Annotated in this window: 87 protein-coding genes and 1 other RNA gene; 42 read left to right on the top strand and 46 right to left on the bottom strand. The window is 33.7% G+C overall.

Annotated elements, in window-relative coordinates; all coding sequences use genetic code 11:
- Positions 1 to 76: 76 nt before the first annotated feature.
- The 15 genes from B6A10_RS10130 to B6A10_RS10060 all read right to left on the bottom strand — a co-directional run bounded on the left by B6A10_RS10130 (position 77) and on the right by B6A10_RS10060 (position 21,565).
- A complete protein-coding gene (locus B6A10_RS10130) occupies positions 77 to 1,648 on the bottom strand; it encodes a hypothetical protein (protein WP_188220799.1) in 1,572 nt (523 codons plus the stop codon).
- Positions 1,649 to 1,666: 18 nt separating this feature from the next.
- Positions 1,667 to 3,997 (bottom strand): nSTAND3 domain-containing NTPase, encoded by a 2,331-nt coding sequence (locus B6A10_RS10125; RefSeq protein WP_188220798.1) that lies wholly within the window; start codon positions 3,995 to 3,997, stop codon positions 1,667 to 1,669.
- A 76-nt stretch (positions 3,998 to 4,073) separates the two neighbouring features.
- Positions 4,074 to 6,416: an AAA family ATPase gene (locus tag B6A10_RS10120; protein ID WP_188220797.1), complete on the bottom strand. Its 2,343-nt coding sequence runs from the start codon at positions 6,414 to 6,416 to the stop codon at positions 4,074 to 4,076.
- A 41-nt stretch (positions 6,417 to 6,457) separates the two neighbouring features.
- Complete coding sequence (locus B6A10_RS10115) at positions 6,458 to 9,580, bottom strand: type I restriction endonuclease subunit R (RefSeq protein ID WP_188220796.1); 3,123 nt, start codon at positions 9,578 to 9,580, stop codon at positions 6,458 to 6,460.
- Between the two features lies 1 nt (position 9,581).
- Positions 9,582 to 11,369 (bottom strand): DUF262 domain-containing protein, encoded by a 1,788-nt coding sequence (locus tag B6A10_RS10110; protein WP_188220795.1) that lies wholly within the window; start codon positions 11,367 to 11,369, stop codon positions 9,582 to 9,584.
- Complete coding sequence (locus B6A10_RS10105; RefSeq protein ID WP_188220794.1) at positions 11,360 to 12,391, bottom strand: PIN domain-containing protein; 1,032 nt, start codon at positions 12,389 to 12,391, stop codon at positions 11,360 to 11,362. The genes B6A10_RS10110 and B6A10_RS10105 overlap by 10 nt, the downstream gene beginning before the upstream one ends.
- A 3-nt stretch (positions 12,392 to 12,394) precedes the next feature.
- Positions 12,395 to 13,360, bottom strand: a complete 966-nt coding sequence (kwaB, locus tag B6A10_RS10100) for an anti-phage protein KwaB (protein WP_188220793.1) — start codon at positions 13,358 to 13,360, stop codon at positions 12,395 to 12,397.
- A gap of 1 nt (position 13,361) precedes the next feature.
- A complete protein-coding gene (gene kwaA, locus B6A10_RS10095) occupies positions 13,362 to 13,931 on the bottom strand; it encodes an anti-phage protein KwaA (protein ID WP_188220792.1) in 570 nt (189 codons plus the stop codon).
- 4 nt (positions 13,932 to 13,935) lie between these two features.
- The gene (locus tag B6A10_RS10090; RefSeq protein ID WP_188220791.1) at positions 13,936 to 15,078 is read right to left on the bottom strand and encodes a restriction endonuclease subunit S; all 1,143 of its coding nucleotides are present in this window, start codon (positions 15,076 to 15,078) and stop codon (positions 13,936 to 13,938) included.
- Complete coding sequence (locus B6A10_RS10085) at positions 15,075 to 16,685, bottom strand: type I restriction-modification system subunit M (protein WP_188220790.1); 1,611 nt, start codon at positions 16,683 to 16,685, stop codon at positions 15,075 to 15,077. The genes B6A10_RS10090 and B6A10_RS10085 overlap by 4 nt, the downstream gene beginning before the upstream one ends.
- Before the next feature lie 405 nt (positions 16,686 to 17,090).
- Positions 17,091 to 18,125: a nucleotidyl transferase AbiEii/AbiGii toxin family protein gene (locus tag B6A10_RS10080; protein WP_188220789.1), complete on the bottom strand. Its 1,035-nt coding sequence runs from the start codon at positions 18,123 to 18,125 to the stop codon at positions 17,091 to 17,093.
- Positions 18,118 to 18,729 (bottom strand): DUF6088 family protein, encoded by a 612-nt coding sequence (locus tag B6A10_RS10075; protein ID WP_188220788.1) that lies wholly within the window; start codon positions 18,727 to 18,729, stop codon positions 18,118 to 18,120. Before B6A10_RS10075 ends, B6A10_RS10080 begins: the two co-directional genes overlap by 8 nt.
- Before the next feature lie 316 nt (positions 18,730 to 19,045).
- Positions 19,046 to 19,429 (bottom strand): P-loop NTPase family protein, encoded by a 384-nt coding sequence (locus tag B6A10_RS16350; RefSeq protein WP_238929391.1) that lies wholly within the window; start codon positions 19,427 to 19,429, stop codon positions 19,046 to 19,048.
- A 519-nt stretch (positions 19,430 to 19,948) separates the two neighbouring features.
- Positions 19,949 to 21,001, bottom strand: coding sequence for a transcriptional regulator (locus B6A10_RS10065; RefSeq protein ID WP_188220787.1), 1,053 nt, complete (start codon positions 20,999 to 21,001; stop codon positions 19,949 to 19,951).
- Positions 21,002 to 21,259: 258 nt separating this feature from the next.
- Entirely contained in the window at positions 21,260 to 21,565 is a 306-nt protein-coding gene (locus B6A10_RS10060) for a helix-turn-helix domain-containing protein (protein ID WP_188220786.1), read from the bottom strand.
- 418 nt (positions 21,566 to 21,983) lie between these two features.
- On the opposite strand from B6A10_RS10060, the gene B6A10_RS10055 reads away from it, so the two are divergent.
- Entirely contained in the window at positions 21,984 to 22,154 is a 171-nt protein-coding gene (locus B6A10_RS10055) for a hypothetical protein (RefSeq protein ID WP_188220785.1), read from the top strand.
- Here B6A10_RS10055 and B6A10_RS10050 read toward each other — a convergent pair.
- The 6 genes from B6A10_RS10050 to B6A10_RS10025 form a co-directional block, all read right to left on the bottom strand.
- Complete coding sequence (locus B6A10_RS10050) at positions 22,131 to 23,606, bottom strand: hypothetical protein (protein ID WP_188220784.1); 1,476 nt, start codon at positions 23,604 to 23,606, stop codon at positions 22,131 to 22,133. The genes B6A10_RS10055 and B6A10_RS10050 overlap by 24 nt on opposite strands.
- A gap of 420 nt (positions 23,607 to 24,026) precedes the next feature.
- Positions 24,027 to 24,431 (bottom strand): hypothetical protein, encoded by a 405-nt coding sequence (locus tag B6A10_RS10045; protein WP_188220783.1) that lies wholly within the window; start codon positions 24,429 to 24,431, stop codon positions 24,027 to 24,029.
- A gap of 41 nt (positions 24,432 to 24,472) precedes the next feature.
- Entirely contained in the window at positions 24,473 to 25,390 is a 918-nt protein-coding gene (locus B6A10_RS10040; RefSeq protein ID WP_188220782.1) for a hypothetical protein, read from the bottom strand.
- Positions 25,391 to 25,414: 24 nt separating this feature from the next.
- Complete coding sequence (locus B6A10_RS10035) at positions 25,415 to 27,004, bottom strand: MFS transporter (protein WP_188220781.1); 1,590 nt, start codon at positions 27,002 to 27,004, stop codon at positions 25,415 to 25,417.
- Positions 27,005 to 27,008: 4 nt separating this feature from the next.
- Complete coding sequence (locus tag B6A10_RS10030; protein ID WP_188220780.1) at positions 27,009 to 28,070, bottom strand: HlyD family secretion protein; 1,062 nt, start codon at positions 28,068 to 28,070, stop codon at positions 27,009 to 27,011.
- 3 nt (positions 28,071 to 28,073) lie between these two features.
- Positions 28,074 to 29,414, bottom strand: coding sequence for a TolC family protein (locus B6A10_RS10025; protein ID WP_188220779.1), 1,341 nt, complete (start codon positions 29,412 to 29,414; stop codon positions 28,074 to 28,076).
- Positions 29,415 to 29,636: 222 nt separating this feature from the next.
- Here B6A10_RS10025 and B6A10_RS10020 point away from each other — a divergent pair, with 222 nt between their 5' ends.
- The 5 genes from B6A10_RS10020 to hmpA all read left to right on the top strand — a co-directional run bounded on the left by B6A10_RS10020 (position 29,637) and on the right by hmpA (position 32,824).
- The gene (locus tag B6A10_RS10020) at positions 29,637 to 30,422 is read left to right on the top strand and encodes a helix-turn-helix domain-containing protein (RefSeq protein ID WP_188220778.1); all 786 of its coding nucleotides are present in this window, start codon (positions 29,637 to 29,639) and stop codon (positions 30,420 to 30,422) included.
- Positions 30,423 to 30,443: 21 nt separating this feature from the next.
- Positions 30,444 to 30,800, top strand: a complete 357-nt coding sequence (locus B6A10_RS10015) for a DUF488 domain-containing protein (protein ID WP_188220777.1) — start codon at positions 30,444 to 30,446, stop codon at positions 30,798 to 30,800.
- 41 nt (positions 30,801 to 30,841) lie between these two features.
- A complete protein-coding gene (locus B6A10_RS10010) occupies positions 30,842 to 31,174 on the top strand; it encodes a 2Fe-2S iron-sulfur cluster-binding protein (RefSeq protein WP_188220776.1) in 333 nt (110 codons plus the stop codon).
- A 5-nt stretch (positions 31,175 to 31,179) separates the two neighbouring features.
- The gene (locus B6A10_RS10005) at positions 31,180 to 31,527 is read left to right on the top strand and encodes a hypothetical protein (protein ID WP_188220775.1); all 348 of its coding nucleotides are present in this window, start codon (positions 31,180 to 31,182) and stop codon (positions 31,525 to 31,527) included.
- Between the two features lie 94 nt (positions 31,528 to 31,621).
- Entirely contained in the window at positions 31,622 to 32,824 is a 1,203-nt protein-coding gene (hmpA, locus tag B6A10_RS10000) for an NO-inducible flavohemoprotein (RefSeq protein WP_188220774.1), read from the top strand.
- Positions 32,825 to 32,865: 41 nt separating this feature from the next.
- Here the strand turns inward: hmpA and folE are convergent, their stop codons facing one another.
- The 7 genes from folE to B6A10_RS09965 all read right to left on the bottom strand — a co-directional run bounded on the left by folE (position 32,866) and on the right by B6A10_RS09965 (position 38,984).
- Entirely contained in the window at positions 32,866 to 33,522 is a 657-nt protein-coding gene (folE, locus tag B6A10_RS09995; RefSeq protein ID WP_188220773.1) for a GTP cyclohydrolase I FolE, read from the bottom strand.
- 1 nt (position 33,523) lies between these two features.
- A complete protein-coding gene (locus B6A10_RS09990; protein WP_188220772.1) occupies positions 33,524 to 34,168 on the bottom strand; it encodes a sigma-70 family RNA polymerase sigma factor in 645 nt (214 codons plus the stop codon).
- A 78-nt stretch (positions 34,169 to 34,246) separates the two neighbouring features.
- Complete coding sequence (locus tag B6A10_RS09985; protein ID WP_188220771.1) at positions 34,247 to 34,630, bottom strand: hypothetical protein; 384 nt, start codon at positions 34,628 to 34,630, stop codon at positions 34,247 to 34,249.
- A gap of 80 nt (positions 34,631 to 34,710) precedes the next feature.
- On the bottom strand, positions 34,711 to 35,730 hold the full coding sequence (yiaK, locus tag B6A10_RS09980; RefSeq protein WP_194431832.1) for a 3-dehydro-L-gulonate 2-dehydrogenase: 1,020 nt from the start codon (positions 35,728 to 35,730) through the stop codon (positions 34,711 to 34,713).
- A gap of 85 nt (positions 35,731 to 35,815) precedes the next feature.
- Positions 35,816 to 37,042, bottom strand: a complete 1,227-nt coding sequence (locus tag B6A10_RS09975) for a site-specific integrase (RefSeq protein ID WP_238929390.1) — start codon at positions 37,040 to 37,042, stop codon at positions 35,816 to 35,818.
- Positions 37,043 to 37,301: 259 nt separating this feature from the next.
- Positions 37,302 to 37,699: a transfer-messenger RNA gene (gene ssrA, locus B6A10_RS09970) on the bottom strand.
- A gap of 76 nt (positions 37,700 to 37,775) precedes the next feature.
- On the bottom strand, positions 37,776 to 38,984 hold the full coding sequence (locus tag B6A10_RS09965; RefSeq protein WP_188220769.1) for a serine hydrolase domain-containing protein: 1,209 nt from the start codon (positions 38,982 to 38,984) through the stop codon (positions 37,776 to 37,778).
- Between the two features lie 203 nt (positions 38,985 to 39,187).
- On the opposite strand from B6A10_RS09965, the gene B6A10_RS09960 reads away from it, so the two are divergent.
- Complete coding sequence (locus B6A10_RS09960) at positions 39,188 to 40,390, top strand: NAD(P)-dependent oxidoreductase (RefSeq protein ID WP_188220768.1); 1,203 nt, start codon at positions 39,188 to 39,190, stop codon at positions 40,388 to 40,390.
- A gap of 66 nt (positions 40,391 to 40,456) precedes the next feature.
- On the opposite strand, the gene fumC is transcribed toward B6A10_RS09960, so the two are convergent.
- On the bottom strand, positions 40,457 to 41,842 hold the full coding sequence (gene fumC, locus B6A10_RS09955; RefSeq protein ID WP_188220767.1) for a class II fumarate hydratase: 1,386 nt from the start codon (positions 41,840 to 41,842) through the stop codon (positions 40,457 to 40,459).
- Between the two features lie 152 nt (positions 41,843 to 41,994).
- Between fumC and B6A10_RS09950 the strand changes: the two genes are divergently transcribed.
- Complete coding sequence (locus B6A10_RS09950; protein ID WP_188220804.1) at positions 41,995 to 42,186, top strand: hypothetical protein; 192 nt, start codon at positions 41,995 to 41,997, stop codon at positions 42,184 to 42,186.
- Positions 42,187 to 42,318: 132 nt separating this feature from the next.
- On the opposite strand, the gene B6A10_RS09945 is transcribed toward B6A10_RS09950, so the two are convergent.
- Together B6A10_RS09945 and arsC are read right to left on the bottom strand one after the other, a co-directional pair.
- Positions 42,319 to 44,811 (bottom strand): outer membrane beta-barrel family protein, encoded by a 2,493-nt coding sequence (locus B6A10_RS09945; RefSeq protein WP_188220766.1) that lies wholly within the window; start codon positions 44,809 to 44,811, stop codon positions 42,319 to 42,321.
- A gap of 87 nt (positions 44,812 to 44,898) precedes the next feature.
- Entirely contained in the window at positions 44,899 to 45,249 is a 351-nt protein-coding gene (gene arsC / locus B6A10_RS09940) for an arsenate reductase (glutaredoxin) (RefSeq protein WP_188220765.1), read from the bottom strand.
- 95 nt (positions 45,250 to 45,344) lie between these two features.
- Between arsC and B6A10_RS09935 the strand changes: the two genes are divergently transcribed.
- Both B6A10_RS09935 and B6A10_RS09930 read left to right on the top strand, forming a co-directional pair.
- Positions 45,345 to 46,268 carry a CPBP family intramembrane glutamic endopeptidase gene (locus B6A10_RS09935; RefSeq protein WP_188220764.1) on the top strand — a complete coding sequence of 308 codons (924 nt, stop codon included), beginning with the start codon at positions 45,345 to 45,347 and terminating at the stop codon, positions 46,266 to 46,268.
- A gap of 3 nt (positions 46,269 to 46,271) precedes the next feature.
- A complete protein-coding gene (locus B6A10_RS09930) occupies positions 46,272 to 47,321 on the top strand; it encodes an AMP-binding protein (RefSeq protein ID WP_188220763.1) in 1,050 nt (349 codons plus the stop codon).
- Position 47,322: 1 nt separating this feature from the next.
- Here the strand turns inward: B6A10_RS09930 and B6A10_RS09925 are convergent, their stop codons facing one another.
- The 5 genes from B6A10_RS09925 to B6A10_RS09905 all read right to left on the bottom strand — a co-directional run bounded on the left by B6A10_RS09925 (position 47,323) and on the right by B6A10_RS09905 (position 51,206).
- Entirely contained in the window at positions 47,323 to 48,021 is a 699-nt protein-coding gene (locus B6A10_RS09925) for a Crp/Fnr family transcriptional regulator (protein ID WP_055092396.1), read from the bottom strand.
- Positions 48,022 to 48,221: 200 nt separating this feature from the next.
- The gene (locus tag B6A10_RS09920; RefSeq protein ID WP_055092394.1) at positions 48,222 to 48,770 is read right to left on the bottom strand and encodes a DUF1697 domain-containing protein; all 549 of its coding nucleotides are present in this window, start codon (positions 48,768 to 48,770) and stop codon (positions 48,222 to 48,224) included.
- 11 nt (positions 48,771 to 48,781) lie between these two features.
- Entirely contained in the window at positions 48,782 to 49,417 is a 636-nt protein-coding gene (locus B6A10_RS09915; protein ID WP_188220762.1) for an HAD family hydrolase, read from the bottom strand.
- A 16-nt stretch (positions 49,418 to 49,433) separates the two neighbouring features.
- Complete coding sequence (locus tag B6A10_RS09910) at positions 49,434 to 50,084, bottom strand: HAD family hydrolase (RefSeq protein WP_188220761.1); 651 nt, start codon at positions 50,082 to 50,084, stop codon at positions 49,434 to 49,436.
- Between the two features lie 105 nt (positions 50,085 to 50,189).
- Positions 50,190 to 51,206 carry a M28 family peptidase gene (locus B6A10_RS09905; protein ID WP_188220760.1) on the bottom strand — a complete coding sequence of 339 codons (1,017 nt, stop codon included), beginning with the start codon at positions 51,204 to 51,206 and terminating at the stop codon, positions 50,190 to 50,192.
- A gap of 216 nt (positions 51,207 to 51,422) precedes the next feature.
- Between B6A10_RS09905 and rocD the strand changes: the two genes are divergently transcribed.
- From rocD to moaA, 10 genes are all read left to right on the top strand, one after another.
- A complete protein-coding gene (gene rocD / locus B6A10_RS09900) occupies positions 51,423 to 52,673 on the top strand; it encodes an ornithine--oxo-acid transaminase (protein ID WP_317172026.1) in 1,251 nt (416 codons plus the stop codon).
- A 5-nt stretch (positions 52,674 to 52,678) separates the two neighbouring features.
- Positions 52,679 to 53,641: an arginase gene (locus B6A10_RS09895; RefSeq protein ID WP_188220759.1), complete on the top strand. Its 963-nt coding sequence runs from the start codon at positions 52,679 to 52,681 to the stop codon at positions 53,639 to 53,641.
- A gap of 218 nt (positions 53,642 to 53,859) precedes the next feature.
- The gene (locus B6A10_RS09890) at positions 53,860 to 55,032 is read left to right on the top strand and encodes a molybdopterin molybdotransferase MoeA (RefSeq protein WP_188220758.1); all 1,173 of its coding nucleotides are present in this window, start codon (positions 53,860 to 53,862) and stop codon (positions 55,030 to 55,032) included.
- Positions 55,033 to 55,037: 5 nt separating this feature from the next.
- On the top strand, positions 55,038 to 55,607 hold the full coding sequence (locus B6A10_RS09885) for a molybdenum cofactor guanylyltransferase (RefSeq protein ID WP_188220757.1): 570 nt from the start codon (positions 55,038 to 55,040) through the stop codon (positions 55,605 to 55,607).
- Between the two features lie 5 nt (positions 55,608 to 55,612).
- Positions 55,613 to 56,413 (top strand): uroporphyrinogen-III C-methyltransferase, encoded by an 801-nt coding sequence (cobA, locus tag B6A10_RS09880; protein ID WP_055092375.1) that lies wholly within the window; start codon positions 55,613 to 55,615, stop codon positions 56,411 to 56,413.
- Entirely contained in the window at positions 56,413 to 56,649 is a 237-nt protein-coding gene (locus tag B6A10_RS09875; RefSeq protein ID WP_055092373.1) for a MoaD/ThiS family protein, read from the top strand. The genes cobA and B6A10_RS09875 overlap by 1 nt, the downstream gene beginning before the upstream one ends.
- Positions 56,650 to 56,675: 26 nt before the next feature.
- Positions 56,676 to 57,743, top strand: a complete 1,068-nt coding sequence (locus B6A10_RS09870; protein WP_188220756.1) for a HesA/MoeB/ThiF family protein — start codon at positions 56,676 to 56,678, stop codon at positions 57,741 to 57,743.
- 55 nt (positions 57,744 to 57,798) lie between these two features.
- On the top strand, positions 57,799 to 58,230 hold the full coding sequence (locus tag B6A10_RS09865; RefSeq protein ID WP_055092369.1) for a molybdenum cofactor biosynthesis protein MoaE: 432 nt from the start codon (positions 57,799 to 57,801) through the stop codon (positions 58,228 to 58,230).
- Positions 58,231 to 58,233: 3 nt separating this feature from the next.
- Complete coding sequence (gene moaCB, locus B6A10_RS09860) at positions 58,234 to 59,148, top strand: bifunctional molybdenum cofactor biosynthesis protein MoaC/MoaB (protein ID WP_188220755.1); 915 nt, start codon at positions 58,234 to 58,236, stop codon at positions 59,146 to 59,148.
- Positions 59,135 to 60,142 (top strand): GTP 3',8-cyclase MoaA, encoded by a 1,008-nt coding sequence (gene moaA, locus B6A10_RS09855; protein ID WP_188220754.1) that lies wholly within the window; start codon positions 59,135 to 59,137, stop codon positions 60,140 to 60,142. Before moaCB ends, moaA begins: the two co-directional genes overlap by 14 nt.
- A gap of 135 nt (positions 60,143 to 60,277) precedes the next feature.
- Here moaA and B6A10_RS09850 read toward each other — a convergent pair whose 3' ends face one another.
- From B6A10_RS09850 to B6A10_RS09835, 4 genes are all read right to left on the bottom strand, one after another.
- Complete coding sequence (locus tag B6A10_RS09850) at positions 60,278 to 60,829, bottom strand: acyl-CoA thioesterase (RefSeq protein WP_055092363.1); 552 nt, start codon at positions 60,827 to 60,829, stop codon at positions 60,278 to 60,280.
- A 26-nt stretch (positions 60,830 to 60,855) separates the two neighbouring features.
- Complete coding sequence (locus tag B6A10_RS09845; protein ID WP_188220753.1) at positions 60,856 to 62,298, bottom strand: rubredoxin; 1,443 nt, start codon at positions 62,296 to 62,298, stop codon at positions 60,856 to 60,858.
- 85 nt (positions 62,299 to 62,383) lie between these two features.
- Positions 62,384 to 65,902 carry a nitrate reductase gene (locus B6A10_RS09840; RefSeq protein WP_188220752.1) on the bottom strand — a complete coding sequence of 1,173 codons (3,519 nt, stop codon included), beginning with the start codon at positions 65,900 to 65,902 and terminating at the stop codon, positions 62,384 to 62,386.
- A gap of 316 nt (positions 65,903 to 66,218) precedes the next feature.
- A complete protein-coding gene (locus B6A10_RS09835) occupies positions 66,219 to 67,145 on the bottom strand; it encodes a helix-turn-helix domain-containing protein (RefSeq protein WP_188220751.1) in 927 nt (308 codons plus the stop codon).
- A 530-nt stretch (positions 67,146 to 67,675) separates the two neighbouring features.
- Here B6A10_RS09835 and B6A10_RS09830 point away from each other — a divergent pair.
- The 4 genes from B6A10_RS09830 to B6A10_RS09815 are packed head-to-tail and all read left to right on the top strand — an operon-like array spanning position 67,676 to position 73,177.
- On the top strand, positions 67,676 to 68,146 hold the full coding sequence (locus B6A10_RS09830) for a T9SS type A sorting domain-containing protein (protein WP_188220750.1): 471 nt from the start codon (positions 67,676 to 67,678) through the stop codon (positions 68,144 to 68,146).
- Entirely contained in the window at positions 68,143 to 68,757 is a 615-nt protein-coding gene (locus B6A10_RS09825) for a hypothetical protein (protein WP_157502634.1), read from the top strand. Before B6A10_RS09830 ends, B6A10_RS09825 begins: the two co-directional genes overlap by 4 nt.
- A 7-nt stretch (positions 68,758 to 68,764) precedes the next feature.
- Entirely contained in the window at positions 68,765 to 70,696 is a 1,932-nt protein-coding gene (locus B6A10_RS09820; RefSeq protein WP_188220749.1) for a hypothetical protein, read from the top strand.
- A 33-nt stretch (positions 70,697 to 70,729) separates the two neighbouring features.
- Entirely contained in the window at positions 70,730 to 73,177 is a 2,448-nt protein-coding gene (locus tag B6A10_RS09815; RefSeq protein WP_188220748.1) for a fibronectin type III domain-containing protein, read from the top strand.
- Between the two features lie 10 nt (positions 73,178 to 73,187).
- On the opposite strand, the gene B6A10_RS09810 is transcribed toward B6A10_RS09815, so the two are convergent.
- The 3 genes from B6A10_RS09810 to B6A10_RS09800 all read right to left on the bottom strand — a co-directional run bounded on the left by B6A10_RS09810 (position 73,188) and on the right by B6A10_RS09800 (position 75,616).
- Positions 73,188 to 74,132 (bottom strand): tRNA dihydrouridine synthase, encoded by a 945-nt coding sequence (locus B6A10_RS09810; protein ID WP_188220747.1) that lies wholly within the window; start codon positions 74,130 to 74,132, stop codon positions 73,188 to 73,190.
- Between the two features lie 163 nt (positions 74,133 to 74,295).
- Positions 74,296 to 75,081, bottom strand: a complete 786-nt coding sequence (locus B6A10_RS09805) for an anti-sigma factor (protein WP_188220746.1) — start codon at positions 75,079 to 75,081, stop codon at positions 74,296 to 74,298.
- Positions 75,082 to 75,085: 4 nt separating this feature from the next.
- Complete coding sequence (locus B6A10_RS09800; RefSeq protein ID WP_055092344.1) at positions 75,086 to 75,616, bottom strand: RNA polymerase sigma factor; 531 nt, start codon at positions 75,614 to 75,616, stop codon at positions 75,086 to 75,088.
- Positions 75,617 to 75,834: 218 nt separating this feature from the next.
- Between B6A10_RS09800 and B6A10_RS09795 the strand changes: the two genes are divergently transcribed.
- The 12 genes from B6A10_RS09795 (at position 75,835) to B6A10_RS09740 (ending at position 92,198) form a co-directional block, all read left to right on the top strand.
- Positions 75,835 to 76,404 carry a glutathione peroxidase gene (locus B6A10_RS09795; protein ID WP_188220745.1) on the top strand — a complete coding sequence of 190 codons (570 nt, stop codon included), beginning with the start codon at positions 75,835 to 75,837 and terminating at the stop codon, positions 76,402 to 76,404.
- 144 nt (positions 76,405 to 76,548) lie between these two features.
- Entirely contained in the window at positions 76,549 to 78,210 is a 1,662-nt protein-coding gene (menD, locus tag B6A10_RS09790; protein WP_188220744.1) for a 2-succinyl-5-enolpyruvyl-6-hydroxy-3-cyclohexene-1-carboxylic-acid synthase, read from the top strand.
- A gap of 304 nt (positions 78,211 to 78,514) precedes the next feature.
- A complete protein-coding gene (locus B6A10_RS09785) occupies positions 78,515 to 80,356 on the top strand; it encodes a hypothetical protein (protein ID WP_188220743.1) in 1,842 nt (613 codons plus the stop codon).
- On the top strand, positions 80,290 to 80,697 hold the full coding sequence (locus tag B6A10_RS09780) for a hypothetical protein (RefSeq protein WP_188220742.1): 408 nt from the start codon (positions 80,290 to 80,292) through the stop codon (positions 80,695 to 80,697). The genes B6A10_RS09785 and B6A10_RS09780 overlap by 67 nt, the downstream gene beginning before the upstream one ends.
- Before the next feature lie 509 nt (positions 80,698 to 81,206).
- A complete protein-coding gene (locus tag B6A10_RS09775) occupies positions 81,207 to 83,660 on the top strand; it encodes a TonB-dependent receptor plug domain-containing protein (protein ID WP_188220741.1) in 2,454 nt (817 codons plus the stop codon).
- Positions 83,661 to 83,730: 70 nt separating this feature from the next.
- Positions 83,731 to 85,329 carry a family 43 glycosylhydrolase gene (locus B6A10_RS09770; protein ID WP_188220740.1) on the top strand — a complete coding sequence of 533 codons (1,599 nt, stop codon included), beginning with the start codon at positions 83,731 to 83,733 and terminating at the stop codon, positions 85,327 to 85,329.
- Positions 85,330 to 85,489: 160 nt separating this feature from the next.
- Complete coding sequence (locus B6A10_RS09765; RefSeq protein WP_026715292.1) at positions 85,490 to 86,344, top strand: CvfB family protein; 855 nt, start codon at positions 85,490 to 85,492, stop codon at positions 86,342 to 86,344.
- A 682-nt stretch (positions 86,345 to 87,026) separates the two neighbouring features.
- Entirely contained in the window at positions 87,027 to 87,857 is an 831-nt protein-coding gene (locus B6A10_RS09760) for a 1,4-dihydroxy-2-naphthoyl-CoA synthase (protein WP_188220739.1), read from the top strand.
- Positions 87,858 to 87,962: 105 nt separating this feature from the next.
- Positions 87,963 to 88,925, top strand: coding sequence for a 1,4-dihydroxy-2-naphthoate octaprenyltransferase (gene menA, locus B6A10_RS09755; protein ID WP_188220738.1), 963 nt, complete (start codon positions 87,963 to 87,965; stop codon positions 88,923 to 88,925).
- Between the two features lie 109 nt (positions 88,926 to 89,034).
- Positions 89,035 to 89,712 (top strand): metal-dependent hydrolase, encoded by a 678-nt coding sequence (locus tag B6A10_RS09750; protein ID WP_188220737.1) that lies wholly within the window; start codon positions 89,035 to 89,037, stop codon positions 89,710 to 89,712.
- 92 nt (positions 89,713 to 89,804) lie between these two features.
- Complete coding sequence (locus tag B6A10_RS09745; protein ID WP_188220736.1) at positions 89,805 to 91,004, top strand: tetratricopeptide repeat protein; 1,200 nt, start codon at positions 89,805 to 89,807, stop codon at positions 91,002 to 91,004.
- 150 nt (positions 91,005 to 91,154) lie between these two features.
- On the top strand, positions 91,155 to 92,198 hold the full coding sequence (locus B6A10_RS09740; RefSeq protein WP_188220735.1) for an o-succinylbenzoate synthase: 1,044 nt from the start codon (positions 91,155 to 91,157) through the stop codon (positions 92,196 to 92,198).
- 40 nt (positions 92,199 to 92,238) lie between these two features.
- On the opposite strand, the gene B6A10_RS16440 is transcribed toward B6A10_RS09740, so the two are convergent.
- On the bottom strand, positions 92,239 to 92,457 hold the full coding sequence (locus B6A10_RS16440; RefSeq protein WP_394354332.1) for an Lrp/AsnC family transcriptional regulator: 219 nt from the start codon (positions 92,455 to 92,457) through the stop codon (positions 92,239 to 92,241).
- 581 nt (positions 92,458 to 93,038) lie between these two features.
- Between B6A10_RS16440 and B6A10_RS09730 the strand changes: the two genes are divergently transcribed.
- From B6A10_RS09730 to B6A10_RS09710, 5 genes are read left to right on the top strand one after another with little or no spacing between them, the layout of a single operon-like run.
- Positions 93,039 to 94,196 (top strand): homogentisate 1,2-dioxygenase, encoded by a 1,158-nt coding sequence (locus B6A10_RS09730; RefSeq protein ID WP_188220733.1) that lies wholly within the window; start codon positions 93,039 to 93,041, stop codon positions 94,194 to 94,196.
- 16 nt (positions 94,197 to 94,212) lie between these two features.
- Entirely contained in the window at positions 94,213 to 95,331 is a 1,119-nt protein-coding gene (gene hppD, locus B6A10_RS09725) for a 4-hydroxyphenylpyruvate dioxygenase (protein WP_188220732.1), read from the top strand.
- A 9-nt stretch (positions 95,332 to 95,340) separates the two neighbouring features.
- Positions 95,341 to 96,606, top strand: coding sequence for a fumarylacetoacetase (gene fahA, locus B6A10_RS09720; protein ID WP_188220731.1), 1,266 nt, complete (start codon positions 95,341 to 95,343; stop codon positions 96,604 to 96,606).
- A complete protein-coding gene (locus B6A10_RS09715) occupies positions 96,603 to 97,511 on the top strand; it encodes a flavin reductase family protein (protein WP_188220730.1) in 909 nt (302 codons plus the stop codon). The genes fahA and B6A10_RS09715 overlap by 4 nt, the downstream gene beginning before the upstream one ends.
- Positions 97,508 to 98,215 (top strand): phenylalanine 4-monooxygenase, encoded by a 708-nt coding sequence (locus B6A10_RS09710; RefSeq protein ID WP_188220729.1) that lies wholly within the window; start codon positions 97,508 to 97,510, stop codon positions 98,213 to 98,215. Before B6A10_RS09715 ends, B6A10_RS09710 begins: the two co-directional genes overlap by 4 nt.
- Before the next feature lie 24 nt (positions 98,216 to 98,239).
- Here B6A10_RS09710 and B6A10_RS09705 read toward each other — a convergent pair whose 3' ends face one another.
- The gene (locus B6A10_RS09705; protein ID WP_188220728.1) at positions 98,240 to 99,982 is read right to left on the bottom strand and encodes an APC family permease; all 1,743 of its coding nucleotides are present in this window, start codon (positions 99,980 to 99,982) and stop codon (positions 98,240 to 98,242) included.
- A 222-nt stretch (positions 99,983 to 100,204) separates the two neighbouring features.
- Positions 100,205 to 101,125: a hypothetical protein gene (locus tag B6A10_RS09700; protein ID WP_188220727.1), complete on the bottom strand. Its 921-nt coding sequence runs from the start codon at positions 101,123 to 101,125 to the stop codon at positions 100,205 to 100,207.
- 71 nt (positions 101,126 to 101,196) lie between these two features.
- On the opposite strand from B6A10_RS09700, the gene B6A10_RS09695 reads away from it, so the two are divergent.
- Positions 101,197 to 101,355, top strand: coding sequence for a hypothetical protein (locus tag B6A10_RS09695; RefSeq protein ID WP_188220803.1), 159 nt, complete (start codon positions 101,197 to 101,199; stop codon positions 101,353 to 101,355).
- Positions 101,356 to 101,364: the final 9 nt, after the last annotated feature.

The following is a 101,364-nucleotide window of genomic DNA, read 5'->3' as shown; positions in this document are numbered from 1 at the left end:
TTATTTGAAAATTAGCACTTTAAATATACTAGCTTTTGCTTTTTTGTGCAAATATTTTTACGTATTTGTAGTAAAATTATATCGAACTCACGTTATTTAATATTTCTTTAAAAATTCCTTTTTCATTTAAATTTTCATAACCTAAATTACTTAGGATTTTTTTATAATCTGAATTTTTACGGTGGGCAGAGCCTGTAGATCTTAACTTTTGCAAAGTCTTATAAAACGAAATAATTTTTTCAAGATCTTTGAAGTGATTTATCTGAAAAAATATTTCAAGCTTTTCAATAGATCTTAGCTCTTTTTGTTCTGAGGTAAGATGTTTATTTATTGATTTAGTATTTAAATAATCAATTAAAACTTTACACAGATTCAAAATAAGAACATCTAATTCTCCTGCTTCATTTTTTAAAGGGAGCCTAATAGTTTTAAAACAATGAATATCATTTTCATCAAATTCAGAAAATAAATTAAAACCGAACTTTTGCAACCATAATTTATTTACTCGAATATATTCATTCTTGAATTTTAAATCTTCAATTTCTGGATTATAATAAGATGATAAAAAATCTATATTAAACCTACGTTTATTTACCTCTGATTGTGGTTCAATATTAAAACTTTTCCAATATAATTGATCTTGATTTGGTAGAATTCTCAAATCACCAAGGTAGACAACTATAAAATCATAATTATTATTATCTATATAAAGCCTCCAAGAACCTTTCATAATTAAAGAGCCATCTTCTATTGTATATAAGTTAGGATTATGGTAATATTTTTGTAAAACTTCTTTTTTAAAAAATACAGGCGTGTAAAAGCCATAGTTTGAATCTTCGAATTCACTCTTATTACAATTTTCATAAATAAATTCACCACTATCAGTACTTATATTTACTATAAAATCTTCACACTTTTGGGAATTTAGTCTGGCATAATCTGTTTGAATATTTTGACTTTCATAACCGAAAAGAATTACTTTTCCTAACAGTCTAGAATCTGATTTACACCTATCCCAAAAAGAATAATCTTTAAAAGAAATATTAAAATTGTAGAACTGTGTAAACTCATCAAATAATATGTTTTCATTAAGATTTTGTTCTTTTAAGGTTTTATCTGATTCTTTAAAATAGTCCATCTGAAAACCTAAAACCATTTTTTTAGTATAAAGGAATTGTCTTAAAAAATGTGTTCTTATTTTAAACTCAATATTATCTCCTTTTTTTATAATTTTAACTACTTCACTTTGTTCAGAAGCTATATCGATACTAACGTATGTATTAGTTTTACTATCAAAATATAGATTAAAAAATTGCTGAATTTCTTCAATCAATTCATATTTTGTTGGATATATATTATTATAGAATTGTTGATATACTAGAGGTTCATATTTTGATTCTATACCCCATCTATAGTATTTAGATGCTTTTTCTGAATAATGAACATAATAAGGTTTTAAATGAGTAATATTTAAACTCCAAGTGGGATGTTTTATAAATTGTTTGATTAATTTTTTAGGAAATAAAAGGCAAAATAAATACTCACGAGAATTGTTTTCTTCCCATTGTTTATATATAGTAGTCCAAGTAGATATCCTTTTATCTGACTTTATCCAATTTATAGTATCACTAAAATAAAAATCATTCATTTTTTTTAGATTGAAAGATTAAAAAGGGAGTATAAATAAATCTCCATCTTTACTATTTGAGTTAAATAATTTATTAATATCCAAAACTTCATTTCTAGCATTTTCTTGGTATCCTTGGATTTTTATATCATTCTCTTTACTTTTTTCTTTATTAAATTCAATTTGTGATGAAGTATCAAATTCATATTCAATAATGGCTTCAGAACCATCTAATCCAATATCTTTATTAATTTGAATAGCTTCTTCCTTTCTTTTATTTATTAAATCTTCTAATTCTTCTTTTTCTATAGTTTTATCTATTCCATAAGTATCTGTCATATAATCATTTGAAAATTTATCCCAAGAATCATTAATGTTTTTCTGAATTTCGTTGTAATAATCACAGTCATTTATTTTTGAATCATTGATAAAATCAGAATAACTAGAATTCTCTTTAATCAGACTTGCGAAGCTTTTTATTTGATAATGAGAAAGAGCATCTTTTGAAAGAATCTTTATTAAATCGGATAAATTATTTATATGATGGACTAAATTGTTTTGAGCTATATATTTTAATATTTCAGACAAGTTATCACGATCCTCCCAACTCAAATAACTTATATCTAGATCATTAATTCTTTCTAATAATTCTACTTTAATTTCATCTTTGTTAAATAAACGAATAAGGGTAGATATGATATTTATATTAGAATCACTATAGAAGCCCTTTAGAAGTTTTTTCCTTTCTTCAAAAATTTCATATAATTTTTTTTCGCTATTTTTATTAGAATAATCTATTCTTTTTTCTCCTTTAACCTTTGTAGTTGCTATCCTGTATTTGAATTGGTCAAAAAATACAGATGATTTAAGCAATTGTAAATATTCTTCATTAGAATTTTGAAAATATGAGAAAATAAAGTCCTCTATAGATGGATTAAAAAAGCTATATATTATGTTATTTTTATCAATAGTTCTAATTATAAAAGCACCTACTAATTCTTTTAAGGCAAAATTATATTCATTTCCTTCTCTCTGATAATTATTAGAAACAACTTCATGGTTTATTCTACTATTAAAAGCTTCTTTTAGTCTTTCATCTGTGACATAGTAAATTCCGCCACCCAATGAATACATGGTTAATAACAATAATCTAGAAATGTTAGAAATCTGAACATTAAAAGGTTTCTCCCATATTTTTTTTGGATCATTTAATATATCTAAAACAAATTTCTCTGAATAATCGGAATCAATAATATTACTCTTTTTTGTAATGTCTTGAATTACCCTAGGATTATAGTATCGATGCTTAATAACTTTCCAATGAAAATCATTTTGAAAGAAAATCAATTTTTGTTCATCCTGTAAATCTGAAAGGTATATGTGATTATATAGAATTCTTGCCTTATCCCAATCTGTATAGTTTTCAATTCTGACTTCATAATTTGAAATATCAATATTAGAATTTTGGATTTTATCAGAAATATTTTTTGCCTGATTTAAAATTGTTGTCCTACAAGTCAATATTAATCGTTTATGTTTATCATTCCTTATTCTTTCTATAAAATTTACAATAGCAGAGTCGGCATTTCTTGAACTATATAAATCCAAAGTAATTGCACCTAAAAAATCATCAAAATAGAATATTTGTTTTTTTTCAGGAGACAAAGCTTCTTCAGCTTCTGTTATTTCTCTGACGTATACTAATTCAAAATCTTCAGCTAAAAATTGATAAGTCAGCATATTGGCTAATGTTGATTTACCTATACCCGGAGCACCAGTTATTAATATAAAATGATTATTGTTTAGTGCTTTAACGGCTTCATTATGAGTTTTATTTGGGACATATAATGTAATTTCTTTTACTATTTTTTCTTTATAAAATTCTGATCTACCTTTAACACCATTTTTGACTATTTTCTTTATTATATCAATAGATGACAACCAAAGTTTAAAATGTCTCTCTTGAATCTCAGGATAGTCATCTAGCCATTTATTTAAATCTTCTTTGCCTATAATATCTGATGTTGATTGAATATATGGCAAGAAAGTATTTTTAATTTCTTCTTTGTCTTGTGGAGATAGTGGCAATGAAGTACAGAAAATATATCGTTTAGGTTTTAATGATGCCACTTTTTGAACTTCATTCTTCTTTAAATCTAGTTTTAATTTAGAAATACCAGAACCTAGATAGTGTTTAACTTGAACTACTATTTCGTTTTCATCATTTATTGTTGAAAATCGCAAATCAATACCTTTGTCAGGTCCTGGTTTGAAGGATTGAAAATTTACATTTAATTCTTTTGAAAGCAAATCTCTTGTTAATTCTTCTAAATCTCTATCGTTTAAAGTTGAAAAGTCGTAATTAGCCATTATGGTTTACTGAATATGATTTCAAATTATTTTTTTTGTGCACTAACTTATTTTCATCAAGTCTTCTTATGATGTTTTAATCATTTTCAATAACAAAAACAGTTTTGTTAATTGCGCTACATAAAGATTCATAATGTTTCATATCATTTTCCAACAATGTGAAAACATCAGCTATTACATCAGGTAATCTTAAAATCAATTCATCATGCCTAGTTGTTTTTTCAAAAGATGTAAAATGTGAAAAGTGATGTAAAATTTTTAGTTCATTCACATCACCAATAAGCTCACTGATTCTGCTATCAATTTCTCCTTTGTTACCAGGTAATTTTATCAAGGTATAGATCTCTAAAAATCTTCGGACTGCGTTTGGCATTAATATGAAATTTGGATTTTGTTCACTACAATTTGAAGCATAAAAATCATAAATAAGAGAGAATAAATAAATGTATTCGGACTTATAACTTGCTAAGGCAGAAGGCATATTTTCAATTATTGAAGAATCTACAGCCACTTTTTTAATAAAAAAAGAATTGCAAGATGGAACTTCATTTGCTCCTTGTGGTGTTACTATTTTTTTCTTTCGCTTAATGTTATTAGCGTCTCTTAAGAAAGAATAAAATTCAAAATTATGTGTTGAAACAAAAAGCTGTAAAAAGCAATCTATCACTTTAGATGGATTATCCGGATCAATTCCTTTTCTAAAGAAAAATGAATTGATTAATGACGTGATTTGAGCTATATGATTGGAATCTAAACTCGAAATCGGGTCATCAATAAAAACAATAGTTTCTAATAGTTTTCCTTCCTTCTGCAAACTATCTAACATTACCATGAAGTGAGAGAAGGCAATAGCTGTTTTTTCACCTTCACTTAAATTTTTAGCAATTACATTCCCTCTTTTTAAAATAAAATGATTATCGGGTGTAACTTCAATTTGTATATCTTCTCTTTTTAAAAATAATTTAATAAACCTGTTAAGTTCACCCTTACCGGCTGTAATACTTTGAAGCTGGTCAGAATAAACTCTGTTTTCTTCTTCTTTTGCATCAATTTGAGTATTAAATATTCGATGATATTTTTCTTCTATTTCCTTTTTTCTTTTAAACTCGAAGTAATTTTCATCTATCAAATATTTTGAAACTAAATGCTTTTTGTAGCTATCTCTGGCACTGTTTTGATTGGATTGAAAATTTTCGACTATTTGATTATGCTCTTCAAATACTGCTTTAACATCAGCAATCCATTTCAACAAAATGGTAACAGGCTCCATGTCTATTTCTGGTAAATTTTGGGAAATGAACAGTGAATTAGCAACTTTATTTTCAATGATTAATTTTAGTTGTTTGAGAATAAAAGAGTAGTTATCATAGACAGTATTGTATTCTTGTGTTAAATCTTGAAATTTAGATTGTAAACTTTCATTTAAATCATTTTTACTTTTGCTAAGAATTTCAATTTTTTCAAAATATTCTAATTCACCATTTATACTAGCTATTAAAACAACAGATTCGTCTTTTAGAATAGAAGCTTCATTAGAAAAATAAGCGTTTAAATTTACGACTCTTTCGGGTTTTAATTTTTCTTTGCAAAAAGCACAATTATCTAAAGCTTTTGATTCATGCAAGCTGACACCGGTTCTAACCCAATTATATAAATCTGAATCATTATCAAGATTTTCTTCCTGAACTGCTATTTTGGGCTCTTTGCCTATAAAAACAATGATTTTTTGAACCAAATTGTTCAGGTTAATTGGATATTCTTTTATGTCAATTTTGTCTTTGTCATTTTTTGAAATAGAATCTGCTTTGATTTTAGTTAATCTTTCTTCTTCTGAAATGATGTTATTAATTGCATCTTCTTTAGTACTTATTAATTTTTCTAAATGACCTTTGTTAAATTCAATTAAACTGTTGAAATGATCATTTTTTATTATTCTTGCCTGATTTGTGAATTTTGATGCTGAAAATTCATTGAATTGGCGGATTGAATCAGAGTTATTTGTGATTTTTAATTTTGCTTTACTGATGTAGGATCTGTTTGCTTCAATTAGTGGACGCAGGTGGGCATTTTCGCCAACATCAAAAGTTATCCCTTTCATTTTTTTGTCCTCAGAATCAAATCTTAAATTATCTCTAATGAAATCAGAGTTGAAAACTCTTATATTGAAAGGGAAAGAAGCAATATTGGTTTGAGTTATTTTGGTTCCATCATGTAAAACAATTTCAAATTCAAGGTTAGGAAATTCGACGAAGTTAGCTTCCTTTTTTTCACAATATGAAAAAAGTCTGGATAATGTGGTTTTTCCTGAATAATTCCAACCATAAATATTATTCTTATTATTGAAATCTCGCAAGGCTCCATCATGTCTATAATTTTTATAAACACCAAAGTTTTTTATAAATTGAATTCTTTTGATCATAATAATTTCTAATTAGTCAAATCAGTAACTATATATTCAGATTAATTGTCTCTAGAAAACACATCTGCCAATGACTCACTCTGAGCCAATACTCTATCTGCTTCCATTTTGGCAACATCCGGGGGATAACCATAACGCATTAATATCTTCTTAACGGTTAACCGGAGCTGTGCCCTTACATCGTCTCTTTTACTCCAATCTACTGTTGCATTTTTTCTAACTACATCAACAATTGTATGGATCAATTCTTTCATTTTGTCATCGTCTAAAAATGAAGTAGAATCATTTTCTTTTAATACGCTATAAAAAGCATACTCTTCGGGTGTTAATCCTAATTCGCCAGACTTTTTATCTTCTAAACGCATTTCTTTTGCGATATCAGAAAGTTCTTTGATTACCTGAGCAGAATCAATTTGGTTATTGTGATACCTTTTCACAACTGATTCTAACATTTCTGAGAACTTCTTACCCTGTGCAATGTTTTTGGTCTTACGAACCTTTACCTCATCACTCAATAATTTTTTAAGTAAAGCGAATGCGACATTTTTTTGCTGCATATTTTTTACTTCCAACAAAAATTCATCTGATAAGATCCCGACAGAAGGTGTTTTTATACCCGCCGCTTGAAAAATATCGATAACTCCATCACTGGAAAGTGCATCATCTACAATTTGCTTTATGGCGGTTTCGACCTCGAAATCTGATTTTACACCATTTGATGAAAATTTATTGATTCTAGATTTAACTGCTTGGTAAAATGCTACTTCATCTTTAATGCTGTCTGCTTCCTTACTAGGTATAGACATTGCAAACAATTTGGAAAGTATTGTTACCTCTTTTAAAAAGCGTTCTTTTAAAGCGGTGCTTGTTAAAATAAAGTTTTGCGCTCCTAGTAAAATTTGTAGTTTTTGATTTGTTTCGGCAGTAAAATACGCTTTGTAATCATAGCCGTTAAACATCTGATCAATAACCTCATTTTTTTCTTGCATTCCTGCAATGGCCTCTTTGATGTCGACGAATGTATTCCCTTCACCTCCACTTTCGATATAGGTTGCCATTGCATTTCGAAGGTCTTGACCTATACCGATGTAATCTACAATTAATCCTCCAGGTTTGTCTTTATACACACGGTTTACACGAGCAATGGCTTGCATTAAATTGGCGCCTTGCATTTTTTTATCAATATACATCGTATGCATACTTGGAGCATCAAAACCAGTTAACCACATATCTCTTACGATCACTAACTTTAGTTCATCGTTTGGGTCCTTCATTCTACTGGCTAAAGTCTTTCGTTGCTGTTTGGTGGTGTGATGCGGTTGCAATATTTCTGTATCATCTGAGGAACTTGTCATAATCACCTTTAGAATTCCTTTGTCTAAATCGGGATTATGCCATTCTGGTTTTAAAGCTATAATCTCATTATACAGCATAGCGCAAATCGTACGGGTCATCCCTACGATCATAGCTTTACCTTCAAAAACTTTTTGACGCGCTTCGAAGTGTGTGACGATATCTTTGGCGATGTCTTTAAGTCGGTCTGGGTGACCTACCACTGCATCGATAGTTGCCATTTTTTTCTTAGCCTTCTCTAATTGTTCTTCTGTAGCATCAGAGATCGCATTAATTTCTTCATCAATATCTGCAGCAGTAGTTTCGTCTAATTTGATTTTTATTAAACGAGATTCGTAGCTAATAGGAACTGTAGCTCCATCATCAACAGCCTGTTTGATATCATATACGTCTATATACTCTCCGAATACCGCAGGAGTAGATTTGTCAGCTTTTTCGATAGGTGTACCGGTAAAACCAACGTAAGAGGCATTAGGTAAGGCGTCACGTAAATATTTTGCATTTCCGTATCTGATTTCAGAACCTTCTTCGGTTTCTACTTCTCTACCTGAAAAGCCATATTGGCTGCGGTGTGCTTCGTCGGCGACAACTACTATATTGGTACGTTCGGAAAGTGTATCGTAGACATTCCCTGACTCTGGAGCGAATTTTTGAATTGTCGTAAAAATAACGCCACCACCAGAAACTTTTAATAGCTCTTTTATGTTTTCACGATTTTCGGCTTGTATGGGTTTTTGGCGTAATAAAGTAGTACAGTTACCAAAAGTTCCGAATAATTGATCATCCAAATCATTACGATCCGTCAGAATCACTATTGTTGGGTTTTCCATTTGTGGATGGGTAATGATTTGCCCGCTGTAAAAGACCATAGAAAGCGATTTACCACTTCCTTGTGTGTGCCAAACCACTCCAATTTTTCGGTCTCCATCCGTAGCGTGTGTTGCTCGGATCGTTTGCTGTACCGCTTTTTGTACCGCATAATACTGATGATAAGCTGCTACTTTTTTTATTTTTATTTGTGAAATTATACCGGTTTGCGGATTTTTAACTTCGTCTTGTTCAAATACCGTACAATAACGAATTAGGTTTACTAAAGTGTCTTTAGTAAGCATATATTGGGTAAGGATTTGAAGGTCTGTTTCCACAGTTTTTACGCTGTCTTTGGGCGACTTCCAAGCTAAATATCTTGAAAATGGAGCTGAAACACTTGATGCTTTTGCATCGATACCATCGGAAATGATACAAATGGCATTGTAAAAAAAGATAGATGGAACTGCTTTTTTATAATTCTGGATTTGCTGAAATGCTTTTTGGATCGTTGCATTTTCGTCGGTCGCATTTTTAAGCTCAATGAAAACTAGTGGTAAACCATTAACATAGATTACTACATCAAATCGTTTTTCATTGTTGTTTTCCTTTACCACTAATTGATTTATTACCCAAAAACTATTATTTTCCGGATTTTCAACATCCAGTAGGGCTACAGGTACACCAATTGTATTTCCGTCTTTTGTGTATTCTATTTCTACACCATAGGAAAGATAATTGTGGAAACGCTCGTTGTTTTCCATAATATCTTCGGTTCCTAAGTTGATTATTTTTTGGAACGCTTCTGCTCGTGCTGACTCTGGCAAAGTAGGATTTAGTTTTTTCAAACATTCTTTAAAATGTTGTTCTAAAACTACAGAGGCAAAATTTTCACGTTGTGCATTATCACTAAATGGCGCAATGTCTGGGCCATAATAATAGGTATAACCTTGACTGATTAACTGCTCGATAAGTGCTAGCTCTATGGTGTTTTCGGTAATCATACTAAATATTGTAATGGGATTTGATTTTGGCTATTAAATCATTATGATTCTTTTCCAATTCTTTAATTGTCCATTGCGGTTTTTGCATAATTCTAATTGAATTTGGAAAGGTTTCAATACTAGAAGTAAAGTACTTTTTCTTCTTATCTTCAAAATCTAAACGACCTTGTCCTGCATTTTTTCGACGACTAATTAATACTAGATTGCCTAATTTATGAGTCCATTCTTCACGTTCTGATTGTGTGAAATCTCTTGTCCATTGACTTCCCTCTTCAGGATTTTGTGGTAAAATGTGTTCTACTGTCATTTCATTGTAAGAACTACGTTTTTCTGAATACAAAGGAGCGTCTAATAAAAAGTCTACCTTTCTTAATTTGTATCTTGCAAATCTTCTACCATAGATTGAATTTTCATCTAGGTCTGATAGAAAGAAAGAAGTATTAAAGTTAAAAACATTGTCATTAAACAATACTTCTAATTTTTCTTCTTTGGACTTTTTATTATCATTGGCTAATTCTTCCACCTTTTTGATAATATTATTCATAGCTTCGATTCTTGTCGTTGGTGTTGCTCTACCTATCCAATCGCCAGAAAATTTATTATCTAATAATTTTAGGAATTCAAATATTTTTTCTTCACCAAAATTATGTCGGTAAACTAATAAAGGTGGTATCCATATATCGGACAAAGCTGTATCATTTAAAATGCTAATCAGATTATCAAATGCCCAGTTATTGTTTATATGATGGTTACTTCCACTAAAAACAGCATCATAATGGACCTTATAAGCTTTTATCAATTCGAAAGTTTCGTCACCTTTTTTCAAAAGAGGTTGCGATTTCTCGTATTTCTTAGTACTATGGTTGAATTTTTTTGGATGGTAAATATTGTCCTCAAACTCTTTTAATAAATTGTTACGAGCTTTTTCTTTGACTAAAATCGTACGGATATAAGACAGAAAAAGATCAAAATCTTCTCCTAATTCACCTTCAAGTTCTTCCCAGAACTTGGCATATTTGGTTTGCTTTTCTTGCGTACTTACTTCTTTTAGATTTTGAGCTTTAAGGATATCACTGTTTCTTAGTTTAATTCCTCTATCATTTAGTACTGTAAACAAGCGGAATGCATCTTCCAACTCGCTACTTGCAACATATACCAATATCACATATTGTCTTAAATAAGGAAAAAAAGTATCAATGTCTAAGTTATCCTCATCCGAAAACCATCTGTTGATTATTAAAATGGCGTTTGCCATATTTCTAATAGAAACCTCTTTAGACGTATTTGCAATGTGCTGCAATTCTTCTGTTTTTAGGGTGCCTCCTTTTTCTTTTACAAATTGGTTGATGAATTTTTCCACTTCTTCGCGAATGGCAAATTCAATTCGTAAACGTTCAGGAATTCCGTCATCGGGATTACCTTCTTGGAATATTGCTTTTGCACAAGTAGCTTTACGTGTTTCGGAAGTGGTAATGTCTCTTAATACTGCTTGTAAAATATAAAGTGTTGTTAATCGTTGTTGACCGTCTAAGACACTGTTTTCTGTATAGGAAGTGCCTTTTAGCGTTTTAGATTCACAATGTAAAACCAGTGAACCTAGGAAATATTGGCTATCAGGTGTGTTGACAGCTGCGTGCGACACATCATCAAGTAAAGTACTTATTTGGTCTTCTCCCCAAACGTAGGGTCTTTGATAATCTGGAATGGTAAACCACATATCTTCTCCGAAGACATCTTTAATGGTTATTTTATCACTTGCAATTTGTTTTCCGGTTACTTCTATTGCCATGAAATTTGTTCGTTTAAAATATTATTGTAATAGGTTAGTATTTCTGCATTCTGAATTTGTTCTTTTTTTGCTTCAAATAATTGTCCAAAAAATTCTTTAACATCAGAGTCTCCTAAAATCCACTTTATTTGGTCATTGTCTAGTGCTTTTTCTAAAAGATTAATTATATCATTGTCTGAGAAATAAATCATATAAGGGCTTAGATCTTCAATTACTGAATGGGTTGTTGCAAAATTTGGTGATTGGATTAATTTTTCAATATTAGGTTGATATTCTGAAACTTTACAATGTCTTATAATTTCTCCTGAGTCTGATTCAATTACAAATTGCTCACCATTTGATACCACTAAAACTATTTTATTGTCAAGAATACTGGTCCAATAATTTAAAATGTTATCTGAAGTAATATTTAATTCTAATTCTGTATTTACTTTTTCGATGAAATAATCTCCGATAAATTGGGTGACACTTTGTTTCTTGAATTCGTCGTAATCTTTAACCACAATAACATTTGGATTGTTTTTAAATGCCTCTTTTAAAAGATTATCCTTAGCACAAACAAAGACGTATTTATTTTCTATTTCTTGCAAATATTCTAAAACAGAAAAATAAATGAGTGCATCTTTAAAACCTTTATCCGTATCATCCTTTCCTTCAAAAGGTGGTTTTTTAAGTAATGCCAATTCTTTTATTTGCGGTAATACATCATTACTTTTTAAATCAATGATTTCAAAAACAATCGTTTCTGCTGATTGTAGATTTTCAATATATACCTCAATGTCGAAAGCTCTTATTTGAGCTTCGGTACCACCAATAAGTTTATGAAATGAATTAGCAATTAGTTTATCACGGTTACTTTTTAATGCAGCTCGCTTTTGACGTTTGATTTCTTCAATTACTACATGAGGTACTACAATATCTGCATCCTGAGCAAAACGCTCCAATTCTCTACGATTGCCCAGAAAAAAATTGATTTCGGTATTGCGTAATGTATTAGTATCAAATATTACTTTTTCTTTCATAAATCAAGCATTTACAACTTCTTCTACTTCTTCATCTTCGACAACATCCTTAGCAGTACTTTCATAATGTTGTGCTGTCAACTCAGATGTTAAATAAGCATCATCTAGCATTTTTATAAATAATTCCTTAGCTATTTTAGTATGTAAAATAATTTGTTCTCCATCGTCACTATATCTCATTTTATTTAATAAGGCAGGATGTGTTTTAGTAAAAGCAATGATTTGAGCATTAGGAATATTTCTAACTATTACTGGAGAATATCGTATTTTGACAACTTTACGCGCAAAACTTGTTTTGCCAAGTAAATCAATAATACCTTGTGTAGAATCCAAAATACCTAATGCTTCAACAAGTTGTAAGGAAGTAGTAGCCTCACGAACAATTACTTCATGAAAGCCATAACTCCTTTCTAATAATTTTAAATCTAAAAACACATAAGTGTTATCCACTAATACCGAATTAAAATTAGGAGTTAGACGTAATACTTTATCATTAAATCTCTCTAATCTATTATTTGAGGGCCAAAGTGAAAAACCACCACGACCAAAAACTTCAACCGATGATAATTTTTTAAATAATTTTATTTGATGTTCTTCTGTACCAATTTTTATTATTAACGAATCAATGTCACCTAAATCGTCATTTTGAAATGAAAAATTTTCAGTTTGGTCATTCAATGCTGATTCATAAAAATTTAGTCCCTCGGGTAAATCTAAATCATACTCAAAAACTGTATTCGCTCTATTATCAGCCTCTGAAACTTTTATAATAGTTTGTTCTTCTACATTAATAATTTTATCACTGATACTAGCAATAAACATATTTTGAATGTGGTTAATTTCATCATTATGAATATTAAGCTTTTTAACTATCAATGTTTCCTTCAAAACTGCAAAGATCACAGTAGAAAGTTGCTCTTGCTGATTCAAAACATTATTTAAACCTTCAATTAATTCATTTCTCGTCATTTTATTTTATTTTGGCGTAATATATTCTATCATCTAACTTTAAGTAATCGCACCTTTGATTTTTTACTAAATTATCCTTAGAAATAATGATTATTCCTTCTCTAATACCATCTTCAAAATTGCCCTCAATTTTATAGATTTTAAATCCAAGTAGAGCTAATGTTGGATTCGCATAAAAAAGATCCGTTTTAACATATATGGCACAGATAACAATTATTAATATCATTAATACAATTTGATATCGTATTTCTACAAAATTGAAACAGACTAAAGGCACAATATAGGTAGTAAGAAAGGTTAAATGCTCATAATTTATATTTTCAATTTTATTGATTCTGAAAGGCATATTTGTTGCATCTTTTAAAACATATTTAAAATCTAAAAAGGAAACAAAACCACCAATAATACCTAATAAACAAAGTATAGGAATTATGTTGGTTGATAAAAGTTTAGACCAACTAATAAAAACATAGTCTTTTTCGAAATAGACAGGAATCTGAATCGTTATAATTATTGTTAGAATAAAAAATAACCAAAGTGATAAGATAAATAAACCAATTTTTCGCATCATAATTTTACATTTTTACTCTTATTTCACCACTCATTAAATATGGTAATAAGGTATCACGGGTTTGAGTAAGGGTTTGGATTTGTATATTGTTAGATTCTAACTTTTGATAGAATGGTTTAACAATATCATCGAAATTCATAACTACCTCATCTATGGGAATAACTATTGGAATCTGGTTAAGCACTTGTGTCGTTAAACTTGGTACAGCAGAACCTACATTCATAGCTGATAAATCCAAAGATTTTAAAAATAAAAACGTGAATCTTCCAAAAAAAGATTTTAAAATCTCACTATAAAACATTGTATCTACTGACCAAAATGGCTCATTTAGATAAAACAAATTACTTAAGGTTCCTTTTCGGGGAATTAAAATAGATGGTTTTTGATATAATGGTTTTTCAACATATCTCATAATACCACCAGAACCATAAAGAGGGATATTGCCATCATCTAAGTGTTTATGATCTTTTCCATATTTAATATCTAAAATATCACCCAACTTTCCAACTCTCCATCTCTCCGGCAATTCATCACCAATTTGATATTTCCCAAACCATTCTTTAAAAATAGTTTGAGCGAGTTCTTCTAGGGTTTTGTTTTGGGCTTGTAAAAGTTCTATTTTATCATCGAAAGATGTTAGAATTGCTGCTATTGATTTTTGTTCATCGGTATCATTTGGTACTAAAAAAGAAAGAGATTCGAAATTTGATTTATTTAAAATTGGCATTGTAGAACCATTACCAATTGCATTTTTTCGTAATATTGGATAGGCGTTTTTTAGTAGATAATAAACAAAATCGAAATTTTCTTTTTCATTGATTTGAATTGCATTAATTTGTTGATTTGTTAATGCAATATTCTTATTTATTACAACCTTTCCCATATCACTACCAATACAAGTAACAATAACAGAATTGGCAGGTAAAAGCATTTTTTTAAATCTAATTTTACCTGAGCTAGATAATTTTCTAGGTGTATTTGAAATATATTTTAGATCATTAGTTATTTCAGAAGGTGTTATAAAGTTTATAAGATCACCCCAATCTTCTGGATTGTTTTTAGAAGGGGTTTTACCAGTAATTACTTTTCCATATTCATTCAAAGTAATTTTCCCCCATCCATCTAGAATATTTACTGCTTCACTCATAACGTAAACCCAATTTTAGCCAATTGCTTAGCGATTTCCTCATTCAATTCTACCTCTTTTTCCATTTGAGCTTTTAGCGTAGTAGTTAGGGTAGCCATTTTTTCTTCAAAAGGAATTCCATCATCTTCAACATCGGCAATACCTACATAGCGGCCAGGGGTCAATACAAAATCGTGTTTTTCTATTTCTGTAAGAGTGGCGCTTTTGCAGTAGCCTTTTACATCTCGATACGATTTGGTCGTTCCTCCCAAATCACTCGATGTGACGTGTGCTTGGTCCCTCGACTCCGCTCGGGATGACAAGCTCGAAGTGGCCACCCCTTCGACAAGCTCAGGGTGACCTTTACGCCAATTGTGGTAGGTGTCGGCAATAGTATTGACTTCTTCATCGGTCAAATCACGGTGTACACGGGTTTTCATGTAGCCCATTTCGGAAGCATCAATAAATAATACTTCTTTGTTATGGTGGTTTTTGTCACGGCGCATAATCCAGATACAAGCTGGAATACCCGTATTGTAAAATAACTGTTTTGGCAATGCTATAATACATTCTATTAAATCGGCCAAGACCATGTTTTTACGGATGTCGCCTTCGCCTGAGGTATTGGAACTTAACGAACCGTTACTTAACACCGTTGCCATCACTCCACGAGGCGATAGGTGGTATAACATGTGTTGCAGCCAGCCGTAATTGGCGTTTCCGTTGGGCGGAACTCCGTGTTTCCAACGGGCATCTTCCTGTAAAATATCAATTCCCCATTCGGATTGATTAAAAGGTGGGTTGGCCAGAATGAAGTCGGCTTTTAAATCGGGATGTGCGTCTTTTAGGAATGAACCTTCGCTGTTCCAGGCTACAAACTTGGAGTTGATGTTCCGGATAGCTAAGTTCATTTTTGAAAGCTTCCAAGTGGTTTGGTTACTTTCTTGTCCGTACACTGTAATGTCGTTAATGCGGCCTTGGTGGTCTTCGACGAACTTTTCACTCATTACAAACATTCCGCCCGAACCACAAGCAGGGTCATAAACACGCCCGCTATAGGGTTCTATCATTTCGACCATTAGTTTTACAATGGATTTTGGCGTGTAGAATTGGCCTCCCTTTTTTCCTTCGGCATTGGCAAACTCGCCTAGGAAGTATTCGTAAACTCTTCCGAATAAATCTTTGGAGTTTTCGTTTTCCGCTTGTAAGTCGGTATTGGAGATTAAGTCAATTAATTCCCCTAATGCGGTTTTGTCTAAATTAGCCTTTCCGTATACTTGTGGCAACACGTTTTTCAGTTCTTTATTTTCACGCTCGATAGCTACCATTGCCTCGTCTATCGTTTGACCAATAGTGGGAAGTTTCGCATTGGCGTGAATGTGGCTCCAACGGGCTTCTTTGGGTACAAAGAAAATGTTGGCCGCTAGGTATTCGTCACGGTCTTCGGGATCTGAATATTCGTCGTTTTGTAACTCAAGGTACTTTTCGGTAAAAGATTCAGAGATGTATTTTAGAAAGATAAGTCCTAACACTACGTGCTTGTATTCGGCTGCATCTATGTTTTTTCGGAGTTTATCGGCTGACTTAAAGAGTTTTTGCTCAAAAGTGGTATTATCAATTTTTGCCATTAACATTTTTTGTAAAATAATAAGTGTAAACATACAAAAAAGCTACTTAAGGAAAAATTGTAACTTAACTAAAATAATAGATTTCTTATTAACAATTTGTAAGAAATGAATTGAAAATTTATGAGTTTGAATTATTTTTTATCGTTTATCACTCGTTTCCCTATCAAAACCTATCAAATTAAACATTGCTCTCATGCGGGATCGGAGTGGGTTTCCGTAAGCCTTTTCAATTTCGAAAGCGGATAGGTTAGTGGTGATGTGGGTGATGGTTTTGGCTATGAAAATATCGTAGGAACATAAGAGGATATCGCCCATGACATTACATTGGTTACCATAGTGTTTGATGCCATTTTCAGTTCTTAGAATATCGAAGCGGTAATCGAATAAGTGATTTGTTGCAACATTTTATGGTGTATTAGGACTGGTAAATTTAGACTTCATTGTCCAGTTAACATCATTGATTTTTGTTTTCAAATTTGTTAATTGTTTTATTATTTGTTTGAAAGTTGGGGCATCGCCATAAATCATTTCAGTAAGCATCGTTTGGTAATCGGCTTCCCATGCTTTAATAATTTCATCCGGTGGAATAGGGTTAATGCTTTGTGGCTGGTGTAGGCTGTAATCTACCTGACTTACTCTCGTAAATTGATGTCTGTGGTTGACAATTGTTTCGTATAGTTGTGTATCGGTCAAAGCATTGTCTGCGATGCCAGTTTTTGATAATTGATATACATCGTACAAGTGACGGCTTAGTCTATCGACTCTGGTTAATTGATTGGGTTTACTGAACTCTTCATGCAACAGGAATATTTTTTCAAGGAATGTACGTTCGGGAACGACTGTTGGTACTTGAATAGCAGGCATTGCAAAATTTGTTTCGGGGTAATGTTCATCTAAGAGTGCACTAATAGGCTGTAACTTGAAAGGTTCTCTAAGTGAACGGCAACCAATTTCGATTTGCACTCTGGGTTGAAGATAACCCGGAGATTCAATAACATTTGGATAGTGCATCAGAATGATTTTAGGGTCTTGATCGGATTCGGTACTATTGAGGATTTCCCATTGAACATCATTAAAACCTTTATCAGACATTCGTTGTTTTAATTCCGGATAAAATGTATGAGTGATGTACTGATTGGCTTTTTTGCGTAAAGCAGTAATTTCCTTTTTCTTGAGTTCACCGTCAAAGCCTAAGAAGCTTCTGTCGATGGCTAAATCAACATCTTCCGAAAAGCGGTTAATCAATCCCCAAGCTTTGCTCAAAGAAGTACCGCCCTTAAAAACTAAATGCTGTCCTGACTGCATTTCGAAAATAGTTGTCAATACCTGAACTACCCACCAGTCTTTTTCGACTGCGTGAGCCGCCATTCCTGTATTTTCAGCAATTTGAGTGTAGGCAATAGTTTTGCGTTCATCCGGGAATGTCAACCATTTATTCATCGGTATCTTTTTTTAGTGCCTGGCGCATGATAATTCGAATCCATTCGGGAGCCAATTTGATGTCATGTTCTAATCGGTATGGATCTTCATTTTTCAGGCGGTCTATTATTATTTGTTTTTCGTTTTCGGAAATATGGTCTTTGCCAATTTCTCTGGCTGCCTGAATGACTAAGCTGCTTATTTGGCCAATGGCCGATAAATTTTTAGGACTCGTCTTTTTGAATATGATTTTTCGCTTGCCTAAATCAATTTTGCGCGCTGCTCCATCGGTAAGGTAAACGGCATTCATCGGAATTTGGGTAGAAAGTCCCAAAGCGTTTAGTGCCAAACTGCCTGTTGGGATTATCCTGGCTTTATCTCTTTTTGCGATTGCCTGTGCAATGGCCTCTGTGCTGGGTTTTAAAACTCCAAAAACCGGGTCTGTTTCCAAGCGGGCATAGATACCTCTTGCCACGCGGGAAATCATTTCTTTTATGACCAATCTCTCCAATGCTTTTGCGACGGCTTTAGCCGAACCAAAAGAAAGAAAATCTTCGGTAAAAAATAGCGAACCCCTCTTGGCTTTTTTAATTTTTAAAATTACTTTATCATCAATGCTTTGCATGGTTTTTATGTGAAGAATTTGTCGCAAAAATAGTAAATATTTGCGACAAAATAACATTGTTTAAGTTTTGGAAGTACAATAGTTTTATTGCGGAAAGTTAATTTGTTTTTTGTCCCAAATTTTGTCCCAAATTTTGTCAATAATTGGGACAACTATTGCATATTGCTATATGCAACTGATAAAAGGCTCGTTTTATAATACAGTTATTTACTTTGAAATATTTCATTTGCGGTTTACTACAGATTGTGTAGTGTTTTGCGAATGGAATATTTGTTAATTTTGGCAGTAAATTGAATTTATTGCCGAAAGTTAATTGCTATTTCCGTTTGTCTATTGCGCTTCTATCAAAAGCGATGAGGTTGCCTATTTCTCTTAATCTGCTTCTCACTCTGTTACCGTAATGGGTTTCAATTTCTGAAGCGGATAGATTGGTTGTGATGTGGGTTAGTAATTTTTTTGAAATGAAAAGATCGTATCTTGATAATAGAATTTCAGCCATTACATTGCATTCGTTACCGTAGTATTTTAGGTTGTTTTCTACTCCTAAATCATCGAAGCATATTGTTTTTGGTTGGGATTCGTATAATTTTCCGATGCTGTATTTGTGAATGATTTGATAGCCGTCCTGGATGAATTCAAAGCTGATGTCGCGGCATGGTTTTACTGAGAATTTGTGTTCGATAGGAGTGAGGTGTTTCATTAGGTTCATTAGTGATGTTTTGCCACAGCCGACTGGTCCAGAAAGAAGGATTCCTTTGTTGAGGTTGATTCCGTATTGATAGCATGTTGGTTCGTCTTTGAGGAAATAGGCTATGAGTTTGTAGATTACAGAGTAATCAGATTCATGGATTTTGAAGTGATTACCGTACAGTTCTAAGCCTTTTTTTTCAAGCCAAAGGATTATATCAGGATAGTTGTAGTGGGATTTTATTTCGTTCATAATGGAACAAATATTTTAGTTTTTAGATCTTTTCTTTTTTCCTTGATGAAAAAAGAAACAAAAAAATCAAGTCTTGGAACCCTCGTCGGTCAAATTATTTTTTGAATGCTAAAAGAAAAGAACTCGGCTAAAGCCTCAAACAGCTTTTCTTTTTACGCATTCTTCAAACATTTGACGCTCGACTGCGGATTCCTTGGACAATGAAAGCGGAAGTTTTATTTTCATTTTACGAATTCTGCGAATATTTGACACTCGCTTCCAAACTCTATGTCGCTAAAATCACAAAGGTTCTGCATAGTTTTTGTCGATTGTTGCGTTGAGATTTTGACGGTGATGTGCTGGTGTTGTATCGGTGTTGTGATTGAAATTAATACTGTTTAATATCCAATTTTGTGCTGATGCTTGCCAATCGACCATGGGTGTTTTTCCTCCAACTAACCAACCCACACTGGAGAAATAATTGAAGAACTTTTGTGCTTCGAGTTCCGGGAAGTTGTTTTCCTGGAAATAGGTTTTTATTTCATCGATAGTTGGATTGAGTTCCTTCGACTGCGCTCGGGATGACAAATTGGAATTTTCAATTTCATTCTTTTGCCGACTTTTTTCAGTTTGATTTTTATCGGAGTCGGCGAATGTTAAAAACATTTCTTTTTTCGCGGAACTTTTTTGCCGACTGGTTTCAGTTTGCTTCGCATTGTAGTCGGCGAATGCCGGATTAGGAAGATTGCTTTTAACTTCAAGTTTTTCATCCGGCATTTCTTTTTCTTCTTTTTTCGCGGAACTTTTTTCTTCTTTAATCATCTCGACTTCGCTCGATGTGACATTGTTGTAACTGTAATTTTTTGCTTGCTTGTTCAAGTTTGCAACGTTTTTTTTGTTTGAAATGTTTGTATTGTTTATATAGTTTATATAAGGTACTACTGCTTGTTCAGTACTTGTTTCATTACTTGTACAAGACTTGTTTAGAGCCTGTTCACTGACTTGTTTAAAAAGAAGTTCATTATTTGGTTTTCTCTCACTTTTAGGAACCGGTTTTAAATCGTCTGAAAAATTGAATAAATAAACGTGACTACCTTTGAATGGATTATAAGATGGTTCGTAATTGATGTAGCCCAAAGCGTGCAAGTTTTTCAGGCATTTGTGATAGGTGGCTTTGGAGCTGATTTTGCTAATGCGCATGACTTCGTCACGGGAAATGCTAATCGGGTTTTTGAAGCGATTGCAATTCCAGAATTGGAATAAAGCGATGTATAAGCTTATATGGGTTGGATTGAGTGTTTTGTCTATGGCTACTTTTTCGAAGAAACCAGTGAGGTGTTTGATGTAATTCATGTTTATGTGTTTGTTGTTTATTGTTTTTCTTTTGGCTTGACCCAAAAGAAACAAAAAGTCAAGGCTAGGAATCTTCAGCGGTCAATTTAAATTTCAAATCCTAAAAGAAAAGAACTCGCTGCGCTCAAACAGCTTTTCTTTTTACGGATTTTTCAATTAATTGACACTCGCTTGCAGATTCTAATGCCATTTTCGATTCGTGATGTCCGACAGCGGAAGCTAAGGACCTGTTTTTAAGAAAAAGTATCTCTATGTAGTTCATCGCACTAGCCATTTTGGATTGAACAAGGTGACTGTAGCATCGACTTTATTGGCTTCCAGTAGTTTATTTAAATCGGTACTGGAGTAGTATAAGATTCCTCCAATCTTAGTGTAGGTGATGGTTCCGTTGATGCGGAGGTTTTGGAGTGTGCCGGGGGAGATGTTTAGCAGTTTGCGGACTTCATTGGATTTGAGCCATTGTTTTGTTTGCTCTGGTTTGGATTGCAGGATTTCTTTAAGTTCAGATAGTAAAAGTGCTCTGAATTCGTTTAGGTCTTCTTTTGTGATAATTTCGATTGGCATACTGTTTTATTTTAAATTGACTACAAATAGAATATACTTTTCTTTACTGCGCCAGTTGTGGGGGTTGTACAACCCCTGTCAAATAGTAGCAAAACAAGCTATTTGAATGAAAAAAGTTTTTAATACTAGTCTTAGAAATTGTATTTAAATTGATTTATGATTAGATTTGCTTTGTAAATAAATACAGAGGATTTATCTTCTTACGACATATTAGCGAAAGTTATTTCGAGCATCAGAAAACCGCCAAAAATTCTAAACAAGCTCTACAAATAAACTGTCGCCTACGCAATGCGTGGGCTCGGTTTATCGGAGCTGTGGGTGCTTGGCGGTACCTCTGATGCTGGTGATCGATGTCCCACGCAGTTTGTTTATAGCAACTCCAACCGGGACGTGATTTTAAATTTTATCTTTTAAAATTATGAATACAAAGCAGGAGGTTATATCGCCGGAACTACAGGAATTTATGGATACACAAAAAATCCCAAGCCTAGCCGCTTTATTAGTTATTGATGATGAGCGCTTACTTGGGATGGAAGGTTTTGGATGGCGATTACTAAAAGAGGTACTACAACTTCGAAAGATTCAATAATTCGATTATTTTTTCTCTTACTGCATTCCTTGTAGTTGTTTCTACATTGTAGTACTTTGAATTCAGACTATCTGTCGAAATTGAATTGGTCATTTTGGTTTTAAAATTATCTGCAATGAATTTGAAGATAGCTCTTTGTGTAGGTGGCTGGATGATTCCTGATTGAATTAATAATCCAAAGAAATAACTCAGTTGCGGCACCGATAGGTCAGTATGGAATTTGGTTTTTGTTTCTACATTTTTTGGATTCGTTGTAGCATAAGATTCTAACATTCTTTTTTGATTTAGGTATTGGATTTCTTCCTCTAACCAACCCGAGATTTGTTTTTTAGCAGATGGTAATTTTGTATTCCATTTGTTATTTGCATATAATTGTCTCTGATTGGTGTTCTTAAGGTATTTGTATAAAATTTTGAATTTTTCAACATCATTGTCTTCTCTTTCTAATTCTTTATTTATTTCATCGGTATAGTAATAAAAAAAGTCTAAAGAATTAAAATTAAATTCCAACATAATTTCTTTTAGACACTTTTTTGTTTTCTGTTTGTATTTAACTTGGTTGTACAGAGTAGGGATTAATTCAGAAGCATATAACAGTTCACTATAAGTAATTTTTTGTTGAAGATCCAGCTCCATAATTTTTGAAAAGCTTTGCAAAATGATTTCTATTACTTCTTGTATTGAACAGTTACCAGAATCTAGTTTTAGTTCTTTGTATTTTAATTCTATCTCTATTTTTGTATTTATGATTGTTTTAATTGGAGCTTGACTATTTTTATCTAAGTATTTGAAATATTCTTTCTCTAAAAAGCGTATTGCTTTTTCGACAGCGTTATAGATGATTTTGAGGCAATCTTTATCCGAATAAGTTGTAGAGTATTGGTAAAGTTCAATAGCGTTTTTGGGATTTATTTTTTTAACTAATTTAGCTGCCAAGCTTTCTAATGCGAATTGTTTTTTATGAATGTAGGTTTCTATTTGTTCAATGGAATATAATTCTGAAATGGTTTCTTTTATTCTTTTTTGTATTGTTTCTGTTTCCCGTTTTAGAATCAGACTACAATATAAAAAATAGAGTTGTTCTTTTTCAACTTCTTCTATTTTGATATTGGTTAGAATATATAACTGAGTTGTTTTGTTTTCATTATCCCAATAGTATTTTTTTTCCAGCTCTTGAATATTAAGTTCTTGCTCGATTTGAGGTAATAAGAATTTGAATTCCTCTAATAAATTGCATTTTAAGTCTTTAATGACAGTGGCATATGGATGAAAGCTATGTAGTTTACTTTCGATTTTATATGTTGTTTTTTTTAAGGAAATAGTATGAATGCAAAAGCTTTCCAGCATTAAACTATTAATGTAATCAATGATTTCAGTTGTTGGTTTTTTTCTTGAACTTAGAATTTCACTAATTAGTGTGTCATAAATTTCCAGTGGGTAATTAAACTTCATAAACGTAATAAACTATATTCTATTGGTATCGATATTTTTATAAAGCGGGCTTTAAAAAGATACAATTGAAATTAGTCCTACTATGGGATTTGGTTCAGTTATGAAGTTGAAAACAGCTTTCAGTAATCTGAATATTTGAAGTCCTAAAATAGTTAATCAATTGTATTAAAAGCGATTGATTTTGTATTCATTTTGGACAACTGTAATTTAATTTTGGAAAAAAAATAGCTTAGGTTTATTTACTACGTTTTTCCATGAAATAAATCCGTGGTATTAAGTTGGATGTGTTTATTTTTAAGGGATATTTAGCCAGCCCTTATTTTTTCTATACTATTATGATGTGTGATGCTAGTATGATTTTCCATGGCAATGAAAATGTCTTAAAAATTATAATTCTTCTATTGTTTTTTATATAAGAAGTTATTCCCAAGTTCCTTGAATGGCAATATTCAAACTATCGTTTTCTACTTCCATATCAATAGGGAATATAATTTTATATTTATCCATGTCGATATCGCAACGTCCCAAATAACCATCGGTTTCACTCCATAACTGTACATTGTAAGCTTTGCCATATAGCTGCATTCCTATAGATGGGAACACCTTAAAAGTGGCAGGCATAGTATAATCGCTTGGATAAAATCCAGTTTCTGTTAAAGGGATTTCGGAATCGTTTCTAAATACTTTAAAGTAAAGTTTTTGAGCCGGAAGGGTAGTCCTCCTTTCAAAATTATTGAGTTTGATTGTTTTTAGCGTAAATGTATTATTGTCATTGGTACAACTCATCATAAAAAGAATGAGTAGTGAAAAGATTATTTTTTTCATTGTAATTTATATTAAAATATTAACTATTCCGGATAAGCTGTTTAACGTTGTGAGGAAAGTAATTCGAGTTCTATTGTTTTGTTTTCTATTTCTTTGATTAAGATCTGTAGTGTTTTTATAAAATCGGTCTTGTTCCAGTCTCTATGTTTTATTTTAATTTTTGTACTCAATGGTTTTTCGAAAAAATAATAATAAAGTGAATCATAGTCAGGATTAGCATTGTTTTTTATTAATTCGATTTGTTTTGAATAGAATGTAATCCTGTAGTCAAAATAATCGTTTAAATTTTCTATTTGCTTTGACAGACTTTGGTTGTCTAAGTATTGTGTTAACAGAGCAATATAATTTTGCCATTGTAAATTGTATTTTGTTTTATTTATTTTTTGATAGCATACAGCACAGTTGAAGAAAAGGATTTCAAAGTTACTTTGACTGTTTGTATTTTTATAAGGGATTAGTATTTTGGTATTATTAAAAGCCAGACAAAAAGAAGATTGTGAAATATTTTTTTTAGAAAAAACAGGTTCAATATTTATGTTTTTTGTTTTTTCGGCAGTTAAGTGAATACTTTGCTTTATTTTTTTAGGACTAAAAACATAAGATTTGTATTCTTTGAAAAAGCTTGTAACAATTTCATCAAAAATTAAATACTGGTTCATTTTGTCAATAAAAAACCATTCCTTTTTTTCAATATAATTATCAGTGTTTACAGATTCTATTGTTACATATAGTAATTCATAGTTTTCAAATAAAAAAATAGTAATGCTTCCCCGATTATTTGAAGAAAACAAAATGATGGACTCATTGGATTCGTATTCCACTTTAAGGCTCTTATCGAGTTCCAGTAAACAAGAAATCAAAGTTTTGAATTTTAATCCTATTTGCTGTTTTACTATTTTGGAACTATATAAGACAAACCAAAGTATAGCCAGAAGCGCTATTGTATAAATTAGCCACATATTAAGTTTTAATTTTATAAATGATTAGAAAGGAGAAGGTTGTTTTTTTGTAATTGTGACAATAGTTCTATTGATGTATGGAAATAATGCCACCATGATAATTGTTACTATTATAAGTGCACTGATTGCTTCATAATAATCTATTGCGTATCGAATATGATCTTGTGCATTTATAGTATTCACCAGCATTTTATTAGCTGCTTTTTTTGCATAGGTTGCGGTTGCACCATGCTGTGTTAAAAGGTTTTTATAATGCTCTATTTTTTGAAAACTAGTTGTATTGTCAAAAGAGATATTGTTTTGAAAAGTATTAAAATGTTTGCTTTTTGAATACAATTCAAAATAATTCATCAGACCAATACTAAAATAAAACCCCAAACATCGCATTAATAAGCAGATACCTGCAGATGTAGCACTTAGCCTTTCAGGAACCGATGCTACCATAAAGATAATAGATGGGGTCATGAGCATACCCACACCTAATCCCTGAATGAGCAAAGGAAGATAGAAATAGTTTTCATTAGCTTCTATAGTGAAGATAACAATCATTCCTGCATAATAGATAAACAGAAGCATGAAACCATATATCCAAAGTAGGCGTATAGGACGATTTTGTAAAACAAATACTCCTGAAATTATTACACCTATAATTATTCCTAAGATATTAAATAGTGTAATGTAGCCAATATGAATGGGGTCTAGTTTTAAAACATTTTGAAAATATGTGGTGGTAATTGATAATGCGAAGCGACAGATATAAAAGATAATAATAATTAAAGCTCCTAGTTTAAAATTACGGTATTTAAATACTTCTAAGTTAAAATAAGGTCGTTTTAAAGAGGTTTGTCTGATGAAAAAAAGTGCGCCACAGGTTAGAATTGCCAACGTACTCCAACAAATACGGGGATCTTCTAACCAGTAATACTCTTGTCCATATACCATGATGTATCCTGTCAAGGTAAGTGAAATAGCGTACAATAAAAAGCTTGGCCAGTCCAATTGGTATAAAGGAAACTTAACATCTAATCTAACATTATTCATGAACAACAATAAAAAAAGAAGACTAGGCAAGTAAGAGAACATGGCGCACTTATAAAGAAAATTGAAATTAAACGAATCGATTATTTCTGCTGTAATAAAATTATTAAATGGGATCATAGAGACTAACATTCCAAAGAAAATGGAATAACCAATTACTCTGGCTCTTTGTGTTCTTAATCTGGAATAAATCATTGATAAAGATAAATTTACTGTCATGGTAAAAGCCATACCCTGAATGAATCTAAAAGGGAAAAGTATGCTGTTTTCCTGTGTAGCATAACACACATAAGAACTCAGAATTTGTATGATGGTAATAATGATAAAATATTCTTTAGCTGCTAAGAATCTAAAAAATCTTCTTTCTAATGAAAAGAAAGAAACATAACCGGCATAGAATAATGCTACTGAAAAATAGACATCATAAGTTTCAATTCCTGTGTTTCCAGCTGCTGCATTGACATTGGCCATAGGTAAAAAGAATAATACTAAACTAGGTAGTAGTACTATAAACAAGGTTATTTTTACCAGCCATTCAGGAACCCAGGATTTGAATAAGAAACTTTTTGGAAGCATTTTATTATTGGTTTTTAGCTATGGTAACATTAACATTCATTCCTGCCTTAAGTAAATCAGATTCATTTTTAGGATTTGTTACTCTTATTCTAACAGGGATACGTTGTACAATTTTGACATAATTTCCTGTTGAGTTATCAGGCGGAAGTAATGAAAAACTAGATCCGGTAGCGGGAGAAAATGATATTATTACTCCTTTGAAAATTTTATTAGGATAGGAATCAGCAGTGAAAGTTGCAGTATCTCCTAACTTCATCGTTTCGATTTGAGTTTCCTTATAATTTGCAACAATCCATTTGTCTGTTTCAGCATTTACAATATAAGCGAGAACCTGTCCGGGATCAATCATTTGCCCCACTTCAATAGTTCTTCGTCCCATATAACCGTCATAAGAAGCAACTACAGCTGTGTATGTTACATCTAGTTTATGGCGGTCTAACAAGGATTCTAATCTTTTGATTTCGGCTTCGACCACTGCTTCCTGGGCTTTTGCATCATTTACTTCAGATAATGAAGCCTGGTATTTTTCAGTTGAAGATGTAAGTTCTGCTTTAGCAATGTCATAATTGGCTTGTACAGCTTCTAATTTTTGTTGGGTTGCTGATTCTGTTTCCACTAATTTTTTATAACGATTCAGTTCCAGTTTTTGTTTCACAAGTTCGGCTTTATTGACTTCAATTTTTGAGCTATATACCTGAGTCGTTTTAGTTAAGGTTTGTACCTTACTTTTCCAAACTAAGAGTTGCGCTTTTGCATTTATCAAAGCTGCTTCTGTTTGACTTTGTTGTATGGTGTATTCTCTTTGGTCAATTAAAATAAGAGTATCTCCTTTTTTGACTGCTTGATTTTCTTCAAATTTAACTGCGGTTATAAATCCTCCGGCTCTTGCTATCACCGGATTGATGTATTCCTGCACCTGTGCGTCATTAGTATATTCATTATGGTAGATATCCCATAAAGTGATGATTCCCCATATGATTAAAACAACAGCAATAATTCCTGCAATCCAAGCCGTAATTTTGGTAATTAATTTATCGGTAACTGTGTATTGATTTCTAGTTCTCATTTTTTAAAGTGTTCCTAAGACATTTTGAAGTTGATAGTATTGAATTTGTGCTTCGATTTTAGAGGAAGCATATTTGAATTGACTTTCTAATAATTGAATATCGGCATCTAATAAATCAGTAATAAGTGCTGATTGATTGAAATAGTTTTGTTTTACAATCCGAGCGTTTTCTGCTGATTGATCAATGTCTTTTTTATTTACATCAATCCGAATTAAAGCTTCTTTGAATCGTTGGTAATTTTGAAAAACCTGTTCTCTCATTTTATCATCGGTATGATGATGTTCTACTTCTTCTTTTTCGAGATTTATTTTAGCAATTCGCTCTTTGGGTTTATTGATATAAAGCTCAGAAAGTGGAATGGAGGCTCTTACTCCGAAAATTCCCAATGTATAATTGCTTGGTGAATAAGGGAATAAAAATATCTGAGGATTAGCAATAAAAAATTCACCATATAAGCCTACTTTGGGTTTTACATTGGCTTTAATGCTCTTAAGATCTAATTTTTTTATTTCTACATTTTTTTCAGAAATATGGTATTCATAAGCATTAGTTTTGGCTATTTCTAAATACTCTTCATAAGATTTTAGATTAATGAGTTCAGGATTGATTTCATTCAAGGGATTGATCAATTGTTCATCTGGTAAGCCAATAATAATATTGAGTTTTTGATTGGCAATAATAATATCATTTTCAATCTTGACCAGCATCATCTTTTGATTGGATAATTTTAGTTCCACTCTTAAAAGATCGCTTTTTAAAACTGTACCGTGTTTATAGAGTTCTTTTATTTCGTTTAACTGCTTTTCCTGATTAGCAATATCTTTAATCATTAAATCCTTAAAAATAATGCTACGTTGTAAGTCTAAATAATAAGCCGCTGTTTGCAATTTAATTTCTGAAACAGTTAAGTTTTTTTGTATTTGAGCCATTTCATAGGCGACTTTCTTTTTATCAATTTTTAAATTTAATTTGTTTCCATTATAGATATTAAAGTAATAATCAGTGCCTAATTTGTATAATAAATGGATCACTTCATGCTGAGTAGGTTTGTTAAAAAGACCTTTTTCGTATACCGGAATATTAGTAGCGTATTCATAATTTCCTTTTAATACTATTTCCGGAAATCGTTCGTGTTTACTTTCGGCTATTTCTTCTTTGCTAACTTCTACTTCAAGATTATTGATGTTAATTTCTTTGCTGTATTCTAAAGCTTTATTCCAGGTTTGATTTAATGTAAGTGTTGGCTTTTTTTGAATTGTATTTGTTGGATTTTGTGCCAATAAAAAAGATGAATTTTGCACTAATAGATACAATAAAAAGTACTTTTTGACGTGATTAAACATTTGTATTTAGATTTTGATGATGCAAATATAAATTCGATAAGAGGTCAACTATTTGCTTAAAACAGACTATTGTTTTATGATTTCAGCCAATAGCTAGAATTGGTTAGTTTTAGATACAAAGTTGTTTTAGTTTTGCTTAAAAATAGAGTCAAAATATATTATTTGATAACAAAAAATATGTTTTGTATCTTTATGTAATATCCTTTATTATAACTATTTATCATGAGTTTGATAGCCTCTTTACCCGAAATTGACACCTTATCTTCTTCTGTTTTTGTAAAGCATGAAAGGTTTGAGAAATTCATTCCGTATCATAGTCATACTAAAGGTCAACTATCGTATGTTGAAGGAGGTTTAGCTTATCTACAAGTAAATGATAAAAAATATGTTATTCCTGCAAAACATTATTTTTGGGTTCCACAGGGAGTAACACATGTTCTTAAAATTGGGCATTCCGGGACTGTTTTACGCTCGCTATTTTTTTACACACATGATGATGATAGTCATCCCTTTTATTCAGAAGTAGGGATTTATCCCATTAACGATTTACTGCTGGAAATGATTAAATATTCAGAAAGTTGGTATGGGCATATTAATCCGGGAGAAGATCAGTTTTTGTTTTTATCAGTAATTAAAAATATTTTACCAGAAATTAGTAACAAGCGATTGCCAATTGCCTTGCCTTTTTCTGAAAATGAAAGAATAAAACCCATATTAGATTATTTATTACTCCATATATCGGATAGTCACTCCTTACAAAGTATAGGATATGAATTTGGTATTAGCGAAAGAAGTTTATCGCGTTTGTTTCAACAAACATTAGCGACTTCTTTTTTACAATATTTAAAATTGTTACGAATTACAAGATCTATTGAATTGATGCTACAAACGGATTTATCAATGAATGAGATAGCTTACGAAGTTGGTTATGGAAGTTTATCTGCTTTTAGTGAAGTGTTTATGCAGCTTACCAATTCCAGACCGTCTGATTTTAAAAAACATTTTTAGTACGATTTCAATCCGAAAAATATGGAAGCGATAGTTATAAAGAGAGTTTATGATTGTAAGCATCATGATGGAACTTATCGGATTTTGATTGATCGATTATGGCCTCGTGGAATAAAGAAAATAGATTTACAAATTGACGAATGGAATAAAGCAATAGCTCCTTCAGCTGAACTAAGAAAATGGTTTGCTCATAAAGAAGCGTATTTTGAAGAATTTACTCAGCGATATATTCAGGAATTAAATATTAAAAAAGAAGAAGTACAGCGATTAAGAAGTATAGCGCAAAAAACACCTTTGACTTTGTTATACGGAGCAAAGCATCCTAAAATTAATCATGCCATAATTTTGAAGAATTATTTATTAAAAATATATGGCTAAAAAAGATTGATAAATCTCTGCCTTTAGAAATCCCACTCATTTTGAAAACAAATAAAAATAAAATATGTCTGTCAGTTGTAGAAAACAACATCAATCATTCTATTGAAACTTATGTGCATGAATATCCTAATTTGATGTTTTTGTTAAGAGATAAACTTCTTTTGGATGATTTTGGTGAATGTGGTGGAGTAGGGAGATGTGCTACCTGTATTATTGAAATAAAGGGAGTTAAAGGAGATTCTATTATAAAAGAAAGAAATGAACATACTACATTATCTAAGATGGGGTATATAGATACTACTATTCGTCTTTCTTGTCAATTGTATCTTAACAATGACATAGATGGATCTCAGATTGAAATTTTAGATTTATAAATACAATGAATAGCGTTTTTAGTACAATTGAGAGGATAATTGAAACACCTTATTTGGAAGATTCATTTGAAATAGGTTCTGTTTGTTTTGAAAGAGATGATGAATTAAGAGCTGAGTTTCTACTACAGTTTACTGCTTATGATGTAGTAAATTATGTTTATGGTGTGATATATCAATTGTACTGGAAAGAAATTACTAAAATAGAATCTATTTCTATTTTGAAAATTCCATACCCTGTAGATGCTACTTTTTTCTGGCAATACAGTACAATTGGAAAAAAAATACGTAGTGAGCATCCTATCCAAGAAATGGAGTTTATTTCGTTACATGAATTAAATTGGGAAAGTATCTAAAAATAAAAGTTATCGCTTTTATGAATTTCTCTTTTACGTCATGAAAGTAAATTATACCTCAAAATTAGTTTAGTTAAAATTTAAATATAATATTATGAATACAAATCAAAAGGCTTTAATTAAAGCTACCATTCCTATTTTACAATCATCAGGTGAAGTCTTAACGGATTATTTCTATAAAAGAATGTTTGAACATAATCCAGAGTTAAAGTCTGTTTTTAACATGGGAAATCAATCCAATGGAAAACAAAAGCAAGCATTAGCCGGAGCAGTTTTGGCTTATGCAGAGCATATTGATAATCCATCCGTGTTGATTGATATTTTAAAAGGGATAGGTAATAAACACGTTAGTTTGAATATTCAAGCTAAAGATTATACTATTGTAGGAACACATCTTATTGCTTCTATAAAAGAAGTTTTGGGAGAAGAAATTGCTACCCCAGAATTGCTTGACGCATGGACACTAGCTTATAATGAACTGGCAGAAATAATGATTGGTATCGAGGCTGATTTTTATCTTAACAATGAAAATAAAACTGGTGGATGGAAAGGCTGGCGAAATTTTACCATTAAAGCGATTGTAGTGGAATCTAAAGAAATTAAATCATTTTATTTATTTCCTACTGATGGTAAAGAAATTGCAACATACACAGCCGGTCAATATTTAAGTGTACAAGTATTTGTAGAACAATTGGGATTATTACAGCCAAGACATTACAGTCTTTCCAGTGCTTATAATTCCAGATATTATAGAATTTCGGTTAAAAAAGAAACTGCTTTGGAAGTACATCCTGAAGGAATGGTTTCGAATACCTTACATAAGATGAAAGTAGGGAATACCGTGAATGTTTCAGCACCTGCAGGTAATTTTTCTTTGCAAACTGTTGACGCGCCAATTATTTTAATAAGTGGGGGAGTAGGAGCTACTCCTTTATTGAGTATGTTAGAGACTAATCAAAAAACAAATAAAAATAAAACGGTTTGGATTCACGGTTGTCGGAATGCTTCAGTTCATGCTTTTAAAGAAGTAATTGATAGTATGGAGCAAGAATCAGATTGGTTAGAAACTTTTTTGTTTAATGAAGATATTGAACAAAACGTAGAGGAAGGCATTATCCAGGGGAGAGTTGATTTAGAAAAATGTAAAGAAGCTATTTTGCTTAAAAATGCACACTATTATTTGTGTGGTCCAGCTCCATTTATCAAGGCTCATTATGAATCATTAGTTGGTTTTAATATTGATAAATCCAATATTTTTTATGAAGAATTTGGGCCACAATCGGTTCATTTGAATTAAAAAAATTAAACCCTGCCTAGCGCAGGGTTTTCTTATTCTGATTATTTGGTTAATGCTATAAATTGGTTTTTTACTATCTCATTTTCAAATTTTCCGGAAAAGTGTGTTGTGATAGTTGTTGTGTTGGTGTCTTTAATTCCTCTTGATGATACGCATAAATGGGCTGCATCAATCATTACTGCTATATCTTTTGAGTTTAAAGCTTCTTTTAACCCATCAGCAATTTGGTTTGTAAGTCTTTCTTGAATCTGTGGTCTTTTGGCGTAAAACTGTACCAATCTGTTTATTTTGGATAGTCCAATTACGGCTCCATTAGAAATATAGGCAATATGGACTTTTCCAATAATTGGAACAAAATGGTGTTCACAATAAGAGTAAAGAGTGATGTCTTTTTCGATTAGCATTTCTTCATATTGATACTTGTTTTCAAAAAGGGTAATTATTGGTTTGTTTTTAGGATTAATACCACTAAAAATTTCTTCAACATACATTTTAGCAACTCTCCTGGGCGTATTTTGTATGCTGTCATCAGTTAGGTCGAGTCCAAGGATGTGCATGATTTCTTTGAAATGATTTTGGATCAAATCTATTTTTTGATTGTCATTAAGTTCAAAAGCATCTTTACGAATTGGATTATGTAAATGATTTTTAATTAAAGGTTTTTTATCGATTTTATTTAAAGTTTTTTCTATTGACATTCTATAGTTTTTTTATTTTATTCATAACATTAAGAACCATTGTATCGCAGTAAATTAAATTGAATTCATATAAATCGGTTGTAGTATATGATTTTTCAATTTGTTTTCTGAGCATTGCTTTGGCACGATTCAGACGCACTTTGACATTAGATTCACTGATGTTTAGGGATTGAGCAGTTTCTTCAACATTTAATCCTGTAATTTCCCTCAAAGAAAAAACTATTCTATAGTCTAAAGGAATTTGAATTAAAGCATTCTCAATTACAAAATTCAGCTCTTTAGCCATTATCACTTTATTGGTATCTGTATGTGAATTATCAGAAAACATAGGGATTGCTTTTTCATTAATTTCAGTTATAATTTCATTTTTGTAGCCTAACTTGTGTAGCTTTTTATAACAATTATTAATCATGATTTTAATAATCCAAGTTTTGAAAGAAGAGCGATTTTCAAATTTGGATAAATTAAGATAAGAATCAATAAATGTATCCTGCATCAAATCCTGGGTATCTTCGTGATTATAGTTATAACTTCTTCCTATTTTATATAAAAAAGGATTGTTCCGCCTGATAAGGATTTCGTATAAAGCTAATTCTCCTTCCAGAATTTTATTTATTAATTCGGTATCGGTATATTGATTCATCATTATTGTTTTTGAACCTATTGGAATTAATTCAGATTATGCAAAAAATGGTTTCTATTTTATTTATAGAAACCATTTTTATTATTCTATAATTTTGGCAATTTTAGCAGTTGAAAATGCAGCAATCGCCATAACTAAATCACGTACAGCTACATCTAAATAATTACCACTGGCAATTAAAGTTAGTGCTATTAGGGTAAGCCAAGCTGCAACGATATAAGATCCTATCTCTGTTTTTTTCAAAACAATAATACCTGCAATGATTTCAATCAAACCGACAATCATCATAAAAGTACCACTATCAAAAGGAATTATAGCTGTTAAGGAAGGATTAATGTAATTTTCCCAATTAGTCAAAATATTGGTAAACTTATCTAATCCGGCAACAATGGGTACAATTCCAAAAGTGAATTTTAATAAATGATACATTGGTTTAATAATTTGAATTTTGTTAGTGCTTTCCATTTTTCTTTCTTTTTAAAGTTTATAATACAAATCTGTTTATATTACTTTAGAGTTTATGAAAGGTAAAAAGGTTACAAAATTTATGCTGATAATTCTATTATTTTTTTCCAAATACTTTTGTCAACTGGAATCCCGTCTTTTATATTTTTATTTCTAGTTGCTGCACTTCTTTCTCCTGGATAATAAATTTTGTCTCCCGGATTCATGGGGTCTACATCATGTGTATAATCGATAATTTCGTTAATAAGTCGTTCTTGTAGATTTTTATCATTAAAAACATCTGGGTAAATACATAAATATATTTGAGAAATTCCCGTTTCAAATTCATTTAAACCAATTTTATAAGTTGAATCACCTGCTGATAATAAAGTAGCCAACATATCTAAAATTATTGATAGTGCAGATCCTTTCCAATAGCCAATGGGTAATCCACGTTCATTAGCCAAAATTTTTTCTGGATCATCAGAAAGTATGTCATTCTCATCCCAGCCTCCCGGAAAAGGCAGTTTTTCACCTCGAAGTTTATAGTCGTTTATTTTTCCGAATGCAAATTGTGAAATGGACATGTCTAATATAATATGTCCTTCTTTTCGGGGTATTGATACAATAAGCGGATTATTACCAATACGGCTATCTTTTCCTCCCCAAGGCGGCATATTTGGTTGGGTATTTGTAAAAAAGATAGCAATACAATCTGAATCGGCTGCTTGTTTTCCGTAGGTTCCTCCTCTCATCCAATGATTGGTATTACGTAATGCCACCATTCCTATTCCATGTTTTTTTGCTAATTCAACAGCCCTATTAGTGCATTTTGTCGCATTGATAATTCCTGGTCCTGAATTACCATCCCATCTTTCAATACTACCGAAACTTTCTTTTTTTTCTGCCTCAGCATCAACTTTAACGATCCCTTTTTCGATATATTCAATAAAAAGTGGCACTCTGTTGATTCCATGAGAATTAACTCCTACTAATGTACTTTCCGTATATTCATTAGCCATTAATAGGGCTTTTTTTTCGGTAAACTTATATTTTAAAAATAGTTTATACAGTATATCGCGCATTTCGTGGTATTCTATTCTGATGGTATTCGCATTCATTTTTATAATGTTTTATTATTATCGTTTATTCATATTATTGTTTATTGCTAATATAGTTAATACTAAAGAGTTAAATTTTATGATTTCAGCCTGATTTCATACTTTGACTAGTTAAAATCATTTTTGTTTTTAAAATTTTCATATCCTCACTCACTTTTCTGTCCAAAACTTTAGCGTAGTGCTGAGTTGTTCTCAAATTTTTATGACCTAGCATTTTACTTACGCTTTCAATTGGAACACCATTGGTAAGTGTTACAGTGGTTGCAAAAGTATGTCGGGCAATGTGGAAGGTTAGTTCTTTGTCTATTTCACAAATATCAGCTAACTCTTTTAAATAAGCATTCATTTTTTGATTGGATAGAATAGGGAGTAACTTGTTTTCATTATTGCATTGCGGATGATTTTCGTATTTGTCAATAATCATTTGTGTTACCGGAAGGATTGGGATTTTAGAAGCACTTTCCGTTTTCTGTCTGTGGGTTGAAATCCATTTTTCACCATCAATACCAAGCACAATATTGGATTTTGTTAAATTGAAAACATCAATATAAGCAAGACCTGTAAAACAGGAAAAAATAAACATATCTCGAACTAATTCTAAGCGTTTTATTTTAAAGTTTTTATTCAGTAACGAATCAATTTCATTTTCAGTGAGATAGGTTCTTTCATTTTCTTTTACTTTTCCTTTGTAATTAAGAAATGGATCTTTTTCAATCCATCCATTAATATAGCACTGCTTTACTATTTTGCCAAAATTTCGAACATACTTTATTGTTGAGTTGTTATTGCAATTTTTGATGTTTCTGAGGTAAAAATCAAAATCATTTATGAAGGCTATATCAATTTGTTTTATTGAAATGTCATTTATAGAATGTTGATATTTTAGAAATTCTCTTGTGTGGCTTAATGCAGTTTCATATTTCTTATAGGTGTTAATTGAGAATTCTTTTCCAATTAAGTCTTTCACTCGTTTGTTATGGTCTTCAAAAATAACAATCAATTTACGTTGCTTTTCTTCCACTCCTAAAAGTTTATTCTTGAAAGTTTGGGCATTAATTTCCTGGTTGTTATTTACCATCCATTTTTCGATTTCATAGGCTTTGTTTTTAAGAATATCAAGGTAACTATTTAATAACCTAGCTTCTTCTGAATTTCCTTTGATTTTGCCTGCCGCTGTATTCCATTTTGATTTTTCTACAAATTTAGAGGTGCTTAATTCAATACGAGTGCCGTTAATTGTTATTCTTTGATAAATGGGAAGTAAACCGTTTTTTGATACTTTAGAACTTTTCACGTAGAAAAGTATTGACATTTTGTGTTTCATTTTGTGGTGACTTAAATGTTATTTAAATTAATTATTTAATACTCATTTGTCAAGATGTTCATCTTTTGAACTGCTTGCTATCACTGGCTTTGCGAGAAATTCGGTTACCCTGTTTTTACGTTTTTTTAGGGTAACCGATTTTAACACCAATGGTTTGAGATTTAATAGATAATTTGAATAGCATCAAAAACAAAAAAGCCTGTAAATCATACGATTTACAGGCTTTTGAACCAATTTGAATTTGTTTTTGTGGAGTCGCCGGGAATCGAACCCGGGTCCAAACAAGCAACTAAAGAGCTTTCTACACGCTTATTTCCTGATTGAATTTTCGATAGGATGCCAGGCCAGAAACAACCACATACTACTTAGCTTCTTAATTTTCGATAACCACCCAAAGCTTATGGAAATCTAGGTCTATTTTTACGGTTCCCCTGTACTGACCGCCATAAACCAAGGCTTTCAAGGAGAATCCAGCTTCCCTACCTTGTAGGGACGTGGCGTAATCGTACTATAATTCAGATTATGCAGCTAAAGCGTAAGTATTTTCGCCGTTTAAAAGTTCGAGATCTTATATTTACGAGCAAGGTCTCAATGCTCGACGTGCTTACTGTTCAATTCGACTTGCTGTCAAAACCAGTCGACCCCAGTTTATTTTCTCAAAATATTTTGAGTGTGCGAATATACAATTTAATATGACTATCAAATAGTCTCAGTGCAAAAATTATTCCTCTTTTTCTTCCTTACTTAATTTGAAAGGATAATCACCAAACAAAGGCGCTAATTTTTTCACCTGATAAGTTCTGGTAGTAAACTTATTTGATAAAGCAATAATGGTAACATGTTCTTTCAATAAAGTAATATAAGCCGAAGTGTTTCCGTGCCACCAACCGTTGTGGAAGTAGAAATTTTGTCCGGTTTCCCAGTTAATCATTCTAATTCCTAAACCGTAATTTTTTTCTCCTTTACGTTCCTGACTAAAAGGGGTGTAAACCAATTTTAATAATTTGGGGCTTAAAAAATTAGGATTATTTCGTGCCAAATCAAATTTTAATAAATCTCTGGGAGTGGAATAAATATTTTTGTCTCCGTAAATTTTATCAAGATAGTCTTTTCCTATTTCCTCTTTGTTTCCTTTATAAGAAGGAACAATGCTGTCTTTGTCCTGATCATAATCAAAAACAAAGGTGTGATTCATTCCCAAAGGTTTGAAAATCATGCGCTCCATCGCTTTTTTATAGCTTAATCCGGTTGCTTTTTCGATAATAAGTGCCAAAATGGCATAATTAGTATTGCAATAGGCAAATCGGGTGTTGGTTCTGGATTCTAAACCAATGTTTTTAGTTGCCATTAATTCTACGATATCGTTGTTGGTAAGGATATTGTGTCTATCCCAAACTCCGTCTTTTTTATCGGTAAAATAGGCGTAATTACGCATACCGCTTCGGTGATTTAACAGCATTTTTACGGTAACTTCCGGAAAAGGAAATCGGGGTAAGATGGTATTTACTTTTTGGTCTAGACCAATTTTTTTAGCGTCAATCAATTTTAAAATTGCCGATGCGGTCAATACTTTACTCACTGATGCCAAATGGAGTGGAGTAGTAGCAGTGATAGGTCTTTCATCTCTGAAATTAGCCATTCCTTCGTATTTTTCGAAGATAATCTGACCATTTTGAGCGACTAAAAAACTTCCGTTCATGCTGTTGTGAGACCAGTTTTTATTGTAAAAATGTTCAATAGCATTTCTTTTACTTTTAATATACTGAGCCGATAATTTAGGTAATTTTTGAGTAGGAGGTTCCATGTGCGGCATGGTATCCTTGGGTATGTTGGATTCTAAATCGTTAGTTTTTTTCTTTTGATTACAAGAACTCAAAAGCAGAGTAAGCATGAGTAATTGTAGTATATTTGTCTTTTTTATGAAAATCATTTTTGTGAGGGCTATAAGGGCAAATATATAGAATCGAACGCGTTTTATAGTTGTTTTTTTTAACGTTAACAGAATTTTTTGAAAGTTTTTTTAAGGCATTTTTTCTATGTTTTTGGCTTTCAGCTTTTAATGTTTTTGAATCTTTTATTTTAGTACAAAAGTGGTTTTTTAATAAGTAAATTGAAAATAAAGAATTAATAGATATGAAATTTGGAATTATAAAAGAGAGAAAAAAACCGACCGACCGAAGAGTTATTTTTTCTCCTGAACAATTGGTAAAAATCCAGGCGCTTTATCCGGAATTAGAATTTGCTGTGGAAAGTTCGGATGTCAGAGTTTTTAGAGATGCTGACTATGAAAATGCAGGGATAAAAGTGGTAAATGATCTTAGTGATTGTGATGTTTTGTTTGGTGTAAAAGAAGTTCCGGTTGAAAATTTAATTCCTGATAAAACCTATTTCTTTTTTTCACATACGATTAAAAAACAGGTTTATAACAGAACTTTATTGCAGCATTTATTAGCAAAAAATATAACGTTTTATGACCACGAAACGCTGGTTGATACTCAAAATAATCGTTTGATAGGTTTTGGACGATATGCCGGAATGGTAGGCGTTTACAATAGTATTCGGGCTTTTGGAATTAAATTTGAATTGTTCAAATTACCCAAAGCCGAGATGCTTTCCGGAAAAGAAGATTTGATTCGTTCTTTGAAGAGAAATATGCTGCCACCATTAAAATTTGTTGTAACCGGAACCGGAAAAGTAGGAAGTGGGGTTAAGGAAATTCTGGATGCTATCAAGGTTAAATCCGTTACGGTAGATAATTTTTTGACAAAAAATTATGCACAGTCCGTTTATACGCAAATTGATGTTTTGGACTATAATAAAAGAAAAGACGGTGCCGTTTTAGATTCAGTCGATTTTTTCCAAAATCCACAGGAATATGAGAGTAACTTTGAGCGTTTTACTAAGGTTTCCGATATTGTGATTACCGCGCATTTTCATGCTAATGAAGCACCTCCAATTTTAACTCAGGAAATGTTAAAGGCTAAAGATTGTAAAGTAAAAATTGTAGGCGATATTTCCTGTGATATTAACGGATCGATTGCTTCTACCTTGCGTTCCAGTACCATTGAAGAACCTTTTTATGGTTATTTACCTTTTGAAAATAAGGAAGTCGATTTGTTTCATCCGGCAGCGATTGTGGTAATGGCAGTGGATAATTTGCCTTGCGAATTACCCAAAGATGCCAGCGAAGGTTTTGGCGAAATGTTTATAGAAAAAGTAATGCCAGCTTTTTTTGACGGTGACAAAGACGGTATTTTAGCTCGTGCAAAAATTACCGAAAACGGAAAGTTAACGGCAAGATTTTCTTATTTACAGGATTATGTTGATGGTGAGTAGTTGTGGGCTGTGAGTTAATTACCAGATGTAAACAGATAACTCACAACTCATAACTCATAACTTTTTCTATACCATATCTTCCGGTTTCACCCAGTCATCAAATTCCTCCGGAGTTACATAACCCAAACGAACGGCTTCTTCTTTAAGAGTCGTTCCGTTTTTGTGTGCGGTTTGTGCTATTTCGGCGGCTTTATAGTAGCCTATTTTAGTATTCAAAGCCGTAACTAACATTAACGAATTATCGACTAATTCTTTGATGCGTTTGTAATTCGGTTCAATTCCCTGAGCACAATGCTTGTCAAATGAAGTACAGGCGTCTCCTAATAATTCTGCCGATTGCAGGAAGTTGGCCGCCATCATGGGTTTGAAAACATTTAGTTCATAATGTCCCTGCATGCCTCCTACGGAAATAGCAACATCATTTCCCATTACCTGAGCGCAAACCATTGTTAAGGCTTCGCATTGGGTTGGGTTTACTTTTCCGGGCATAATGGAAGAACCAGGTTCGTTTTCCGGAATGAGAATTTCCCCAATTCCCGAGCGTGGTCCCGAAGCCAGCATTCGGATATCATTGGCAATTTTGTTCAAAGAAATCGCTAATTGTTTCAGTGCGCCATGCGATTCCACAATGGCATCGTGCGACGCTAAGGCTTCAAATTTATTTTTGGCGGTAACAAAAGGTAGTTTCGTAAACTGTGCAATATATTCAGCTACTTTTACATCATAACCTTTCGGAGTGTTTAGTCCGGTTCCTACGGCTGTACCGCCTAAGGCCAATTCGGATAAATGGGACAAAGTATTTTTTAAGGCTTTTAAGCCGTGGTTGAGTTGGGCAACATAGCCGGAAAGTTCCTGTCCGAGCGTTAGTGGAGTGGCATCCATTAAATGAGTTCGGCCTATTTTTACGACTTTTTGAAAGGCATTAGATTTGTTATTTAAGGTGTCTCTCAGTTTTTCAATATTTGGAATTGTATTTTCAGATAGTACTTTATAAGCAGCAATATGCATAGCCGTTGGAAAAGTATCATTGGAAGACTGCGATTTGTTGACATCGTCATTGGCTTTCAGAAAAGATTCGCCTGTGCCAATTTCTAATCCTTTTAAAAGCTGAGCTCTGTTGGCAATCACTTCATTGACATTCATATTGCTTTGGGTTCCGGAACCGGTTTGCCAAATCACCAAAGGAAACTGATCATCTAGTTTTCTTTCTAAAATTTCGTCACAAACAGCGGCAATGGCATCGCATTTTTCAGAAGATAAAACGCCTAAATCACAATTGGTAAAGGCAGCGGATTTTTTTAAATAAGCAAAACCCATAATAATTTCCATAGGCATTGAAGCCGATGGTCCAATTTTGAAATTGTTTCGGGAACGTTCGGTTTGTGCACCCCAATATTTATCGGCAGGAACCTGAACTTCGCCCAGGGTGTCTTTTTCGATTCGGTATTTCATGATTTTTGAATAAAAGTTGGCTGTTTTTAACGCAAAGACGAATTGAAATCTTTTTTAATTAACAAAATGCTGTTTAAATGTACGCATAAATGTATTTTTATGAAAATTGACAGTCGTTTTTATTGCTAAGAAAAAAATTAACTGTTACATTTGTGGCTACATTCAAAATTCCGGAAAACATGTTTGAATTTTCACAGTATTTAGGCTTTTTACTTTTCTTAACCATCCTTACAATGGGATTTTGGTTAATGTTCTTCTTAGTGAGCTTCCTATCTTATTGGGTAGGTGGTGCTACTTGGGAAAGAATAAAAGAAAAGAGAGCAAAAAAACAGGAATCTCTATAACGGAGGTTTAATAAAAAAGGATTCGCTAAAACGAATCCTTTTTTTATTCTTAAAAAGTTAATTTACAAAAAAATCCAAACTCCAACTTTTACAATTGGAATTTGGATTTTTTAATTTTTCGATTTTTATAAATTATCCTGGGAATTCACCTCCACCGTTGTCATCACCACCGTTGTTTCGAGGCATGTTTTTGTCTTTGTCTGTTTTCTTCATGTTCAGACGGTAAGTGAAGGAAAGATTAATTTGTCGTTTTCTCCATTGAAATTCACTGTAAGACATTACGCTGGTTAAGTTTGTTTCCGATTTCATTCTTCTGGAATTAAACAAGTCGCTTACGTTTAGTGCAAGAGTGGCTTTGTCTTTTAAGATATCTTTACTGAAAGCCATATTCACTACATAATTACCTAAGTTTTTTCCCTGAGCAGTTGTTCTGGGACTAAAATACATTCCGGTTAACTGCCAGTCAATTTTAGCCGGAAGTGTCAAACGGGAGTTGATTCGTGAAAACCAGGCGAAAGTTTCGTTGTTTAAGTCTTGCGTGATTTCATCATCATTTACATTTGTATAAGTATAACTTCCTGTAGTTTTAGAATTGGATAAGTTAAAACTACTGTTGATTTTCCATATTTTAAACGGATTGTAGTTTAAGGTAAATTCAAAACCAAATTGTTGCTCTTTGGCTAAGTTAATCGGACTGCTTAAAACAACAGGGTTGTTACCCACAAAATCACCAGTTTCAGTTCTGACAAAAGAGAATACATTTTTAGTATTTTCAAAATACATCGAAGTACTGAAAGTAACCTTATTCCATTTTTTTAAATAGCCAATATCAAATTTATCGGTAAAAGAAGGATTCAAATCCGGATTCCCTCTGAACAAATTGATGTTGCTGGAATAATTAGTTGCCGGGTTTAAAAAACGTCCTCTTGGTCTGGACAAACGTTTGCTGTAGCTTAATGAAATACTACTTTCATCTGAGATCTCATAGTTTATAAAGGCACTCGGGAAAAAGTTGTTGTATTTTTTGGTGTTGAAATCCTGAGTATCTAATAAGTTTACGTTGATTTTAGTGTCTTCCCAACGTAAACCAAATAAATAGGAAAATTTATTTAATTTAAAACCATATTGCGCATACAAAGCATTAATTCGCTCTTTATATTCTAAAGTATTTGAAAGATATCCCTCGATAGGATTTCCGGAATCATCAGTGGTTACACTGTAAACATTGTCCAGATCATTAAAGTTTCCTTTATATCCTGCTTCAAACTGACTGCCATTTTCAAAGGGTAAAACATAATCTGTTTGCACTTGAAATTGGTCTTGAGTTTTGTTATTTAGAGTTTGATCTATTGAAGCCGGATTTCCACTGTTGAGTGTTTCATCAGTAATAGCAGAATTTTCATTGTCTTTGTTATTTGAATATGAGAAATCAACGGTTAATTTATGTCCTTTATCATTGAAGTTTTTAAGAAAATTGGAGGCCAATTCGATATCTTTTGAATTGTCATCTCCATTGCTTAAACGGTAGCGTTTAGAAATAAAATTTTTATCAACATCAAATGAATTGTAATATACTAAATCGTTATTTGTACCGCGGTTGTCACGGTAACTGATAGAGTTAGTCCAGTAAGTATTTGGAGCAATAGTCCATTCCATACCGGTTTTAGATGAAATTCCTTTTCTAAGACGATCAGTGTCTTTGTCCTCATTGGTATACCCAATAATATTTTTATTATCGTCAAACAAAGTAGAATGCGTTAAACCTCTTCCTTCACTGGTTCTGTAATCGTATCCGGTTGAAGTAAAAAAGTTTAATTTTTCGGTTTTGTAATTCAAATTGGCACTCAAACCGTAAGTTTCAGGAATACCGGTAGAAGCAATGAAGCTTCCGTTGAAACCTAAATTTTTTCCTTTTTTCAAAATAATATTCAGGATTCCGGCACCACCTTCAGCATCATAGCGGGCAGAAGGGTTGGTAATTACTTCCACTTTATCGATAGCATCGGCAGGAATTTGTTTTAAAGCTTCAGCCATATTTAAAGAGTTTGAAGGACGTCCGTCAATAAAAATACGCACGTTTTCGTTGCCACGTAAGCTTACATTTCCTTCTACGTCAACTGTTACCGAAGGAACGTTTTCTAAAACATCACTTACCGTTCCACCTTTTACAATCATGTCCTGACCCACGTTGTATACTTTTTTGTCCAGCTTGATTTCAACCGTTGATTTTTCGGCACGAACCACAACTTCGTTCAATTGCGCAGCATCTTCAATCAACGAAATTGTTCCTAAATCAAGATTTTTTTGCAGATTGCGTTGGTTGAATTCTACTGCTTTAAAAGAGATAAATTCAATTTTAATATTGTAAATTCCAGGAGCGACTTCAATGGCAAAATTTCCTTTCGCATTGGTAATTCCGCCGGTTATAGCTTTCGGATTTTTCGTATCTGTAATAGTTACTGTGGCATATTCAAGCGGTTGTTTAGTCGTTTTTTCGATAACAGTCCCCGAGATTTTCACTTTTTCTTTTACAGGATCAGCGATAGGTTTTTCTATTTTAGCATAAGTTGTCCAAAAAGAAAAAAAGAAGCTGAGCCCTAAAATTAATTTTAAGGTTTGTCGCATTTTTTAAATTTTTATTATTGTTTTGTATTTGGAGTCTAAAAAAGCAATTTGGTTTAAACCAGTTTTATTAAAAAACTGTTAAAAATTTTAGCTCTCTTTAAAGAAAGTTTCGATTTTGTCCATTTCACGGGCTATAATTGCTTTGTTCCCTTTGATTATAATAGGTCTTTCGATTAAAATAGGGTGTAAAACCATCGCCTGAATAACCGCTTCATCGGTCATTTCCTGATTTTTATAATTTTCAATCCAAATTTTCTCTTTTTGGCGTACCAAATCAATTGCTTTGATTTGTAATTTTTCTAATAAAGCCTTCAGTGTTTCAGTGCTGGGAGCTTCTTCTAAATATTTAGTGATGTTGTATTCCTGATTTTGATTGTCTAAAAAAGCCAGACAGTTTCTTGATTTTCCACATCTTGGATTGTGATATACTTCTATCATGAATTCTATTTTTAAATTTTGGATAAAAAAGTTATTTTCGAAGAAGCAAAAATAGCTTTTGAAAGTGAATTAGTACTATTTTAAATCATAAATAAATGTTTATAGAGCAAGGCATTCGTTCGGAGAATAAATTTTGGAAATATTTACTGGGTTCAGGATTAATTATTTTAATGTCGTTTATCGGGCAACTCCCTTTGTTAGTTGCGGTTATTTGGAAAACATTTGCAACAGGAGAAGCTTATCCGACAACAAATGACGGAATGATGCATTTTTTAGAAGCTAATCTGACCTTATTTTTATTATTGATTTCTTTTGTTTTTGCTTTTGCAGGAATTTATTTTGTGGTGAAGTATTTGCATAATCAAACATTGCTTTCGGTGACTACTTCCAGAGAAAAAGTCGATTGGAGCCGAATTTGGTTTTCTTTCGGACTTTGGGCTGTTTTTACCATTGGCTCAACTTTGGTGTATCATTTTCTAAATCCCGAATTGTATGTTTTGGATTTTAAACCCGTTCCTTTTGCTATTTTATTTATTATTGCTGTGTTTTTGGTTCCCGTGCAAACCAGTACCGAAGAATATGTTTTCAGGGGTTATTTGATGCAGGGTTTTGGAAATTTGGCAAAAAATAAATGGTTTCCGTTATTGATGACTTCGTTGATTTTTGGCGGGATGCATTTTTTTAATCCGGAAGTTTCAAAAATAGGGAATATCATTTTTGTGTATTATATAGGGACGGGATTGTTTTTGGGAATTGTTACGCTGATGGATGAAGGAATGGAACTGGCGTTGGGTTTTCATGCTGCGAATAATCTTATTGGAGCTTTGTTGCTAACATCGGATTGGTCGGCTTTTCAAACACATTCTGTTTTTAAAGATGTGTCCGAACCACAGGCGGGATATGATATTATTATGCCGGTAGTATTGGTTTACCCTTTGCTTTTATTTATCTTTAGTAGAAAATACAACTGGAGTAATTGGAAAGAAAAATTAACAGGAACAATCCATTTTAATAATTAACTCATGAGAAAAGTGACTTATAAAAACATTCACAATTTTTTTAAATTAAATGGTACTCATTTTGACAGTATTGGCTTGCGGGTAGCGGCTTATTATTTGATAAAAGAAGGAGATGCGCACGAAAAAGCCATGGGTGAATTTTTATTGGATTGGTTTGATGACAGATCTTTTATTGATTTACAAACTTCAGGAACGACGGGGACTCCTAAAATCATAAGGAAAAACAAACAGGCATTGGTGAATTCGGCTTTGGCAACAGGCGATTTTTTTGAATTAAAACCAGGAGATACCGCTTTGTGTTGTTTGCCAATTCAGTTTATTGCCGGAAAAATGATGTTGGTTAGAAGTTTTATTCTGGGCTTAGCCATTGATGTTGTCGCACCTAATTCGAATCCATTGGCTCAGCTGAACAAAGAATATGATTTTGTAGCGATGGTGCCTTTACAGGTTCAAAATTCCTTAAAAGAATTCTATAAAGTAAAAAAACTAATCATAGGCGGTGCTAAAACGGATAGTACCTTAGAGCAAAAACTTCAGGGAATTAAAACCAAAGTTTATGAAACTTACGGCATGACCGAAACTATCACGCATATTGCCGCCAGAAAAATTGGAGTGGAAGCTTTTTCGGTTTTGCCACATGTGAATATTTCGCAGGATGAGAGAGAATGTTTGGTTATTGATGCTCCTTTGGTTAGTGACGAACGTTTGTTTACTAACGATTTGGTCAAAATTATCAATGAAGATCAGTTTGTGCTTTTGGGACGCATTGACAATGTGGTAAACAGTGGCGGAGTCAAATTAATTCCTGAAAAAATTGAAGAAAAATTAAGTCCGTTCATTAACGAACGTTTTTTTGTCGGCGGAATTCCGGATGCGGTTTTAGGAGAAAAGTTAGTTTTAGTTATCGAAGGCGAAAAAAAGGAATTAGCCGAAACTATTTTTGAAACATTAGATAAATACGAAAAACCCAAAGCGGTCTTTTTTGTGCCTAATTTTGAAGTTACCGAAAGCGGAAAAATAAAACGAAAAGCAATTTTAAAAAGCTTGTCCTGATTTATTTGTGCTCAATAATTTCAGCATTTAATTTATCAACTTGTATTAAACCAATTTTTTTATTGACAATTTTGATAATGCCTTCTTTTTTAAGGCTCGAAAGAATTCGGGTAACCTGTTCGTCAGTCGTTCCGGCAAAATCGGCGATTTCTTTTCGGGAAAGATTGATGTTGAGTAAACTATTAGTGTGGCCGAATTTTTTAAGTAAATAAAGCAAAATATCAATGACTCTTTCGCGAACATTCATTTGAGCAATTTTTTTCACTCTGTTTTCGCTTTTGTTCAATTCTTCTGCATAAAAAAGCATCATGTCATAGGTGAATTCAGGAATTGATTTTAGAATAGAATACATGACATCGTTACTGAAATTACACAAAACAGTATCTTCAATTGCTGAAGCGGCAATCAGGTAGCGATTACTGGTTCCAAATCCTCTAAAACCAATGGTATCTCCATCACTACAAAGACGAACAATTTGTTCTTTGCCGTAAATTCCTGTTTTAAGTACTTTAGCTTTACCTTTTTGAATAAAATATAAACCTTGAATAGGCGCTCCTTCAATCATGAATTGTTGCCCCTTTTTGCAGGTATAGTTGGTTTTTTCCAGTACAAAATCCTGCATTTTTTCCAGATGCAGATGCTTTTTGATAAAGCAATTGGTGTTGATGCAGTTCGTACATTCTGTGGTAATTCCTCTCATTTGTTCTTGGTATTGATGAGTTGAACTCGGTTTTAATTAGAACAAATGTAATTAAAAATAAGTATTAATACGTATTTTTAAAAGATTGAATTACTTAGTTTGAGTCACTTTTATGGATTTAGAAATTGCAGCACTGCTTTTTGAAAGATTCTTATTTTTAAGAATAAAATTATACTAAATTCGTAGTCAAAAATATTTTTTCATTCGGTTTCTTCATACATTTTTAGTAAATGGGTTACCGTATTCCAGTTTCGTATTGTAGCAGTAAGATTGAGTTTTTTCTCAATGTATTTTTGGTCTAATCTTGTTTTTCCAGCCGAAACAGCATATTTAATAAAAATCCGGTTTTGGTCAATATGTACTTCATCCGGTTTTACAGCGCTCATTTTAAGGTCGTGAATGCGGTCTTTGTGTAATTCCATCGAAACGAAGGCAACATATAGTTTTTTGGTATCCACATTTTTTTCTTTCAAAAAAGGATTGTTTTGCTGGCAGGCTGTTAAATCATCTTTATTAATTACCACAATAGGCACATCATGACCAAAAGTTTTGAAAATTTCCTGCTTGATTTTGAAACCCACAGCAGCCGGATTTTCTTCTTCGGTGGTAACAAAAACATTTCCGGTTTGGATGTAGGTTTTCACATTAATAAACCCCATGTTTTCGAGCATTTTTTGCAAGGCATCCATTTTCATCATGTTGTGTCCGGAAACGTTGATACCGCGAAGAAGAGCCAAATGTGTTGTCATTTTTAGGTGTTTTATTTTAAAAGTAATTCTAAGTTTTTCATATCGTCAAAAAGCGGAATATTCATTTGCTGTAAGGCATCTAAATTCGCATGATTCGTAAAACCAAAAACATCAAAACCACCCCTTAGAGCCGCCTGAACTCCGGCAGGACTGTCTTCGATAATTACACAGTCTTTTACTTCAAATCCCATGGTTTTAGCAGCATGAAGATACAATTCGGGATTGGGTTTCCAGCTGTTAATATCGTAAGCACTAAAGATATTTCCGTTAAATTTATCAATCAATTTTGTGGTGGTTAGATTGAGTTTTATTTTATCGGCAGGACCATTGGAAGCTACGCCAATTGGAACTTTTATTTTAGCCAGTAATTCGTGAATTCCTTTTATGGGTTGCAGTTCGTTTTTAAAAGCTTCAAAAGTGCGTTCTCTGAACTCTTCTTCAAAAGTTTCCGGTAATTTTTTATTAGCAGTTTCGGCAATATAATCAAAACAAAATTCGAGTGATTTTCCTAAAAACAACTGATGGGCATAATTGAGGTCAATTTTGGCACCATGCGCTTCCGCCATAGTAACCAAAGTACCAATAGAAATCGCTTCGCTATCGACCAAAACGCCATCGCAGTCAAAAATGATGCATTTGTATTTCATAATTTTAGTCTGAATCTTAGTTTAAAAGTGCCATTAGTTCCGAAGGATGACTGATGATAGATTGTGCACCTTCGGCAAGCAATTCTTCTTTTGGACGATAGCCCCAAAGTACGCCTACAGCATGCATTTTGGCATTTTGGGCGGTTTGCATATCAATTCCGGAATCGCCAACATACAGGAATTCTTCAGGAGAAAAACCCAAGTCCTGACTGATTTCTATCGCTGCAATTGGATTTGGTTTTTTGGTCAATTCACTTTTCAAACCCATCACAATTTCGAAATAATTAGGAAACAAAGTTTCTCCAATTTTTTTGGTCAATTCATCTGCTTTATTGGATAAAATAGCCAGTTTTATATTTTTGGATTTTAATTCCTTTAAAAGTTCCGGAATTCCTTCGTAAGCATAAGTTTTGTTGGTGCAGTTTTCGCGGTAGTTGCTCATCATCGCCTGAAAATAGTTTTCAATATTTTCTTCATTTCGATAGCTTTCCGGAAGTGCTTTGGTTACCAAAACCCGAAGTCCGCTGCCAATAAAATTATTGACTACTTCGTAACTGTGCGTAGGTAAGTTGTTTTCTTGTAATACTTTATTAATAGAATCGGCGATGTCTTTTAAGGAATTGACTAAGGTTCCGTCTAAGTCAAATAGTACGGCTTTAAATTTCATTTTTGATTTTTAAATAAGAAGTTTGGAACAAAGATAAAAAATGAAAAATGGATAAAAGCAGATAATGCATTTTATCCATTTTTATTATTTATAAAAATAAGTTGTTTACTTTTTATCCGCTACAATTCGGTTTTCTCGGTTGGCTAATTCCCAGGCAATTGCAAAAGCCAGTTGAGTTCTTTTGGCTAAAGCATTATATTCAATTTTATCCGGAGTGTCGGTTTTTCGGTGGTAATCAGCGTGAGTTCCGTTAAAAATAAAAACCGAAGGAATGCCTAAAGCCGCAAAATTATAATGATCGGAACGACGATAAAAATTATTAGGATCGTTCAATGCATTGTATTTGTAATCTAAATCTAAATGGACATATTTGTCATTAACTGTTTTACAAATTTCATCCAATTCGCTCGAAAGGCGGTCGGCACCAATTAAATACACATAATTGCTGGAATTAGTATGGAAATCATCGCGGCGTCCTATCATGTCAATATTAATATCGGCAACGGTATTTTTTATGGGAAACAAAGGATTTTCGGTATAATAGCGAGAGCCGTGTAAACCGTGTTCTTCTCCGGTAACATGAAGAATTAAAACCGAACGCTTGGGACCATGACCTTCTTTTTTAGCAATTTTGAATGCCTGAGCAATTTCGAGCAGGGCTACAGTTCCGGAGCCATCGTCATCGGCGCCATAAAAAACTGCATTGTTTTTAGTTCCCACATGATCGTAATGTGCCGAAATAACAATGATTTCCTCCGGTTTTTCCGAACCTTCAATAAATGCCCAAATGTTTTCCGAATCCGGTAGATTTTCATTTTTACGACTATTTAAAAAAGCCGAAGGAATGTGCTGGTAATAGTTTTGCGCGCCTTTTGGAAAAGGAATTTTATCTTTTTGATATTGACTAATAAGATATTTTCCGGCTCTTTTTTGTCCCACCGAACCAGTTTCTCTTCCTTCCATAGAATCACTTGCTACGATATACAAATGTGTTTTGAGTTCGTCGGCAGTGATGGAATTAATATATTTTGTGGGATTTAATGTGTTTTTTGCTGCAACATCTTTAGTTCCCTGACAGGATGCAATACCGCTGAAAACAAGGAGTAAAATTATTTTTTTCATTCTGTAAATACTAGAAGTTAGATAAGGCATAAATACAAATATCTGAAAATTAATCTAATAAAAAATTGATTTTTTGAAGCCGAAAAAAACTTTGCTCGGAATTATACAAAAACTTTGAAAAACGGCGGGTTTGTTTACTTTTTGAGTAACTTATTAAGGTTTTGAAAGGCAATAAAATATACGTAATTTTGTAATATTAGAATTAATATAAATATCATGGAACAAATACAACAAATGCTATCGTCAAAGTCAGAAGCTTTAATCAATAAAGAAAATAATTATGGTGCTCACAATTATCATCCGTTGCCGGTAGTTCTTGAAAAAGGAGAAGGAGTATTTGTTTGGGATGTGGACGGAAAAAAATATTATGATTTTTTATCGGCATATTCGGCTGTGAATCAAGGACATTGTCATCCTGAAATTGTGGGGGCAATGGTGCAACAGGCTCAAAAGTTGACTTTGACTTCCCGTGCTTTTTATAACGACCAATTGGGCGTTTATGAAGAATATGTGACGAATTATTTTGGTTTTGATAAGGTTTTGCCAATGAATACTGGTGCGGAAGCCGTTGAAACCGCCTTGAAATTATGCCGAAAATGGGCGTATGAAGTAAAAGGAATTGCCGAAAATCAGGCGCAGATTATTGTTTGTGAAAATAATTTTCACGGAAGAACGACTACGATTATTTCGTTTTCAAATGATGAAACGGCGCGAAAAAGTTTTGGCCCGTTCACTGATGGATTTATTAAAATTGAATATGACAATATCGAAGCTTTGGAAAAAGCATTGGAATCGTCTAAAAATATCGCCGGATTTTTAGTAGAACCTATTCAGGGAGAAGCCGGAGTTTATGTGCCGAGCGAAGGTTATTTGGCGAAAGCCAAAGCTTTATGTGAAAAACATAATGTTTTATTTATTGCTGATGAGGTACAAACGGGAATTGCCCGTACCGGAAAATTATTGGCGGTGCATCATGAAAATGTACAGCCGGATATATTAATTTTAGGGAAAGCACTTTCAGGCGGAGTATATCCGGTTTCGGCGGTTTTAGCTAATAATTCTATTATGGATGTTATTAAACCGGGACAACACGGTTCTACTTTTGGGGGAAATCCGGTAGCAGCAGCTGTTGCTGTGGCGGCCTTAGAAGTGATAAAAAATGAAAAATTAGCCGAAAACGCGGAACGTTTAGGAGTGCTTTTACGAAAAGGACTAAGTGATATTGCAGCCAAAAATCCTTTGGTAACTATTGTGAGAGGAAAAGGATTATTGAATGCTATCGTGATTGATTGTGATGAAGAATCGGAATTAGCATGGGAAATTTGTCTGAAATTCAGGGATTACGGTTTATTGGCTAAGCCTACTCATGGAAACAAAATCCGTTTAGCGCCGCCATTAGTAATCACCGAAGAGCAAATTCAGGATTGTCTTTCTATTATTGAAAAAGCACTAAACGATTTTAAATAATTTTTATGGAACGGCTTATTAAATTGATAAAAAACCGCTCTGATATAGGAGGTCGCGCACGTGGTTCTGATTTAGGCATTGATGCCTTGGAGATTGCTGCGATTAATGGAGGAAGCGATTATTTTAATCAATATACTTTTGAAGATGTCAAAACTCATAATGAGACCATTTATGATAAGACTCAAAATACATTTGCCAAAAGAATTGAATTTGTTTTAGAGCAATGTACACGGGTTTCTTATGCCGTAAAACGCAATTTGGAAGCTCATTTTTTTCCAATTGTTCTGTCAGGTGATCATTCATCAGCATTAGGAACTATAAGCGGAATCAAAGCAGAGTATCCGGATAAAACTTTAGGAGTAATTTGGATTGATGCCCATGCCGATTTGCATTCTCCTTATACATCTCCTTCCGGAAATATCCACGGAATGCCATTGGCGGCGGCTTTGGGATTTGATAATCGCAAATGTAAGATAAATGAGGTTATTCAGGAAACGCAGCAACATTGGGAAGAACTTAAAAATATCGGGATTGAAGGCGCTAAATTAGATCCGGAACATTTGATTTATTTTGGAGTTCGCGATACTGAGGAAGCCGAAGATATTCAAATAGCCGAATTAGGTATTAAGAATTTCAAAGTGGAGGAAGTGCGTTACAAAGGTTTGGAGAATTGTGTAGAAAGAGCCCTGGCACAGTTAATTCATTGTGATATGATTTATGTGTCTTTTGATGTGGATTCTATGGATTGTGATTTGATTTCTAACGGTACCGGAACGCCGGTTTCCAAAGGTTTTGATCAATATGAAATTATAGCCATTATTAATCAGATTATTGCTTCGCGAAAAGTAGTTTGTGTCGAAGTTTGCGAAATCAATCCGCTTTTAGATACCAAAGGAAATAAAATGGCTGAGGCTGCTTTTGAGGTTTTGGAACAAATTACCTCTTCATTAATTCTGCCTTTCGAATGATTTTTTGCCTCAATTGTTAGAATTTTATAACAATTCTGCTAAGTTTGGATTGTAGATTTAACATTAAAACGAATTAAAGATTATTTTTTTCGCAATTTATGGCTAATTAATTTCCAATGCTGTATTTCGCCGCTTTAGAAACTCTTTTTTTAGTGGCACTAAATAAAATTACGTATATTTGCTAAGTATTAATACTTAGTTTTTAAAATTTAAGTTTTATGATTCAGGTAGCCGATGCTTTAAAGATAATAGCTGAGAATAGTTGCAAAATGCCAATCTCAAAAATCAAAGTGAGTAAATCACTGGGATTTGTTTTGGCAGAAGCTGTTTATTCTCCTATAAATATGCCTCCTTTCCGCCAGTCGGCGATGGATGGATATGCTTTTACGCATAGTGGTTTGAATCAGTTTGAAGTGGTAAAAACGGCTCAGGCGGGAGATTTTTTAGATGAAAAAATTGAAGAAAATCAAGCGGTTCGCATTTTTACCGGTGCTTTTGTTCCTGATGATGTAGATACGGTGGTGATGCAGGAGTATACAAGAATTACCGATAATTTGTTGCAAATAGACAAAATGCCGGTCGCTTACGCAAATGTGAGAGCGAAGGGAGAGCAAATTAAAAAAGGCGAATTGGTTTTGGATGCCAATATTGTAATTACAGCTGCGGCTATTGGTTATTTGAGTAGTTTGGGAATAACCAAAATTAAGGTTTACGAAAAACCAAAAGTAGCTATTTTGGTTACCGGAAACGAATTGGTTTCAGCTGGAAAAAAATTACCAAAAGGAAAAATTTACGAAAGTAACTCAGTGATGCTGGAAGCTGCTTTGAAAACTATCGGCATTAAGAAAACAGCGGTATTTAAAGTAAAAGACAGTTTGAAAAAGACTAAAATAGTTATCGAGAGCTGTTTGGAAAATTATGATGTATTGTTGGTTTCCGGCGGAATTTCGGTAGGAGATTATGATTATGTGAGAGAGGCTTTGTTGAAAAACAGCGTAACGGAGTTGTTTTATAAAATCAATCAAAAACCCGGAAAGCCTTTGTTCTTTGGTCGAAAAGAAAACAAAATCGTTTTTGCTTTACCGGGAAATCCGGCTTCGTCGTTGACATGTTTTTATGTGTATGCTTTGCCTGCATTGAAAAAAATGATGGGATTTGAAGCGATACATTTGCAGGAAATTAAACGAAAAATTAATACCGATTTTAGTAATACATCCGGGAAAACCTTATTTTTAAAAGCCTTGTATGATGAGGAAAAAGTAACGGTTTTAGAGAGTCAGAGTTCGGCGATGCTGAATACTTTTTCGATTGCAAATGGTTTAATTGTCATACCACATGATATTGCTCATGTTAAGGCGAATGAGAAAGTGGTAGTTTTGCCTTTTAATTAAAAAAAATGAAAAAAGTAACCATCTCAATTTTATGCGGAGGCAAAAGCAGCCGAATGCAGTCGGAAAAAGGATTGGTGCTTTTTCAGGGAAAGCCATTTATAGAGCATATTATTGCAGCGGTTTTGCCTATTAGTGAGGATATACAATTAGTGACAAATACTTCTGATTATGATTATTTGTCGTATAAAAAAATAAAAGATATTGAATTAGATAAAGGACCTGTTGGCGGAATTTATTCAGCTTTGGTTCATTCGGAATCTGAAATGAATTTGATATTAAGTTGTGATATTCCGCTGATTTCAACGGAAATTTTACAGGAATTGATAGCAAAACATCAGGTAGAATTTGAAGTTTCTGTTTTTTCAGATACCAATAAAATTCACCCTTTGATTGGAATTTATTCGAAAAGAATAGTTCCGGTTTTGCAAAAGTCTATTGAAGATAATGATTTAAAAATGATGCGTTTGCTGGAAAAAGTAAAACATCAGCTAATAGAAGTGGCAGATGAGAGAAGCGGGCAATTTAGAAATGTAAATTCTCCTGCCGAATTAAAGGAATTGAACACCCAAAATTGAAGATTATGAAAAAGGCAAACACAGCAAGATTGACAATAGTAGGAGCGGGGCCTGGTGATGCAGAGCTAATTACCATTAAAGCCATTAAAGCGCTGGGCGATGCAGATGTAGTGCTTTATGATGCACTGGTGAATGAGGATTTATTGCAATATGCGGCTGCAGGAGCAGAAATTGTTTTTGTAGGGAAACGTTTTGGTTGTCATGCTTATACTCAGGATCAAATTAATGAGTTAATTGTAGTAATGGCTCAAAAATACGGTCATGTAGTGAGATTAAAAGGAGGAGATCCCTTTGTTTTTGGCAGAGGAAGTGAAGAAATTGAATTTGCTCAAAAACACGGTTTGTTAACTGCAATTGTACCGGGAATATCTTCTTCGTTAGGAGTTCCGGCTTCTAATGGAATTAGTTTAACGCAAAGAGGAATTTCAGAAAGTTTTTGGGTTATTACCGGAACCACTTCGGCTCATAAATTATCGACAGATGTGAGTTTGGCGGCGCAATCTTCGGCTACGGTTGTGATTTTAATGGGAATGCATAAACTGGATGAAATTGTAGCCATTTATCAAAATAACCGAACTGATGATTTGCCGGTTGCTATTATTCAAAACGGAACTAAAGACACTCAGAAAAAAGTGATTGGTAAAGTTAGCAGTATTAGTAAACTGGTTGCCGAGCATCAATTGTCTTCTCCGGCAATTATCGTGATAGGTGAGGTAGTGAATCACACTTCTGAATTATCCGTTTTTACCAAAGCGGCTTATAGTGATGACGAGTTTATTTTTCAAAATCTAAATGTTACAGAATAATGTTAAGTGTAAAATATTTTGGTGCAGTAGCCGAGAAGACAAATATTCAGGGAGAAAATATTCCTTTTGCTAATTTATCGTTGCAGGAATTGGTAGATGAATTAGAACAAAAATACGATTTGGCTTCGCTTTCTTATAGCATCGCAGTCAATCAAAAAATGGTGCAGGACAAAAACAGTTATATGTTGATGACTAATGATGTTGTGGCACTTTTGCCTCCGTTTGCCGGAGGTTGAATACAAATTTCTAATTAGTAGCAATAATGCGATACAATCGACAAATTATACTTTCTGAAGTTGGCGAAAAAGGTCAGGAAAAATTAACTCAGGCTAAAGTTTTAATCATTGGTGCTGGTGGTTTGGGTGCGGCTATTTTACCGTATCTGGCAGCGGCCGGAATTGGTGAAATAGGTATTATTGACAATGATGCTATCGAAATTACCAATTTGCAACGTCAGGTCATTTATAAAAGTGAAGCGATAGGAAAATCCAAAGCTTTAGAAGCTAAAGCAATGGCGGAATCTTTGAATCCAACTATTCAAATTAATGCGATAGCGGATACTTTAAATGCTAAAAATGCCATTGAATTATTCGAATATTATGACATTATGGTCGATGCTACCGACAATTTGCCTACCAAATATTTGATTAATGATGCCTGTCAGTTAACCAATAAACCTTTTGTTTATGGTTCTATTTATAAATTCCAGGGGCAGGTTTCAGTATTTAATTATCAAAATGGCCCAACGTATCGTTGTCTTTTTCCGGATGAAAGTTCCAACAGTAAAAATTGTGTAGATGCCGGAGTAATGGGGATTTCGGTGGGAATCATAGGGATGTTTCAGGCCAATGAAGTATTGAAAATGATTCTTGGAATTGGAAATGTACTTTCTGGCGAATTGTTGATTTATAATATGCTGACGAATGACCAACAAAAATTTGAGTTGGTTAAAAGCAATACTACTCCATTTAGCCGATTGGATTTCGAAAAAAAATACGATGTTGCTGAAAATACAACTTTAGAAATAACAGCTAGTGAAGCTTTGGAACAAATAGAAAATAAAGAAGTTACTTTTCTGGATGTACGCAATGCGACCGAACTTCCTAAAATTAGTTTACCAAATCAACTCCAAATTCCACTTGCTGATTTGGAAATGAATTTAGAAAAATTAGATTCAAATAAAACGATATTAATTTATTGCCAATCAGGAATTCGAAGTAAAGCAGCGGTTGAGCTACTTAAAAAATATGCTTTCCAAAAAGTACAAAGCATTGCAGGTGGTGCTTTAAAATTAGAAGAAGCTATAGCCAATAATGCTATTTCAATTTAAAATTTACCAATAATATTGTTTAAAAATCTGCGAATCTGCGGTTAAATATAAAAAAATGAGTAAAAAAGTTTTCATAGAAGGAGCAATTTCTCCTGAATTCATAGCCGATTCGATTGCGAAACATCAGGGGAAACATACCATTGGTGCGCATAATATTTTTCTGGGACAGGTTCGCGCCGATGTTCATGAGGAAAATGTGGTAAAAGCCATTGAATATACTGCTTATGAAGAAATGGCTAATGAAGCTTTAAGTGTCATCAGAGAAAGAGCTTTTGCCCAATTTGATTTGGTTTGTATGCATATTTATCACAGTTTGGGTGTTGTAAAAGCTGGCGAAATCTGTTTGTTTGTTTTTGTTTCTGCCGGACATCGTACACAAGTTTATGAAGCGACCGAAACAATTGTGAACTGGATTAAAACCGAAGTGCCTATCTTTGGTAAAGAAATTTTTGAAAACGAAGACTTCATTTGGAAGCAAAATAAATAAGACATGGTTGATATCACCCATAAAATAAATACCTTACGTTCGGCAACTGCGATGGCAACAGTAAAAGTAAGTTTGCCGGAAACCATTGAAGCTATTGAGAAAAATTTAGTTCCCAAAGGGAATGTCCTCGAAATGGCAAAAACAGCGGGTTTGTTTGCTGTAAAAAATACGCATTTATCTATTCCGGATTGTCATCCACTGCCAATAGAATATACGGCGGTGGCTTATGAAATCAAGGATTTAACGATTGATATTTTGTTTACGGTGAAAACCGTTTACAAAACAGGAGTAGAGGTAGAGGCCATGCACGGAGCCTCAATTGTGGCGTTGACGATGTATGATATGCTGAAACCGATTGATAAAAACATCGAAATAGCAACTATTAAATTAGTAGAGAAAAAAGGTGGAAAATCGTCTTATAAAAACCGATTCCGTGATGTTTTAAAAGCAGCTGTTTTTGTTTGTTCCGATTCTATTTTTGCAGGAGAAAAAGAAGATCGTTCGGGGAAAATTATTGTAGAAAAACTAGAATCTTACGGAGTAGAAACTTCGCATTACGAAATCATTCCTGATGAAGTTGATTTTATCCAGGACAGAACTAAAAAATATTCTCAGGATAATCAATTGGTGATTTTTACCGGAGGAACCGGGCTTTCACCAAGAGATGTAACACCGGAAGCTTTGGAACCTTTGTTAGAAAATAGAATCCCGGGTATTGAAGAAGCGATTCGTAATTATGGGCAGGACAGAATGCCGTATGCAATGCTTTCGCGTTCGGTGGTGGGAACAATCGGAGACAGTTTGGTGATGGCTTTGCCGGGTTCGGCTAATGGCGCGAAGGAATCTATGGATGCTGTTTTTCCACATGTTTTACATGTTTTTCACATCCTAAAAGGAAAAAATCATGACACAAAATAACCCCATATTGACAGATGATTTTGGTCGAAAACACAATTATTTGCGTATTTCCTTGATTGAAAAATGCAATTTGCGTTGTACTTATTGCATGCCTGCTGAAGGAATTGCATTATCTCCTAAAAAGGATTTAATGACTGCCGATGAGGTTTTTGCTATCGCCCAAACATTTGTGCAACATGGTGTTAACAAAATAAGACTGACTGGTGGCGAACCGTTGCTACGTAAAGATTTCCCGGAAATTATAGAAAAATTAGCGCAATTGGAAACAGAGATTTCCATAACCACAAACGGAATTTTGATCGACAGACATCTTGATGTTTTAAAACAATTTAACGTCAAAAAAATCAATTTGAGTCTGGATACTTTAGTTCCTTCTAAATTCAACACAATTACGCTTCGCAATCAGTTTGAAAAAGTAATCGATAATTTGCATTTACTGCTAAATAATGATTTTAAGGTCAAAGTAAATGTGGTTTTGATTAAAGGATTTAACGATAATGAAATTATTGATTTTATCAAATTAACTGAATATTTGCCGGTTTCGATTCGTTTTATCGAATTTATGCCTTTTGCCGGAAACCAATGGGACAGAAGCAAAATGGTTTCTCAGACGGAAATTTTAAATCAGGTTTCTGTTCATTTTTCAGAATCTAATTTGGAGAAATTGCAGGACGAAAAAAACTTCACCGCCAGAGAATTTAAGATAAAAAATTATTTAGGCAGTTTCGGAATTATTAGTTCCATTACCAATCCGTTTTGTGATGGCTGCAATAGAATTCGACTTACGGCAAACGGGAAAATTAAAAATTGCCTGTTTTCCAATTCAGAAACCGACTTACTCACTCCTTATCGAAATGGTGAAAAGTTGGAAAATATTATAGCGGCAGCTATTAGAAACAAGAAAAAAGTCAGAGCCGGAATGACTACTCCGGAAGCGGTAGATAACCCACTTTTAAACCAGGATAATCGTTCTATGATTGCGATTGGGGGGTAGTTTTTATATAATTCTTTTAGAGATTTGTCATTTTTCTAAATACAAAAAGCACAGCGTTACACTGTGCTTTTCACGTTTTTAGATGTTGTTTATAGATTCGGCCGATTTAAAAAATCGGTCGGGTCTATCCAACTCCTATTTTTCAAAATCGACTTTTACTTTGTATTCTTTTGATTTCAAAATGTTTTCAATAGAACCAAAGGTTGCGACGGTTTTTTGGTATTCTTTTTCTTTTTTCAAAGCAATTTGACGCAAAGCATTTTGAAAACGGCTTACTTCTTTCAGCGTGGTTAAAATCAATCCCGGAACGGCTACATTTTTTCCCTGTTTGTCTTTGGCAACCATTGTAAAATAAGACGAATTGCAATGTTTAATCACTCCGGTTTGAATGTTTTCGGCTTCTACCCGAATTCCGATAATCATCGAGCTGTTTCCTACATAATTTACGCTGGCTTTCATGGTGACCAATTCGCCCACTTCAACAGGCATTAGGAAGTTTACCGTGTCCACCGAAGCTGTTACACAATAATTTCCGGAAAATTTAGAACCACAGGCAAAAGCAATCTGATCCATTAAGGATAAAATATAACCTCCGTGAATTTTTCCACTGAAATTCGTATGCGATGGAAGCATTAATTCGGTTATGGTTATTTTAGAAGAATCAACAGTTTTGTATTCGATACTCATAAATTGTATTTTGGATAGTTTTGGTTTTAAATATCTTGTTTTTCGGATGTTAAAAGTACAAAATTAGATTTTGGAGCTTCGCACAAAGAACAGCAATAATCATCAGGTAAATCTTCAAACAGAACACCTTTGGCGATATTTTGTACCGCATCACCAAATTCCGGATTGTAAACCGTCAAACATTCGGAACATTGATAAACATCATATTCCGGATTTTCTTTTTTAACAGTTGCAGCCGTATTATTGTCAGTTGTTGTGTTGCTTCCTAATTCGTTAAAGTATTTTTTACTCAATTCGATAAGAATACTTGGCAATTCAAGTTTGTCAATATCCTGAGTGTGAACAATATATTCCCGGGTATTTGGGTCGAAATGTTTGGCATACAAAACATTATAGGTGTCTCTGATTTTGATGGATTCCAAATCTTTAGGCAACTTGTTTTTTTCAATGACAATAGAAGTAAAATAATGCCCTTCACGATTGTATTCGGAAATACCGAAAGTTAATCCGTAGGTACTAATATCAAATTGATCCAGAGTTCTCACCAAAAAAGTTTTCAGGTTCAAAGACCAATCGGTTGCGACAGGAAGGTGCCAGTTTAATTCTAAAAGCGAATGACGCACATTGATTCCTTTTTTTCCAAGGAATTTCTCCCAGTCTAATTTTCGGTCTTTTGGAATTCCTTTTACAATAAAGGATTTCCATGGAGTGATACATATTTTTCCTATTTTGCAGTCAAAACACAAATCGCACATTTCTTTTAGAAATTCTAAATCGTAGAGGTTATTTCTCCAGTATAAGCCTAACCAATATTGGTCAATTCCCAAACGATTCATTCCTTCGTAATACGGAAATGGATAAAAAGGAACATTTAACGATTTGTCAATGGTTCGGTTATTAGAATCAATATTTTCACTAACCAAATTGAAAATCATATCAATTCCCATCGATTCTTCGCTCACCAGACGCTCAATTTCGTAGTAAATTTTGGCAATATCCCAGCTGTAAATCAACACCGGATAAACTTCCATACGTTGCCAGTTAGGCAATCGAATGTACAAATACCAATAATCTTCGTGTTCCGAAGCGATAAAATTGATATGACCTGTAAATAGCGGAACCAATTGTTGTTTAGGATCGGTAATATTTACTTTTAGAACAGGCTGCTCTTTAAATTGTTCCAATACATACAAAAATTTATTGCCCGTAAGCCAGGGTGTGTTTCTGAAAATATCGGTCGAAACATAAGAAGAAACAATATTGTTTCCGCTTTGTTCATTGGGATACACAATGTGCAGTTTGCCGTTATTTTCGGTTTCAGAATATTCAAAACCATTTGGAAAAATGATATCCTGTCTGGAACCAAAAGAAATATTTTTCAACCCCTGTTCTAAACTCAGGTTGACAATGTTTCTTAACTCTCCCGGCGAAATAACGCCACCTTTTACTATCAATCGTGTTAATTCCATTTCTTTATTTTTTTAGTCCTTAGTCCACAGTTTTTAGTCCTTAGTCTTTAGAAATGCTAAGGACTAACCACTAAGTACTGAGTACTCACTTACATTTAGCTAAAATCTCTTTTACTTCGGTTTTACAACTTCCGCAACCCAGTCCGGCACCGGTTGACTTACATAGTTCGGTAAAATTGGTAGTTCCGGATTTGATGGCTTCTTCTATGTTTCCGCTTCCAACCTGACTGCAGGAGCAAACCAGTTTTCCTATTACAGGTTTGGCAGCAGCAGCACTTCCTCTCAGGAGTTGGTTTCGTTTGTCAGACAATTCGATTTTGCTTTCAATCATGGTTTTGAATTCGGCAAATTCGTTTTTATCTCCCATTAAAATAGCACCAACGAGTAAGTCGTCTTTAACAATACATTTTTTGTAATAGCGTTTTTTCATATCCGAAAAAATGATTTCTTCATAGCTGTCATCATTTTCAGGAATGCTCAAATCACCAATGCTGCAAAGATTTATATCTTCCAGTTTTAGAATATTCATCAAAATGGAGCCTTTATAAAAACTACTGATATCGCCGGCAAAATAGTTGGCTAAAATATCAGCCTGTTCTTCGGCAGCCGATGTAATTCCGAATAATTTGCCTTCAAATTCAGCAATTTCGCCAATAGCAAAAATATCAGGATTAGAGGATTGTAAATATTGGTTGACTTTCACTCCGCGTCCACAAACAATTCCGGCTTCTTTGGCAATTTCGATATTTGGAACGGTTCCAATGGCGTAAACAATGGCATTGGCAGTTAAAATTCGACCACTTTTCAGTGCAATTTCCAATTCATTTGGATGATCGGATTCGAAAACGGTGCTTACTTCATTATCAAAATAGATTTGAATGTCACGAAGTTGCACTTCTTCGGCTAATAATTTACAGGAAATACGATCCAGTTGGCGTTCCATTAATCGGGAGGCTCTTTGGATTATGGTGATTTTTACTTTTTTATGTTTTAAGGCTGCTGCCAATTCGAGTCCTAATAAACCACCACCGACTATTACTACGTGTTGGTTTTCAGGATCCAATTTAGTTTGATCCAAATAATTTTTCAATCGGTCAGCGTCTTCTTTTCTACGCATGGTAAAACGTCCCGGAAGGTGTAACTGAGCATTTTCCGGAATAAAAGGACGACTTCCGGTAGCTAAAATCAGGCGGTCAAAGGTGTGGATTTCGCCACGACTGTCTTTGATGGTTTTATAGGTAGTATCAATATTTTCAATACCTACACCAGATTTCAAAGTAATATTCAGTTTGCTTAAACCGTCATCATTCCTGATTTTTAATAAATTTTCCCAGGACAATTCGTTGGTTACATATTCCGGCAACAATACACGGTTGTAAAAAGGATTGACCTCATTAGAGAAAACTACAATTTCATCGGTAGTATTTAATTCCCGGTAATTTTGTATAAATCGGAATGAAGCGGCACCGGCACCCACAATGGCAATTTTCTGAAATGGTTTTTCGTATTTTTTTACTGCTACCGCCGTATATTTAAAATCAGGTTCTTTAGAAACCGGATCAACTAAAGTATTCGTTAGATTATTGGCTCTGTTTAAATCATTTTCTAATTGTTTTCCCCAATGCATTGGCAAAAAGACAACACCTTCTTTAATAGTATCGGTAACCGTTGCTTTGACACGAACATCTCCATTTCGGCTGCTTGCCACCACGATATCTCCGTTTTCGATTCCGTTTTTGAAAGCATCAATAGGATTGATTTCCAAATACGGATTAGGAATATGCGACAACAATCGGGATACTTTTCCGGTTTTAGTCATCGTATGCCATTGGTCGCGAATACGTCCTGTAGTCAGAATCAGTGGAAATTTATCATCTGGTTTTACCGAAGTATTTTCAATAGTTGTTGGCAAATTGAAAATGGCTTTTTGCGAAGGCGTATAGAATTTTTTATCGGTAAAAAGACGAGGTGTACCCGGATGTCCGTAATCGGGAACCGGCCATTGGAAAGTACCTTCGTGTTTTAAACGGTTGTAATTCAGGTAAGAAATATCAATATTGGTGTTTTTTGTCATTTGACAATATTCCTTATAGACTTCTTCCGGTGTATTGAAATTAAATCCTTTGAATCCCATTTTTTTAGCAAAACGGGTCAGAATTTCAAAATCAGGCAGCGCTTCTCCCGGAGCATTAATTCCTTTTGGCAAATAAGAAATTCGCCTTTCTGAATTGGTCATCGTTCCTTCTTTTTCTAACCATCCCGCAGCCGGAAGCAATAAATCGGCGTATTTAGCCGTGTCAGCCTTATGTGAGATTTCCTGAACGACTACGAATTTGGCGTTTTTCAAAGCTTTTTCGACCTGTCTGGAATTTGGCAAACTTACCATTGGATTGGTACAAATAATCCAAACTGCTTTCATTTTTCCGGATTCTAAGGCTTCAAACATTTCGGTGGCGGTGAGTCCCGGTTTTTCAGAAATGCTGTCCACTCCCCAAAAATCGGCCACTTCCTGACGGTGTTCCGGATTAGCCAATTCTCTGTGAACCGCTAATAAATTTGCCATTCCGCCCACTTCTCGTCCGCCCATAGCATTAGGCTGTCCTGTCAGTGAAAATGGTCCGGAACCCGGTTTTCCAACATGTCCCGTTAAAAGTGAAATATTAAGTAAGGCGGTGTTTTTATCAACTCCCACAGCACTTTGGTTCAGTCCCATAGCCCAAAGCGAAAGGAATCCTTCGGCTTTTCCAATTAAATCTACAGCCTGATCGATTTCTTTGATAGAGATACCACACAGCTGAGAAGCTTTTTCTAAAGAAGTAGCTAAGACTAATTCTTTATAAGCTTCAAAATTTTCAGTGTGTTTTTTGATAAAGTCATTATCGGTATAGCCTTTTTCAATAATTCTTTTGGCTAGGGCGTGGTATAAAATAATATCGCTTCCCGGTAGAATTTGTAAATGTAAATCGGCAGAAAGTGCAGTATCGGTTTTTCTAGGATCGATTACAATAACTTTTACTTTTGGATTTTTCTCCCGATGTTGTTCCAAACGTCTGAACAAAATAGGGTGGCACCAGGCCGGATTAGCTCCGGTAATCAGGAAAGTATCGGCCAATTCAATATCCTCATAAGCAATTGGAACCGAATCTTCTCCGAACGTTTTTTTGTAACCAGCAACTGCCGAACTCATACAAAGACGTGAATTGGTATCGATATTATTCGTTTTTAAAAAACCTTTAACCAATTTGTTTACCAAATAGTATTCTTCAGTCAAACATTGCCCTGAAATATAAAAACCAACACTGTCTGGTCCGTATTTTTTTATGATAGAAGAAAAAACTGCCGCTGCACGATCCAAACCTTCATCCCAGCTCACGCGCTCCATAGGATGGGATTTACTCCAGCGCATTTCGGGAAAAAGAATTCTGTCAGAGGTATCGTTGGCTACATAATGCAGATTCATTCCTTTAGAACAAAGCATTCCTCGGTTTACCGGATGATCTATATCTCCTTTAACAGTAACCCCGTTACCGGAATCTTTGCTGACAATGATTCCGCATCCTACACCACAATACGAACAGGTAGTTTTGATTTCTGAATTTTGCATTATCATTTGTGTTTTTTAATGGCGTACTTCTTTTTTCAAACTTAATGTTAAATTTGATAGTGTAAAAATACGTATTAATTACGTATAAATACTTATTTTTTTAAAATATTTTGTAAGTTTGATAAAAAGATAATAGAAGTCTAAAATAATGCTTATAATCTTTTTTTTAGCTCAAAAAATAAGTATTAATTAAAAAACAACAAGAGAGTAGTTTGTCTTTCTGAGGAAATTTAGAAGAAAAAAGGGTATAAAGGATATTTATTAAAGTTTGCCCTCAACTATATAAGACTCTATCAATGGTATTTTGATCAGGGTTTTATGCTACATTTTTAATATTGTTGATGTATTCAACAGGAGCTAATCCCGTTATTTCTTTGAAACTGGTAAAAAAAGGATTGTAAGATGTAAAACCAATTTTTTTAGAAAGTGAATCCAGCGTGTTGTTTTTGAGATAACCGCTGTCTATTAATTTAATTGCATCCTGAATGCGAATCATTTTTTTATATTCAGAAAAGGATATTGTAGAATGGTATTTAAATATATAAGATAAATGACTTTTTGGGATATTTAATTTAGTAGCCAAATCATTCAGAGTTAGTTTTGAGTCTCTGAAAAAATCACTGTTGATTGATTTTTTTTCAATCTCTTCAAAATAGTTTTGGAGATTTTGATTTACTTTTTCTTTTAAAATAAGATGTTGTTCATTTTTTATTTCCTCCACGGGATATAATTGCCAAATGCTGCTAAAAGTTAAATTTGAATTTCGTTCTTCCAGTACTTTTTCATTTAAAATTTTATACCCATAAAGAATTTCAGGGGTAACTAATATTTTAATTAAAATTATAGTCCAAATTACAGCAGTTATCCATTGATATGAAAAGCCTTTTGACTGAATGTTTTGCGAGACTTCTAAGAACAAAGAAACGGAGAGCCTTAAAGAAGCTAATAAGAGAGCGATAAACAAAAATATTGTCCAATTATGGATTTTTTTATGTTGATTTTGAGCCAGTTTATTGTCTTCTTTTTTATTCCAAATAGTCTTTTTTAAAACTCGGTAACTTAAATAGCCATAGGTAAAAAGAAACAGTAAAAAGATACCATACATTAAAATTTTTATTGTCTGACTTGGTTTTAAAAAATTATAAATTTCAAATGTTAACAGAAAATAAAAGATTGGGAAAATGAAATGCAGTAAATCATTTTTTGCAAAAGATTTTTTATGGCCTAATTTTTCAAAATACAAATAAACTAAAGGAATTACAATTGAAGTTAGGTTGGCAAATTTGGTATACAGTACTAAAACTTCATGATCTGGAAAAAGATTGATTGTTCCAAAAGTAAAAAAACGTAAAGAGTTTAAAAGTACTAATAAAATCATGTAAATATTCATTACGTGATTTGATTTTCTATTGATAAATAAGATTGCACTAATAATAAATCCAATAATACCGGAGATAATAAATATAGTGTTTAAGATCATTTTGAAATACTTAATTGATTGAGGTTAAAAACAGTTTTTGAAAAAATATTTCATAGGTAACTAAGTAAAAAATTTACTCAAAAGTAAATTAAAAAGTTCGACGAAATGCATTAGTAGTAAAAATTCTTAATTTTTTATCGTAAGTTATATCTTGTTTTTTAAGTGTTTTCACCAGGATAGAGTTACTAAAAACCGAAAAGTTATTACTATTTTTTCAAAAAAATCGATTAAATACAAAAAACATCGATAAAGTGCAGTTTTTGTTTTTTAATATTGTGTTAAAATTAATTTTTATGAAGTATTTGCTTTTACTTTTTTCGGTCTCTTTTTATGGTCAGGTTTTACACCATCAAATGTTATCTTCTCAGGGTACAACAACAGAAATAGCAAATAAAGTTATAGTAAGTCAAACTATCGGTCAACAAAGTATTGTGGGGAATTCCACAAAAGGAGCTGTGGTCATGCAAGGTTTCCAGCAAAGTTTATGGAACAGTTATATAACGCAAAATGACAAAACAGCTATAACAGCTCAAACGTATCCAAATCCATTTAGCGATATTGTTAATTTTCAGTTTTCAGAAGCATTAAGCGGAGAATTATCGATTTATGTTTTTGATGTTAGTGGTCGATTAGTTTTTAAAAACTCACAAAATATTGAAGCTTCAGTTTTTAGCATTGATCTTTCTAAGTTAACTCGATCCGAATATTTGGTACAATTAAAAAACAAGCGTATAACCTATTACACTAAAATTATTAAACTATGATAAAAAACTACTTTCTATTTCTTTGTTTCTTGATGACCTCATCTGTTTTTTCTCAGGAAATTTATTTTAACACTGGTAAAAATTATACAAAGTTTATTTATAAAGACGCCAATTTTCAGACCAATCCAAATCTTCAGAGCGGAAGTGGTAATTTTTATGAAATAGGTTTTACAGATCTTTTAGCGACTAAAAAAATATTTTATTCAGTGGGACTTTCTTTAAATGATTATAATGCATTAGGAGGGAATTCGGCTAATTCCTATCGATGGGATACACAGTATTTAGGTTTAGAAACGGGAATATTGTATCAATTCTTTTCTTATAAAAATGTTGATTTTTTGGTTAAAGCCGGAATAAATGTTTCATCCATGATATATGGTAAGCAGGAAGTAAATGGGATTTATTATGATTTAAAGCACCAAAAGGAATTTTCAGGAATTCTTCTGGGGTCTTCGTTAGGTGCGAAAATCAAATATTGTATTCCATCATTTGGTGCTTTAAGTTTAGGATATAATTTTGGGCAAACCATTAATTTGACTAATTCATCAAAAGAAAAACTCTCATTTAATACAAATCAACTTGAATTAGGAATTCATTTCAACATCAATTAAAAAGGATATGAGAAAAATATTTTTATTATTTATATTTTTTGTTGCAGCAAACACTTTTGCACAAACAAACGGGATTAACTATCAAGCTATAATCTTAAATCCTAAAGGGGAGCAATTACCGGGAGTAAATAATTCCAGTAGTCCTTTGGTAAATAAGAATATCTGTATGGTGTTTAAATTTATTGATGAGTTTTCCAATGTAGAGTATCAGGAAACGGTACAAACCAAAACAGATGCATTTGGAATGGTGAACCTTGTAATAGGTTCAGGTAATCAAACAGCAGGATATGCTTCTTCTTTTAAAGATATTGTATGGGGTACTTCTAAAAAAAGTTTGATTGTGGGAATTAATACTGAAGGAAGTTGTTCTAACTATGTTGAAATCAGCAATCAGGATTTTAATTATGTTCCTTTAGCTTTTTCGGCTATAAATGCTGAAAATGTAACTGGTGTTGTAGGGATAGAAAACGGAGGTACTAATGCAACTACACTCTTAGGAGCCCGAACTAATCTGGGAATAGAAAATGTTGATAATACAAGTGATTTAAACAAACCAATTAGTGCAGTAACACAAATAGCTTTAAATTTAAAAGAAGATGTAGCAAACAAAAGTACAAATGTTACCACTGACGGAACTTCGGATACTAAATATCCAAGTGTGAAATCGGTAAAAACTTATGTTGATGCTACTGCAGCAAATGTTTCTGCGGCTTTAGCAACTGAAGTTACACGTGCTACAGCAGCCGAAAATACCATTGCAGCTAATTTGGTTACAGAAACAAATAATCGTTCGGCTTCCGATAATACATTAACAACAAACTTAACAGCAGAAACTGTAGCCAGAACTGCAGCTGATGTTACTTTGACGACTGATTTAGCAACAGAAGTAGCAAACAGAATCACTGCTGATTCATTAAAAGAAGATGTAGCAAACAAAAGTACAAATGTTACCACTGACGGAACTTCGGATACGAAATACCCAAGTGTTAAATCAGTTAAGACTTATGTTGATACAGCTACTGCATCGTCTACAACGTCTTTGACAAATGAAATAAATCGTGCTACCGCAGCAGAAAATATTATTGCTGCTAATTTGGTTACAGAAACAAACAATCGTTCAGCTTCCGATAATACATTAACAACAAACTTAACAGCAGAAACTGCAGCCAGAACTGCAGCTGATGGTATCTTGACGACTGATTTAGCAACAGAAGTAGCAAACAGAATCACTGCTGATTTATTAAAAGAAGATGTAGCAAACAAAAGTACAAATGTTATTACTGACGGAACTTCGGATACTAAATATCCAAGTGTGAAATCGGTAAAAACTTATGTTGATGCTACTGCAGCAAATGTTTCTACGGCTTTAGCAACTGAAGTTACACGTGCTACAGCAGCCGAAAATACCATTGCAGCTAATTTGGTTACAGAAACAAATAATCGTTCAGCTTCCGATAATACATTAACAACAAACTTAACAGCAGAAACTGCAGCCAGGACTGCAGCTGATGTTACTTTACAAACAAATATTGCTGCTGTTCAGGCTGATGTGGATGCGAATGAAGCTGCTGTTACTAATGCGTTAAATTTTAAAGCACCATTGGCATCACCAGCTTTAACCGGAACACCTACTGCACCTACAGCAACGGTAGGAACTAATTCGACTCAAATTGCTACTACAGCATTTGTAACTAATGCCATTTCAAGTGTTGTTATAGAAGTAACTGATGAAATTATAGCAACAGCTGCTCAGACTAGTTTTATTTTATCACAAATACCTTCATCAAAAACTATGGTAAAGATGTTTGTGAACGGAATTAGAATAAGTAACTCTGCTTATAGTTGGAGTGGGACTACTTTGACTTATAATCCACTAAATAATGGAGGATATGTTTTATCTGTAGATGATAGAATTCAGTTTGATTATTTTTTTAATTGAAGAAATCTTTTTAAGCATTCAAAATAATTTAAAATGAAAAATATCTATTTATTAATAAGTTTGTTTTTCACATTAATCTGTGTTGCACAGGGTAACTACACTGTCACGAGTTTAAGTGACGATGGTAGTTTAGGAACGTTAAGATATGGAATTCAAAATACTACGGCCAGTACAATTGATTTTGATTCTGGTTTGACAGGAACAGTAACACTTACATCTAATTTACCTGGTATTACCCGAAATATAAGTATTATAGGAAATGGTGTGAATAACTTGACTATGTCGGGTGCTAATTCATATAATATGTTTCAAGTTTCTGGTGGAGCTGTGCTGACAATATCCGGAATTACTTTTACAAATAACGCATCTTCTAATGGTTCTATTTTTAGAGCAGACAATAGTAATTCTTCGGTAATTGCGACTTCAATTAACGTGACAGGTAATAGTAGAAGCTATGCGTTTTATACCAATAATTCTTCAATAATAACCATTTCTAATTCGACTTTTACAAGCAATAGTGGTACATTATTTGGCAGTGATTATGGCTCTACACCTAGTAATACTTCAGATACCGAAACTGATTATTCAAATAGAATAACAGTTACAGGTTCAACTTTTTCTTCTAATACAGGTACTATATTTAGTACTGAAAGGTATGTCAAGATAGATAATTGTATTTTCAGTAATAATACAAGTCAGATAGGTAGTTTTAGAGGAGTGAATCGATATCAGGTATTAAATTCTACTTTTACAAATAATACAGGATGGACTTTATTTTCCTTTTCAAGTTGGATAGGTCAAAATCCTTCTTGGGGTGAAAGCACTTTAGGGACCAATAATACTCTTTTCGAAGGAAATACATTTACAGGAAATACAGGAACGATTATAAATCCGGGGGGGAGTTACAAATATGATAATAAAACAACAATTAAAAATAATGTTTTTACTAATAATGGTACAAATTGGACAGGAAACCCGGCTGTAGTTTCAGGCAATACTTTAGATAACTTTATAACATCGGTTTCACATTCATCAGCAAACAGTACAATAACTGTTGTAATGAATCGCCCTGTTTTTAATACTAATTCCGGAAGCGGCGCATTGGAGGTTAATGATTTCCAATTTTCTTTAAGTGGTGGTAATGCAACTCTAGGTTCTTCAACACCTACAAGTATTTCGGCTAGTGCTAATACTTATATTTTAGGTATAAATACTATAGGAACAATTTATGGAACAGAGACTATTACGGTTAATCCAGCTTTAAATTCTATTTATGATGCTTCTTCAAATATTGCAGGAAGTACACAAAAAAATAATACAGCCAGTTTGAAATTTTTAGATGACGATTTAGATGGGGTGGCTAATTATCAGGATCTGTGCCCAAATACTCAATCTGGTGTGGTTGTAGAACCTGCTAATGGTTGTGATGATGTAACAGCTCCAAGTATCCCTACGGGTTTTAATGTGACTATTGGAACATATAAATTGACATTGAATTGGAATCAAAATACCGATGATACAACAGGATATCTTATATATGGTGGAACAGATCAAAATGCATTAAGCTTAATAACAACAATATCTTCAAAGACTACAACAAGCTATTCTCATAACAACTTAGTAGCTAACACAACCTATTATTACAAAATAATTGCTAAAGATTTAGCAGGAAATCAAAGTCTTTCAAGTGCAATTGTTTCGGGTTCACCCCAAACTCCATTGATTTGGGATGGTCCAAAAATTACTTTTGAGAAAACTAGTGGATCTGATTGGACATTGGAAGCCAACCAAGATTTTCTGACTGAAAGTGTTATTTTAACCAGAAAGAATACTCAGGGATTATTTAACATAGCAAAAGAGAGTGGTTATAATTATTTATCTCCTTCAGATACCGAATGGGCAATGGGAACTACTGCTGATTTTAGTAATTTATATTTTTCTAATTGGCGTGAAGCAATGCAATGGTGCCCTCCATGTCAAGTAAATCAGGATTTTGTGATTCATCTTATAACGGATGATATTTATATTGATGTGAAAATTTTATCTTGGGTAGATAGCAGCGGTGGTGGATTTAGTTATGAAAGAAGCTCGCCAAATCCTTATTCACCAGCTATTTTAGGAGATTTTAATGCACTTTCAAAAACTTTATATGACGGTTCGTTTACTATAACTCCTCCAAGTTCAGACAGTACTGGTGCTTTTACTTATATAAGTAGTGATACAAATGTTGCTACAATAAGTGGTTCGACAGTTACAATAGTAGGACCAGGAGTAACAACGATAACGGCTACCCAAGTAGCGGATGCTACTCATTTAACCAATAGTATAAGTGCTGATTTAACTGTAAATACTGTTGCGGTAGTTACCAAAAATGGTGAAAAAACAAATTCAAATTCAAGTTATGTTAATAAAAATGGAGCTTTAGGAACTGTTAGTGGAGTAAATGCAAATGGAGAATCAAAAGTTACGAAATCTAATTAGGATTTGTTTATTATCCCTCCTTAATAATCTCTCTCACCGCCTGCTCATAATTCCGGATACTTTTAGCCTTTTTTATCTTTTTATGCACTTTGTGCGGATTTGAAAAGATAACCGAAAAGTATTCCCATAAATGGTGCATTTTCAATAAAATGTGTGTGGCTCCTGATAAAGATTCGCTGTAGCCGGCGTATAAGGTGTCGTGAAAATCGCTGAATAATTCCATTTTGTTGGATGGATATTCTGAGCTGTTATTTTTAATCATGCCTGGCAAAAACGGATTGGCAATTAAACCACGACCAATCATCCAATGGTCTATGGTTGGAAAGCGTTCTTGCATTTTATGGAACTGAGCTACTGAAGTTATATCACCATTGTAATACAGCTTTAATTTAGTGTTATCGACACATTGTTGGAAGCCGTCTAAGTTCACGCCTCCATTATACAATTGTTTTCCAATGCGGGCATGAATTGCTACATTTTTGATAGGATATTGTTCTAAAAGTGGTAAAACATTCAGGATTTCGTTGGCATTATCATAGCCTAGACGCATTTTCATTGATACAATAATATCCGACTCGGCATGTACTTTTTCTAAAATACTATTGATTTTTTGGGTTTGGCAAATCAGTCCAGAACCCATTCCTGATTTTGTTACCATCGGATAAGGGCAACCTAAATTCCAATTCAATTCTTTGTATCCTAATTCCTGAACATATTTGGAAACAAATAAAAATTCATCGGCATCATTAGTAATTACCTGTGGAATGACTTCCAGTCCTGTATTATTTTCAGGAAGTAAATCACGTTGATAAGATGATTTAATAATTAATTTTCCGTTCAAACGAATGTAAGGCGAATAAAAAGTGTCGATTCCTCCAAAATATTTATTTTGTGCATTTCTAAAACGAAAATCAGTAAATCCTTGAAGAGGAGAGGAAAGAAGGGTATAGCTCATGAAAATTATAATTGTGCAAATATACTCAATGCAATTAGAACTTTATAAAACAAAAAAAGACTTTCGAATGGAAAGCCTTTTTGATTTTTTTTGAAACATATAAGTCATATAAGTTTTTAATTATTGTTCGAATTTAAGAGCATATAAGAAATGTTTAGAATTATTACACTTTCCCTAAAGCATATAATTGTTCTAATGTTGGCGTGATACTTCCTCCGGCAGGTTCTAAAGTAATTCCAAAAGCTTCGGCTTCAGCCGTGTTGTTGACAGCAAAAAAGCGTTGGTTATTTTCTTTGAATTTATCTAATAATCCGATGCTGGCTGGAGTTAATGGATTCAATTTTAAAGCCCAAACCTGATATACCATTCCTTTTGGTGGTTCCGGTAAGCCGGAAGCATCAACATAAACTGTTTGTGTTTCTTTGTTCCAATAAATTTTTGCCGAAGATTCCGGAGAAACAGTTTGACCACTAAGTGCAATTACCGTATTGTTACTGTCTTTTATTATAGCCAGATTGGTTTCAAGCGCTTTCTTCTCCAATTCAATTTGTTTAAGGTTTGTATCGGTTTTTGTTTTTTCAATAGTGCTGTTTACCAATTGTTGATTGCTTTGTTGCAATTCATTATAGAGAAAACCAATTCCTCCCAGTAAAAGTACCGCCGCAGCCCAACCAATATATTGAGACCAATTTCGCTTCGGAGTAAAGGGGATTACTTCAGGTTGGTTTAAAGCTAATTTTTCTTTAATCTTAGCATAATTTTCAACTGATTGTGAAGGAGAAAAGCTCGAAGAAAGTGCCAGTATTGCCTTTTCGATAGCTATAATTTCAGCTTGAATTTCCGGATGTTTTTTGGCCATATCTGCAACGGCTTCACTTTCAGATTCGGAAAGCGAGCCGTAAACATAAAGTTCTAATATCCCTGATGCTATATATTCTTTCAATTCCATGGTACTATACTTTCAAATAGTTTCTTAAATCATTAATACAGTTTCTGTTGTGCGTTTTCACTGTTCCCAAAGGAATTTCCAGTTCGTCCGCAGCTTCTTGTTGGGTATAGCCTTTAAAAAACAACAAATCAATGATTTGAATACATTTAGGTTTTAATCGTTTGATGAATTCCTGCAAACCAATTCCGTCCACTTTATTCGTCAACTTGTTATTGTCTTCTAATAGATTTACGAAATTTTCAGCCGATAAGTTTTTTTGACTGTTGTTAAAATTTTTAGAACGCAGTCGGTCTATTGCGGTATTTCGGGCAATATTGATGATCCAGGTGTAAAAACGCCCTTTGTTTTCGTTATAACTGTCTAAGTTTTTCCAGATCTTTACAAATACTTCCTGAAGAATATCTTCGGCTTCTTCGGTATTTTTTACTAAAACACTAATTACCGAAAAAAGACTTTTGGCATACATATCATAAAGAACGGTAAACGCTTTTTCGTCTTTTTGATGGATTAAAACTAATAATTCGTCTTGAGTCATTGTTTTGATTTTTGTTTTACAAACATAGATAAACTTATTCAGAATAGTATCGTATTTGTAGAATTTAAGGAAAAAAGTACAAATAATTTGTGTAGAGATTATTATTTGATTTGTGTTAAAATTGTTTTTACAGATTTAACGTTTGTTCAACGGAAATTAGTAAACTGAAAATATGGTAATGAGCCGAATTTGACTACTTTTATAAAAAAATAAATTTTATGAAAAAGCTATTTCTGGCAGTTTGTGGTGTGGCACTTTTTTTAAGTGTAAATGCTCAGGCTCAAAATAAAAAATCAAAAAATGTGGATACGCAAAGTATTTATCAGTTTAAAGTAGAAGATTTATCAGGAGAAACATTTGATTTCTCTAAATTAAAGGGCAAAAAACTTCTGATTGTCAATACGGCTTCTAAATGTGGTTATACGCCACAATACGAACAATTAGAAGCGATTTATAAAGAATACAAAGACAAAGGCTTTACTATTGTTGGTTTCCCTGCGAATAATTTTAACGAACAGGAGCCGGGAACTAATGCCGAAATTGCCAGTTTTTGCAAATTAAATTACGGGGTTACTTTTCCGATGATGGCAAAAATTTCAGTAAAAGGAGATGATATGAGTCCGATATATCAGTTTTTAACACAAAAAGAAAAAAACGGAGTGAAAGATTCGGAAGTAAAATGGAATTTTCAAAAATACCTGATTGACGAAAAAGGTCATTTGGTGGAAGTATATTATTCTAAAACAAAACCGGATGCGCCGGAAATTGTAAACTGGATTAAACAATAATTGATTTTAAATTATATCTAAAAAAGCGATTTTTAACTTAGTTTAGAAATCGCTTTTTTTGTTGAAACCAATAAATCTCATGTAAATAATTTACACTAAAAATATCAGAACTTTGTATCTTTGTTTTCTTTTGAAATAAAAACAATGATTTACCCCAAAAAACCTTTAGCGCAAAGCATTATTCAGATATGTTTAGCCAAAGGAATTACCGATATTGTCATTTCTCCCGGATCCAGAAATGCGCCTTTAACCATAGGTTTTGCCTCCAATCCTGATTTTAATTGTTATAGTATTGCCGACGAACGTTGTGCGGCTTTTTTTGCTTTGGGAATAGCCCAGCAAATTAAGCGTCCGGTGGCGGTAGTATGTACTTCCGGTTCGGCTTTGCTGAATTATTATCCGGCGGTTGCCGAAGCTTTTTACAGTCAGATTCCTTTAATTGTTATTTCGGCTGACAGACCGCAAAGTAAGATTGATATTGGCGACGGCCAAACCATTCGTCAGCAAAATGTTTTTGAAAATCATTCGCTGTATAATGCCAATTTAACCGAAGAAGCTTCTAAGGAAAATGACCATAAAATCAACGATGCAATTGATGCTGCTTTTTACCAAAAAGGGCCGGTACATATCAACGCACCTTTTGAAGAACCTTTGTACGAAACGGTTTCGGAGCTTACTGTTGATGTGATGGTCAATCATTTTGCCAGTTTGAATTCGATGAAAACATTGGAGGATTTAGCACCTTTTGCCAAAATTTGGAATCAATCCGCTAAGAAATTAATCTTAGTAGGTGCCAATGATCCCGATTTAATTTCGAATGAAATAATTCAAACTTTAGCCAAAGACGAATCGGTGGTGGTGATGACCGAAACGACTTCTAATTTGCATTATCCTGATTTTATTTCGAATATTGATACGATTATTACACCGTTTACTGAAAGTGATTTTGAGGATTTTTGTCCGGAAATTTTAATCACTTTTGGAGGAATGATTGTATCGAAACGCATTAAAGCTTTTTTACGCAAATATCAACCTAAAGAGCATTGGCACGTCGATTCTTTACGAGCCTATGATACTTTTGGCGTTTTGACTAAGCATTTTGAGGTGAATCCGAATACTTTTTTTGGAAAATTTTTGCCTTTAACGAAGGAAGTAAAAAGCGATTATTTTGCGAAAGCAGCACAGTTAAAAGCGTTTAGAAAAGAAAAACAACAGCGCTATTTAAGCAAAATTCCATTCTCGGATTTTCTGGTTTTTGATTCGGTTATTAAAAGTTTGCCGAAAGATTCGCAGTTGCAAATTAGTAACAGTTCGGCGATTCGTTATGCGCAATTAATAAAAACAAACCCTTCGATTGAGGTATTTTGTAACCGTGGTACCAGTGGAATTGACGGCAGTACATCAACAGCCATTGGGGCGGCGGTTGCAAGTAAAAAGCCAACGGTATTTATTACCGGCGATGTGAGTTTTTTATACGACAGCAATGCGTTGTGGAATGCTTATATTCCTGAAAATTTTAAAATTATTTTGATAAACAATGGTGGCGGAGGAATTTTCCGGATTTTACCGGGGCATGAAGAAAATATTGTTTTTAATACTTTTTTCGAAACTTCACACCAATTGACAGCGGAACATTTAGCTAAAATGTACGGGCTGAATTACTTTACAGCAACTGATGAAAAAAGTTTAGAAAGTGGTTTGAAACAGTTGTATGCCGAAAATAATAAGGCGGGGATTTTAGAGATTTTTACTCCAACCACCGAAAATGATACTATTTTAAAACAGTTTTTTAAAGAGTTGGTTTAAAAATTGAAATCGCTGACTGATTTTTAACAGTTAGCTGATAGTTTATAGCAATATCGGGAATCTTAAGAATGTTAATTTCTATAGATTTTCGATATTTTTTTGTTTACTTTTTAAAGTACCAGATTGTTTTGTAGTATGAGTTTAAAGTTTTTCTTAAAAAATTAAAGTTAATTTTGTAGTATTTGGCTTGATAATTGTGAGTGTTTTTGTAATTTTTAAGAATATACGTTTTTGGATTAAATGCTGTATTGGGTAATTGGTAGTTATTCTTATTCTTTTTTAGTTCATCATTAAATTAACGTATATGATTAAAGAAGCTATTAGGTACCAAAAACAAGCTTTGTTTTGTTTTCTCTATTTGTTTTTATTCCCGATTTTCATTCAGGCACAGGATTCCAAATCTATTCCGGATATCGAAAAAATCTACATACATACGGACAGAACGACCTATTTTATGGGTGAGGATTTATGGTATAAGGCTTACGTAGTCAGGGCTTCTAATAATTTGCTATTTGATCTAAGCGGGATTTTGTATGTCGAATTGATTTCGCCGGAAGCCAAAATTATTGCCCGCAACAAAACCAAATTAACAATTGGCTTAGGAAATGGTGACTTTCACTTGGCTGATTCTGTTGGAGTGAAACCCGGAAAATACCAATTAAGAGCTTATACGAATTGGAATCGGAATTTTGGAACCGATTTTGTGTTTACCAAAGATATTGAAATCATCGATGTTTTTGAAGCGAAAGAAACGGCCGAAACTTCTGAAAAGGCAATTTTGGAAACTAAAAAAACGAGTAATAAAGTTGACAAACAAAATCCTTATATCGTAACTTTTTTCGCCGAAGGTGGTTCGTTACTGGAAAATGTAGCTAGCGTAGTTGGTTTCAAAGCCGTTGATTTAAACGGAAAACCAATAAAGGTTAAAGGCGAAATTTACGATTCGGATAATGAGTTAGTCAGCACTTTTGAAAGTGTGCACGATGGCATGGGAAAAGCGCAATTGTTACCCATTGAAGGCAAAAACTATTATGTAAAAATAAAAACTGAGAGCGGTTTTGAGTTTATGCAGGATTTGCCAAAACCTTTAAAAAATGGTTACGTTTTAAGTTATCGCAATTTTAAAGGGAGAAACATTTTAACGATTAGTACCAATCCTGAAACTTTAGCCCAAAATCCAAATGCAACATTTAAAATTGTTTGCAAATCCAGAGGTATTTCCTATTTGGAAACTACACAAACATTAACAGAAACAACTTTGTCATTTGAATTACCAAAAGACAAAATTCCGGATGGTATCAGCCAAATTACTTTGTTTGACGCAACTAACAAACCCCAAAGTGAACGCTTGGTTTATTTTGAAAAAGAACATGATTTGGATGTTCAACTTACAACAGATAAAAGTACCTATCAACCTGAAGAAAAAACATTGATTTCAGTTACTTCTAAATCCAAATCAGGAGAAGGAAAATCTGCCAGTTTTTCTTTGAGTGTTACCGATACGAATGGAGTAGAAGAAGATAATTTTAATTCCAATATCTGTTCTTATTTTCTAATGGAATCGGATATAAGAGGAAAAGTACATCATCCGGCTTATTATTTTGATTCCAAAAATCCCAAACGATTGGAATATTTGAATAATTTATTGTTAACCCAAGGCTGGCGGGATTTTGTTTGGAAAACTTTGCCTCAAGTTGATGAAAAGAATTTGTACAAAGCAGAAAAAGGAATCACGATTTCAGGGAGGGTTAAACAAGTTTTTGCTGATAAGCCCTTAGTCAATAACAATTTGACTTTGGCTTTAATGAGTGAAAAAAATAACGGGATTTTCACTACTACTACTACTACTACTACTACTACTACTACTACTACTACTACTACTACTACTACTACTACTACTACTACTACTACTACTACAGATTCTATAGGCCGATTTCAGTTTAAAGATTTGGTGTTTGCTGATGAAGTAAATATGTCTTTGAATAATGTAAATGAAAAAGGAAAATTCAGGGGCAAATTGTTTTGGATTCAATTGAATTGTCTCCAATTTCTGTTAGATTACAAAAAGAGTTATTTCTTTTGCCTGAAGCAAAAAAATCAACTGTTGTTGAGAATGTGTCTAAAAAATATATTGCTTTCGGTGTAAAACCAGAAAATATGCTGAAAGAAGTAGCAGTTAAAGCAAAGAAAAACAAAATTAATCCATTGTATGGAGTACCTGATTATAGTTATGAAGTGGATAAAAAAGAAGCCAATAAATTTTACAATTTTGTTGATTATTTGGAACAAAAATTAAGAGGAGTTTATAATATAAATTATGATAGTATAATAGCAACTGATGCATCAAAGTTATCATTTGTATTATTTATAGACGGTTTTCAAGCTGTCGATGGGAATCAATTACTAGCAGTTTCACCTGATGAAGCTCTTAGAATAGAAGTTGTAAGTGGGGAACATATAAAACAATTATATGGAAATTTACTCTAATTTCTATTTTTACAAGTGCAAAAGATGGGCAACGTAAAAAAATAGTTCCTGTTTATGCAATTAGACAAAAGATAGAAGGTTACTACGCCGCCCGTACTTTTTACTTACCCAATCCCGAAAACCCGAATGCTGATTTAGATAAAAACTCGGCTTTTAGAAACACTATTTACTGGAATCCTTATGTACATCCGGATAAAACAGGAAGTACAAGTGTAGAATTTTATAATTCGAAAGTAGAAACCAAGGTAAAAGTCGCTTTGGAAGGAATAACCAGTAATGGAATTCCTGTGGTGAAACGGCTTTTTTACAGCATTAAAGAATAACTTTTCCTTTTGTGTTAAAAAACAGGATAGTGCAGGTTAGTTAATTGTTCGGAAGTATTTATTTTAGTAAAATTTTCTTACTTGTTTTTTTGTTTTTGAAATAGTTGTTGTTAAAAAGTCAAAAAAACGAGGAAAATAGAGTAGTGTATAAGTTAAAAAGGGTTTAACTAAATTATCTGATTTTTTATGATAAAAACGGTTTTGAGCAATAAAAATTGCTGTTTTCTTTGTTTTTTTTGGTTGGTAGTATCTGTAGGTTTTGCACAGGGACAAGAAGCCAAAAAGCCGCCTACTATTGAAAAGATTTATCTTCACACAGATAGATCAAAGTATTTTACGGGTGAAGATTTGTGGTATAAGGCCTATGACGTTTTGGCTTACAACAACGTGCTGACGGACAACAGTAATATTTTATATGTGGAGTTAATTGCTCCTGATTCCAGAATTATAGCCCGAAATAAAACCAATATTGAAATGGGATTAGGTTACGGCGATTTTCAATTGTCAGATTCACTTGGGGTAAAACCGGGAATGTATCAAATTCGTGCTTATACCAATTGGGATCGAAATTTTGGAGAGGATTTTGTGTTTACCAAAGATATCGAAATCATGGATGCATTTGAGTTGCATTTCAAACCGGAATCATTGGCAAATCGTCCTGCAGGAAGTGCAGCTGCAAATAATTCTTCTAAAAAAGCAGTACCGGAAAAGGCAGTTGCTCAGCAAGGTTTTTCCGTTGATTTTTTTCCTGAAGGAGGTTCGCTTTTAGAAAATGTAGCCAGTATTGTAGGTTTTAAAGCGCTTGATAGTCAGGGAAATCCGGTAATGGTTAAAGGAGAACTTTTTGATTCGGATAACGAATTAGTCACTGGTTTTTTAAGTCCGCATGATGGTATGGGGAAATTACAGCTAATGCCGATAGCCGGAAAAAGTTATTATGCCAAAATTAAAACTTTGGATGGATCCGAAATCCGAGTGGAGTTACCCAAAGCTTTGAAACAGGGGTGTTTACTGAATTTCAGAGCTATTAAAGGAAGAAATATAGTTACTATAAATACTAATGAAGCCACACTGGTTCAAAATCCTAACAGTGAAGTAAGCTTAATTTGTAAATTCAGAGGACTTTCGTATTTGGAAACCACGCAGACTTTGGCAGCAACGAGTTTGTCTTTTGAATTACCAAAAGAGAAAATTCCGGAAGGTATTAGTCAACTTACGTTATACGATAAGGATTTTAAGCCACAAAGCGAGCGTTTGATTTATGTGGAGAAAGACAATGATTTAGAAGTGCAATTAACAGCCGATAAAGAGAATTATCGTTCGAGTGAAAAAACTACGCTTCAGCTGAGTTCTAAATCGAAAACGGGAGAAGCCCGTTCAGCAAGTTTTTCGCTGAGTGTAACCGATATGAATGGAGTTGTGGAAAATAAAGATTATAATTCTAATATTTGTTCTTATTTTTTATTGGAATCGGATATCAGAGGAAAAATAAACAATCCGGCTTATTATTTTGATCCGGCTAATTTAAAGCGATTAGACTATTTGGATAATTTGCTTTTAACTCAGGGATGGCGCGATTTTATGTGGAAAACCATTCCCGGATTTGGTGAAAATTTAAGCTATAAGGCAGAGAAGGGATTTAACATTTCCGGAAGAGTAAAACAACTTTTAGGCGAAAAAGCTAAAGCTAACAGCAGCATGACTTTGGCCTTAATGAACAAAAAACACTTTAATATTTTTGATGCCATAACAGACGAAAACGGAAGATTTAAGTTTGAAAACATGATGTTCTCCGGCAAAACCAATATGTTTTTGAATACCAGAAATGAAAAAGGAAAGTTTAGAGGCGAAATTGTTATGGATACTCTTGAAATGTCGCCAATGCTGGTTTCGTTTAAAAAAGAACCAATGCGCTGGCCGGATGCGAGCCGTATGCTTGCCGAAAATGTGTTTAAAAAATTTAGTTCATTCGGAATTGTCCAAGACAATATTTTGGATGAAGTTCAAATTGTTTCTAAAAAGAAAAACCAACCAAGTAGCTTATTAGGAATGCCTGATTTTACTTATACTGTTGATGAAAATTCGCCAGCGGCCAATACCATATATGATTTGATTCAATATGTTATTCCCGGGGTAATTTCCACCGAAAATTCGGTACGATTTATGCGTTACGAGGATTCGCCACTTTTTATTTTAGATGGTTTTCCGGTATATAACGCTACCGATATCGAGGTGGTACAGCTTATTAATATAGAAAGAATCGAAGCAATAAAAAATGCTTCAATCTTATACGGACAAGAAGGAGCAAATGGAGTAATAGCAATTTATACCAAACCGGGAAGTAAAAACACAGCCGAAAAAGAATTGTTTCATTCCATCAAAAAAGAAATTGAAGGGTATTATATGGCACGTGTTTTTTATACGCCTAATCCGGAAAAACCTAATCCGGAACTGGACGAGAAAGCAGCTGCCAGAAATACCATTTACTGGAATCCTTACGTACATCCGGATAAAACCGGAAACGCAAGTGTGACTTTTGATAATATTGCGATTGATACTAAAGTAAAAGTCAATTTGGAAGGGATTACTGCAGGAGGAATTCCGGTGGTGAAAAAGCTATATTATACGATTACAAAATAGTTAGTTACAGGATGGTTTCTTGCTGTTCTAATTTATTTTAGCGTTTTTAATTTTTTAAAATAACGAATTAATGAATATTTCTATTAGATTATATTATCAGTTTCTATTTATTGCGATTTTCTTTTTGTTTTCTCCGGTAAATATAGTCGCGCAATTTCAAAATATTAAAAACGATACCTTTTGGAATACTCAGGAAGGTCAGCCAATTTATAGTCAGGGCGGAGGAATTTTCAGGTTTAAAGATCCTCAAACAGGGATTGAAAAATACTATTGGTATGGTGTGCATTATGAAGAAGCCGAAAAATACAGAAATAATCCTGTAAAAAAATACGATCACTGCTCTTTTAAATCAGTAACATGTTATAGTTCTACGGATTTGGTGAACTGGACTTTTGAAAGAGATGTTTTAACCAATACATCAGAAACTCCACAATCATGGAGAACATGGGTAGGACGTTTAGGAGTTGCTTATGTTAAGGAAGTCAGTAAGTATGCAATGTTTGTTCAGCACGGTAATCAGGTTTTGGTTACTCTGGCAGATTCTCCTACAGGAGATTTTATCTGGCATCAGAAAATAAATATGGAGCCTATAATTGGAACGTCTAATACCGGTGATCAAACCGTTTTTACGAATGATGATGGGAAATCCTATTTGATTTATTCTTATGGAAAAGGACGTAACAAAATATATGTTTCTGAAATTGGGGTAAAAGACGGGAAAGTCACTATTTTGGATTGTACGCAAATTTTTAAGGGAGAAAGCAGAGAAGGGAACTGTATGTTTAAATACAAAAACAAATACTACATGGCGGCTTCCAATATTTATGGATGGGATTCATCATTTGCATATTATTTAGTTTCTGATGACATTCGCGGACCTTATTTTCCAACAAATGATATGCAAATTATGGAAGGCTGCGAGGAAGATTATGCGCATGTAACACAAACAGGATTTTTTTATACTTTAAAAAGAAATAATACAGAAACCGTATTATATTGTGGTGATCGCTGGGCTGATTTTGCCGGTAATGGTTTGGGGTATAACCAATGGTTTCCGCTTTCGTTTAACGGGGATAAGCCTTATTTTAATTCTTTAAGTTCTTGGAATTTAAATGAAAAAACAGGAGAGTGGTCTGTAGGTACAGATAATAATTATGTCAAAAACGGCAGTTTTGAAGCAGACAGAAATAAAATTCCAAGTGATGTTAAGCCTGTTCAGGAACAATTATTAGGATGGAAAACGGTAGCAATTAAGGGAAATCCGGTTGCGGTAAAGAGTGAAATTTCACCACAACTGAATTATTTTAATACTGAAAAGGATCGTAAAGAAGTTATAGGCGAAAAAAGTCTGAATATTACAGATAAAGTAGATTTCACCAGAGAAATTTCTCAGCAAATCAGTTCATCTCCTTTTGTGACTTTAGAAGACGGTTTGTATATTTTAACGGCAAAAATAAAAAACTCTCAGGGGTTTAAAACTCTAAAAATGTTTGCTAAAAGTGGTGAAAATGCTTTAGAGCATGAAATTGAAAGTGAAAATTCTTCTTGGGAAAGCATTCAAATTGAAAATGTTATCGTAAAAAATGGAAAACTAACTATTGGATTTTATGCTGATGGAACTGCAAATGCATTTTGTTTAGTTGATGATGTGACTTTGGTAAAGCAATAAACGGCCATAGGCAATTAATTTGTACAACACAGATTGAACGGATTAGACAGATTATTACCGTTTTTTAGAGCTTAGTGTTCTTTGCGAAAAACTTTTGCACACTTTGCGGTCAAAATCATCCCGCAAGGTTGTACCTTTGCAGCTCAGAAAAAAGTAGAAAATGCTAAAAATAGGAAAATACAATAATTTAACCATATTGCGTGACACTAAAGTGGGTTTGTTTTTAGGCGATCCGGAAAATGATCCCGAAGGAATTCACGACGTGCTTTTGCCGAATAAATATGTTCCAAACGAATTTGAAATTGGTGAAGAAATCGTGGTTTTTGTTTATTTAGATCACGAACAACGTCCGGTGGCGACCACTTTAGAGCCTTATATTTTATTGAATGAATTTGCTCTTTTGCGTGTGAATTATGTCAATAAAATTGGAGCCTTTATGGATTGGGGGATGGAGAAAGACATTCTGGTTCCGTTTAAGGAACAGGCCCGACCGATGGAAAAAGGAAAGCGCTATTTGGTTTATCTTTATATGGATCCAAAAACCAACCGATTGGTCGCTTCCAGTAAAACCAATCAGTTTTTGAGTAATGAAGAAATTGCGTTGGAAAAAGGAGAGGAAGTTGATTTGATTGTGTCTCATATTACCGAAATCGGGATTAATGTGATTATCAACGAAAAACACAAAGGACTTCTATACAAAGATGAGGTGTACGACGACAGTATCCGTACAGGAGACAGAATGCGAGGTTATATCAAAAACATCCGTCCGGATCATAAGATTGATGTGGCTTTGCAAAAGCAGGGCTATGAATCAGTAGAGCCAAATGCCGAGAAAATTTTGGACGAATTAAGGGCAAGTCGCGGATTTCTAAGATTGAATGATAATTCGCATCCGGAAGATATTAAAACGGTACTCAAAATGAGTAAAAAGACTTTTAAGAAAGCGATTGGTGCTTTGTACAAAGAAAAATTAATCGAAATTAAAGAAGACGGAATTTATCTCGTAAAAGCATAAAAAAAAGAAAGACTAATCCTGATGGTTAGTCTTTCTCTTTTTATAAGCTCTCTTATTTTTGGACAACTTATAATATGTTTTACAATGGGAAACTATTTAGTTTCGCGTTAATCGTTCTTTCTTTATCTTTTTTAACCTCTAAATGTTATTTCGAATCTCATTTGGCATTAAGAACCGTTGGTTTAAAAAGTTTCTTTGGATTTTACCTGTTTATTTTAATGATTTTCATTTCGGTATAGTAATCCAATTAGGTAACCTTTGGTGCTACTTTGAATAAATTCTGATAAAATTTAGTGCTTCCCGTTTGGGCTCTTTTTTTTCGTATTTCATATTTAGTAACGTTTCAAAAAGAGTGATAAAGCTTGTTGTTTGTTTCAATATTCTTCTTTTAAGTTAATAAATCAGTGAAGTACTCGCTGACTAGTTTGTATTGTAAATATTTCCACCAATCCCAGAACTAATCATGTCTAAAATTAATAAAAAAAAGTTTTTAGTAACAGAAAAAAAACGACTAATTGTTGAATTTTAACATTTTAAACGGATTAACGAGAGAAGGATTACTGAGGAAATAAATAAGAGTAAAAGCAGTTAAACCGTCTTTTTTTTAGGCAAAATATAGGATAGTTAGATAAAGTGTAAAAAATGATTTAATTTTACCCTATAATAATTTAAACCCATTAAAATGGATTGGATCACAGCCAAAGAATACGAAGATATCACTTATAAAAAATGCAACGGAGTTGCCAGAATCGCTTTTAACCGACCTGATGTTAGAAATGCTTTTCGTCCTAAAACCACTTCAGAATTATTAGATGCCTTTCACGATGCCCAGGAAGATACTTCCATTGGCGTAGTATTGCTTTCTGCTGAAGGGCCAAGTACCAAAGACGGGGTTTGGTCTTTTTGTAGCGGAGGCGATCAAAAAGCACGCGGTCATCAGGGGTATGTTGGGGAAGATGGTTACCACCGTTTGAATATTTTAGATGTACAACGATTGATTCGTTTTATGCCAAAGGCTGTTATTGCGGTTGTTCCGGGATGGGCTGTTGGTGGCGGACACAGTTTGCACGTAGTTTGCGATATGACCTTAGCCAGTAAAGAACATGCTATTTTTAAACAAACTGATGCCGATGTAACCAGTTTTGACGGAGGTTATGGTTCGGCGTATCTGGCTAAAATGGTTGGACAGAAAAAAGCCCGCGAAATTTTCTTCTTAGGACGTAATTATTCTGCTCAGGAAGCGTTTGAAATGGGTATGGTAAATGCTGTTGTGCCTCATGACGAATTAGAAGCGACTGCTTATGAATGGGCTCAGGAAATTTTGGCTAAATCACCAACATCCATCAAAATGCTGAAATTTGCAATGAATTTGACAGATGATGGAATGGTAGGGCAACAGGTTTTTGCCGGTGAAGCTACCCGATTAGCTTATATGACCGAAGAGGCTAAAGAAGGAAGAAATGCTTTCCTTGAAAAAAGAAAGCCTAACTTTGAAAAGAAATGGTTACCATAATGAATTGTAGATTTCTGATTTTAGATTTTAGAATTGATGTTGAGAAAATTTAAAATCAGAATAAAAAATCTAAAATCTACACTCTAAAATCAAAAATAATAAATAATGAAACACTGGATTGAAGCCGCAAGATTGCGCACCTTACCTTTGTCTGTATCAGGAATTATAGTAGGAAGTATGTATGCTTTGGCACATCCTACCGATGAAATATTAACACCAACAGAAGTATTTAACTGGCGTCTTTTTGGATTTGCGATTCTGACTACTTTAGGATTGCAAATTTTGTCCAATTTTGCCAACGATTACGGCGACGGTATGAAAGGAACTGATAACGAAGACCGCATTGGTCCCAAACGGGCGATTCAAAGCGGTGTGATTACACCGGCAGCTATGAAACGCGCCATAATTATTACTTCGTTTTTAACTTTTCTTTCGGCGATAGCATTGATTTATTATGCTTTTGGCTACCAACATTTATTTTATTCCGTTTTCTATTTGGTCTTAGGGATTTTGGCTATTTTATCGGCTATTCGTTATACGGTAGGAAATACCGCTTATGGTTATCGCGGGTATGGTGATTTGTTTGTGTTCGTGTTTTTCGGATTAGTCAGTACTTTAGGGGTAAATTTCCTGTATTCCAAACAACTCGATTTTGTATTGGTTTTACCGGCAATGGCCATCGGATTTTTGAGTGTTGGTGTTTTGAACCTAAACAATATGCGCGACGAAGCTTCGGATAAAAAAGTAGGTAAGAATACTATTGTTGTAAAAATCGGGGGCGAAAAAGCTAAAAAATACCATTACTTTTTAATCATTGGCGCGATGGTTTTGGTCTTGCTTTTTGCGGTAATTAGCGAATTTAAATTTGATCAATACCTGTTTTTATTAGCTTACATACCTTTGACTAAACATTTAATTACGGTTTCTAAAAATCAGGAACCAAAAGACTTAGATCCGGAATTAAAAAGAGTAGCCTTGAGTACTTTTTTGCTTTGTATTTTGTTGTCGATATGCATGATTTCATTGCTTTCAGACATTTTTGTTAATTTATTTTTAGGAGGAAGATAAAATCTTGGTTTGTGATTTTTAGTTGATTTTTGGTGGTTAAATTATGTTTGTAATTTAAATTTATCTGTGTAAATCTGCTGAATCTGCGTACTAATTAAATATAAGAATTATGAAAATTACCTATTACGGACATGCGGCTTTAGGAATTAAAGTAGGAGGAAAACACCTTATTGTAGATCCTTTTATTTCTGGTAATCCTTTGGCGGAGCATATCGATATTAATGAGTTAAAAGCAGATTATATTTTGCTTACACACGCCCACGGCGACCATATTTTGGACGTAGAAGCCATTGCGAAACGCACCGGAGCAGTTATTGTTTCTAATGCCGAAATTGCGGGTTATTATGCGGCTAAAGGTTTTCAGGCGCACCCGATGAATCACGGCGGAAGTTGGAAATTTGATTTCGGAAAGGTAAAATATGTAACGGCTATTCACTCCAGTTCCTTTCCTGACGGAGCTTACGGTGGAAATCCGGGCGGATTTGTCATCGAAGGCGAACATAAAAACATTTACATTGCCGGAGATACCGCTTTGACGATGGATATGAAGTTGATTCCGTTGCGAACGAAATTAGATTTGGCGATTTTTCCAATCGGAGACAATTTTACGATGGATGTTCAGGATGCTATTTTGGCTTCTGATTTTGTGGAATGTGACAAGGTTTTAGGTTATCATTACGATACTTTTGGTTACATCAAAATTGATCATAAAGAAGCAATTCAGCAATTTTTTGATAAAGGTAAAGACTTGATGCTTTTAGAAATAGGTGATAGCATCGAATTGTAAAATTTAAAAATAATAATTAACCCTTTTGGAGTTTTTAATTCTGAAAGGGTTTTTCAATAAGCTTGAATATTCAGTTAATACCAATCACATCAGTGAAAAAAATAATTTTAGGGCTATTGATTAGTCTTTTTTATCAGGCTGTATCGGCCCAAAAAACGGGTTATTGGGACAAAGAAAGAGCGACTTATAAAGAGATTGTGGTCTCAGCCAGAGACCGTATTGTGGTTGAAACCGATGATTTTCCGGCAGGAACCACCGAATTAATTTACCGTATCACTTTGTTAGATGATAATCAGCAAATGGCGGGTAGTTTGGTTTCGGTATTAAAATCCATTCCGGATCCGTCAGGAATCAGTCAGGGTTCAGCGGGAGCTGTTTTTTTGTTGTCTAAAATTTCAGGGGAAGATAAGTGTAAATACGCCATTTTTTCGAAAAAAGAATTGACTGCTGATTATATTTCAAACGGAGGAACTGCCGATGCCTGTTTGGTTCAAAGTACCGCTTTAAGCAAAGATGCTAAGCGACTTTCGATAGAGAAATCCGGTTGTATTAAAGCTAATACGGCTAAGTTGTTTTTTGGTTTCGAAAGTTCCAATTGGATAATGAAGCAAAAAATTGTGCTGGAAGTTGTGCCTTGGGTAGATGCTAAACTAAGCAGAGGTTGGACTTTGGAAAACCGAAAAAATATCTTTAGTCAGTGTAAAACTTCTGCATTGGCCAGAAAAATGGTAAATTCAGACGATTTTTGCGTTTGCATTGGCGAAAAAATCCAAAAACAATATTCGTATGCGGAATTCCAAAAACTTTTGCCTATGGAGCAAGCAAAGGCATATAAGGATTTTGGAGCGAGTTGCTTTGAAGAAACCGGAATTGCTAAAACCGTTTTTAATGATTTGAGAGTTAAAGCTGCAACAAATATAAAAACGGCGGATTATGGCGCTGCAATAAAAAACTACAACGAAATTGTAATTCAAAAGAAAGCAACTGCTTTAGATTACGCCAATCTGGGTTATGCTTATTTATTGACTAAACAATACGGGAAAGCCATTAAATCGCTAAAAGAAGGCGAAAAAATGGATGATACGGAGTTGTTGGTGAAATTGAATTTAGCGCACGCTTATTTGTTAAATGGCGAATATGCAAAAGCAAAAACAATCTATAAAACGTACCAAAATCAAAATGTAACTGACAAGGTGAGTTGGACTCAAAAAATTAAAGACGATTATCAGGATTTTGCAAAAGCAGGAATTCAAAATCAGGATTTTGATAAAATTTTAAAGTTGAGTAAATGATTTCAAACCATTAAGGGATTAAGAGAATTAAATTTTGGATCGTAATCAATAGAGAATTATTAAAATCTTAGCGAACCTTTGTGAATAACTTAGCGCTCTTTGCGGTAAAACACTTATTCTTTGCGGTAAAAAAAACTTTACGTTAAAAAAATGAAAGCAACCTATCATAAATACATTCTAAATTTCAAGAGACCTTCAGGAACTTCCCGTGGTGTGATGACCGAAAAAGAAACCTGGTTTCTGGTTCTTGAAAAAGATGGAAAAAAAGGAATAGGTGAGTGCGGAATTTTAAGAGGTTTAAGTGTTGATGATCGTTCGGATTATGAAGAAAAACTACAGTGGACTTGCGCGAATATTCATTTGGGTAAAGAAGCACTTTGGGAAGCTTTGGTGGAGTTTCCATCCATACAGTTTGGAGTCGAAATGGCCTTCCTTTCCTTAGAAAGTAAAAATCCTTTTCTATTGTTTCCTTCTGCCTTTACCGAAGGAGAAAAATCAATTGAAATTAACGGCTTGATTTGGATGGGAGAAGCGGCTTTTATGAAGCAGCAAATTGAAGAAAAATTAGCTCAGGGTTTTCGTTGTGTCAAACTTAAAATTGGGGCGATAGATTTCGAAAAAGAACTGGAGTTATTGCGTTTTATTAGAGCTCATTTTACAGCTGAACAAGTTGAAATAAGGGTAGATGCAAACGGTGCCTTTGCTTTAAAAGAAGCTTTATATAAAATCAATCAATTATCTGAATTTGAATTACATAGTATTGAGCAACCAATTCAAAAAAACAACACTGACAGGATGGCAGAGTTGTGCAAAACAACCCCTTTTCCTATTGCGTTAGACGAAGAGTTGATAGGTGTTTTTTCATTCGAAGAAAAAGAACAATTATTGCAAAAAATCAAGCCGCAATACATTATTTTAAAGCCGAGTTTTGTAGGTGGATTTAGAGGTTCTCAGGAATGGATTTCATTAGCTGAAAAATACCAGATTGGCTGGTGGATTACGTCGGCTTTGGAGTCTAATGTTGGTTTAAATGCCATTGCGCAATGGACCTATACTTTGCGAAATCCAATGCCGCAGGGTTTGGGAACCGGAGCGCTTTATACGAATAATTTTGATTGTCCGCTTCAGGTTTCAGCAGGGCAATTGTGGTATCAAAAAGATAAAGATTGGGCGTTTGATTTTGACCAATTATAATTAGAAATCTTAAATTTTAGAGATTAAAAGCGGTTGTGTATTAGTTATTGGATAATACAAATGAGCTTTGAGTGTGGTCAATGTTAGGAATGTTAGCAAGTTGGTGAAGTACGAATTTCTGGTAAGATTCCATATTCAGCATAACTGCTTTTACTGAAAAATCATAATTTCTCTCAATGTGATATACTTCCATTACTTCGGGAGTTTTATTCATTTCTCTGATAAAATTGGCTACATGTATAGTGTCGTGGTTTTTGATAAAAATTGAGATAGATATGTTGACTTTTCATCTGTTTTTTGGGTTAAAGTAATTTAGTGTATTTCTTTGTAAATCAGTGTTTCTTAGTTGTTACAATGTGTTCTAAATTGAGGCAAATGCCATTATCAGCTAATGTTTTTGTGGTAATTTTCCAGTCTTTTAGTAGAATATTTAGATTTTTTTATTGATGGTATCAAGGTTAAGTGATATTTATAGAAAAAGATAAAGTGATATGAATGTTTCAATGTTTTAAAATAGCTTTTTTATAGTTGCTTTTTTGTTTGCAAATTTTCTTTAAAATGCTTAATTTGTAGAGGCTTACGGTATTTAAAATCGTTTTTTTTTTTTTTTGGTAAATTTGAGGAAATAGCAATTAAGATTGTTTTTGAATGAAATTACCGGTGTGTTCATTTTTAAAGATGCTTCTCAAACTATTTTTAATGCCTTAAATCGAATCAGAAAACAACAGTCTGAAAGCTATAATATTACCCAAAAAGCACTTGAACTTTCTATCAGCGAACTGATGAATTGGTTTTTTCTTCTCAATCAAAAAACAAATAGTGATTTAAATCTTAAATGCTATGCCAATATATCACACCTTAGGAAACATCCCTCATAAAAGACACACTGTCTTTGAAAAAGAAAAGGGAGGCTATTATTACGAACAGTTGTTTGGAACTATAGGTTTTGAAGGAATGTCCTCGCTGTTGTATCATGTTCACCGACCAACTATGGTGAAAGCAATGCTTGGTTCAAAATCGATTACTCCAAAAATTGCCGAAAAAACCAATACACTTTCCAGATGTTTTATTGGTTTTAATGTAGCTTCCGAAAAAGATTATTTAAATAGCCGAAAAGCTATTTTGGTTAATCAGGATTGTCAAATTGAGTTAGCAGCTCCGCAATCTTCAATGGATGATTATTTTTATAAAAATGCCGATGAAGACGAACTTTTATTTGTTCATAATGGAAATGGTGTTTTGAAAACGCTATTTGGGAATCTGGAATTTTCTCCGGGGGATTATCTTTTAATTCCAAGAGGTGTCATTTATCAAATTCACTTTGAAACCGCCGATAATCGTTTGTTTATAGTGACTTCACATCGACCAATTTATACGCCAAAACGTTATAGAAATTGTTTTGGTCAATTATTGGAACATGCGCCTTATTGCGAAAGAGATATTCGCAAACCCAAAGATTTGGAAACTCATGACGAGTTGGGTGATTTTACAATTATGGTGAAAAAACAAGGAATGTTGCATGAATACATTTATGCTTCGCATCCCTTTGATGTTGTGGGTTGGGATGGTTACAATTATCCTTATGCCTTTTCAATTCATGATTTTGAGTCAATTACAGGTCGGGTACATCAACCGCCACCGGTGCATCAAACTTTTGAAACAGACGCCTTTGTGGTTTGTTCTTTCTGTCCAAGATTGTATGATTATCATCCGCAGGCTATTCCGGCACCTTATAATCACAGTAATATTGATTCTGACGAAGTTTTGTATTATGTAGATGGTGATTTTATGAGTCGAAATCATATCGAAAAAGGCTATATGAGTTTGCATCCATCCGGAATTCCTCACGGACCACATCCGGGAGCTATGGAGCGTAGTATTGGTCAAAAAGAAACCGCCGAACTGGCTGTAATGGTGGATACTTTCAAACCTTTGATGGTTACTGAATATGCTTATTCGCTGGAATTACCGGATTATTACAAATCCTGGTTGGAATAATTTTAATTAGAAAATAATGGAAATAGAAAAAATATTTAAAGAAGCACAGGATTTTTTACCAATTAATGGAACCGATTATATTGAAATGTATGTGGGTAATGCCCAGCAAGCGGCTTATTTTTATCGTTCGGCTTTTGGTTTTCAGTTAAAAGCTTATTCTGGATTGGAAACTGGAAATAAAACGACTGTGTCTTATGTTTTGGAACAAGATAAAATTAGATTGGTATTGACTTCTTCTTTGGTGAAAGATGGACCAGTCAATACTTTTGTAAACGCTCATGGCGATGGGGTAAAGGTCGTAGCCCTTTGGGTAGATAATGCGACCAAAGCCTGGGAAGAAACAACTTCACGTGGGGCAGAATCTTATTTAGAACCCAAAACGGTTTCGGATGAAAATGGTTCGGTGGTTTTTTCAGGAATTCATACTTATGGAGAAACGGTGCATATTTTTGTAGAACGTTCGGCTTACAAAGGAGTTTTTCTTCCTGGTTTTAAAGCAATTTCCGATGGTTTTAAGACTGAACCTATCGGATTGAAATATGTAGATCATATTGTTGGAAATGTAAAATTGGGCGAAATGAACAAATGGTGCCAATTTTACGAAAAAGTAATGGGTTTTACCCAATTGGTTTCCTTTGATGACAAGGATATTTCTACCGAATATTCGGCTTTGATGAGTAAGGTGATGAGCAATGGAAATGGTAGAATCAAATTTCCAATTAACGAACCGGCTCATGGAAAACGCAAATCGCAAATTGAGGAATACATTGAATTTTACAATGATGCAGGTGTGCAGCATATTGCCGTAGCGACCGATGATATTATTCACACGGTTTCAGAATTAAGACGTCGTGGCGTACAATTCTTGAATGTACCAGCTGTTTATTATGATACGGTAACCGAAAGAGTGGGTGAAATTGACGAAGATATGAAACGTTTGAAAGAACTGAATATTTTGATTGACAGAGACGAAGAAGGTTATTTGTTACAAATTTTCACAAAGCCATTGGTAACGCGGCCAACACTTTTCTTCGAAATTATTCAAAGAAAAGGAGCGCAGTCTTTTGGAAAAGGAAACTTCAAAGCTTTGTTTGAAGCAATCGAAAGAGAACAAGAATTAAGAGGAACTTTATAGAGAAGAAAAATGAATCAACCGAAAAGTTGGATTGAAATCCCTGAAAATTCAGATTTTACATTAGCCAATATTCCATTTGGAGTTTATTCTAAAGGAAAAGGACATTTTGCCGTGGCGACAGCTATTGGAGAATATATTGTGGATTTGGATATGTTGCATAAAGCGGGATATTTTGGTCTTTTGGAATTGCCCAAAAACATTTTCAGTTCTCGGTATTTGAATCCTTTTATTGCTTTAGGAAAAGAAAAAACCAATGCGGTTCGAAAATATATTCAGGAATTATTTACTAAAGGAAGTACTTTAGAAAAAGATAGCAAATCTCTTGTAAATGTGTTACATAAACAACAAGAAGTAAAGATGCTTTTGCCTGTAAAAGTTAGAAACTACACTGATTTTTATTCAAGTAAAGAACATGCTACCAATGTGGGAGTAATGTTTCGTGATCCCGAAAATGCTTTGTTGCCCAATTGGCTTCACATGCCGGTTGGTTATCATGGAAGAGCTTCTTCGATTGTGGTGAGCGAAACTCTTATTCACAGACCAAATGGACAAATCAAAGATCCAGCCAAAGATAAGCCCGATTTTGGACCTTCAAAACGTTTGGATTTTGAATTGGAAATGGCATTTGTAATTGGAAAAGAAACGCAGTTGGGAGATATGGTTTCGGTCAATAAAGCTGAAGAATATATTTTTGGAATGATGTTGTTCAACGATTGGTCGGCACGTGATATCCAAGTTTGGGAATATGTACCTCTGGGGCCTTTTTTGGGGAAAAATTTTGCCTCGTCTGTTTCTCCTTGGATAGTAACTTTGGAAGCTTTGGAACCATACAGAACTAAAGCACCAGAGCAATCGGTTGAAGTTTTGCCTTATCTGAAAGAAAAGCAAAGAACAACTTTTGACATCCAATTGGAAGTAGCTATTGCAACAAAAGAGGCAAAAGAAACGGTTGTTTGTCAATCCAATTTTAAGCATTTGTATTGGACTATGCCGCAGCAATTGGCGCATCATACGATTAATGGCTGTAATATAGAAATAGGCGATATGTATGCGTCTGGAACAATAAGTGGGACAACTCCTGAAAGTTTTGGTTCAATGCTGGAGTTGGCCTGGAAAGGAAGCAAACCGCTTCAATTAGCAGACGGAAGTACAAGAGTATTTATTCAGGATGGCGATAAAGTAATTATGAGAGGACATGCCGGAGAAGGAACACAAAGAGTAGGTTTTGGTTGTGTTCAAACAGAAGTTTTGCCAGCAAAAAATATAGAGATATGAGAGTTTTTAATCCCAAAGAGCTAGCTACCCACGACTTTCATCAAATTTTGTTGGGAACAGTTATACCAAGACCAATTGCCTTGGCGAGTACTGTGGATGCTAATGGGATTGTCAATTTGAGTCCGTTTAGTTTTTTTAATTGTTTTAGTGCCAATCCGCCAATATTGGTGTTTTCTCCGGCGAGGAGAGTTCGAAATAATACCACCAAACATACTTTGGAAAATATTTTAGAAACCAAAGAAGTAGTGATTAATATTGTAAATTATGCGATGGTGGAACAAACTTCTTTGTCCAGTGTCGAATTTGATAAAGGAATAGATGAATTTGTTAAATCGGGATTGACGGCGGTGCAATCAAAGCTTGTTACACCACCAAGGGTAAAAGAATCGCCTGTTTCATTTGAGTGTAAGGTGAAAGAGCTAATTCCGCTTGGAGAGCAGGGAGGAGCAGGACATTTGGTAATTTGCGAAGTTGTTTTGGTGCATGTTGATGACGCAATATTTGATTCCAATAATACAATTTCGCCTAAAAAACTAGATGTAGTTGCCAGATTGGGAGGAGATTGGTATTGTAGAGTCAATGGGCAAAGTTTGTTTAAGGTTTCCAAACCCGGAACGAAGTTAGCGGTTGGTTTTGAGAAACTACCGGAATCCTTGCTTAAAAGTGAAATACTTAACGGAAATCATTTGGCTCGAATGGCTTCGGTGGAAGCAGTTCCAGAATTAACGGATGAAGAATTTGCGGATTGGATAGGGGATTTAGATCAATTTTTAGCCGAAAACGGGCAAATTTCGATTCAATTGCTGCACGAAAAGTTAAAATATTATATCGAAGAAGGTTTTGTAGAACTGGCTTGGAAACTACTGTTGGCAGCAGAAAAAATTACTAAAAATAGAAAGTCATGAATCGTTTAAAACAAGTCTATAGCGCTTATACGGAAGAAGATTTTCAGGTATGGAAACTTTTATTTGATCGACAACTTGCTAATTTGCAGGACAAGGCTTGTGCGGAATATCTACAGGGACTTAAATTATTGCAACCGGTTCTGAATGCTGATGCTATTCCTGAATTTGGCGCACTCAATAAGTTGTTAAAAGAATTATCCGGATGGACTATTGAGGTTGTGCCGGGACTGATTCCTGTGAATGAATTTTTTGAGATGCTCAGTCAAAAGAAGTTTCCTTCTTCAACTTGGTTACGCAAAAGAGATCAGTTGGATTATTTGGAAGAACCGGATATGTTTCATGATATTTTTGGGCATATTCCGCAATTGGTTCATCCGGATTACAGTAATTTTATGCAAAAATTTGGCGAAATAGGCTATAAGAACCATTCGGATAAAGAAAAAGTAATTCGTTTACAGCGATTGTATTGGTTTACAATAGAATTCGGATTAATAGAAACCACATCGGGTGTCCGAATTTATGGCGCAGGAATTACTTCTTCTGAAAAAGAGACCAAACATATTTTTCTTGATAGTATTATTGTGAAAGCATACGATAAAGAAACGATCATGCAAACGGATTATATCATTAGTGATATTCAGAAAGTTTACTTTAAAATTGATTCTTTTTCAAATTTGTATGATTCGTTGCTAACAGAATGTTGATTTTTCGCTAACAGCTATTTCTCATTACATAATTAAACGTACTCCTCCCAATTCAGAAACACGGTAAGAAAATTTATCGCCGGGAGAACCAATGAACATAAAGTTTTTAGGGATGTTCCATTTTTTGGATAATTCGTCAATAATTTCAGGCCCAAAAACACCTTCGAGTTCAATAAATTCTATATCAATTTCGGGATAAGCGCGATCGAGAACTTTTAAATCAATTTTTAGCGGTTCGTTATCTGCATTTTCTAATTTAATATTTACAATTTTTAATTTCTTAGTGGTTTCGTTGTTTTGAACATATTGCATGACTTTGTTCAAAATAGCCACATCGTCTCCTTTGGTAAAAAAAACAAATTCCTGAGAGTGAATTTTGTTGTTGAGTTTGATTAAATATCGATTGCTGAAAATGACCATTTTACGCAAAGGTTTGTAGAAATATTCCAAAGCTTCAATTAAAACCAAAATTAGAAAAGAACGGTTAAGCATAATTCCGATAAAGAGCAGCGCCGGCACTAAATATTTTAAAAAAGTGTAAAAGGAATCCACATTGAGCTCGATATTACCTATAAAAGCTGTAATTACTAAACTTACCGCAACAACCACAGCAAAGCCTCTGGCTTTCTCAGGTCGGGGTAATTTTCGGCGTTTGAATTTTAATAATAAGTTTCCAATGCCAAACAGTCCCATTACCGCCAGAAATGAAAAGGTGTAAACTCCCGCCAGTACTACAATGTTGCCTTCGGTTACCACTAAGACCGAAACACAAAGCAAAAGAAAGCTGATAATAATGCGGTAATGGGAACCTCTTTTATTTTGTTTTAAAAAGTAGTTAGGCAAAATTCGATCTAAAGTCATTCGGTTTAACAATCCGGAAACTCCGACAAAAGAAGTTAAAACCGCTCCGCAAAGCACCAAAACGGCATCAATTGAAATCAGATGAGCCAACCAGGAACCGCCAGTAGTATGTCCTAAATAAGCCAGAAGCGACTCTTTGTGAGCGCCAACTTCGGTAAGCGGGATAATACAAATAATAAGCAAAGCCAAAATTGGATTGAAAAAACTAACAATACCCCACATGTTGCGCAGTGTTTTTGGGAAAACACCCTGTTGTTGTTCTTCGACAAAATTAGCCGAACTCTCAAAACCCGAAATCCCTAACATGGCTGCTGCAAAACCTAAGAAAAGCGCATGCGGAATCCCGTCGGAACTAATAGGAAGTTTCCAGTTGAAATGAAAAGTATCTAATCCGTTTTGGGTTAAAAACCAAACAGAGGCTAAAACCAGCAAACTTAAAGTAGCTAAATGAGTAATGAAAATAATAACAGCCACAAAAGCCGATTCGCCAATTCCTAAAATAGCCAGATAAGTAAAGGCAAGCAATACAACAATAGTAGCAATGTGTACATTAACAATAGGGAAAACACTATGAAGGTAATGCATGCCTTCGGTGGCTGAAATCACCGCGGTGGCCATGTAAGACAGCACTGTGAGCGTAGCCGCCAGTGAAGCCATTTTTTTAGAAGAAGTGTTCAGGAGTACGTTATAAGCGCCTCCGTTAAGGGGAATTGCACCTACCACTTCGCCATAAATTTTTCGAAATAAAAAAAGTACTACGGCAACAATTAGCAAAGAAACCCAGGCATATTGTCCGGCATACATAATTGTTAAGGCAGATACATAAAGGCAGGAAGAACTAATATCGTTTCCGCAGATGGCGGTAGCTTGTAGTTCATTTAGTTTTTTGTGTACGGTTTCACTCATGTGATTTGCATTTTTGGAGTAGATATTTTAAAGATAACGAAATGATTGTGGTTTTGCAATAAATTTCAACTATTCAGGCTGTATAAAAGCTGTTTTTCTTGAGAGCCAAGTGCTTAATGCGGCGAATTTTTGCTAAATAATAAACCCCGCTTAAGTATTTTTAAGCGGGGTCAGTTTTATGAAATTTTATTAAAAGGAAAGTAAGTCCGTGCTAAAAATGGATTACAAACCTAAATTAGGCAAGACAAACGATTTGGTATTAGGATGCAATCGAATCCATAAGCCCGGATTGGCATTTAATTGTTGCAGGGCTTCCTCTTTATTGGAGCTTAAAGTAGTGTTCAATACCTTAGCATAAGTTTTAACTTTAGCTGGAGCTGAATCGGCATCGACTACTGATTGCACAATTTTTTTGGCTTGTAAAATAGCCGCCGGTCCTAAAGTGAGAATATATTCGGCAGAGCGGCATTCTTTTTCATCGCTTTCGTTTGCCAAACTTCCGCCGGCTTTAAACTTGCTGATGTGGTGTTCCAAAATACTGCTCGAAATCGGGATGATACCTGCAATATGTTGTGGTTGCGCCCCCGAAAAAGGTTTGATATAGGCCAGGTGAGAGGCTTGGTTTTCTTCCGGACCATGACCAATAAAAAAGATGTCCAAACCACCTAAGTCTTCCAGTTTTGATAAATAAGCTATCAATGCCGACTCTATATCCTGAGTATCGGTTTGCATTGGAGTAAAGCTTTTTATTTTTTTGAAAAAAGCCTCGCCTAAAATGCGCTCAAAATCCCGAACAAAACTAAAACTATTCGCCATTCCCAAAGGTGCCAGCGCGTCCTGAGTAAATACATTTAGCCTGCCCAGTAATTGATCCTGTTCAGATGATTGGGCTAATTCTCCCAGTAAGCGGTGAAGTTCCTGAGCGCCTCGGCCTCCCAAAAGCGCAATATTAATATCACCTTCTTTAGATTGTGCTGTGTTGTACAGTTCCTGTAACATGGCTTGTCCTACTTCGGCTTCACTGCCAAGAACCGTAGGTTTTAGGCCGTAATCTGTAACATTAAATTCCTGTTCGCTTTTTTGAGACAACCATATATTTTCGTTGTCAACATCTCTCGTAAATTTGGAGTGAGTATTATTCATGTTGTTATTTTTTATACTTAATTGTGTTCTTGTGAAAACAATTATTTCGGGAACGAAAATAGGAATAATAAATGGGAATTCATCAGACTTGTAAATTACTGGCTAAGGCACAAAGTCCCATTTTGAGTACCACGATTACCTTGAAACGCCTAAAACAACGTGGTTATCAATCCTTAACGGATGTTTATATCGAACTTAATCCATCATTTTACGAACCGCCGAGTACGTGACCCGTACGC

The sequence above is a fragment of the Flavobacterium pokkalii genome (assembly GCF_014596575.1).
Lineage (GTDB): Bacteria > Bacteroidota > Bacteroidia > Flavobacteriales > Flavobacteriaceae > Flavobacterium > Flavobacterium pokkalii.
The sequence above is the reverse complement of the archived record's forward strand: the minus strand, read 5'-3'. Positions and strand labels throughout refer to the sequence as shown.

What these genes read in the sequence shown, in the direction of transcription:
- B6A10_RS10130 (WP_188220799.1), bottom strand. Translation starts at nt 1,648, where the DNA reads ATGAATGATTTTTATTTTAGTGATACTATAAATTGGATAAAGTCAGAT.
- B6A10_RS10125 (WP_188220798.1), bottom strand. Translation starts at nt 3,997, where the DNA reads ATGGCTAATTACGACTTTTCAACTTTAAACGATAGAGATTTAGAAGAA.
- B6A10_RS10120 (WP_188220797.1), bottom strand. Translation starts at nt 6,416, where the DNA reads ATGATCAAAAGAATTCAATTTATAAAAAACTTTGGTGTTTATAAAAAT.
- B6A10_RS10115 (WP_188220796.1), bottom strand. Translation starts at nt 9,580, where the DNA reads ATGATTACCGAAAACACCATAGAGCTAGCACTTATCGAGCAGTTAATC.
- B6A10_RS10110 (WP_188220795.1), bottom strand. Translation starts at nt 11,369, where the DNA reads ATGGCAATAGAAGTAACCGGAAAACAAATTGCAAGTGATAAAATAACC.
- B6A10_RS10105 (WP_188220794.1), bottom strand. Translation starts at nt 12,391, where the DNA reads ATGAAAGAAAAAGTAATATTTGATACTAATACATTACGCAATACCGAA.
- kwaB (WP_188220793.1), bottom strand. Translation starts at nt 13,360, where the DNA reads ATGACGAGAAATGAATTAATTGAAGGTTTAAATAATGTTTTGAATCAG.
- kwaA (WP_188220792.1), bottom strand. Translation starts at nt 13,931, where the DNA reads ATGATGCGAAAAATTGGTTTATTTATCTTATCACTTTGGTTATTTTTT.
- B6A10_RS10090 (WP_188220791.1), bottom strand. Translation starts at nt 15,078, where the DNA reads ATGAGTGAAGCAGTAAATATTCTAGATGGATGGGGGAAAATTACTTTG.
- B6A10_RS10085 (WP_188220790.1), bottom strand. Translation starts at nt 16,685, where the DNA reads ATGGCAAAAATTGATAATACCACTTTTGAGCAAAAACTCTTTAAGTCA.
- B6A10_RS10080 (WP_188220789.1), bottom strand. Translation starts at nt 18,125, where the DNA reads ATGAATAAATGGTTGACATTCCCGGATGAACGCAAAACTATTGCCTAC.
- B6A10_RS10075 (WP_188220788.1), bottom strand. Translation starts at nt 18,729, where the DNA reads ATGCAAAGCATTGATGATAAAGTAATTTTAAAAATTAAAAAAGCCAAG.
- B6A10_RS16350 (WP_238929391.1), bottom strand. Translation starts at nt 19,429, where the DNA reads ATGAAACACCTCACTCCTATCGAACACAAATTCTCAGTAAAACCATGC.
- B6A10_RS10065 (WP_188220787.1), bottom strand. Translation starts at nt 21,001, where the DNA reads ATGAATTACATCAAACACCTCACTGGTTTCTTCGAAAAAGTAGCCATA.
- B6A10_RS10060 (WP_188220786.1), bottom strand. Translation starts at nt 21,565, where the DNA reads ATGCCAATCGAAATTATCACAAAAGAAGACCTAAACGAATTCAGAGCA.
- B6A10_RS10055 (WP_188220785.1), top strand. Translation starts at nt 21,984, where the DNA reads ATGAATACAAAGCAGGAGGTTATATCGCCGGAACTACAGGAATTTATG.
- B6A10_RS10050 (WP_188220784.1), bottom strand. Translation starts at nt 23,606, where the DNA reads ATGAAGTTTAATTACCCACTGGAAATTTATGACACACTAATTAGTGAA.
- B6A10_RS10045 (WP_188220783.1), bottom strand. Translation starts at nt 24,431, where the DNA reads ATGAAAAAAATAATCTTTTCACTACTCATTCTTTTTATGATGAGTTGT.
- B6A10_RS10040 (WP_188220782.1), bottom strand. Translation starts at nt 25,390, where the DNA reads ATGTGGCTAATTTATACAATAGCGCTTCTGGCTATACTTTGGTTTGTC.
- B6A10_RS10035 (WP_188220781.1), bottom strand. Translation starts at nt 27,004, where the DNA reads ATGCTTCCAAAAAGTTTCTTATTCAAATCCTGGGTTCCTGAATGGCTG.
- B6A10_RS10030 (WP_188220780.1), bottom strand. Translation starts at nt 28,070, where the DNA reads ATGAGAACTAGAAATCAATACACAGTTACCGATAAATTAATTACCAAA.
- B6A10_RS10025 (WP_188220779.1), bottom strand. Translation starts at nt 29,414, where the DNA reads ATGTTTAATCACGTCAAAAAGTACTTTTTATTGTATCTATTAGTGCAA.
- B6A10_RS10020 (WP_188220778.1), top strand. Translation starts at nt 29,637, where the DNA reads ATGAGTTTGATAGCCTCTTTACCCGAAATTGACACCTTATCTTCTTCT.
- B6A10_RS10015 (WP_188220777.1), top strand. Translation starts at nt 30,444, where the DNA reads ATGGAAGCGATAGTTATAAAGAGAGTTTATGATTGTAAGCATCATGAT.
- B6A10_RS10005 (WP_188220775.1), top strand. Translation starts at nt 31,180, where the DNA reads ATGAATAGCGTTTTTAGTACAATTGAGAGGATAATTGAAACACCTTAT.
- hmpA (WP_188220774.1), top strand. Translation starts at nt 31,622, where the DNA reads ATGAATACAAATCAAAAGGCTTTAATTAAAGCTACCATTCCTATTTTA.
- folE (WP_188220773.1), bottom strand. Translation starts at nt 33,522, where the DNA reads ATGTCAATAGAAAAAACTTTAAATAAAATCGATAAAAAACCTTTAATT.
- B6A10_RS09990 (WP_188220772.1), bottom strand. Translation starts at nt 34,168, where the DNA reads ATGATGAATCAATATACCGATACCGAATTAATAAATAAAATTCTGGAA.
- B6A10_RS09985 (WP_188220771.1), bottom strand. Translation starts at nt 34,630, where the DNA reads ATGGAAAGCACTAACAAAATTCAAATTATTAAACCAATGTATCATTTA.
- yiaK (WP_194431832.1), bottom strand. Translation starts at nt 35,730, where the DNA reads ATGAATGCGAATACCATCAGAATAGAATACCACGAAATGCGCGATATA.
- B6A10_RS09975 (WP_238929390.1), bottom strand. Translation starts at nt 37,042, where the DNA reads ATGTCAATACTTTTCTACGTGAAAAGTTCTAAAGTATCAAAAAACGGT.
- B6A10_RS09965 (WP_188220769.1), bottom strand. Translation starts at nt 38,984, where the DNA reads ATGATTTTCATAAAAAAGACAAATATACTACAATTACTCATGCTTACT.
- B6A10_RS09960 (WP_188220768.1), top strand. Translation starts at nt 39,188, where the DNA reads ATGAAATTTGGAATTATAAAAGAGAGAAAAAAACCGACCGACCGAAGA.
- fumC (WP_188220767.1), bottom strand. Translation starts at nt 41,842, where the DNA reads ATGAAATACCGAATCGAAAAAGACACCCTGGGCGAAGTTCAGGTTCCT.
- B6A10_RS09945 (WP_188220766.1), bottom strand. Translation starts at nt 44,811, where the DNA reads ATGCGACAAACCTTAAAATTAATTTTAGGGCTCAGCTTCTTTTTTTCT.
- arsC (WP_188220765.1), bottom strand. Translation starts at nt 45,249, where the DNA reads ATGATAGAAGTATATCACAATCCAAGATGTGGAAAATCAAGAAACTGT.
- B6A10_RS09935 (WP_188220764.1), top strand. Translation starts at nt 45,345, where the DNA reads ATGTTTATAGAGCAAGGCATTCGTTCGGAGAATAAATTTTGGAAATAT.
- B6A10_RS09930 (WP_188220763.1), top strand. Translation starts at nt 46,272, where the DNA reads ATGAGAAAAGTGACTTATAAAAACATTCACAATTTTTTTAAATTAAAT.
- B6A10_RS09925 (WP_055092396.1), bottom strand. Translation starts at nt 48,021, where the DNA reads ATGAGAGGAATTACCACAGAATGTACGAACTGCATCAACACCAATTGC.
- B6A10_RS09920 (WP_055092394.1), bottom strand. Translation starts at nt 48,770, where the DNA reads ATGACAACACATTTGGCTCTTCTTCGCGGTATCAACGTTTCCGGACAC.
- B6A10_RS09915 (WP_188220762.1), bottom strand. Translation starts at nt 49,417, where the DNA reads ATGAAATACAAATGCATCATTTTTGACTGCGATGGCGTTTTGGTCGAT.
- B6A10_RS09910 (WP_188220761.1), bottom strand. Translation starts at nt 50,084, where the DNA reads ATGAAATTTAAAGCCGTACTATTTGACTTAGACGGAACCTTAGTCAAT.
- B6A10_RS09905 (WP_188220760.1), bottom strand. Translation starts at nt 51,206, where the DNA reads ATGAAAAAAATAATTTTACTCCTTGTTTTCAGCGGTATTGCATCCTGT.
- rocD (WP_317172026.1), top strand. Translation starts at nt 51,423, where the DNA reads ATGGAACAAATACAACAAATGCTATCGTCAAAGTCAGAAGCTTTAATC.
- B6A10_RS09895 (WP_188220759.1), top strand. Translation starts at nt 52,679, where the DNA reads ATGGAACGGCTTATTAAATTGATAAAAAACCGCTCTGATATAGGAGGT.
- B6A10_RS09890 (WP_188220758.1), top strand. Translation starts at nt 53,860, where the DNA reads ATGATTCAGGTAGCCGATGCTTTAAAGATAATAGCTGAGAATAGTTGC.
- B6A10_RS09885 (WP_188220757.1), top strand. Translation starts at nt 55,038, where the DNA reads ATGAAAAAAGTAACCATCTCAATTTTATGCGGAGGCAAAAGCAGCCGA.
- cobA (WP_055092375.1), top strand. Translation starts at nt 55,613, where the DNA reads ATGAAAAAGGCAAACACAGCAAGATTGACAATAGTAGGAGCGGGGCCT.
- B6A10_RS09875 (WP_055092373.1), top strand. Translation starts at nt 56,413, where the DNA reads ATGTTAAGTGTAAAATATTTTGGTGCAGTAGCCGAGAAGACAAATATT.
- B6A10_RS09870 (WP_188220756.1), top strand. Translation starts at nt 56,676, where the DNA reads ATGCGATACAATCGACAAATTATACTTTCTGAAGTTGGCGAAAAAGGT.
- B6A10_RS09865 (WP_055092369.1), top strand. Translation starts at nt 57,799, where the DNA reads ATGAGTAAAAAAGTTTTCATAGAAGGAGCAATTTCTCCTGAATTCATA.
- moaCB (WP_188220755.1), top strand. Translation starts at nt 58,234, where the DNA reads ATGGTTGATATCACCCATAAAATAAATACCTTACGTTCGGCAACTGCG.
- moaA (WP_188220754.1), top strand. Translation starts at nt 59,135, where the DNA reads ATGACACAAAATAACCCCATATTGACAGATGATTTTGGTCGAAAACAC.
- B6A10_RS09850 (WP_055092363.1), bottom strand. Translation starts at nt 60,829, where the DNA reads ATGAGTATCGAATACAAAACTGTTGATTCTTCTAAAATAACCATAACC.
- B6A10_RS09845 (WP_188220753.1), bottom strand. Translation starts at nt 62,298, where the DNA reads ATGGAATTAACACGATTGATAGTAAAAGGTGGCGTTATTTCGCCGGGA.
- B6A10_RS09840 (WP_188220752.1), bottom strand. Translation starts at nt 65,902, where the DNA reads ATGCAAAATTCAGAAATCAAAACTACCTGTTCGTATTGTGGTGTAGGA.
- B6A10_RS09830 (WP_188220750.1), top strand. Translation starts at nt 67,676, where the DNA reads ATGAAGTATTTGCTTTTACTTTTTTCGGTCTCTTTTTATGGTCAGGTT.
- B6A10_RS09825 (WP_157502634.1), top strand. Translation starts at nt 68,143, where the DNA reads ATGATAAAAAACTACTTTCTATTTCTTTGTTTCTTGATGACCTCATCT.
- B6A10_RS09820 (WP_188220749.1), top strand. Translation starts at nt 68,765, where the DNA reads ATGAGAAAAATATTTTTATTATTTATATTTTTTGTTGCAGCAAACACT.
- B6A10_RS09815 (WP_188220748.1), top strand. Translation starts at nt 70,730, where the DNA reads ATGAAAAATATCTATTTATTAATAAGTTTGTTTTTCACATTAATCTGT.
- B6A10_RS09810 (WP_188220747.1), bottom strand. Translation starts at nt 74,132, where the DNA reads ATGAGCTATACCCTTCTTTCCTCTCCTCTTCAAGGATTTACTGATTTT.
- B6A10_RS09805 (WP_188220746.1), bottom strand. Translation starts at nt 75,081, where the DNA reads ATGGAATTGAAAGAATATATAGCATCAGGGATATTAGAACTTTATGTT.
- B6A10_RS09800 (WP_055092344.1), bottom strand. Translation starts at nt 75,616, where the DNA reads ATGACTCAAGACGAATTATTAGTTTTAATCCATCAAAAAGACGAAAAA.
- B6A10_RS09795 (WP_188220745.1), top strand. Translation starts at nt 75,835, where the DNA reads ATGAAAAAGCTATTTCTGGCAGTTTGTGGTGTGGCACTTTTTTTAAGT.
- menD (WP_188220744.1), top strand. Translation starts at nt 76,549, where the DNA reads ATGATTTACCCCAAAAAACCTTTAGCGCAAAGCATTATTCAGATATGT.
- B6A10_RS09785 (WP_188220743.1), top strand. Translation starts at nt 78,515, where the DNA reads ATGATTAAAGAAGCTATTAGGTACCAAAAACAAGCTTTGTTTTGTTTT.
- B6A10_RS09775 (WP_188220741.1), top strand. Translation starts at nt 81,207, where the DNA reads ATGATAAAAACGGTTTTGAGCAATAAAAATTGCTGTTTTCTTTGTTTT.
- B6A10_RS09770 (WP_188220740.1), top strand. Translation starts at nt 83,731, where the DNA reads ATGAATATTTCTATTAGATTATATTATCAGTTTCTATTTATTGCGATT.
- B6A10_RS09765 (WP_026715292.1), top strand. Translation starts at nt 85,490, where the DNA reads ATGCTAAAAATAGGAAAATACAATAATTTAACCATATTGCGTGACACT.
- B6A10_RS09760 (WP_188220739.1), top strand. Translation starts at nt 87,027, where the DNA reads ATGGATTGGATCACAGCCAAAGAATACGAAGATATCACTTATAAAAAA.
- menA (WP_188220738.1), top strand. Translation starts at nt 87,963, where the DNA reads ATGAAACACTGGATTGAAGCCGCAAGATTGCGCACCTTACCTTTGTCT.
- B6A10_RS09750 (WP_188220737.1), top strand. Translation starts at nt 89,035, where the DNA reads ATGAAAATTACCTATTACGGACATGCGGCTTTAGGAATTAAAGTAGGA.
- B6A10_RS09740 (WP_188220735.1), top strand. Translation starts at nt 91,155, where the DNA reads ATGAAAGCAACCTATCATAAATACATTCTAAATTTCAAGAGACCTTCA.
- B6A10_RS09730 (WP_188220733.1), top strand. Translation starts at nt 93,039, where the DNA reads ATGCCAATATATCACACCTTAGGAAACATCCCTCATAAAAGACACACT.
- hppD (WP_188220732.1), top strand. Translation starts at nt 94,213, where the DNA reads ATGGAAATAGAAAAAATATTTAAAGAAGCACAGGATTTTTTACCAATT.
- fahA (WP_188220731.1), top strand. Translation starts at nt 95,341, where the DNA reads ATGAATCAACCGAAAAGTTGGATTGAAATCCCTGAAAATTCAGATTTT.
- B6A10_RS09715 (WP_188220730.1), top strand. Translation starts at nt 96,603, where the DNA reads ATGAGAGTTTTTAATCCCAAAGAGCTAGCTACCCACGACTTTCATCAA.
- B6A10_RS09710 (WP_188220729.1), top strand. Translation starts at nt 97,508, where the DNA reads ATGAATCGTTTAAAACAAGTCTATAGCGCTTATACGGAAGAAGATTTT.
- B6A10_RS09705 (WP_188220728.1), bottom strand. Translation starts at nt 99,982, where the DNA reads ATGAGTGAAACCGTACACAAAAAACTAAATGAACTACAAGCTACCGCC.
- B6A10_RS09700 (WP_188220727.1), bottom strand. Translation starts at nt 101,125, where the DNA reads ATGAATAATACTCACTCCAAATTTACGAGAGATGTTGACAACGAAAAT.
- B6A10_RS09695 (WP_188220803.1), top strand. Translation starts at nt 101,197, where the DNA reads ATGGGAATTCATCAGACTTGTAAATTACTGGCTAAGGCACAAAGTCCC.